The sequence below is a fragment of the Ewingella sp. AOP8-B2-18 genome (assembly GCF_052376015.1).
Taxonomy (GTDB): domain Bacteria; phylum Pseudomonadota; class Gammaproteobacteria; order Enterobacterales; family Enterobacteriaceae; genus Ewingella; species Ewingella allii.
In genome coordinates, this window is the sequence record NZ_JBQSVB010000002.1 from 512868 (window position 1) to 628210 (window position 115343).

The 115343-nt window shown below is 52.9% G+C and carries 102 protein-coding genes, 2 tRNA genes, 1 other RNA gene, 1 pseudogene and 1 other annotated feature (2 of these 107 cut by a window edge); of the genes and pseudogenes, 65 read left to right on the forward strand and 41 right to left on the reverse strand.

The features are described from left to right. Positions 1-149 carry the 3' portion of a YoaH family protein gene (locus ACT3RR_RS06610; RefSeq protein WP_034791275.1) on the forward strand. It extends 31 nt beyond the left edge of the window, so the window shows 149 of its 180 coding nt (coding positions 32-180); the start codon falls outside the window, past its left edge; its stop codon occupies positions 147-149. A 95-nt stretch (positions 150-244) separates the two neighbouring features. Here the strand turns inward: ACT3RR_RS06610 and purT are convergent, their stop codons facing one another. Next, a complete protein-coding gene (gene purT / locus ACT3RR_RS06615; RefSeq protein ID WP_496199979.1) occupies positions 245-1423 on the reverse strand; it encodes a formate-dependent phosphoribosylglycinamide formyltransferase in 1179 nt (392 codons plus the stop codon). A 226-nt stretch (positions 1424-1649) separates the two neighbouring features. On the opposite strand from purT, the gene cspE reads away from it, so the two are divergent. From cspE to ACT3RR_RS06635, 4 genes are all read left to right on the forward strand, one after another. Continuing rightward, entirely contained in the window at positions 1650-1859 is a 210-nt protein-coding gene (gene cspE / locus ACT3RR_RS06620) for a transcription antiterminator/RNA stability regulator CspE (protein ID WP_034791273.1), read from the forward strand. Positions 1860-2079: 220 nt separating this feature from the next. Continuing rightward, on the forward strand, positions 2080-3462 hold the full coding sequence (gene dbpA / locus ACT3RR_RS06625; protein ID WP_496199980.1) for an ATP-dependent RNA helicase DbpA: 1383 nt from the start codon (positions 2080-2082) through the stop codon (positions 3460-3462). Positions 3463-3625: 163 nt separating this feature from the next. Then, on the forward strand, positions 3626-3991 hold the full coding sequence (gene yebF / locus ACT3RR_RS06630; protein WP_496199981.1) for a protein YebF: 366 nt from the start codon (positions 3626-3628) through the stop codon (positions 3989-3991). A 148-nt stretch (positions 3992-4139) separates the two neighbouring features. Then, on the forward strand, positions 4140-6194 hold the full coding sequence (locus tag ACT3RR_RS06635; protein ID WP_496199982.1) for a S9 family peptidase: 2055 nt from the start codon (positions 4140-4142) through the stop codon (positions 6192-6194). 64 nt (positions 6195-6258) lie between these two features. On the opposite strand, the gene exoX is transcribed toward ACT3RR_RS06635, so the two are convergent. Beyond that, a complete protein-coding gene (gene exoX / locus ACT3RR_RS06640; protein ID WP_496199983.1) occupies positions 6259-6921 on the reverse strand; it encodes an exodeoxyribonuclease X in 663 nt (220 codons plus the stop codon). A 669-nt stretch (positions 6922-7590) separates the two neighbouring features. On the opposite strand from exoX, the gene pip reads away from it, so the two are divergent. Beyond that, entirely contained in the window at positions 7591-8544 is a 954-nt protein-coding gene (gene pip, locus ACT3RR_RS06645; protein ID WP_496199984.1) for a prolyl aminopeptidase, read from the forward strand. Positions 8545-8578: 34 nt separating this feature from the next. Here pip and ACT3RR_RS06650 read toward each other — a convergent pair whose 3' ends face one another. Then, positions 8579-8809 carry a DNA polymerase III subunit theta gene (locus tag ACT3RR_RS06650; protein WP_353502486.1) on the reverse strand — a complete coding sequence of 77 codons (231 nt, stop codon included), beginning with the start codon at positions 8807-8809 and terminating at the stop codon, positions 8579-8581. Positions 8810-9194: 385 nt separating this feature from the next. On the opposite strand from ACT3RR_RS06650, the gene ftnA reads away from it, so the two are divergent. From ftnA to ACT3RR_RS06670, 4 genes are all read left to right on the forward strand, one after another. After that, positions 9195-9701 (forward strand): non-heme ferritin, encoded by a 507-nt coding sequence (gene ftnA / locus ACT3RR_RS06655; RefSeq protein WP_034791262.1) that lies wholly within the window; start codon positions 9195-9197, stop codon positions 9699-9701. A 217-nt stretch (positions 9702-9918) separates the two neighbouring features. Beyond that, positions 9919-10305, forward strand: a complete 387-nt coding sequence (gene copC, locus ACT3RR_RS06660) for a copper homeostasis periplasmic binding protein CopC (protein ID WP_396130920.1) — start codon at positions 9919-9921, stop codon at positions 10303-10305. Positions 10306-10308: 3 nt separating this feature from the next. Beyond that, positions 10309-11193, forward strand: a complete 885-nt coding sequence (gene copD / locus ACT3RR_RS06665) for a copper homeostasis membrane protein CopD (protein WP_496199985.1) — start codon at positions 10309-10311, stop codon at positions 11191-11193. Between the two features lie 71 nt (positions 11194-11264). After that, positions 11265-11600, forward strand: coding sequence for a YebY family protein (locus ACT3RR_RS06670; RefSeq protein ID WP_353502484.1), 336 nt, complete (start codon positions 11265-11267; stop codon positions 11598-11600). Between the two features lie 359 nt (positions 11601-11959). Here the strand turns inward: ACT3RR_RS06670 and ACT3RR_RS06675 are convergent. Continuing rightward, positions 11960-12153 (reverse strand): annotated as a pseudogene (locus ACT3RR_RS06675) (tyrosine-type recombinase/integrase); the annotation flags it as partial. Positions 12154-12246: 93 nt separating this feature from the next. Here ACT3RR_RS06675 and ACT3RR_RS06680 point away from each other — a divergent pair. Continuing rightward, positions 12247-12945 carry an extensin-like domain-containing protein gene (locus ACT3RR_RS06680; protein WP_496199986.1) on the forward strand — a complete coding sequence of 233 codons (699 nt, stop codon included), beginning with the start codon at positions 12247-12249 and terminating at the stop codon, positions 12943-12945. Positions 12946-12954: 9 nt separating this feature from the next. Here the strand turns inward: ACT3RR_RS06680 and ACT3RR_RS06685 are convergent, their stop codons facing one another. Beyond that, on the reverse strand, positions 12955-14142 hold the full coding sequence (locus tag ACT3RR_RS06685) for a M20 aminoacylase family protein (protein WP_496199987.1): 1188 nt from the start codon (positions 14140-14142) through the stop codon (positions 12955-12957). Positions 14143-14920: 778 nt separating this feature from the next. On the opposite strand from ACT3RR_RS06685, the gene ACT3RR_RS06690 reads away from it, so the two are divergent. Genes ACT3RR_RS06690 through ACT3RR_RS06700 form a run of 3 tightly spaced genes read left to right on the forward strand, consistent with a single transcriptional unit; the run spans position 14921 to position 20905 of the window. Then, entirely contained in the window at positions 14921-17503 is a 2583-nt protein-coding gene (locus tag ACT3RR_RS06690) for a WG repeat-containing protein (protein ID WP_496199988.1), read from the forward strand. Continuing rightward, positions 17500-20469 (forward strand): WG repeat-containing protein, encoded by a 2970-nt coding sequence (locus ACT3RR_RS06695; RefSeq protein WP_496199989.1) that lies wholly within the window; start codon positions 17500-17502, stop codon positions 20467-20469. The genes ACT3RR_RS06690 and ACT3RR_RS06695 overlap by 4 nt, the downstream gene beginning before the upstream one ends. Before the next feature lie 46 nt (positions 20470-20515). Then, complete coding sequence (locus ACT3RR_RS06700; protein WP_353503988.1) at positions 20516-20905, forward strand: ASCH domain-containing protein; 390 nt, start codon at positions 20516-20518, stop codon at positions 20903-20905. Positions 20906-20974: 69 nt separating this feature from the next. Here ACT3RR_RS06700 and ACT3RR_RS06705 read toward each other — a convergent pair whose 3' ends face one another. From ACT3RR_RS06705 to yebS, 7 genes are all read right to left on the reverse strand, one after another. After that, on the reverse strand, positions 20975-21217 hold the full coding sequence (locus ACT3RR_RS06705; RefSeq protein ID WP_034791239.1) for a DUF1480 family protein: 243 nt from the start codon (positions 21215-21217) through the stop codon (positions 20975-20977). 168 nt (positions 21218-21385) lie between these two features. Then, positions 21386-22744, reverse strand: coding sequence for a carbohydrate porin (locus ACT3RR_RS06710; protein ID WP_496200064.1), 1359 nt, complete (start codon positions 22742-22744; stop codon positions 21386-21388). A gap of 68 nt (positions 22745-22812) precedes the next feature. Continuing rightward, complete coding sequence (locus tag ACT3RR_RS06715) at positions 22813-23619, reverse strand: carboxylesterase family protein (RefSeq protein ID WP_353502478.1); 807 nt, start codon at positions 23617-23619, stop codon at positions 22813-22815. A gap of 271 nt (positions 23620-23890) precedes the next feature. Then, positions 23891-25612, reverse strand: coding sequence for a sensor domain-containing diguanylate cyclase (locus ACT3RR_RS06720; RefSeq protein WP_353502477.1), 1722 nt, complete (start codon positions 25610-25612; stop codon positions 23891-23893). Positions 25613-25866: 254 nt separating this feature from the next. Then, positions 25867-27315, reverse strand: a complete 1449-nt coding sequence (gene rsmF, locus ACT3RR_RS06725) for a 16S rRNA (cytosine(1407)-C(5))-methyltransferase RsmF (protein WP_486033506.1) — start codon at positions 27313-27315, stop codon at positions 25867-25869. Positions 27316-27440: 125 nt separating this feature from the next. Next, a complete protein-coding gene (locus ACT3RR_RS06730) occupies positions 27441-30071 on the reverse strand; it encodes a PqiB family protein (protein WP_353502475.1) in 2631 nt (876 codons plus the stop codon). Further along, positions 30040-31287 carry a membrane integrity lipid transport subunit YebS gene (gene yebS, locus ACT3RR_RS06735; protein WP_496199990.1) on the reverse strand — a complete coding sequence of 416 codons (1248 nt, stop codon included), beginning with the start codon at positions 31285-31287 and terminating at the stop codon, positions 30040-30042. Before yebS ends, ACT3RR_RS06730 begins: the two co-directional genes overlap by 32 nt. A 253-nt stretch (positions 31288-31540) precedes the next feature. Here yebS and ACT3RR_RS06740 point away from each other — a divergent pair, with 253 nt between their 5' ends. From ACT3RR_RS06740 to htpX, 4 genes are all read left to right on the forward strand, one after another. Beyond that, complete coding sequence (locus tag ACT3RR_RS06740; protein WP_185690162.1) at positions 31541-32038, forward strand: GAF domain-containing protein; 498 nt, start codon at positions 31541-31543, stop codon at positions 32036-32038. A gap of 95 nt (positions 32039-32133) precedes the next feature. Further along, complete coding sequence (gene proQ, locus ACT3RR_RS06745; RefSeq protein WP_034791228.1) at positions 32134-32820, forward strand: RNA chaperone ProQ; 687 nt, start codon at positions 32134-32136, stop codon at positions 32818-32820. Positions 32821-32839: 19 nt separating this feature from the next. After that, positions 32840-34909 carry a carboxy terminal-processing peptidase gene (prc, locus tag ACT3RR_RS06750; protein WP_496199991.1) on the forward strand — a complete coding sequence of 690 codons (2070 nt, stop codon included), beginning with the start codon at positions 32840-32842 and terminating at the stop codon, positions 34907-34909. A gap of 290 nt (positions 34910-35199) precedes the next feature. Next, complete coding sequence (gene htpX / locus ACT3RR_RS06755; RefSeq protein WP_353502472.1) at positions 35200-36081, forward strand: protease HtpX; 882 nt, start codon at positions 35200-35202, stop codon at positions 36079-36081. Between the two features lie 82 nt (positions 36082-36163). Here the strand turns inward: htpX and ACT3RR_RS06760 are convergent, their stop codons facing one another. Next, on the reverse strand, positions 36164-37558 hold the full coding sequence (locus tag ACT3RR_RS06760) for an MFS transporter (protein WP_496199992.1): 1395 nt from the start codon (positions 37556-37558) through the stop codon (positions 36164-36166). Between the two features lie 239 nt (positions 37559-37797). Here ACT3RR_RS06760 and kdgR point away from each other — a divergent pair, with 239 nt between their 5' ends. Then, entirely contained in the window at positions 37798-38595 is a 798-nt protein-coding gene (gene kdgR, locus ACT3RR_RS06765; protein ID WP_496199993.1) for a DNA-binding transcriptional regulator KdgR, read from the forward strand. A 62-nt stretch (positions 38596-38657) separates the two neighbouring features. Here the strand turns inward: kdgR and ACT3RR_RS06770 are convergent, their stop codons facing one another. After that, entirely contained in the window at positions 38658-39410 is a 753-nt protein-coding gene (locus ACT3RR_RS06770; RefSeq protein WP_353502470.1) for an IclR family transcriptional regulator, read from the reverse strand. Between the two features lie 401 nt (positions 39411-39811). Here ACT3RR_RS06770 and ACT3RR_RS06775 point away from each other — a divergent pair, with 401 nt between their 5' ends. From ACT3RR_RS06775 to ACT3RR_RS06800, 6 genes are all read left to right on the forward strand, one after another. Beyond that, positions 39812-40204, forward strand: coding sequence for a RidA family protein (locus ACT3RR_RS06775; RefSeq protein WP_353502469.1), 393 nt, complete (start codon positions 39812-39814; stop codon positions 40202-40204). A 135-nt stretch (positions 40205-40339) separates the two neighbouring features. Then, entirely contained in the window at positions 40340-41176 is an 837-nt protein-coding gene (locus ACT3RR_RS06780) for an ABC transporter substrate-binding protein (protein WP_353502468.1), read from the forward strand. A 49-nt stretch (positions 41177-41225) separates the two neighbouring features. Beyond that, complete coding sequence (locus ACT3RR_RS06785) at positions 41226-41963, forward strand: amino acid ABC transporter permease (RefSeq protein ID WP_353502467.1); 738 nt, start codon at positions 41226-41228, stop codon at positions 41961-41963. Continuing rightward, a complete protein-coding gene (locus ACT3RR_RS06790; protein WP_353502466.1) occupies positions 41960-42604 on the forward strand; it encodes an amino acid ABC transporter permease in 645 nt (214 codons plus the stop codon). The genes ACT3RR_RS06785 and ACT3RR_RS06790 overlap by 4 nt, the downstream gene beginning before the upstream one ends. Continuing rightward, positions 42601-43338 (forward strand): amino acid ABC transporter ATP-binding protein, encoded by a 738-nt coding sequence (locus ACT3RR_RS06795; RefSeq protein WP_353502465.1) that lies wholly within the window; start codon positions 42601-42603, stop codon positions 43336-43338. The genes ACT3RR_RS06790 and ACT3RR_RS06795 overlap by 4 nt, the downstream gene beginning before the upstream one ends. 11 nt (positions 43339-43349) lie before the next feature. Further along, positions 43350-44621: an alanine racemase gene (locus ACT3RR_RS06800; RefSeq protein WP_485901109.1), complete on the forward strand. Its 1272-nt coding sequence runs from the start codon at positions 43350-43352 to the stop codon at positions 44619-44621. 80 nt (positions 44622-44701) lie between these two features. Here ACT3RR_RS06800 and ACT3RR_RS06805 read toward each other — a convergent pair whose 3' ends face one another. The 4 genes from ACT3RR_RS06805 to kduI form a co-directional block, all read right to left on the reverse strand. Beyond that, entirely contained in the window at positions 44702-46093 is a 1392-nt protein-coding gene (locus ACT3RR_RS06805; RefSeq protein WP_353502463.1) for an L-cystine transporter, read from the reverse strand. 193 nt (positions 46094-46286) lie between these two features. Then, entirely contained in the window at positions 46287-46844 is a 558-nt protein-coding gene (locus tag ACT3RR_RS06810; RefSeq protein WP_396130404.1) for a metal-dependent hydrolase, read from the reverse strand. Positions 46845-46994: 150 nt separating this feature from the next. After that, positions 46995-47756: a 2-dehydro-3-deoxy-D-gluconate 5-dehydrogenase KduD gene (gene kduD, locus ACT3RR_RS06815; protein WP_496199994.1), complete on the reverse strand. Its 762-nt coding sequence runs from the start codon at positions 47754-47756 to the stop codon at positions 46995-46997. A gap of 54 nt (positions 47757-47810) precedes the next feature. Continuing rightward, positions 47811-48647, reverse strand: coding sequence for a 5-dehydro-4-deoxy-D-glucuronate isomerase (gene kduI, locus ACT3RR_RS06820; RefSeq protein WP_496199995.1), 837 nt, complete (start codon positions 48645-48647; stop codon positions 47811-47813). A gap of 303 nt (positions 48648-48950) precedes the next feature. On the opposite strand from kduI, the gene ACT3RR_RS06825 reads away from it, so the two are divergent. Next, positions 48951-49283, forward strand: a complete 333-nt coding sequence (locus ACT3RR_RS06825; protein WP_034791198.1) for a cupin domain-containing protein — start codon at positions 48951-48953, stop codon at positions 49281-49283. 11 nt (positions 49284-49294) lie between these two features. Here ACT3RR_RS06825 and hxpB read toward each other — a convergent pair whose 3' ends face one another. Further along, positions 49295-49960 carry a hexitol phosphatase HxpB gene (gene hxpB / locus ACT3RR_RS06830; protein ID WP_353502459.1) on the reverse strand — a complete coding sequence of 222 codons (666 nt, stop codon included), beginning with the start codon at positions 49958-49960 and terminating at the stop codon, positions 49295-49297. Between the two features lie 191 nt (positions 49961-50151). On the opposite strand from hxpB, the gene ACT3RR_RS06835 reads away from it, so the two are divergent. Next, entirely contained in the window at positions 50152-50700 is a 549-nt protein-coding gene (locus ACT3RR_RS06835) for a YniB family protein (RefSeq protein WP_496199996.1), read from the forward strand. A gap of 72 nt (positions 50701-50772) precedes the next feature. Here ACT3RR_RS06835 and ACT3RR_RS06840 read toward each other — a convergent pair whose 3' ends face one another. Then, the gene (locus ACT3RR_RS06840) at positions 50773-51642 is read right to left on the reverse strand and encodes a fructosamine kinase family protein (protein ID WP_353502457.1); all 870 of its coding nucleotides are present in this window, start codon (positions 51640-51642) and stop codon (positions 50773-50775) included. Positions 51643-51955: 313 nt separating this feature from the next. Here ACT3RR_RS06840 and ACT3RR_RS06845 point away from each other — a divergent pair, with 313 nt between their 5' ends. Further along, a complete protein-coding gene (locus ACT3RR_RS06845; protein ID WP_084674100.1) occupies positions 51956-52588 on the forward strand; it encodes a transglycosylase SLT domain-containing protein in 633 nt (210 codons plus the stop codon). Between the two features lie 31 nt (positions 52589-52619). Here the strand turns inward: ACT3RR_RS06845 and ACT3RR_RS06850 are convergent, their stop codons facing one another. After that, positions 52620-53303 carry a MarC family NAAT transporter gene (locus ACT3RR_RS06850; RefSeq protein WP_353502456.1) on the reverse strand — a complete coding sequence of 228 codons (684 nt, stop codon included), beginning with the start codon at positions 53301-53303 and terminating at the stop codon, positions 52620-52622. A 287-nt stretch (positions 53304-53590) separates the two neighbouring features. Here ACT3RR_RS06850 and thrS point away from each other — a divergent pair, with 287 nt between their 5' ends. The 8 genes from thrS (at position 53591) to ihfA (ending at position 60786) form a co-directional block, all read left to right on the forward strand. Beyond that, complete coding sequence (gene thrS, locus ACT3RR_RS06855) at positions 53591-55519, forward strand: threonine--tRNA ligase (RefSeq protein ID WP_353502455.1); 1929 nt, start codon at positions 53591-53593, stop codon at positions 55517-55519. A gap of 3 nt (positions 55520-55522) precedes the next feature. Next, positions 55523-56074 (forward strand): translation initiation factor IF-3, encoded by a 552-nt coding sequence (infC, locus tag ACT3RR_RS06860; RefSeq protein WP_013576136.1) that lies wholly within the window; start codon positions 55523-55525, stop codon positions 56072-56074. A gap of 96 nt (positions 56075-56170) precedes the next feature. Beyond that, positions 56171-56368 (forward strand): 50S ribosomal protein L35, encoded by a 198-nt coding sequence (rpmI, locus tag ACT3RR_RS06865; RefSeq protein ID WP_013576135.1) that lies wholly within the window; start codon positions 56171-56173, stop codon positions 56366-56368. Positions 56369-56408: 40 nt separating this feature from the next. Next, positions 56409-56765 carry a 50S ribosomal protein L20 gene (rplT, locus tag ACT3RR_RS06870; protein ID WP_034791189.1) on the forward strand — a complete coding sequence of 119 codons (357 nt, stop codon included), beginning with the start codon at positions 56409-56411 and terminating at the stop codon, positions 56763-56765. A gap of 109 nt (positions 56766-56874) precedes the next feature. After that, positions 56875-56999 (forward strand) — a sequence feature (Phe leader region). Then, the gene (gene pheM / locus ACT3RR_RS06875) at positions 56880-56924 is read left to right on the forward strand and encodes a pheST operon leader peptide PheM (RefSeq protein WP_133845469.1); all 45 of its coding nucleotides are present in this window, start codon (positions 56880-56882) and stop codon (positions 56922-56924) included. Its footprint overlaps the feature before it by 45 nt. Before the next feature lie 100 nt (positions 57000-57099). Further along, positions 57100-58083: a phenylalanine--tRNA ligase subunit alpha gene (pheS, locus tag ACT3RR_RS06880; RefSeq protein ID WP_353502454.1), complete on the forward strand. Its 984-nt coding sequence runs from the start codon at positions 57100-57102 to the stop codon at positions 58081-58083. A gap of 14 nt (positions 58084-58097) precedes the next feature. Then, the gene (gene pheT / locus ACT3RR_RS06885; protein WP_496199997.1) at positions 58098-60485 is read left to right on the forward strand and encodes a phenylalanine--tRNA ligase subunit beta; all 2388 of its coding nucleotides are present in this window, start codon (positions 58098-58100) and stop codon (positions 60483-60485) included. 4 nt (positions 60486-60489) lie between these two features. Further along, positions 60490-60786 (forward strand): integration host factor subunit alpha, encoded by a 297-nt coding sequence (gene ihfA / locus ACT3RR_RS06890; protein WP_004717732.1) that lies wholly within the window; start codon positions 60490-60492, stop codon positions 60784-60786. Between the two features lie 315 nt (positions 60787-61101). Here the strand turns inward: ihfA and ACT3RR_RS06895 are convergent, their stop codons facing one another. Then, positions 61102-61236: a hypothetical protein gene (locus ACT3RR_RS06895; RefSeq protein WP_396130409.1), complete on the reverse strand. Its 135-nt coding sequence runs from the start codon at positions 61234-61236 to the stop codon at positions 61102-61104. Between the two features lie 273 nt (positions 61237-61509). On the opposite strand from ACT3RR_RS06895, the gene ACT3RR_RS06900 reads away from it, so the two are divergent. From ACT3RR_RS06900 to ACT3RR_RS06980, 17 genes are all read left to right on the forward strand, one after another. Further along, positions 61510-61881, forward strand: coding sequence for a DUF2502 domain-containing protein (locus ACT3RR_RS06900; RefSeq protein ID WP_353502451.1), 372 nt, complete (start codon positions 61510-61512; stop codon positions 61879-61881). Between the two features lie 377 nt (positions 61882-62258). Continuing rightward, positions 62259-63641, forward strand: a complete 1383-nt coding sequence (locus ACT3RR_RS06905) for a diaminobutyrate--2-oxoglutarate transaminase (RefSeq protein ID WP_496200065.1) — start codon at positions 62259-62261, stop codon at positions 63639-63641. Between the two features lie 18 nt (positions 63642-63659). Continuing rightward, positions 63660-65132, forward strand: a complete 1473-nt coding sequence (locus ACT3RR_RS06910) for a pyridoxal phosphate-dependent decarboxylase family protein (protein WP_496199998.1) — start codon at positions 63660-63662, stop codon at positions 65130-65132. Between the two features lie 197 nt (positions 65133-65329). Further along, on the forward strand, positions 65330-66331 hold the full coding sequence (gene btuC / locus ACT3RR_RS06915) for a vitamin B12 ABC transporter permease BtuC (protein WP_496199999.1): 1002 nt from the start codon (positions 65330-65332) through the stop codon (positions 66329-66331). A gap of 61 nt (positions 66332-66392) precedes the next feature. Beyond that, positions 66393-66944, forward strand: a complete 552-nt coding sequence (locus ACT3RR_RS06920; protein ID WP_486033539.1) for a glutathione peroxidase — start codon at positions 66393-66395, stop codon at positions 66942-66944. Positions 66945-66963: 19 nt separating this feature from the next. Next, complete coding sequence (gene btuD / locus ACT3RR_RS06925) at positions 66964-67731, forward strand: vitamin B12 ABC transporter ATP-binding protein BtuD (RefSeq protein WP_496200000.1); 768 nt, start codon at positions 66964-66966, stop codon at positions 67729-67731. A 367-nt stretch (positions 67732-68098) separates the two neighbouring features. Continuing rightward, positions 68099-69241: a UDP-4-amino-4-deoxy-L-arabinose aminotransferase gene (arnB, locus tag ACT3RR_RS06930; RefSeq protein WP_396130415.1), complete on the forward strand. Its 1143-nt coding sequence runs from the start codon at positions 68099-68101 to the stop codon at positions 69239-69241. After that, positions 69241-70221 (forward strand): undecaprenyl-phosphate 4-deoxy-4-formamido-L-arabinose transferase, encoded by a 981-nt coding sequence (arnC, locus tag ACT3RR_RS06935; RefSeq protein ID WP_353502445.1) that lies wholly within the window; start codon positions 69241-69243, stop codon positions 70219-70221. The genes arnB and arnC overlap by 1 nt, the downstream gene beginning before the upstream one ends. Then, positions 70221-72203: a bifunctional UDP-4-amino-4-deoxy-L-arabinose formyltransferase/UDP-glucuronic acid oxidase ArnA gene (arnA, locus tag ACT3RR_RS06940; RefSeq protein ID WP_353502444.1), complete on the forward strand. Its 1983-nt coding sequence runs from the start codon at positions 70221-70223 to the stop codon at positions 72201-72203. Before arnC ends, arnA begins: the two co-directional genes overlap by 1 nt. A gap of 12 nt (positions 72204-72215) precedes the next feature. Further along, positions 72216-73115: a 4-deoxy-4-formamido-L-arabinose-phosphoundecaprenol deformylase gene (arnD, locus tag ACT3RR_RS06945; protein WP_496200001.1), complete on the forward strand. Its 900-nt coding sequence runs from the start codon at positions 72216-72218 to the stop codon at positions 73113-73115. Next, a complete protein-coding gene (arnT, locus tag ACT3RR_RS06950) occupies positions 73115-74785 on the forward strand; it encodes a lipid IV(A) 4-amino-4-deoxy-L-arabinosyltransferase (RefSeq protein ID WP_353502442.1) in 1671 nt (556 codons plus the stop codon). The genes arnD and arnT overlap by 1 nt, the downstream gene beginning before the upstream one ends. Further along, complete coding sequence (gene arnE / locus ACT3RR_RS06955) at positions 74782-75114, forward strand: 4-amino-4-deoxy-L-arabinose-phosphoundecaprenol flippase subunit ArnE (RefSeq protein WP_496200002.1); 333 nt, start codon at positions 74782-74784, stop codon at positions 75112-75114. The genes arnT and arnE overlap by 4 nt, the downstream gene beginning before the upstream one ends. Next, a complete protein-coding gene (gene arnF, locus ACT3RR_RS06960) occupies positions 75111-75518 on the forward strand; it encodes a 4-amino-4-deoxy-L-arabinose-phosphoundecaprenol flippase subunit ArnF (protein WP_353502440.1) in 408 nt (135 codons plus the stop codon). Before arnE ends, arnF begins: the two co-directional genes overlap by 4 nt. Before the next feature lie 167 nt (positions 75519-75685). Next, a complete protein-coding gene (locus tag ACT3RR_RS06965; protein ID WP_353502439.1) occupies positions 75686-76165 on the forward strand; it encodes an NlpC/P60 family protein in 480 nt (159 codons plus the stop codon). A gap of 382 nt (positions 76166-76547) precedes the next feature. Beyond that, positions 76548-77561, forward strand: coding sequence for a lipoate--protein ligase A (locus tag ACT3RR_RS06970; RefSeq protein ID WP_496200066.1), 1014 nt, complete (start codon positions 76548-76550; stop codon positions 77559-77561). Between the two features lie 345 nt (positions 77562-77906). Then, a complete protein-coding gene (locus ACT3RR_RS06975; RefSeq protein ID WP_353502438.1) occupies positions 77907-78635 on the forward strand; it encodes an EAL domain-containing protein in 729 nt (242 codons plus the stop codon). 151 nt (positions 78636-78786) lie between these two features. Next, positions 78787-80241: a protein adenylyltransferase SelO gene (locus ACT3RR_RS06980; protein ID WP_353502437.1), complete on the forward strand. Its 1455-nt coding sequence runs from the start codon at positions 78787-78789 to the stop codon at positions 80239-80241. 75 nt (positions 80242-80316) lie between these two features. Here ACT3RR_RS06980 and ACT3RR_RS06985 read toward each other — a convergent pair whose 3' ends face one another. The 8 genes from ACT3RR_RS06985 to ppsR form a co-directional block, all read right to left on the reverse strand. Further along, positions 80317-81135: a heme ABC transporter ATP-binding protein gene (locus tag ACT3RR_RS06985; RefSeq protein WP_437342001.1), complete on the reverse strand. Its 819-nt coding sequence runs from the start codon at positions 81133-81135 to the stop codon at positions 80317-80319. Further along, a complete protein-coding gene (locus ACT3RR_RS06990; RefSeq protein WP_496200003.1) occupies positions 81102-82124 on the reverse strand; it encodes a FecCD family ABC transporter permease in 1023 nt (340 codons plus the stop codon). The genes ACT3RR_RS06985 and ACT3RR_RS06990 overlap by 34 nt, the downstream gene beginning before the upstream one ends. Then, positions 82124-82954 carry a heme/hemin ABC transporter substrate-binding protein gene (locus ACT3RR_RS06995; RefSeq protein ID WP_353502434.1) on the reverse strand — a complete coding sequence of 277 codons (831 nt, stop codon included), beginning with the start codon at positions 82952-82954 and terminating at the stop codon, positions 82124-82126. Before ACT3RR_RS06995 ends, ACT3RR_RS06990 begins: the two co-directional genes overlap by 1 nt. After that, positions 82951-83985, reverse strand: a complete 1035-nt coding sequence (locus tag ACT3RR_RS07000) for a hemin-degrading factor (protein WP_496200004.1) — start codon at positions 83983-83985, stop codon at positions 82951-82953. Before ACT3RR_RS07000 ends, ACT3RR_RS06995 begins: the two co-directional genes overlap by 4 nt. Before the next feature lie 75 nt (positions 83986-84060). Continuing rightward, positions 84061-86145: a TonB-dependent hemoglobin/transferrin/lactoferrin family receptor gene (locus ACT3RR_RS07005; protein WP_496200005.1), complete on the reverse strand. Its 2085-nt coding sequence runs from the start codon at positions 86143-86145 to the stop codon at positions 84061-84063. Between the two features lie 100 nt (positions 86146-86245). Beyond that, the gene (gene hemP / locus ACT3RR_RS07010; RefSeq protein WP_353502431.1) at positions 86246-86446 is read right to left on the reverse strand and encodes a hemin uptake protein HemP; all 201 of its coding nucleotides are present in this window, start codon (positions 86444-86446) and stop codon (positions 86246-86248) included. Positions 86447-86707: 261 nt separating this feature from the next. Further along, positions 86708-87754, reverse strand: a complete 1047-nt coding sequence (locus tag ACT3RR_RS07015) for a 3-deoxy-7-phosphoheptulonate synthase (protein ID WP_496200006.1) — start codon at positions 87752-87754, stop codon at positions 86708-86710. A 127-nt stretch (positions 87755-87881) separates the two neighbouring features. Next, positions 87882-88703 (reverse strand): posphoenolpyruvate synthetase regulatory kinase/phosphorylase PpsR, encoded by an 822-nt coding sequence (gene ppsR / locus ACT3RR_RS07020; protein WP_353503985.1) that lies wholly within the window; start codon positions 88701-88703, stop codon positions 87882-87884. A gap of 512 nt (positions 88704-89215) precedes the next feature. Here ppsR and ppsA point away from each other — a divergent pair. Next, positions 89216-91594 (forward strand): phosphoenolpyruvate synthase, encoded by a 2379-nt coding sequence (gene ppsA, locus ACT3RR_RS07025; RefSeq protein ID WP_353502429.1) that lies wholly within the window; start codon positions 89216-89218, stop codon positions 91592-91594. A gap of 139 nt (positions 91595-91733) precedes the next feature. Here ppsA and rprA read toward each other — a convergent pair. Then, an RNA gene (gene rprA, locus ACT3RR_RS07030) (antisense sRNA RprA) lies at positions 91734-91844 on the reverse strand. 208 nt (positions 91845-92052) lie between these two features. Then, on the reverse strand, positions 92053-93150 hold the full coding sequence (gene ydiK, locus ACT3RR_RS07035; RefSeq protein WP_353502428.1) for an AI-2E family transporter YdiK: 1098 nt from the start codon (positions 93148-93150) through the stop codon (positions 92053-92055). Between the two features lie 269 nt (positions 93151-93419). Between ydiK and ydiJ the strand changes: the two genes are divergently transcribed. Then, the gene (ydiJ, locus tag ACT3RR_RS07040; RefSeq protein ID WP_496200007.1) at positions 93420-96476 is read left to right on the forward strand and encodes a D-2-hydroxyglutarate dehydrogenase YdiJ; all 3057 of its coding nucleotides are present in this window, start codon (positions 93420-93422) and stop codon (positions 96474-96476) included. A 15-nt stretch (positions 96477-96491) separates the two neighbouring features. Next, positions 96492-96908, forward strand: coding sequence for a 1,4-dihydroxy-2-naphthoyl-CoA hydrolase (gene menI, locus ACT3RR_RS07045; RefSeq protein WP_154145951.1), 417 nt, complete (start codon positions 96492-96494; stop codon positions 96906-96908). A 99-nt stretch (positions 96909-97007) separates the two neighbouring features. Here the strand turns inward: menI and ACT3RR_RS07050 are convergent, their stop codons facing one another. Continuing rightward, positions 97008-97412, reverse strand: a complete 405-nt coding sequence (locus ACT3RR_RS07050; protein WP_034791153.1) for a hypothetical protein — start codon at positions 97410-97412, stop codon at positions 97008-97010. Positions 97413-97906: 494 nt separating this feature from the next. On the opposite strand from ACT3RR_RS07050, the gene sufA reads away from it, so the two are divergent. The 7 genes from sufA (at position 97907) to ACT3RR_RS07085 (ending at position 105003) form a co-directional block, all read left to right on the forward strand. Beyond that, on the forward strand, positions 97907-98278 hold the full coding sequence (gene sufA / locus ACT3RR_RS07055; protein ID WP_034791152.1) for a Fe-S cluster assembly scaffold SufA: 372 nt from the start codon (positions 97907-97909) through the stop codon (positions 98276-98278). A gap of 30 nt (positions 98279-98308) precedes the next feature. After that, entirely contained in the window at positions 98309-99832 is a 1524-nt protein-coding gene (gene sufB / locus ACT3RR_RS07060) for a Fe-S cluster assembly protein SufB (protein WP_396130433.1), read from the forward strand. 173 nt (positions 99833-100005) lie between these two features. Further along, on the forward strand, positions 100006-100752 hold the full coding sequence (gene sufC / locus ACT3RR_RS07065; RefSeq protein WP_353502425.1) for a Fe-S cluster assembly ATPase SufC: 747 nt from the start codon (positions 100006-100008) through the stop codon (positions 100750-100752). Continuing rightward, positions 100727-102028: a Fe-S cluster assembly protein SufD gene (gene sufD / locus ACT3RR_RS07070; RefSeq protein ID WP_496200008.1), complete on the forward strand. Its 1302-nt coding sequence runs from the start codon at positions 100727-100729 to the stop codon at positions 102026-102028. Before sufC ends, sufD begins: the two co-directional genes overlap by 26 nt. Next, a complete protein-coding gene (sufS, locus tag ACT3RR_RS07075) occupies positions 102028-103248 on the forward strand; it encodes a cysteine desulfurase SufS (protein WP_485901058.1) in 1221 nt (406 codons plus the stop codon). Before sufD ends, sufS begins: the two co-directional genes overlap by 1 nt. Positions 103249-103277: 29 nt before the next feature. Continuing rightward, on the forward strand, positions 103278-103691 hold the full coding sequence (gene sufE, locus ACT3RR_RS07080; RefSeq protein WP_353502422.1) for a cysteine desulfuration protein SufE: 414 nt from the start codon (positions 103278-103280) through the stop codon (positions 103689-103691). A gap of 283 nt (positions 103692-103974) precedes the next feature. After that, positions 103975-105003: a L,D-transpeptidase family protein gene (locus tag ACT3RR_RS07085; RefSeq protein ID WP_353502421.1), complete on the forward strand. Its 1029-nt coding sequence runs from the start codon at positions 103975-103977 to the stop codon at positions 105001-105003. A gap of 207 nt (positions 105004-105210) precedes the next feature. On the opposite strand, the gene ACT3RR_RS07090 is transcribed toward ACT3RR_RS07085, so the two are convergent. The 5 genes from ACT3RR_RS07090 to ACT3RR_RS07110 form a co-directional block, all read right to left on the reverse strand. Further along, a complete protein-coding gene (locus ACT3RR_RS07090) occupies positions 105211-105447 on the reverse strand; it encodes a major outer membrane lipoprotein (RefSeq protein ID WP_013576093.1) in 237 nt (78 codons plus the stop codon). A 294-nt stretch (positions 105448-105741) separates the two neighbouring features. Continuing rightward, on the reverse strand, positions 105742-107154 hold the full coding sequence (pykF, locus tag ACT3RR_RS07095) for a pyruvate kinase PykF (protein WP_353502420.1): 1413 nt from the start codon (positions 107152-107154) through the stop codon (positions 105742-105744). A gap of 510 nt (positions 107155-107664) precedes the next feature. Further along, positions 107665-107741 (reverse strand) — tRNA-Val (locus tag ACT3RR_RS07100). Positions 107742-107772: 31 nt separating this feature from the next. After that, positions 107773-107849 (reverse strand) — tRNA-Val (locus ACT3RR_RS07105). Positions 107850-108052: 203 nt separating this feature from the next. Then, positions 108053-109426, reverse strand: a complete 1374-nt coding sequence (locus tag ACT3RR_RS07110) for an MATE family efflux transporter (protein ID WP_353502419.1) — start codon at positions 109424-109426, stop codon at positions 108053-108055. Between the two features lie 378 nt (positions 109427-109804). On the opposite strand from ACT3RR_RS07110, the gene ACT3RR_RS07115 reads away from it, so the two are divergent. Next, a complete protein-coding gene (locus ACT3RR_RS07115) occupies positions 109805-110461 on the forward strand; it encodes a riboflavin synthase subunit alpha (RefSeq protein WP_353502418.1) in 657 nt (218 codons plus the stop codon). A 72-nt stretch (positions 110462-110533) separates the two neighbouring features. Here the strand turns inward: ACT3RR_RS07115 and cfa are convergent, their stop codons facing one another. Further along, a complete protein-coding gene (cfa, locus tag ACT3RR_RS07120; RefSeq protein ID WP_485901054.1) occupies positions 110534-111685 on the reverse strand; it encodes a cyclopropane fatty acyl phospholipid synthase in 1152 nt (383 codons plus the stop codon). Positions 111686-112048: 363 nt separating this feature from the next. After that, complete coding sequence (punC, locus tag ACT3RR_RS07125; protein ID WP_496200009.1) at positions 112049-113263, reverse strand: purine nucleoside transporter PunC; 1215 nt, start codon at positions 113261-113263, stop codon at positions 112049-112051. 157 nt (positions 113264-113420) lie between these two features. On the opposite strand from punC, the gene punR reads away from it, so the two are divergent. Beyond that, positions 113421-114326, forward strand: coding sequence for a DNA-binding transcriptional activator PunR (gene punR, locus ACT3RR_RS07130; RefSeq protein ID WP_485901050.1), 906 nt, complete (start codon positions 113421-113423; stop codon positions 114324-114326). 57 nt (positions 114327-114383) lie between these two features. On the opposite strand, the gene purR is transcribed toward punR, so the two are convergent. Further along, a protein-coding gene (gene purR / locus ACT3RR_RS07135; RefSeq protein WP_034791139.1) for an HTH-type transcriptional repressor PurR crosses the window boundary here: on the reverse strand, positions 114384-115343 show its 3' portion. It continues 66 nt past the right edge of the window; the window shows 960 of its 1026 coding nt (coding positions 67-1026); its start codon lies off the right edge, out of view; it ends in the stop codon at positions 114384-114386.

Genomic DNA, 115343 nt, shown 5'->3' on the forward strand with positions numbered 1-115343 from the left:
GCGAACAGGAACAGGCCGCCGACCGTATCCGCCAATTGATGGCCGACGGCATGAGCAGCGGCGAAGCCATTGCCACGGTGGCGGATGAAATCCGCACCAAGCATCAGGGCGATCGCGTTACCGTTATTTTTGATGACGAAGACGAATAATGCCGAGCCGGGCTGAGAAGCCGGGCGCAAGAGATAAAAAAACCGGGTTCTTCGCAGGCCCGGTTTTTTTGCATTAAACATCAGCAGAAAAAGGTTTAGCCCTTAACCACCACCGCCGCCGCGGCTTTCTTGGCCGTTTCGACGGCTTCTTCAACGCTGTCGCCGATAGACAGCGCCACGCCCAGACGGCGTTTGCCGCTAATTTCTGGCTTACCGAACAGACGAACCTGATTCGAGCCAACTAAAGCATTTTCCAGCCCGCTGAAGGTGACGTTGTTGCTGGTCAGCTCTGGCAAAATCACCGCAGAAGCCGACGGGCCGAACTGGCGAATCTGGCTGATTGGCAGGCCGAGGAAGGCGCGCACGTGCAGGGCGAATTCTGACAAGTCCTGAGAAATCAGAGTCACCATGCCGGTATCGTGAGGACGCGGGGAGACTTCGCTGAACACCACGTCATCGCCGCAGATAAACAGCTCAACCCCGAACAAACCCTTGCCACCTAAGGCTTTCACCACGCTTTCGGCGATATCTTTGGCGCGTTGCAGCGCCAGCTCGCTCATTTGCTGCGGCTGCCAGGATTCGCGGTAGTCGCCATCTTCCTGACGATGGCCGATTGGCGCGCAGAAGTGAATGCCGTCCACCGCGCTGATGGTCAGCAGGGTAATTTCGAAATCAAACTTCACCAGACCTTCCACAATCACGCGACCGCCACCGGCACGACCACCCTGTTGGGCGTAGTCCCACGCCTGCTGTAATGTCGCTTCGCTGCGGATCAGGCTCTGGCCTTTGCCGGAGGAACTCATTACCGGCTTGATGATGCACGGATAGCCAATTTCATCGACGGCGGCGCGGAAAGCGGCTTCGTCGTCGGCAAATTTATAGGTAGAAGTTGGCAGCTTTAGGGTTTCAGCGGCCAGACGGCGAATGCCTTCGCGGTTCATAGTCAGGCGCGTGGCTTCGGCGGTCGGCACCACGTTGTGGCCCAGTTTTTCTAATTCGACCAGCATGCTGGTGGCGATAGCTTCAATCTCAGGCACGATGAAATCAGGGCGTTCGCTCTCAATAACCTGCTTCAGCGCCTCGCCGTCGAGCATGTTGATCACGTGGCTACGATGGGCAACCTGCATGGCGGGAGCATCGGCATAGCGGTCAACGGCAATCACTTCCAGACCAAGACGCTGGCATTCAAGGGCGACTTCTTTACCCAACTCGCCGGAACCCAATAACATGACGCGAGTCGCGCCGGTGCGCAGTGCAGTACCAATGGTTAACATAGCTTCGTACCCAGATCTGTGGTGGTTGAAAAGGTGTGCTGATGGCGCATTCATAGGCCAAATTCGCCGCCCTGTGAGCAGTTCGGGCGCATTATAACGGAAAAAAAAGGCGACGAAAACGATTGCGCGGCAAAGAGTGCGATTTGCGTGAGGCGGCTGAATATGCGTTAATGTCACTGCATTCGCGATCGAGGCGGATGCTTTTAAAATAGTAAAGGATATAAAAATGAGTAAGTTAACTGGTCAGGTCAAGTGGTTCAACGAAAGCAAAGGTTTCGGTTTCATCACTCCGGCCGACGGTTCTAAAGACGTTTTCGTGCATTTCTCCGCAATTAACAGCGATGGTTTCAAAACGCTGGCCGAAGGTCAGAACGTTGAGTTCACCATTCAGGACAGCCCACGTGGCCCGTCCGCTGCTAACGTTGTTGCACTGTAAGTCTTACAGCAAAAACGCCTGAGCGTCTTGACCTCGGGGCAGTGACAGACAATCTGTCGCTGCACAGCATGAAAAACCCGCCTAGTGCGGGTTTTTTTGTGCATGACGTTCGCTGAGTAAGGCGGGCAGGCCGTCTCTCTGTTATCATTTAGCCCAAATCATGGCGCCGTTTTTTCCGTCGCTGCCCCGAATTTTCTGCCTTATATAAAGAGTTATCGCCTTGAGCACGCATTCATTCTCCGTCCTGCCACTGCCCGCCGAGCAGCTATCTAACTTGTCCGAGCTGGGTTATGCCGAAATGACCCCCATTCAGGCCGCGTCTTTACCGGCTATCCTGCAAGGGCAGGACGTCCGCGCCAAAGCCAAAACGGGCAGCGGTAAAACGGCCGCGTTTGGCATCGGGCTGCTGGATAAAATCACCGTCGGGCAATTCGTGACCCAGTCGCTGGTGCTCTGTCCAACCCGTGAACTGGCCGATCAGGTCAGCAAAGAGCTACGCCGTCTGGCACGCTTCACCCAGAACATTAAAATTTTGACCCTGTGCGGCGGCCAGGCCATCGGACCTCAGCTTGAGTCTCTGGTGCATCCCGCGCATATCATCGTCGGCACGCCGGGCCGTATTCAGGAGCACCTGCGTAAAGGCACGCTTAAGCTGGATCAGCTGAAGGTGCTGGTGCTGGACGAAGCGGATCGCATGCTGGATATGGGCTTTAGCGAAGATATCGAAGACGTAGTGAGCTACGCGCCGCAAGATCGCCAAACCCTGCTGTTCTCCGCCACTTATCCGGAAGGCATCGAGCGCATCAGCAACAAATTCCAGCGTCAGCCGGTGAAAGTTGAAATTGAAGGCGAAGATGACATTGCCGACATCAAACAAGTGTTCATTGAAACCGACCGCAACCAGCGTCTGGCGCTGCTCACGGCGGTACTGTATCAGCACCAGCCAGCTTCCTGCGTGGTGTTCTGTAACACCAAGCGCGACTGCCAGGAGATTTACGAAGCACTGGCAGGCAAGGGCATTAGCGCGCTGGCGCTAAATGGCGATTTGGAACAGCGCGACCGCGATCGTGTGTTGGTGCGTTTCTCCAACGGCAGTTGCCGCGTGCTGGTGGCAACCGACGTCGCCGCGCGCGGTTTGGACATCAAACAGCTGAGTCTGGTGATCAACTACGAGCTGTCGTTTGATCCGGAAGTCCACGTCCACCGCGTAGGCCGTACGGGCCGTGCAGGCACCAGCGGCTTGGCGGTGAGTCTGGTCACGCCGCAGGAAATGGTGCGCGTTCACGCGCTGGAAGATTACACCCGTCAGGCCGTGGTTTGGCAGCCTGCCGCGCAGGTCATGTCTGCACCGCCCGTGGCGTTGGACCCTGAAATGGCGACCTTGTGCATCGACGGCGGCCGTAAAGCCAAGATCCGTCCCGGCGATATTTTAGGTGCCTTGACCGGTGATGCCGGGCTGACGGCGGCAGAAGTGGGGAAAATCGATATGTTCCCGGTTCACGCCTATGTAGCGATTCGCCAGAAAAGCGCCAAGAAAGCCCTGCAACGCTTGCAGGAAGGCAAAATCAAAGGCAAAAGCTGCAAAGCCATTATCCTGCGATAAGCCAGCAGCCGAGAAATAAGTTCGCGCCGCCGCCATGTTAACGTTGTGTTATGATCTTGTCATAGATTAACATGTGCCTGTTAAATATGACCCTGCATTAAGCAAGGATATCGCTTAATGCAGCGTTCGGTCAGGGACAGAATCCGCATTCGGGAGTCGAAACGTGAACAAATTAATTCTTAGCGCAGTGGTGGCAGTAGCAGGATTGAGTGGCGCAGCGCAGGCCGCGCAGACCTCGGAGCAGCAAAGTCGCACCATAACCATCGCGCCTTGCAACAATGCCAGCAAGGATGAAGTGGCCGCTTTGGTAAAACGTGATTTTCTGCAAAACCGTATTACCCGTTGGGACGAAGATAAAAAACTGCTCGGCACCTCAACGCCGGTGGTGTGGATCTCCCCCGACAATATTACGGGCGATAGCGCCAACTGGAGCGTTCCGGTGAAAGCGCGCGGTAATCGCGCTGAGAAAACCTATCCGGTAACGCTTAACTGCCAGATTGGCCAGATCACCTACGGCACGCCGCACTAATTCTGCTTAAAGCGCCTCGGCACCTTGCCCAACGGCGCTTACTCTTGCTGTTTCCTGCTCCCCACCTCGCTTGCCCGCTTAATGCTTGGTTTCGCAAAATAAACCTGTCACTCTGCATAAACCTTCAAGAATATTGAGAGAAAGCCTGATGATCACACCTCCAAAGGCTGAAAAACGCCCTAAAACGCTATCCATCCACGGTGAAGACCGTGTCGATAATTACTATTGGCTGCGTGACGATGACCGCGCCAACAGCGACGTGCTGAGCTATTTGCAGGCGGAAAACGCCTATACCGAACAGGCGCTGTTACCCCATCAGGCGCTGCGCGAAACCCTGTATCAAGAGATGGTGGCGCGCATCGCGCAGCAGGACCACTCGGTACCTTATGTCAAACACAGCTATCGCTATCAGACCCGCTACGAGCCGGGCAATGAATACGCGATCTATCTGCGCCAGCCAGCCGCCGAGAGCGAGCAGTGGCAGACGCTGATTGACGGCAATGAGCGCGCCAGCGACAGCGAGTTCTACACGCTGGGCGGTCTGGATATCAGCCCGGACAACAAGCTGATGGCCGTCTCGGAAGATTTCCTCTCTCGTCGCCAATATGACATTCGCATCAAGAATTTGCAGGATGAGAGCTGGAACGATGACCTGCTGAAGAACACCGCAGGCAGCGAGTGGGCCAACGACTCCCAGACCCTGTATTACGTGCGTAAACATAAAAAGACGCTGTTGCCATATCAGGTTTACCGCCACACCGTCGGCACCGATCCGAAAAACGACCAACTGGTGTATGAAGAGAAGGATGACACTTTCTACGTCGGTCTGGATAAAACCACCTCCGACCAGTATGTGATTATTCATCTCGACAGCACCACCACCTCCGAAGTGCTGCTGCTAGACGCCAACGACCCGCAGGCCAAGCCGCAGGTATTCGTCCCGCGCCGTAAAGACCACGAATACGGGCTGGACCACTATCAGGGCCATTTCTACATTCGCTCCAACCGCGACATCGCCGCGCCAAAAGACGGTAAAAACTTCGGTTTATACAAAAGCGCCGATAACAACGAAGCCAGCTGGCAGACGCTGATCGCCCCGCGCGAGGCGGTGATGCTGGAGGGCTTTAGCCTGTTCCGCGACTGGCTGGTGGTGGAAGAGCGCGAGCAGGGGCTGACCAACCTGCGCCAGATCCACTGGGCGACGGGTGAAGAGAAGTCCCTAAGCTTTGATGACCCGACCTATGTGACCTGGCTGGCCTACAACCCAGAGCCGGACACCTCGCTGCTGCGCTATGGCTACTCCTCAATGACCACGCCAAGCTCGCTGTTTGAGCTGAATCTGGACACCGGCGAGCGCAGGCTATTGAAGCAGCAGGAAGTGAAAGATTTCGACGCGGCCAACTACCGCAGCGAGCGCGTTTGGGTAACCGCGCGCGACGGCGTGAAAGTGCCGGTTTCGCTGGTATACCGCCGTGATACCTTCAAACCCAACAGCAACCCGCTGCTGGTTTATGGCTACGGCTCTTACGGCAGCAGTATGGACCCGGCATTTAGCGGCAGCCGCCTGAGTCTGTTGGATCGCGGCTTTGTCTTCGCTCTGGCACACATTCGCGGCGGCGCAGAGCTGGGCCAGCAGTGGTATGACAACGGCAAGCTGCTCAACAAAATGAACACCTTCCACGACTTCATCGACGTCACCAAAGAACTAGTGGCCGAGGGCTATGGCGAAGCCAGTCAGGTTTATGCCATGGGCGGCAGCGCCGGCGGCTTGCTGATGGGCGCGGTGATTAACCAGGCGCCGGAGTTATATCGCGGCATAGTCGCGCAGGTACCCTTTGTTGACGTGGTGACCACCATGCTCGACGAGTCTATCCCCCTGACCACCGGCGAGTATGACGAGTGGGGCAATCCGAATGACAAAACCTACTACGACTATATTCTGCAATATAGCCCGTACGATCAGGTCAAGGCGCAGGATTACCCGAATATGCTGGTGACCACCGGCCTGCATGATTCTCAGGTGCAATACTGGGAACCGGCCAAGTGGGTGGCGAAGCTGCGTGAGTTGAAAACTGACGATAACCAGCTGCTGATGTATACCGATATGGATTCCGGCCACGGCGGCAAGTCGGGGCGCTTCAAGGCTTACGAAGACATTGCGCTGGAATATGCTTTTGTTCTGGCACTGGCGGGAAAGTCGTAATTCTATGAGTTAATAGCGCGGCCTTTTCGCAATGAAAGGGCCGCGTGACGTCAGCAAGTTCTTATTACTTCTCCAGAAAATGCTCAATGCTAAAGCGCATATCGCCGCTTAAATCTTTAATCGACTTCAACATCCAGCGCAGATAATCCGGGTCTTGCAGCGCGATATCTTCAATCTTCTGCCCGCGATACTTACCAAATTTCAGCGTCCGCAGCAGGGTCGGGCGGTTGCTTATCTCGACCATTTTCTCCGCGCTCCAGCCTGAATCGACAATAATTCGCTTGAGCAGCGCGGCGGTGACATAGCAATCATACAACGCGCGGTGCGGGTACAGGCCTTCGGGAACGGTGACGTCGAGCTTCAGGGCGTAGCGCAGATACTGGTTGCTGTAACGAATATTCGGATACAGCGCCTGTGCCAGCTTCAGGGTGCAAATCCACTGCCCGTGCATCTCAGGCAGCACGCCGCGATCGAAAGCCGCGTTGTGCGCCACGTAATACTGGCTGCCGTGATACTTGCCGATGACCGCCGCGATGCGCGGTTTGCCGTCGACCATCTCTTCAGTGATGTGGTGGATGGCCATCGCCTCATGGCTAATCGGCCGATCTGGGCTTATCAGGTCGCTCATCGGCTGCACAATCTCGCCGTCTATCAGGTCGACGGTGGCGATTTCAACAATGCCGCCGTCCAGGCCACAGGTTTCCGTATCAATTACCCGGAATGTCATACCGATTCTCCTGTTTGGTTCTTATTAATGAGCAAGCTTCTCAATGATCAAAGTGTAAAGGATAGGTGGCCCCTGACCAACCCTCCGCACTTTTCTGCGGATGGCCCTGTGCGGAGAACAACATGCCAGCAGATAGCGGTGATGGCGCTGACGCAGAGGGTAAATAAACAAAAAAACCCGCTATCAGCGGGTTTGTATCAATACGAAACGGTGTGACTTAAATGACTCAAGAAACAGTTAAGCGGCTGCCTTTTTGGCTTTCTTATCAGCTTTTTTCTCAGCTGGCGTTTTCAGCGGCTTCTTCTTCGCATTCTTTTTGCTATCCATTCCTTTACTCATGGTGGCTTGCCTCTCTAAAGCTAGTGGATTGGGTTGCTCACCTATTTACTGCTTAATTCGCTCAACTTGCAATAGCGGGCGGCGAGGTTTCGCTCAACGGCATGTTTCTATGCGAGTTATTGTTTTTTGACCTGCTCTTATGAGGAATTTTTTGCAGCGTTATGCCGTTTCTTTATACAACGGCGCTGATTTACTGTGCGACTGATTGAAAAAATGCATTTTTTTATTGTTAACAACATGTTGTTGATTGACCGGGTTAGCCTGATGCGCTGTTATGAGAAAGCGTAAATGAGAAATTGATATTCTGGACCTCAAAAAACAGGAAACGCCATGCCGAAATTGAAAGGTTTATATCCGCCAAGAGAGGCGTATGCCAGCGGGATGCTGGACACCGGCGACGGTCACCAGATTTATTGGGAGCGCAGCGGTAATCCGCAGGGCAAACCGGCGGTGTTTATTCACGGCGGGCCGGGCGGCGGCTGTTCCTCTGTTCATCGCCAGTTGTTTAATCCCAACGATTACGACGTCATGCTGTTTGACCAGCGCGGCTGCGGGCGATCCAAACCTCACGCCAGTCTGGACAACAACACTACCTGGCATTTGGTCGAAGATATTGAGCGTCTGCGCAAAATGGCGGGCGTGGATAAGTGGCTGGTGTTTGGTGGTTCTTGGGGCGCGACGCTGGCGCTGGCCTACGCCCAGACCCATCCCGAGCACGTCAGTGAAATCGTCCTGCGCGGCATCTTCACCCTGAGAAAGCAGGAGCTGCATTGGTACTATCAGGAAGGCGCGTCGCGCTTCTTCCCTGACAAATGGCAGCGCATGTTATCGATTTTATCGCCAGAAGAGCGGTGGGACGTGATGGCGGCTTACCGTAAACGCCTCACCTCCGACGATCGGGCCGTGCAGCTCGAAGCAGCAAAAATCTGGAGCCTGTGGGAAGGGGAGACGGTCACGCTGCTGCCGACGGAAGACGCGGCATCCTTTGGCGAAGATGATTTTGCTCTGGCCTTCGCGCGCATTGAGAATCACTACTTCACCCATATGGGCTTTTTAGACAGTGACGATCAGCTGCTGAAGAACGTCGAGCGTATTCGGCACATTCCGGGAGTTATCATTCACGGGCGCTATGATATGGCCTGTCAGGTGCAGAATGCGTGGGATCTGGCGCAGGCCTGGCCGGAAGCTGACCTGCATATCATTGAAGGGGCGGGGCACTCGTTTGACGAGCCGGGCATTCTCGACCAGCTGATTCGCGCCAACGAGCGTTTCGCCCGCGCTTAAGGCTTCAACCCGCGCCTGCTGGCCGAGCTTAAGGCTACTTTTGCTTAGGTTCGTACGGCAGGCGTGAGTATTTGTGCGACTCTGCACGATAGTGCGCCACGCGCTCGCGGAAGTAATCCCGCAGGTGTGCCGGCTGTTCGCGCTCGGCCATTTCCGCCACCACCGGCATGTTGTAGCGCTCTTTGAACGCCACGGCAGACGCGGCTAAATCAACGTTCACCTTATCCATCTCTTCTTTACTCAGATCAGCCAAATTCTTGTTCATTGATTTTCCCCAAAGCGAGCCTTGGCGCGCATTGTACTCGACCCAGCGCGTTGGGTGAATGTTCACAGCCCATTTTTAATCTGCTAATTAATTTCAGGTAATAAGAATCATTCTTGATTATTTTCGAAAATATGGCGGGAAATAGCTTAAAAAGAAATAAATAAAGAATAAGAATGATTCTCTTTTAATATTTAGATTCGCTGTGAATAATTCTCAATAAGATTTGAAAGAAATTTATAATTCGTTATTTATCAATGTATTATATATTTTCATTATTTATATCATTATTATTGTGAATAAGGTGTTTTTATTTTGTTCTACGATCGGCATAATGCGTGAAAATAATGAATTCATCCTGCTACTCGCCAATTTATGTGGAGCTATTATGCTTAAAAAAGAAATGATCGATCAGTTGAATGAACAACTGAATCTTGAGTTCTACTCTGCCAATTTATATCTGCAAATGAGCGCATGGTGCAGCGATAAAGGTTTTGAAGGCGCCGCCGCTTTCCTGATGCAACATTCGCAGGAAGAGATGGAACACATGCACCGCCTGTTCAAATACGTCAGCGACACCGGCGCTCTGCCACTGCTGGGTGCGATTGCCGCGCCGCCGGTGGAGTTTGAGTCACTGTCCGACGTCTTCCAGCAGACTTACGAGCATGAGCAGCACATCACCACCAAAATCAATGAACTTGCTGATCTGGCTATGACGCTGAAAGATTACTCTTCCTTCAACTTCCTGCAGTGGTACGTGGCAGAGCAGCATGAAGAAGAAACCTTGTTCAAATCTGTTCTGGATAAACTGGGACTGGTTAGCAACACCGGCAATGGTCTGTTCTTCGTCGACAAAGATCTGAAAGGCATGGTCAACCAAGGTCCATCAGCCTAATTACTTCGTCGTCAAACGTCTGGTAATAAACCGCAGTAAGCTTCAGGGCAACCTGATAGCGCTGCGGTTTTTTTGTTTTTGCCTTGGGGCAAAAAGTGCCAAACTTCGGCTCTGCTTAACGATTCCCTAAACCATCCCTTAAATTTGACAGACTTGCAGGGCGACTTTGCGCTAAAGTTGCGGCGTTAAAATCCCTCAACCAGAAAGCTAAGGAAAAATTGTGTCGCAAAAATCCTCTTCTCTCTGCCGTATTTTGGCTACTTCCGCGGTGCTTGCTTTAGGTCTTATGTCACAACAGGCTCTGGCGCACGCTCACTTGAAAACTGAAACCCCGGCTGCCGATACCACCCTTAAATCTGCACCCACCGAGCTGACTCTGGGCTTCAGCGAAGGGATTGAACCTAATTTCAGCAAGGTCGCGCTGAGCGGTCCTGACAACAAAGCTATCGAGACGGGCAAACTGGCTCTGGCGGCCAACGACAAGACTCAGGCCATCGTGCCTCTGAATGCGCCTTTGAAGGCGGGCAAATACACCGTTTCATGGCACGTCGTTTCAGTGGATGGTCACAAAACTGAGGGGCAGTACAGTTTCACGGTGCAATAAGCCATGACTCTGGCCACTTTGTTTGTTCTGTGCCGGTTTTTCCATTTTGCCGCGGTGATGCAGATATTTGGCATCAGCGTGATGACGGGACTGCTGGCACCGAAAGGATTCGCAACAGGGTTGCTTAACCAGAATCATCGCCTGATGACCCTTTCGGTCGGGGTCGCCGCGCTAACGGCGGTTGGCATGCTGGCGATTCAAGCTGGATTGATGGGCAACGGCCTTGAGGATTGTTTAAACCTCAATGTCTGGTTACTGGTGCTGACCACCACCTTTGGTGAGGTCTGGCGCTGGCACCTGTTACTCACTACGATTGCGCTGATGGTGTGGCTGATGGACTGGCTGCCGGGGCGGGTGATGCTGATGTTCTTAACCAGCACCGGCCTGCTGTTCAGCCAGGCACTGATTGGTCACGCGGCCATGAACGAAGGCGCGCTGGGCCTGTTGCAACGCGGTAATCACACCTTGCACCTGCTAAGCGCCGCCTACTGGTTCGGTAGCTTACTGCCACTGTTAGGTTGCCTGCTTTACACCGAACGGGACGAGACGCGGCCTTACGCCATAGCGACGCTCATTCGCTTCTCAACCTGCGGGCACGTGGCGGTCGCGCTGGTGATCCTCACCGGGATACTCAACAGCGCCATTATTTTGCAACGCCTGCCCACCGACCTGTCGTCGCGATATATCCAGCTGCTGTTGGTTAAAATCACGCTGGTGGTGGTGATGACCGGCGTGGCGATATTTAATCGCTATCGGTTAGTTCCGCTGATCCCGACCCAGCCGCAGTTGGCCTATCAGCGACTGGCTTCCGCCACCAAGCTTGAGTTAGTGCTATCGCTAGTGGTGATGCTGCTGGTCAGCTGGTTTGCCACGCTGTCACCGTTCTAAATTAGATAGCGGGGAAGGGCGACTCGCTTCGGCGTGATCACGTTTTAAAGTTAGTTATAAAGGAAAAAGCCATGAGGAAAACACTCCTTGCCACTCTGCTGCTCGCTGTGTCAGCCAGCAGCTTCGCCGCGCCTGAGCTAGTGACGGTTTCACGTCTCCAGTATGGCAAAGATTGGGCATTCACCCGCGAAGAAGTCATGCTGCAATGCCGTGCAGGCAAGGCGCTGTATGTGATTAACGACAGCACGCTGGCCCAGTATCCCCTGAACGATGTCGCGCGCGAGCAGGTGAAGAGCCACAAAGTACAGGCCGTGCCGCTGGATAAGATCCTGCTCGACGACCCGAAAAACCCAGGCCAGAAAATGAGCCTCGCTCCATTCATTGCCAAAGCCGAGACCCTTTGCTAAGTCTTAAAGCCCTGCTCTATGCCAGCAATTTCACCTCTGTTTTGAGATTGTTATCACAAAGAGCAACTAATTTAGCGAAGTTATTATCACTTGGTTACAAGTTGATTGGAAAACGAGCAACTCTCAACTACGCTTTAAGTTGTACGGCTTAACCGCCTGCATTAATGCCAACTTTTAGCGCACGGCTCTCTCCCAAGAGCCATTTCCCTAGACCGAATATAGGAATCGTATTCGGTCTTTTTTTTGGTTATTGATTTTAAAGAGTTATTTTCAGGAAAAACGAAAATCACACGAAATTCTGTATTCGGTCTTTTACAGAATTGCGTATTCTTTCCCTCTGGTATCGAATCACTTGGCTGTCACTTTTTCAGATTTATGCCCAGCAATTTCATCGCAAATTCCTTCCCTTTCTCCATCTCGTACAACCTGCCGTCTAGACTCCTAATTTCATGAAAAGTAGGTGGGCTATCTTTAAACTTAATTCCAGTGGCATTTATCGCCGTAACAAATTTTTGGTCAAACCATCAGGAGTTAAAAAAAAGTCCGGGCTATTCATTTCCCCACAAACCTCACCCATACACTAAAATTACCCCAAAACTCACCCTTCTAGCTGTACACTAAACCCACAACCATAAGGACCCTGCTGATGAAGTATGTGGTTGTTCTGATCATTGTCTTGGTCGCTCTGCTGTATGCGGCGCCTTGGATCACGGAGAGGGTGCCTTCGCGCTATAACCCTTTTACGCCGTTGTCTGTTAACGATCCGCCGAATGTTATTACCAAGTACAAACTCCGTCGGTTGGACAATGATCCTGAGGCTTGTTTGGCAGTGCTTGATAGCGCGGAACAGGAGGGGGCGATTACTTTCACGCGAGTTGCCAGCACGCAGGGGAACTGCCCGTTGCAGTCTCCGGTGCGGGTGCAGAAATTCGGTTCGGTCTCTTTAAGCTCAAGCTTTTTGGCGAGTTGTAGATTGGCGCTGAGTAGCGCGATGTTTGTTTCGCAGGTCGCGAAACCTCAGTCCGAAGCACAGCTGGGAGCCGGGCTGACTCGAATTGACCATCTTGGCAGCTATGCCTGTCGCAATGTTTATCATCGTGCAGAAGGGCGGTTAAGCGAACATGCCACGGCGGAAGCCTTGGATGTTGGGGGATTCCGGCTTGCCGATGGCAGAAATATCACGGTGCTGAAAGCCTGGAAGCAGGATGACGCCAGCGGCAGTTTTATCCGCGATATGTTCAATCGCAGCTGCCCTTACTTTGGTAACTCCATTGGGCCAGACTATAACGCAGCGCACGCCAATCACTTCCACTTAGGCATGCGCTGGTTTGGTTTTTGCCGCTAACCTTCTGAATTAATCAAGGTTCTCAGTCAGGTAACGCTCGACTAAACGGGTCCAGTAAGCCGCGCCGATAGTTAGGCTGTCGTCGTTGAAATCATAGGCTGGGTTGTGCAGCACGGCGCTATTGCCATTGCCCAAGCGCAAGAAGCAGCCCGGCTTGTTCTGCAAGAAGTAAGCAAAGTCCTCGCTGCCTGAAATCGGCGGCAAGTTGTCCACCACGTTTTCTTCCCCGAGCAACTCTTTCGCCACCTCTAAGGCAAAGGCCGTTTCCTGCGCATGATTCACCAGCACCGGATAGCCCGGCACATACTCAATCTCCGCCACCGCGCCATAGCCCGCGCTGTGCAGTTCGGCTAAAGAACGGATGCGCTCTTCAAGAATTTTACGCACTCCGGCGTCGAAAGAGCGCACGCTCATTTCAATGCGGGCAGTTTCAGGGATGACGTTAGACGCGTGGCCTGCGTGCAGCGAGCCAATAGTGACGACGGCGGTTTCGTTCGGATCGATATTGCGCGAAACCACGGTTTGCAGCGCCACCACCAAGCTGCTGGCGACCAGAATAGGGTCAACGGTCATGTGCGGGCGCGCAGCATGGCCGCCTTTGCCGCGAATGGTGATATTCACCGTGTCACACGCCGCCATAAATGGCCCGGCGCGGAACATCATTTTATCTGCCGGATAGCCCGGATGGTTGTGCAGCCCGTAGACCGCATCGCAAGGGAAACGCTCGAACAGGCCCTCTTCAAGCATGCGCTGCGCGCCACTGTTGAAACCAATCTCTTCGGCTGGCTGGAAGATAAGGTGCACGGTACCGGAGAAGTTTTTGCTGCGGGCCAACTGTTTGGCGGCACCTAACAGCATGGTGGTGTGGCCGTCGTGGCCGCAGGCATGCATCACGCCTGAAGTCTGGCTGGCATAGGCCGCGCCGGTCTCTTCATTAATAGGCAGGGCGTCCATATCCGCACGAATACCAATGCTGCGATTGCCCGTGCCACGTTTCATGGTGCCAACGACGCCGTGCCCGCCCACGCCCATGGTGACGTGATAGCCGAGCTGGCTGAGTTCTTTAGCAACGAAATCGGCGGTTTTGGCCTCTTCGTTGGAGAGTTCCGGGTGTTGATGCAGGTGTTGGCGAATCTCACGTAGGCCAGTCTCAAGGTCGGCCACGTCGGCCACGGTACAAAAATTTTTATTATTCATGGCGTCATTCAGTCTGATGGAAAAGAGATCGGCTTGGGGCCGAACGGCGGTGATGCTCGAAATACAGAATGCAGTCTGGTTGGGGGGATGGCAATAAGCAAACTGAGCTATTTCGACTCTTTTTCAATTGTTGGAATGTTCAATCTAATAACGCTATGTAACTGATGTAACGGTTAATATTTTTTACGAGGTTTCTTGGAAACTGGTAAGTCGGGGATAGACGCCGATGGCGGTTTTTTCTACGATTGTGCAGAAGGAAATTGCACATCGCCGAACGCTGGAAAGTTGTAAATAGAGGTTTTTATGGACACATTTTCAGTTGGGAAGCGTTCAATCCATAAGTGTGCAAAAGCAACGCGAAAATAAATCTTAAAATAACGTTGAGTTTTCATGCAGAAGTGCCGTTATTAAGTGTATTCATGCGGGTTGAGGCAATAAAATAGCTGCTTTTTATCTCACAAGCTGACACCCTGTAAGCCGTAGCGTGTAAGTACCATTGAACTTGATTATTCACGGATTTTTACCGTTTAACGCGTCACTAGCGAAATCATCAGGGTTATGTGCGCTAAACTTTCTTATTATCTTGTCATAAGGGAATCGGATGATTTGCTCCGAAACACTCAAACATCTCAGAAACTTCAGCGCCTTAGCGATAGTTCTGAATGCTACTTTTAGCTTGCCGGCCCACGCAGACGATGCTTGGTTGCGGGCGTGCAGTAACGCCAAAACAGCTGAAAAGTGCCAATTGCCTTTCCAGCAAGGCTTATCCCCGGTTTTGATGGGGGCCTCGCGCGATGCCCAAGGGCTGTGGGGTTATGTTGATCTCACCGGCCATATGGTCATTGAACCTCAGTTCCGCGAAGTCAGCGGCTTCTCTAATGATATTGCCGCGGCGAAGAAAGACGATCTCTTTGGCTACATAGATAAGAAAGGCCATTGGGTAATTGAACCTCGCTTTACCCGCGCGACGGATTTTAATGCCGCCGGTACTGCGTTGGTGGTCATCGATAATCGTCTGGCGCTGATTGACCGCAAAGGCGCGGTGATTCAGACCCTGCCATTTGGTGCATCGCTGGACAGTGAAGGTTTTGTCAAAGGACAGGCGCTGGCGAGCGTTCAGACTCAGGTTCCTCCTGCGCTGTGGAATGCTGAGACCAGCAAATCCCTCGCATTACCCGATGACGTGATGGCGCTTCAAGAGCCGCAGTCAGGACTGATTCCAGCTCAGAAGCGTGATACTGCCGACAGCGGCTACTGGGGATATCTTGATCAGAATGGCGAATGGGCCGTTGATCCAATGGTATTGAAAACACGCAATGCGCCGGTGCTCAATGGCGATATTATTGCTGTAAAAGATAAAACTGATTGGGCATTCCTTGATAAACAAGGCGTTGCGGTCAGCAAAGAAAAATACAAAGCCGTACATGCCCTGAAATCAGGCAGTTGGTTAGTCACCACTGATAACGGCGGTCATCAACTGCTCAGCAGTACCCTGGAGAAAGTTCAGGATCTTGCCGCCGATCAGGCTGAAGACTTGCAAGACTGGGGCGACTGGTTAGTCGCTAAAGGCAGCAAAGGGGTAACCCTTATCGGCCCACAGAATCAAATCGTCAATGTTAAAGCCACCAAGCCGCAGTTACTGCTGCAAAATGGCAACCTGTGGGTTAGCCAAAATGAGGGTAAAACGCCTCAAGTTGTGCAGGTTTATAACAGTAATGGCGTCGGTCTTCTGGCGGATTCCGTGCTGAATGCACTGCGTGATTATCAGGTTCAGCCTTTAGGTGCCCATGAGTTAGGCAATGGTAATGGCGAGCAAAATGCACAAGCACAGGGGTTACCTTGGGCACTGCTCAAACCGAATGACGCCAAAAAATCTGTCGCGATCTTAACGTCGCAAGGCGAAGTGTTCTCCGATCCGCAGTGGGCCAGCATTGAAGGCGATATTCGCCATGCGCCGCTGTTGGTGCAAACCGAGAATCATAAAATGGGCGCCATTGATGCCGATGGCAAATGGGCGATTCAGCCAACCTTCGCGCAAATTACCCCTTTCACCGGTGATTACAGCTGGGCGACGACTGAAGATAATAAGCCTGAAAGCAAACGCATTATCGATAGTCACGGCAACGTCATCGATGCGCCAGACAACATTTTGCAGAGCGGTCAGCGTATTAGTTCCGGCGTACTGCTGACGGCGGAAGGTGAAGGCAAAGATCGTCGCTGGGGCCTGTGGGACATTCAAAGCAAAAGTGTATTAGCCGCGCCGCAATTCTTTGAAGTCGATGACTTTAAAGAGGGTTATGCCGTGGCAAGAGCCGATGGCGGCTGGGGCGTGATTAATCGCGCCGGCCAATGGGCGATTGCTCCTGACCAAGAACGCTCAGGCAAGCCACAATATATTGGCGATGCCATGTTTAGCATCTCCGACGATGACCAGCCGAATGATGCAGCGAACACTCAGCAGCATTTCAGCTTGTTTAATGCCGCTAATGGACAGTCGGTCGCCAGCAACTTGCTTGGTAAGCCGCTAAACGTGGGCAAAGAACATTGGCTGGTACAGCCTGCCGAGGGCGGTGTTGCTTTAATCGACAACGATGGGCGCGCTGCGGTGAGCAAGGCAATTATCCCTTCATCCGTTAATATCGATAACGAGTGGGTGCTGCTTGGATTTGGCCCGCGCTTCGGCGCCATTGATAGTCAGGGTCAATGGCAAGTTCAGCCTCTCTATTCCGCCGCGCTGAATTTTGTTCAGCCACAGGATTGGGCCAGTGCCGTCAGCGATAATCATGTCATGCTGATTGATACTTCGGGTGGCGAGCCGCTGGAAGGCTTCGAAACAGCTGAACCTCTCTCCTCGATGGCACGGTTGGTGCTCAACGATAATGCCACCGGCGAAACGGTGCTGTTTGATAACTCAGGTCACGAAGTTCAGCGTTATCCGGGGCTAAGTAGCGTGCAGGTCAACGACGCCAGCGAAGGGACGGTGCCATTTAAAGACACTAACGGTCTTTTCGGCCTGATTGACACGAATGGCAAGAAAGTGATCGGCTCCTATTTCGATAAGATTGGCGGCATGAATGATGGCCTGGCGAAAGCCATGAAACAGGCGACCTATGGTGCGAACTTTGGTTATATCAATCTGGCCGGGCGCTTTGCCGTGGTGCCTGAGTTTGAATGGGCTGAAGACTTTAGTGAAAAGCGTGCATGGGCAGGAATGAAAGGTCAGGCGCAGTTGCTTAATACTAATGGAAACGTGCTGGCGCAGCTCGAAGTGCACTGTAATCAGCGCATCATTACTGATGCCAAAGGGCACCAGTTCTGGCCGCTGAAGCCGGTGACTTGCGCCAATGGGAGTGGTCAATGACCGACAGAGTTGGCCGTATTTCCCTGCGCGCGGCGATTCGCGGCGCGGTTTATACTGGCAGCATGATGGCTATGGTCGGGTTTGCTTATCCGGCTCTGGCCGAGCCAAGTAATGCCTGTTTTGCTGACGCTAACCCGACGGATGCCTCGCATCTGGCAGAGCTCGCTTTACCTGCAACGCAAAATCTCTGCATTCGCAATGTTCGTGAAGGTCGCGCGGCGGTTCAACTGCCGGCAGCCCAACAGCTCTTAGTCGAAAATCCGGCCCAGCCAGAGGGGGCTGCGAACCCGCCTGCCGCCTCTGAACCTCAGCCCGCCGCTTCGCCTTCGCCAGCAACGCCAACTGGCAACCGTTGGGGCTTCCTTGATGCTCAAGGCCAGCTGGTTATTAAGCCGATGTTCGATAGTGTTGGCGATTTCCACTATGGTGCGGCGAAAGTCGAACAAGAGGGGAAATGGGGATTCATCGACACCAGCGGTAACTGGATAATCAAACCGACTTTCGACCAGGCAGAGAACTTTACCCAGTCAGGTTTGGCCGTCGTGACGGTCAATGGCAAAGCGCAAATTATCGATCGTAAAGGTGGCCAAGTCGGCCAGCCGCTAGATGACTTGGTGGATACGGCGACGTTAAGCGATGGTGAGCCTGCGCGTCTGCGTTTGGATTATAAAACAGTGCTTCTCGCCCCCGACGAGTCGCGCCACGTTGCCAGCGATAAGATGGAAATTTTGCAGCCGTTTGGTAAAAACCAGCTGTTTATCGCGCGCGGCATTGAGGGCTTTGGTATTGCAGATCAAAACCTCGAATGGCGGCTTAAACCTCAGTTTAAAAACATTCAGTTAGATGCCAATAATCAGCGTTTAGCCTTAGCGACTGGCGATGATGGCATCACGCTGATTCGCGCCGATGGCACTACGGATACGCAAAAATATCTCTCCGTAAAAGCCGTGACGCCAGAGTTTTGGCTGGCAAAAACGGCGGATGACGTAAAACTGTTGGATAACAGCAGCGCGGTGGTGGCGTCTTTTGAGCAACAGCAAGCGAATTCGCTGATCTATCAGGGCAATTATGTTCTGTCGGCTCAGGGGAAAGAGTCGGTTGACATCTATGTGCCGGGTAAAAAAGCCATCTTGAGCCTGCCTGCGGGAAGTGTGCCGCTGATTCAAGATACGGGTGATTTCCTGCTGACCGTCAAAGATGGCTCACCGAAAGTGAATGCCATTATCTCCGCCTCTGGCGGCATGATTGGCGGCGCGCAAAATGTGGCCTGGCTTGGGCAAATTGCTGACAGCGACGTAATTATCGGCAACCTGTGGCTTAAAAACGAGCAGGGAAAAGTTATCAATATCGTGGATAGCAACGGCAAGGCGCTAATTGGCCAGAAGAACAACTCTGCTCTGGAAGGTTACCGTCTTGAGCCATTGCGCGGTAACGCCGCGTCCGAGACGGCGCCAATCGCCCTGATTCGCCCTGACTCCTCTTCAAAAACTGGCGCAGGTTTTATGCGTGCCGACGGTTCATTGCAGATTAATAGCAAGTGGCTGGACATTCAGCCCGCCGCAGCCGAAGTCACTGCTGACCCGAAAGGTGATATTTCCCAGCAATTTATTGTGAAAACCGCGCAGGGTACCGGCATCGTCGATGAGCAGGGGAAAGTGCGTGTTCCGCTGACCGAAGACAATATCTCGCCATTCGTACAGGGTTACGCGTTGGATTATTTGAATGGCAAACTGACCGCCATTGATACCAACGGCAAGCATTTCAATCTGCCTGATGCCTTTGAGCTTGAGTCTATCGGTAACGGCTGGTTCCGTTACCGCGAGACGGCATCTGAAGGTGCTCTTTGGGGGATTTACGACGTCCTCAGCCAGCAGGTTATCTCTTCGCCAGCTTATAAAAATGTCGATACCTACGCCGGTCAGCAGGCCGCTGTGCAATTGCCAAACGGTCTGTGGGGGCTGGTGGATGAGAGCGGCAAGCTGGTGGTTGACGCTAAATATGCCAAAGCTGAGCGAATCAATCCGGCACTCTGGTTGCTAACCAATCCTCTTGTTGCCGACCAGCCTGAAACCTCGGTATTGGCCTCGGTGATGGGGACGGACATCAAGCAGCGTATCGCCCCGACCACCGGTTTGGATGTTACGCAGTTCAAAGATGGCCGCATTTTGGCGACGGCGACGGGCGGGCAGTCCTGGTTGCTGAGCAGCCTGAGCAATGTCGAACTGCATGAGCAACAGACGCAAATCACCGCCGTGGGCGACTGGATAAAGCTGTCTCGCCAGCCGCAAGAGGGCTATCTGTCGGCACAGGGCGCTTGGCAAATCGAACCCGCGTTGGCGACGGAAAGCTCTGCTTTTGTGAAAGACCGAGCTTTGCGTAGCAGCGAGCAGGGTACCGAATTGATTGATAACGCGGGTACCCGGGTGGCGCAGATGCCTGCGGGGCAGTGGCACTGGCCGTTAGCCAGCGATATGCCGATGTCTTATGATGCTCAGGATGATGTTGCCACTACGCGCTATGTTGATAACACCGGCAAGTTAGCTTTGGCGGTACAGGGCAAAGCCAGTGTCATCAGCAATGGTCGTGCAGTTCTGACGCGTGACGACGGACAAAAGGTGTGGATTGATGGACAGGGTAAAGTGTTGCCTGACGTCAGCTATGCCGATCTTGGATTACCGGTAAATGATTTGGCCTTCGCCAAGGTGGACAACCACTACGGCTTTATTAACGCGGCGGGGCACTTTGTTATTCCTCCAGTGTTTGACGCGGTTTCTACCTTCGACAGCGGCGTGGCCATTGTTTCTACCGGTGATACATCAATGATGCTAGACACCAGTGGCAAACCTTTGGCGCGGGTGGATATTGAATGTGGCATACACGTGTTGTACGGCGCAGGCAGCACGCGCCAATGGCCAGCGGAGCTTCCCAATACCTGCACTGCTCCAGCAGCCGAAAGTAAAAAATAATGTGTACGTTTAACGCGCACCCTTTAATGAAAAAGGATAAAACATGATCCCTCAAATCCCACAAAAATACATAGCCGCAGAGCGTTGGTCTTTTGGCGATACCGAGGCTCAGGCAGACGCAATGGCGAAGCTAGTTATCGATGGCGTGAAGACCGCAACCTGCGCCAATCTTGATGATGAGCCGGAGCCAGAAGCGGGCGAAATCTTCGTTGTCGTCGATGGCCGTAACAATCCGGTTTGTGCCGTAAAGTTGACAGAAGTGAAGCAGGTGCCATTCGATTTAGTCACTGAGCAGCATGCTTTTGAGGAGGGCGAAGGTGATAGAACGCTGGCTTACTGGCGTAAAGAGCATCAGCGTTTCTTTGAGGAGTACGATCTGTTTTCACCAAATATGCCATTGTTATTAATGAAATTTGCGTTGGTGGAAACCTTCTAATAATCAGCTGTAACAGCGCTGACTTCTAACAATGAAACATGGCGAACTGAATGCCGTTCGCCATGTTTTTTATTCAAGACGCATAATCCATTCATCTTTTTCTTTATCGTATTTTTCTTTATACAGCACCGAGTGTCGGCCATCGAGAATGGCTGGGACGCTGGTGTGATCATCCCAGGCATCCAGCTGCATACATAAATCCGGGTCCGATTTGCAGGGAATGAAAACCTTGTCCCCGCCTTTGGCTTCAGGCGTAGATAACTGCGCGTCATCTATTTCATAACTACCGATTCGTATTACTGATTTCCCCATAAGGTACTCCTTAACTGGTGAAGGTTAGAATGCGCAAGAGGAGGTATGACCAGTTGAGGCCATATATTGAGAATAGCTGAGCGGCTTGAAAGCGCCATAAGAATTTTCTAGCTCGGGGAAATTAAACCAAATCAGGCCGGCTAATTGCTGGCCTGAGGGAAGGGGAGATCAGAAGTAGGCCACGGCTTTTAAGGCACCGATCCACGCGTCAGAGGTCTGCTTAACGCCGCCCGGATTGTGCCAATACTGCACGCCGGGTTGCAGCTCAAGCCATTGGATAGGTTTCCAGCGATAAAAAACCTCACCCGTTAGCGAAACGCCCGGTACTGGACGATATTGTGGCGAGTTCACATCCGTGACGTCGCTCAGTTGATTAAGGTAGCGGCGATTGTCTTTCAGATGGTCCCCTGGGACATAGCGGCCAATGCCCAAACCAATCATATCTTCTGGGCGAGCATCAAATAGCCCGCGATAACGCAAACCCACTGAGGTTTTGTAGTGCATCGGCAAGGCACGTTGATCGGCAAGGCCAACGCTGGCGTAGACGCTCATACCGCGGTCTGCATCACTTTCGTGCTGGGTAACTTGCTGGTTAAGACCGGCGTAGAGATACCAGTTCTGCTGGATCTCATCATAGCCATCGGGATCGGTAGCGCCGGGGCCGCCATTTTTGCCTTTATAGAGATCTCTCTGGCCGGCATTGGTGTAAATAACCCCGAGATTGTAGGCACCGGGGAGTTGGTTGATGGCCCGCGTACGCCATTCGACTTCCAGTGGGACTACCACCCCACGGCTGCCGGTGGTCGAGATACTCCATGCATGGCCCCGGCTATTGGTTTCGGGGTTTTGTTCATACAAACCGGTTTTCAGCGTAATGCCGCTATCAAACTTGTACTTAAGCGAGGTGCCCCAGTAGTGAACATTCCAGTTGTACCACATGCCGCCACTGGCGGACTTGCCACCACATAGCCCGAGAGTTTGAAAATCGCAGGGAATGATTTGATCGAAATCGAGCTGCTTATTCATTAAGCCAACCCGCCAGCTGAGTTTACGGTCCATAAAGCTTCGGCTAAAGGTCAGCCAGCCAAGACGCGTGATCGAACCGCCGCCCCAGCTTTCCTGAGCAATATCGGTAAAGCCGCTGCGCGGGTCCTGAGTACGATCGCGGGTAAGGTTGGAGTCGTGGTTGCGGTTAACAATGTTGCCGTCAATGGTGGCGTCTGGAATGCCGGTTAAGGCTTCTAAATCCTGTTTGAACATCAGCCAGAACTGGTCGATATACGCCAGCTTGCCGCTTTGGTCATAGCCGCCATCAACGTTGTAGGCGCTTTGACTCAGGTAGCCGAGGGTGTATTTGAATCCATGGTCTTTCAATGCAGGTTTCACCCCCAGCCAATCCCCTAGCAGTCCCTCCTGTGGAGAAGGTTCAAAACCTAGCGTTTTCGAAGCCCAGGGCTTGGCGGCTTTATCTTCAATTGCCGGAATTTCATTATCATCCGCATAACAAAGTGGATTCATGAAGGTCATACAAAGTACAAAAGCATTTAATTTATGCGTCCTTAGATACATACGGCTCTCCTTATTAGTCGACTCTGTTACTTAGTAATAACGGGTGAAGTGTGATTGCTTTTATTTTGCTTAGACATCCACTGCCATAAATCACTATTTTGATGGGCGGTTAACCAAGAGGATTGGTGATCGCCGCCCTCTATTTCGCTGTAACGGATATAGCGCGTGCTGCCCCCGAGTTTAATTATGCTATCAACCATACTGCGGCTGTAATTCACATCGGTAACTTGATCGTCGGTGCCGTGAAATACCCAGACCGGCAATTTAATTAATTTCCGCGCATACTCCGGGCTGCCTGCTCCGGCAATTGGGACGATAGCGGCGAAATATTCGGGGCGTAGCAATGCCGCATACCAAACGCCTTGACCGCCACGGGACAGGCCTGCCAAATAAATCCGATTTTTATCGATGGGATACTGGGCAACGGTTTTATCAATTAGCGCCAATAAATTTTCCATCGAGGCAGTGATCGGCGTTTTCATAAAGTCATACTCGGCCAAAGTGGTGCTGGCCCAGCGGATGGCCATCGGGGTTTGTGGGGCTAACACGTAGGTGGCCTGCAGTGACTGGTTGGCGGGGCTGGTGAAATAATCTGGCCCAATATTTTCCCCTTGATAAAGTTGCGCTTGATTATCAGTGCCTGCCTGCCCGGTACCGTGTAAATAGATCACTAAGGGCAATAAAGGGGAGGTCTTTTCGGGAGTATAAAGCTGATAAGGCAGATCTATTTTCTCAGAATGAAAGTTACCCTTTTCCCATCCTTGAGCCTGACAGGGTGGTAAAGCTAATAGTAAAAGAGCCATAGAGGTTGAGGTAATAAATAATTTATTCATATGCTGCATCCCTGATGTATATGTAAAAATATATAATTGAAAGAACGGTGGTGTTAAATGCAAAAAAAAACCTAAACCACGAATTTATTCTTTTAATGAATAATTCATGAGGTTTAGGTTTTGCCTGCGTTTGCAGTAACAATCCATTTTCTACGCGAGGACGGTATCACTACTTTTATTATATTGGCAATTCAAGATGAATGTAATGAGGCGGAAGTGTGACTCATTCGACAAAATATATCTCTGATAGAGTCACACTTTTATCTGTTAATTAAAGGAGGTTATGGCGAGCAGAGATAGGCATGGCGTTAATTTGGTTGCGGCCATTATTTTTGGAAATATAGAGGGCTTGGTCTGCCGCGCTGACGATATCCGATTGATCGTCAATGTCCGGGTTTTCCCGTGGCGTAAACGTAGCAATACCCTGACTAATGGTGACGCGATTGAACTCGCTGAAGCTATGCTTAATGCCAAGCGTTTCAATGGCTTCCATGATTTGACGCGCCACGATCCATGCGCCTTTTAAATCGGTATCCGGCAAGATAGCTGCAAACTCTTCGCCGCCAAAACGGGTGATCACATCCGTATTGCGTTTCAGCGCTTTTCGCAGGGTGCGGGCAACCAGTCGCAGACAGGCGTCACCGGACAAATGGCCATAGTGGTCATTGAAATTCTTAAAGTAGTCGATATCAATCATCACCACCGTCAGCGGGCTATTGTTACGTTTAGCGCGCATGTACTCGTGGCTGAGCACTTTTTTAAATTCGCGGCGATTAGGCAGTTTGGTTAAAGGATCGGTGCGGGCCTGGATTTCCAATCGACGATTGGCTTTCACCAGTTTCAGCTCCAGCAGTTTACGTTCGTGAACGTCTTCTGCCGTGCCGTACCAGCGTTGAATGGAGCCATCGGGCGCATAGCTTGCCGCCGCGCGGATGCGCATCCAGTTCCAGCCGCGATCGACATGACAAAACCGCACTTCGATATCCAGCGGCGCACCCGTTTTCAGGCACTGTTCCCAGGTTTGCACTGCGCTTCGGCGGTCTTCAATGTGCATACTCTGGATCCATTTATCCGCCAGAATATCCTGTCGCGTCATGCCCGTAATGCGCTGGAAGCGCGAACTGACGTCATTAAGCAGGCCGGAAGGGTCGGCGGTCCATGGGATCTGTGGGTTCAGCTCCACCATGTTGCGATAATGCTCTTGGCTCTCACGCAGCGCGCGCTCCATGCGTTTCAGGCTGGTGATATCCGTCATGGCGACGGAAAGGCCGCTCAGCTGATTCTGGACATCATAAGCCGCTTTAATTCTTACAAAGAAAATCTGATTGTTGCCGGGCAGCGAGAACTCGCGGTCGGGCGTAGCCTCATTGCGCTGAGCCAACTCAAGCGCGTTGGTCAGCAAAGGGGCAAGACCCGGCAGAAACACGCCGACTCGGCGGCCAATGGCCTCATAAGGCTGCAGGCCAATGATGTTAGCCATTGCGTCATTGACCGTCACATAACGCATCTGCAAATCGATAAAGCACAGGCCAACGGGGGCGTTGGAATAAATAGTTTCCAGCTGGAATAGGCGCTGTCCGGGGGCTTGATCGAGATTGGTCAGGTTGCGGTCGATGCCGCGATAGCCGCGGAATTCACCTGCTGAATCAAACAGCGGTATGCCGCTACTCTCAAGAATGATTTCACTGCCGTCGGCGCGAATATTTCTATTCAGCAAGCCGCCGAAAGGGGCGCGGCGAGCGGCAATCGCGGCAAACTGCGCGCTGACGCGGATGGCCTCGTCGGCCGGCATGAAGTCAAAAGGCGTTTTACCCAACACATGTTCAGGCGGCACGCCGAGGAACTCTTGGCATTTATTCGAGGAAAAAACGTATCTGCCTTGAGTATCGACTTCCCAGATCCAGTCAGAGTTGTTGTCAATGATATCGCGAAGGCTGGCCATTTCTCGCAGAAGATGACCTTCTGCTGACTGGAACTGTATTTCATCCGCCATGATACTTCTCCGACTGGCAAAACTTTACTCGACACGGGCTATATGCTTCATATCTGGAAATAATATTTCCAGAAGTGTCATTCATGAGCGCAATAATACATGCCTGATTAGGAATATTCCTACTACTAATTCCAACAAAAAATTGAGGATATACGTAAGCCCGTCAATCAAATAAGTTAATTGTAATTGACGAGCGCCTTAAAAATAACTCAAGTTTTGCTAATAGCTCAGTGCTATTAATGGTGGACTAATGCTCACTTATGAGGGCGAATAGCACCATCGCGCACCAGTTCACGCGGTAAGCTGTTTTTTATTCTGCTGCCGATGCGTTTTGCCAGCCCAAGTGGCTGATTCTGCCAGGTCACGATGCATTCATCGCGGGTTGGAGAGTCGGGCGGGTAAATATCCACGCCCCGGAACCACGCCTGTGCCAGCTCATCGTCAAGGGCAAATTGGCTATCGCCAGAGCCCGTGGTCAGCGCGACGACGGCTTCATGCTGCCAGCGGAAGCCTTTGGAGAAACGCTCGGCCAACTTCATGCCAATCCTTGAAAAACGCACTTTGCCGAACAGCGGCTCGAGCACGCGCGGGAAAAGCCACAGTTCTTTATCTCGCTCCCAAATGGCCATCTCTTGGTCGGACCAAACAATGCCGGACTTTTGCGCTGCGGCGACCACCTCGGCGCTCTCTTTGCGCGACAGGGGGAAGAAGGGGAATTTTCCCACTTTGTAGCCCGGCGTTGGCAGGCGATCAATCGAAGCCGTTTTGCGCAGGCGTGCAACGAAAAAGCCTTCGCTGTCATAAACTTGTGGGAAAACGTGAAGATACCCCTCGGCGGTCAGCGCCTTCTGCGCGCCGTCGAACAGGTCGGCCAGCGACTCGACTTCCACGGCATCTGGATATTCATCCAACAGCCATTGGCAGACCTGCTGATTTTCCTGCGCGTTCAAGGTGCAGGTGGAATAAACCAAGGTGCCGCCCGGCTTCAGGGCGTGGAAGGCGCTGTTAATCAGTTCGCGCTGGGTGGCGGCAATCTCGACCACGCTCTCTGGTGACCAGTTACTCATGGCATCCGGGTCTTTACGCACCACGCCTTCGCCCGAGCAGGGGGCGTCGAGCAAGATGGCGTCGAAGGTTTCTGGCAGCGCCGCGCCAAACACCCGTCCGTCGAAATGGGTGAGGGCGGTGTTAGCCACGCCGCAGCGGCTGATATTGGCATGCAGAACCTTCACCCGGCTGGCGGAATATTCGTTGGCGACGATACCGCCCTGATTATTCATTAACGCGGCGATTTGCGTGGTTTTGGAGCCGGGCGCAGACGCCACGTCCATCACCAGCGTCGGCTGGGTGTCGTTGGCAAACAGGGCAGTCACCGGCAGCATGGAGCTGGCTTCCTGAATGTAAAACAGCCCGGCGAGGTGCGCCAGCGCGTTACCCAGACGGGTTTCATCATCGCCCTGACGGACAATCCAAAAGCCTTCGGCGCACCAGGGCACCGGCGTCAGCTCCCACTGGTAGCTGGCTGCCAGCGCAAGGAAGTCGTCGACGCTGATTTTTAGCGTGTTAACCCGCAGGCTGGGGCGCAGCGGCTGATTACAGGCGGCAATAAAGTCGTCCATGCTCAGAGAGGCTGGCATGATTTCACGGGTTGCATCAAGGAACGCGGGTGGCAATTTCGCCACAAATTGAGTTGGTTTGGACAAAGGAAGGTCTCGTCGCAGAGGAAACGGAAAATCAAATTGGCGCAAGTTTACCATGTTCCGACGAGGCGCGGTGCAGCAACAAAAAGGCCACCCGAAGGCGGCCTTATCACATCACGCGGCGAAACTTAGTTTTTCGGGATCGCCGTGCCCCATTTCTGCCAATCTTTCGGCTCTTCGGGATTAAGCAGGAAGTGGCGGCCCGCTCCGGCTTTTGGTGCCACCGGCGTGGACGGCGGTGTAGCGAAAGCAATACCGCCGCGAATGAACTGCTGGAAGGTGCCGCTTTTCAGCATTCCGCCGGTCAGCCCAAACTGCAGGTTATAGCCCGAAGCCAGCCAGAACACGCTGTTGTCGCGCACCAGATACTGATACTTCTTGCTGATACGCAGCGTGACGTTAACCCGGTCAGCCATCGCGCCCAGATAGAAACCGGTCACGGTGCCCACTTCGATACCGCGGAACAGCACTGGCGTGCCGATTTGTAGCGAACCTACCTCGGCAGCATCCATCACGATGCCCAAGCCATCGGTGTAACGGGAATCGGTGATGGTCGATTCTTGCAGGTCGAAGGTGCGCGAGGCCGGGCCTTTGCCTGCTTCCACATTGATGTAAGGCTGCAACAGGGTGTCGAGATTGCTAACCCCTCCGGCGGAAATTTCCGGTGAAACGATAGAGAATCGCGTCCCCATGCGGGCGAAGGTGTCGACATACTCAGGGTAGAGCACGGCTTTGGCTGAGACTTGATTCAGTTTCGACTCGAGCTTCAGCGACTCAACCTGACCAATGTTGATACCTAGGTAGCGAATTGGCATTCCGGCAGAGAGCTTGCTGGCGTCGTAAGTATTCAGCGTGATTTGGCTGCCTACGGCGCGCGCGGCGGTTTCTGACTCATACAATACGCGTTTCGCGCCTTTGCTCAGCGTGACGCCTTCATTGTTATCGAAGCTGATCGCACCTTTCAGCGCGCGGTCGAGCGGCGAAGCTTGGACGGTCAATCCGCTGCCATTCAGCTGTACTTTCGCGCCACCCTCGGCCCAGAAAATACTCTTGTCAGTGAGCAACTTACGGTATTCAGGGCGGATATAGACGTCGATGTCAAAGTCGTTGGCTTTTGGCGTGACATCCACAATTTGCCCAACCTGGAATTTGCGATACAGCACCACGGAACCCGCCTGCACGTCCGGCAGGCTCTTGGCGGTGAGCGTCAGCGTGGCGCCCGGCTGCTCCCCTTGAATGCCTTCGGCGGCTTTTTCAGCGTTACTAAAGAGCGGGTATTTTTTCGCCGGTTCGCCTTTACCGCCCGGAATAATGCGCACGCCGCCGTCAACCCACTCTTGGGCACTGGCGCCTAGCACTTCCATGCCGTCGATGCCTAATTTGACATCAACGCGGCTGTTGACCACGAATTTACTGTCTTTGTGCAACAGCCCTTTGTATTCAGGCTTTATCGCGATGTTAAACACAATGCCTTCATCGGTCATTTTGCGGTCAAGGATTTGGCCGACGGCGATGCCGTGAAGTATCACCGGCTGTCCGGCATCAATACCAAAGGTTTCTGGGGCATTAAGCTGAATTTGCAAAACGCCCGGGTCTTGCAGCAGGCGCTGATTGCTGTCGAGCACGGTGAAGTGCTTCTGCGGCTGGCCTTCGCCCGGGATCAGCTCCAGCGTGTTGCCGGTCAGCAGTTGGCTCAGCTTGGCATTGCTCAGGCTGATTTTCGGGCTATTCATCTCAATGCGCGTGCCGGTGCGCATCATGTCAATCACCGACGGGTCAACCGTGAGTTTCCCCGTTACCTTGTTGTCTGGTTGAAGGGTCACTTTGGTCAGGGTACCGACTTGCAAACCCTGGTACATCAGTGGGGTGCGGTCCTCTTTCAGCCCGTCGCCGTTGGGTAAGTCGAGGTCGATCTCTACCCCGCGCTGGCTCTGCGCCAAATCAGGGTATAGCTCGTAGGACTGCTCTTGTTTGGCCGAATTGCCATCAATCGGCGAGTCGAGTGCGATAGCTCCGTTGACCAGCGCGGCGAGGCTTTCCATCTCAACTTTCGCGCCGCTGAGGCTGAAATCGCCTTTAAAGCCGGAGACATTCCAGAAGCGGCTGGTGTCTTTCACCAAATGGGCGAAACGGCGCTCAATCAGAACGTCGATAGTGACGCCATCGTTTCCGGCTTCAATATCGTAATCATAAACTTTACCCACCGGAATTTTACGGTAGTAAACCAGCGAGCCGTTGCTCAGGGAGCCAAGATCCCGCGCGTGCAGATGAATCATTAACTCGCCGGTATTCAGACGATATTTCGGCTGCGTATCCAGCGCGACGAAGTGATCTTTCTCTTTGCCGCTACCGGGCATCATGCCGATGTAGTTACCGCCAACTAAGGCATCCAGACCAGAAACCCCGGCCAGTGAGGCCTTAGGCGTGACCAGCCAGAACTGGGTGCCATCGCGCAAGGAGTCCGACAGGTCGCTCTTGATGCTGACCTTGACCATGATGGTGCGCAGGTCTTTGCTCAGACTGATTGACTCGACGGTGCCGACTTCCACCCCCTGATAGCGCACAGGGGTTCGCCCCGCGACAATCCCGGCGGCAGACTGGAAATCAATGGTAACGGTGGTGCCTCTTTCCTGATAGTTGCTGTAGATAAGCCAGCCCGCTATCAATAAGGCAATAAAAGGCAGAAGCCAGAAAGGCGATATCCGGCGTCTGTTTTTAACCCGCGCTTCAGTCGGTGTATTCGGCGTTTCCTGTTGCATGTGCATCCCAAATCAAGCGGCTATCAAGCCATTCTACGGCAAGTATTGTAAGGATCACGGAGGTCCCAAAGAAGAAGGCCGCCGGTCCCATTGTAAATGACAACAGTTGGTCACGGTTAACCAACGACATCATCAAGGAAATGACAAACAGATCAAGCATCGACCAGCGACCAATCCAGGTCACTACCCGCAGTAAGCGTATCCGCGTTTTCAATCCTTGAATCGCCTTAAAATGAATACTCAACAGTAAAGTCAGCATCACGATAACCTTGGTGAAAGGCACCAGAACGCTGGCAATAAAGACGATGGCGGCAATCGGCACGTTGCCGGAGGTCGCCAGTGAAACCACGCCGGAGAATATCGTGTCTTCGGTGCGTTGCCCATTGAGATAAATAATCGAAATCGGCATCAGGTTCGCCGGCAGCAGGAACACCATGGCGGCAATCAGCGCCGCCCAGGTCTTCTGCAAGCTATGTTTGTAACGCACCGTCATCGGCACGTGGCACCTCGGGCAGCGGCCTTTGTTATCGGCGTGGCCGGTAAATTTGCACGACAGGCAGAGCTTAAAGGTGGAGGGCTGGCCTTTCGGGCGCGGCTGTGGATAGAACTCCTCCCAAAGCTGCTCGATATTCAGGTTGATCAGCGTCAGCGTCACCAGCACGGTCATCATTAGATAAGCCAACAGCGCCGGGCCAACGTCGATGTCGGCGTACTCTTTCACTTTGATGCTAGCCACCGCCATGCCGACCAGATAGATGTCGAGCATCACCCAGTCTTTAAGCCTGTCGAGCATCAACAGCACCGGCTTGAGGTTCATCCCCAAACGGCTGCCAAAGTGCAGATAAAGGATAGAACCGGCTAAAGTGACCGGCGCGCCAATGGTACAGAAGGCGACCATGCTGGCGGTAAGCGGCGAGCCTTGGCTCGACATCTGCCAGATACCTTCGAACAGGCTGGCATCAATGCGGGTCCCCAGCAGACGGATGCTGATTAATGGCTCGGTGAAGGCGAACGGCATCAGCACCAAGATGCTAATGGCGATAATAATGAGACGCGACAGGGAGCAGACCCGGCCTTTTTCCACCTTGGCATTGCAGCGCGGACAATGCGCAGTTTGCGTTTTCTTCAGGTCAGGAATAGAAAAGAGGTAATCGCATTCATTACAACGCTGATAGCGTGCCTGCGGTAAAGGTCCTGACAATGTGCGTATTTTCATAGAGCCTGAGTGTAGATTTGCCTGTTGTTATCATTGTACTTACCCTGAAATGCTCTACAGGGCAGGGATGTTAAGATCTGTCAGGTATTTTTAACAAAATAACGTATTATGCGGTCGGCAAACAGTCATTGTAGGTCAGTCTTTTTGAAGTGACATAGGATTAACCTTGTTCAGATGAGTATTTAATGCTTATTTTATAGGGGTTAAGCACAACATATCGGCTGACTGCCCTTGGGTCATTATTGGTTATTACATGAATAAACAAGAATTCTACGCGGAATTAAAACGTGATCTGAACGCGCTTATCGCCGGAGAGAACAATTTTATTGCTACTCTGTCGAATGCCAGCGCCTTACTTTATGAGCGTCTTGAAGGGGTTAACTGGGCTGGATTCTATCTTATGGATGGTTCCACACTGGTGCTTGGACCTTTTCAGGGCAAAATTGCCTGCGTGCGCATCCCGGTAGGAAAGGGCGTTTGTGGGACTGCCGTGGCTGAAAACGCCGTGCAGCGCGTCGGTGACGTGCATGCGTTCCCCGGGCATATCGCCTGTGACGCAGCAAGTAACGCAGAAATCGTCTTACCGATTAGCGTTAATGGCACAGTGATTGGCGTCCTGGACATCGATAGCACCGTCTATCAACGCTTCGACGAAGCGGATGAACAAGGGCTGACAGAGTTAGTTGCCGGGCTTTGCCAGCATCTGCAAAACAGCGATGCAGCAAAATATGTCAATCTGATCGCAAGTTGATCTACGGATAACGTGGCATTTAACGGTGGCGTCATTATAATGACGCCTGTTCATGCCTGCGCCGGTTGGCAAACCCGTTGTAATCAGGAAATTTCATGGAAAATCAACCTAAGTTGAACAGTAGTAAAGAAGTCATTGCCTTTTTGGCCGAGCGTTTCCCGCTCTGTTTTAGCGCCGAAGGCGAAGCTCGTCCTTTAAAGATCGGTATTTTTGCGGATTTGGTCGAGCGCGTGCAAGGCGAAGAGAATCTGAGTAAAACTCAGCTGCGCTCTGCTCTGCGTCTATATACCTCAAGCTGGCGTTATTTGTACGGCGTTAAAGTTGGCGCACAGCGCGTTGACCTTGACGGTAATGCATGTGGTGAGCTGGAAGAACAGCACGTCGAACATGCCCGTAAACAATTAGAAGAAGCGAAAGCTCGTGTTCAAGCACAACGTGCTGAACAACAGGCTAAGCGTCGTGAAGCGGGTGAAGCCGAACCACGTCGTCCACGTCCGGCTGCTAAAAAACCTGCGCCGCGCCGTGAAAACGCGCCTGCTGCTGTAGCTGGTCAAGAAAATCGCAAACCACGTGCACCTCGCCCACCGCGTGAGGAAAAACGTGAACCGCGTCAGGTGCCAGTCACAGATATCTCAAAACTGCAAATTGGCCAAGAGATCAAAGTGAGAGCCGGTCAGAGTGCTATGGACGCCACCGTTTTGGAAATTGCCAAAGACGGTGTTCGAGTTCAGCTCTCTACGGGTCTGGCGATGATCGTGCGCGCAGAACACTTGCAGTTCTGATACGGAGGCCAACTCAGGCATGAACAAATTTGTCAGATTAAGCGTTATTGCAGGTCTTTTGTTGTCAGGAGCCAGTCTGGTTAACACCAGTTATGCGAACGATAGTGCCCCGGTAACTATCGACCAGCTCAAGCAACTGACACAAGAGCCTCAGGACGCAACGGTAAGCGAGCGTGTTACGGCACGCTTTACCCGTTCGCATTATCGTCAATTTGACCTTAATGCAGATTTCTCCGCTAAGATTTTCGACCGTTACCTCAACATGCTCGATTATGGCCATAACGTTTTGATGGCCTCCGACGTAGCTCAGTTCGCTGATAAACGCAGCACGCTGGGTGAGGAACTCAAAACGGGTCAACTGAATACGCCTTACGCGTTGTTCAATCTGGCTCAAAAACGCCGTTTCGAACGCTATACCTATGCGTTGGAAGTGCTGGCGCGCCCAATGAATTTCACGGGCAACGACACCATCAATCTTGATCGCGCAAAAGCCCCTTGGCCGAAAGATAAAGCCGAGTTGGACAGTCTGTGGGATGCCAAAGTCAAATATGACGAGCTGAACCTCAAGCTGACCGGGAAGACCGATCAGGAAATTCGTGATGTGCTGACGAAACGCTATCGTTTTGCGATGAAGCGCCTCACCCAGAGCAACAGCGAAGATGTTTTCCAGTTGGTGATGAATGCCTTCGCGCATGAAATCGACCCACATACTAACTATCTGTCTCCACGCAGCACCGAGCAATTCAATACTGAAATGAGCCTGTCTCTGGAAGGTATTGGTGCCGTGTTGCAAGGCGACGATGATTACACCGTGATCAACTCGATGGTAGCGGGCGGCCCGGCGGCCAAAAGCAAAGCTATCGCAGTGGGTGACCGTATCGTCGGCGTTGGACAGGTAGCCACCAGCAAAGGCGTGGTTGATGTGATTGGCTGGCGTCTCGACGACGTCGTCGCTCTGATCAAAGGCGCGAAGGGCAGTAAAGTTCGTCTCGAAATCCTGCCTGCTGGTAAAGGTACCAAAACCCGTACTGTTATTTTGACCCGCGAGAAAATCCGTCTGGAAGACCGCGCCGTTAAGATGACCATCAAGAAAGTCGGAAACGAAAAAGTCGCCGTGATGGATATCCCGGGCTTCTACGTTGGCCTGACTGATGATGTTAAAGTGCAGCTGCAAAAAATGGCCAAGCAGGATGTCAGTAGTCTGGTTATCGATTTGCGTACTAACGGCGGCGGTGCATTGACCGAAGCCGTGTCCCTGTCTGGCCTGTTTATTCCAAGCGGCCCGGTCGTGCAGGTGCGTGATAACAATGGTCGCATTCGTCAGGATAGCGATACCGACGGCGTTGTTTACTACAAAGGCCCGCTGGTGGTGCTGGTTGACCGCTTCAGTGCTTCTGCGTCAGAGATTTTTGCCGCTGCAATGCAGGATTACGGCCGTGCTCTGATTGTGGGTGAACCGACCTTCGGTAAAGGTACTGTGCAGCAATACCGTTCTCTGAACCGTATTTATGACCAGATGCTGCGCCCTGAGTGGCCTGCGCTGGGCTCTGTTCAGTACACCATTCAGAAGTTCTATCGCATCAACGGCGGCAGTACTCAGCGTGAGGGCGTAACCCCTGACATTCTGATGCCTACCGGGATTGAAGCGATTGAAACAGGCGAGAAGTTTGAAGATAACGCCTTGCCGTGGGATAGCATCAGTGCTGCCACCTACACCAAGACCGGCGATCTGAAACCTTTCGTACCTGAACTGCTGAAAGATCACGATGCACGTATCGCCAAAGACCCAGAGTTCCAGTACATCCAGCAAGATATCGCGCGCTACAAAGCGTTGAAAGACAAGCGTGATACCGTCTCTCTGAACTACGCCCAGCGTGATAAAGAAGACAAAGAGGATGATGCAACGCGCCTGGCTCGTCTGAACGAACGTTTCAAACGTGAAGGTAAGAAGCCGCTGAAATCTTTGGATGAGTTACCTAAAGATTATGTCGCTCCAGACCCGTACCTTGATGAAGCTGACAACATTGCCGTTGAACTGGCTAAGCTGCTGAAAGAGCAGGGCGATAAAGCCTCGGCTACCAGCAAATAAGTCCTGACTTCGGTCGACACGAAAAGCGCACTCCGGTGCGCTTTTTTATTGCCTGTGATCCAGCGACGGGGCGAGCCGCAGCGAACCCGTGGCGCTGTGAATATGCACAATTGTGGATAAATAAATGAGAGCAAACGCTGCTATTTGTAAAGTATTGTGATTTTAGGGGCATAACGGCGTCCGACTCTTGAATCTGCACCATAAGCCCATAGGATCTAGGCAGGTCGATGAGTTTTGTCGATTTTCACCTGACAATAAAAAACGAAACAACAATGAGGAAGTGACATTTTATGATGCGTATAGGGTTGTTCCTGTTAACTAACCTGGCGGTCATGCTGATTTTCGGTCTGGTGCTGAGCCTTACGGGCATTCAGTCAAGCAGCGTGCAAGGTCTGATGATCATGGCCGGTCTGTTCGGGTTCGGTGGCTCCTTCGTATCCTTACTGATGTCTAAATGGATGGCGTTACGTTCGGTTGGCGGCGAAGTCATCGAACAGCCGCGTAACGAAACCGAGCGCTGGTTGGTTGAAACCGTGCGTCGCCAGTCTCAGCAGGCGGGCATTGCCATGCCACAGGTGGCGATTTATCACGCGCCGGACATCAACGCCTTTGCTACCGGCGCACGCCGTGACTCATCTCTGGTTGCCGTCAGTACCGGCCTGCTGCAAAGCATGAGCCAGGACGAAGCCGAAGCGGTTATCGCCCACGAGATCAGCCATATTTCCAACGGCGACATGGTCACCATGACGCTGATTCAGGGTATCGTGAATACCTTCGTTATCTTTATTTCTCGCCTGATTGCTCAGGTGGCGTCTGGTTTCCTTTCCGGCAACCGTGATGGGGAAGAGAGCAACGGCGGTAACCCGATGATTTACTTCGCGGTCGCCACCGTGCTTGAACTGGTATTCGGTATCTTGGCCAGCATCATCACCATGTGGTTCTCGCGTCACCGTGAGTTCTACGCCGACGCAGGTTCCGCCAAACTGGTTGGCCGCGAGAAGATGATTGCCGCGCTGCAGCGTTTGAAAACCAGCCATGAGCCGCAAGAGGCGGGCAGCATGATGGCGTTCTGCATTAACGGTAAATCCAAGTCGTTCAGCGAGCTGTTCATGTCGCACCCGGCATTGGATAAGCGTATCGAAGCGTTACGCAGCGGCCAGTACATTAAGTAATAACTCTTGGTGACTCGCTAAAGAAAAACCCGGCTCAGTTGGCCGGGTTTTTTTATGTCTGCGAATTGTTGAACCTGCACGGTTAAGATTTCTCAGCGGCTTCCTTCTGACTGGCCGTTTGCTGGGTCATACGCATAAAGCTGACCAGCGCGCCGCCGCCCGCCAATGTGCCGGCAAGGATCAGCGAGGCGTGAGTGCCATGGTCCGGGAACAGGTTGAACATCAGGGCTACCAGCGCCGCGCCGGTGGTCTGGCCGAGCAGGCGCGCGGTGCCAAGCAGGCCGCTGGCTCCGCCGCTGCGGTTACGCGGCGCGGAGGTAATAATGGTGTGGTTGTTTGGCGACTGGAACAGACCGAATCCGGCACCACAGATAAACATGCGCCACATGATGTTCAGATTTGACGGGTCATGAGGCAGCATCGACATTGAATAAAGGCCGAAGGAGAGCACAATCAGCCCGATACCGCCGAGCATTCCCGGATGGAAGCGCTCGACCAGACGGCCAGAAATAGGTGCCATCACCATGGTAGCGAGAGGCCACGGGGTGAGCAGCAGGCCGGTGGAGACAGAATCCAGCCCCAGCGTATTCTGCAAGAAGAACGGCAGCGACACGAAAGCCAGCATCTGCGCGCTGAATGAGCACAGCGAGGTGCCGAGCGACATAGCGAAAATCGGAATGCGCAGCAAATCGACCGGCAGCAGTGGGAAAGGGCGCGACAGCTGGCGGCGCACGAAGAACCAGCCGATGATCATCATCGCGACGACTTCAGCCAGCACCAACAGGCGATTTTGCCCCTGAGCGAAGCCGCTGATGGCGGTGATCAGCAGACCGAAGGTCAGGGCGTTCATCAGGCTACTGGTGAAGTCGAAACGCTGACCCTGACTTTTGGTGCTGTTGGCAGGCAGGAACTTCAGCCCCAGCGCCAGCGCGGCGATACCAATCGGCAGGTTGATAGCAAACAGCCACTGCCAAGACGCAATCGACAAAATCCCCGCCGCCACGGTCGGCCCGGCGGCAGATGAGACGGCGACAATCAGGGCGTTGATCCCCATTCCTCGCCCGAGAAAACGCTGGGGGTAAATGATGCGGATCAGCGCGGTATTAACACTCATGATCGCCGCAGCGCCAAACCCCTGTAAGATGCGCGCAATGGTCAGGGTGGTCAGCGAGTCCGACAGGGCGCAAAACAGCGAGGTAATGCTGAAAACTAATAGCCCGGTCTGATAAATACGGCGATAGCCAAAAATATCCCCCAGCGACGCCAGCGACAGCAGCGAAATCGTTACTGCGAGCTGGTAGGCATTGACCACCCAAATCGAAGATGCCGGGCTGGCGTTCAAATCTTTCGCAATGGTCGGCAATGCCACGTTGGCAATCGCGCCATCGAGCACGGAAACGGTAATGCCGAGAGCGATAGCCAGAATCGCCCCATAGCGTTGAGGAACGGGAAGCCCGTCATTTGGCGTGAGTGTCATGAATGAGTGTCGGCATTAGGGGTAATAATAAGAGGAAATATTATCACGCTAATGACTCTGGAGTGCCAACCGCGATTACTATGAATACTTAGTAATATTGTAAGAAAAGTTATGAAATATTTAGCGCCAAACCTCAGCTTTTCTTCTGGATGATTGCGGTTCTCAAAAGCTTGCCATTATAATGAAAACTGTGTTCTATTTTTTTTGAAACAAAACTAAAGCGGGCAGGTAAGAGAGTTATGGCTAACGCAGATCTTGATAAACAACCGGATTCCGTCTCCTCAGTTCTGAAAGTTTTTGGCATTTTGCAGGCGCTGGGAGAAGAAAGAGAGATTGGTATTACTGAACTTTCGCAACGCGTGATGATGTCGAAAAGTACCGTCTATCGCTTTTTGCAGACGATGAAATCGTTAGGTTATGTGGCTCAGGAAGGCGAGTCGGAGAAATATTCTCTCACCTTGAAGTTATTTGAGCTGGGCGCGAAAGCGTTGCAGAACGTTGATCTGATCCGTAGCGCGGATATTCAAATGCGCGAGCTGTCTCGCTTAACCCGCGAAACCATTCATCTCGGCGCACTGGATGAGGACGGCATTGGCATCGTTTATATTCATAAAATCGATTCCATGTACAACCTGCGGATGCATTCTCGCATTGGTCGCCGCAACCCGCTGCATAGCACCGCCATTGGTAAAGTGCTGCTGGCGTGGGGTGAGCGAAGCGAAGTGGATTCATTGTTGTCAGAAATGGAATTTACCCGCAGTACCGAAAACACGCTGCTTGATGCCGACGCGCTGCGTAACGCGCTGGTGAAGGTTCGCGAGCAGGGCTTTGGCGAAGATATTGAAGAGCAGGAGCAGGGGCTGCGTTGTATCGCCGTGCCGGTGTTTGACCGTTTCGGCGTGGTGACTGCCGGTTTGAGTATCTCCTTCCCGACCATTCGTTTCTCTGAAGAAAGCAAAAACGATTATGTCAGCATGCTGCACACCGCGGCGCGCAACATCTCCCAGCAGATGGGCTACCACGACTACCCGTTCTAATCCGCTGGCTCCCCTAACTCGTGTTAAACCAGGTTAGGGGAGACGGCCACCCACTAGGGAAATTAGGTTAAGTCAGAGAGCTTACGCCCGGCGTCGATCAGCTCTTTCAGCAGCATCTGGCGGCGCTCCTCTGGCGTGTCGCGACTGACCATAAAGCAGATGGCGGCCACCGCCTGCCCGCCGCGAGAGCGAATCGGCGCGGCCATGCAGCAGGTAAAGCTCTCTGATAGGCCTTCCGTCATGCAATATCCCAAATGCCCCGCGTAGTGGATCTCGTTGAGAAACGTCTGTTTATCCAGGATCTGACCATTGGCGAGCTGGTAGTCTTCTTCCGGGATCAGCTTGAGAATATCGCTATCCGACCAGTTGCTCAGCAGCAAGCGCCCGGTCGCTGTCCAGGTAATGGGCACTCGCACGCCGATATCTGAGGTGATTTTGAACGGATGCGCGTTACTTTCTGAGAGCACCACGGTGTATTTATTGCCTTCCAACATACAGAGTTGAACGGTTTCTCCATGGCGTGCCACAATCTCTACCATCAACTGATGAGCCCGGCGGATCAGGTCATTGTGCGCCATGTAGTCTGCACCGTAATAGTGCATCTCGCGGCCGAAAAATACCGCGCCGTCGGCATCTAACTCCAGCAGGCCAGCGTCACCCAACAGGCTCACCAAGTCATAGACGCTCGAGCGTGGAGCCCCGGTCGCTTCAATCAGATCCCGCATCGCCATGGGCCTGCCGGCAATATGCAATTGGCGAAAAATATCGATAACCCTGTCAACACCGCGCGCCCGCGATACTTTCTCATCTGGCATAAGCCAACTCCCCTGTGGTAATGGTGCGGACGGAATATATTAAACGCATCATACACGGCCCGATGAATTTAACCCATCCCCGGCGTTAAAGAATTAATCCTGATATCTATTTAAAGAGAAATAACCTGTTCTATTTTGGTGCCCCATTTTAGCGCGCTGCAATTAATGGCGGCAGAAGAAATAAGATAAAGATCACATTCTCATCCAGAGGCGCAGTGTGAAAGTTTTATTTATGAGACGCAGAACACATCGCCGAAAACTAATTAATCCAGTGCATATTGCAAAAGCTCATTTCATATGCAAATCTGAAGTTGTCCGGTATCAGAGATTGATGTCCAGTATATCGGACGATTGATGTGTCGATGCAGGCACAGCATTTTCCCACACAGGAGCAGTAATGCATGGCGATTAAACGTTACGGTGTAGAAGGTGGAACAGGCACGGGCGGCCAGAAACTCCCCTTCGCACGGGCCGTAGAGGCCGATGGCTGGTTATATATTTCTGGCCAGACGCCGATGCTTGACGGCGAAGTCGTCGAGGGTGGCATCATTGAACAGACCCAACTGGCCTTCGACAACTGCTTAACCATCATGCGCGAAGCCGGTTATCAGGTAGAAGATGTGGTTCACGTCACGGCGGTATTAACTGACGCGCGCTATTTCAGTTCATTTAATAAAGTATTCAGTGAGATATTTAAAGGTAATCCTCCAGCCCGTATTTGTAGCGTTCAAGATTTAGTTGTGGACTGTAAAGTAGAAGTGGATATGAAATGCTTCCGCTCTGATCGTAAATAATTATTTCAATTAAATTTGGCTATCGATTTATTTAATACTACGACCGCACCGGGACAGTATTTATTCTCACCTGCTTTTCATTTTTCTGTGAAATTATTTTTCATATCAGTCTCCATTTACATAAAGAGAGAAAAAATGAATACAACATCGCTGAAAGTAAGTGTCAAAGCCGCTGCCACCACCTTGGCATTGCTCATTCTGGCAGGCTGTACGCCGACCGACGATAAAAAAGCAGCCGGCGCTGCGCCGCAATCTGCCCTGCAAACCGTGCTTCAGCGCGGCACGCTGCGCGTTGGCGACTGCCTGAGTTTCGCGCCATTCGGTTTTTACGATAAAGATAATAACCCGGACGGCTATGACGTTGATTTAGCCAAAGCCCTCGCCAAAGAGATGGGCGTTAAGCTGGAAATGGTCAATACCACCAGCGCCAACCGAATTCCAAACCTGCAAACCAATAAAGTCGACGTGGTGTTCTGTAACTTCACGCGCAATCTTGATCGCGCTAAAGAAATTACCTTCACCAACCCTTACGTGGTGGCGAGCGAGGCGATGTTGGTGCGCAAAAATAGCGGTATTCAATCTGCCCACGATATGGCGGGTAAAACCATTGCCACGGTGAAAGGCTCAACCAACGGCGATGAAGTGCGTAACTTGGGTATTAAAGTCAATATTCAGGAATATGACTCCTCGCAGGCTGCCATTCTGGCGGTGAAACAGGGTCAGGCCGACGCCATGATTGAAGATAACAACTTCCTGGCGTATCAGGCCAAGCTCGACCCTACATTGGCCGTGACCAATGAGGCGCTGGTGCCTCTTGAGTACAACGCCTTTGCCGTGAAACAGGGCGATCAGGTGTGGGCTAACTATTTGAATGAGTTCCTCTTCGAGATTAATGCCTCTGGCGACAACGCCACGCTGTATCAGAAATGGTTTGGCAGCAAACCTCGCTACCCGCTGAATCCACAATATTGATAGTAAAGGGCGCGGCAGTTGATGCCGCGCCACTCGAAGGAGTAGGACCATGAGTTATCAATGGCTAACCCTGTGGCGCTATGGCGATACGTTTCTTTCCGCCGCGTGGCTGACCCTGCAAGTCACTATTCTCGCCTTTGCGCTGGCCTTATCGTTGGGCCTTATCTCGGCGTTGGCGAAGTCATCCCGTCTGGCGGTGGTGCGCTGGATAAGCCACTGCTATGTCGAATTTATCCGTAACACGCCGGTGTTGTTGCAGATATTCATCATTTTCTTCGGCCTGCCTTCCATGGGCATCACCATGAGTGCCTTCACCGCAGGCGTGTTGGCGCTGGGGATTAACGTCGGAGCTTATCTGTCAGAAACCTTCCGTGCGGGTATTCAGTCAGTGCCGAAAGGCCAGCTAGAGGCCGCGTGGGTGCTGGGCGTTCCGAAAAGTCAGGTGTTTATCAGCGTGGTGCTGCCCCAGGCCGCGCGGGCAGTATGGCCAGCCATCATTAACAACCTGATCCAGCTGCTGCTGGGTACTTCGCTGCTGTCGGCCATCGCGCTGCCGGAACTGACCGGCACGGCCACGGTGATTAACGCCCGCACGTTGCTCTATATCCAGACCTTCAGCATCGTGACGGTCATCTATCTGCTGTTTAGCAATATCTTCTCGTGGCTGGGGAGTGTGGCGGGGCGGAAGTTATTCCATCCGGCGCTGGTGACCTCGAGTAAAAGAGCCACATGGCGGCAGCCACTGAAATGGCTGACCCACACCGCGAAAGGAGGGAAAACCTCATGAGTGATTTAATCACCAGTTCTTTGCCCATTCTGCTGCAAGGCTTGGGGATCACCTTACTGCTCTCGGTGGCGGCTATTATCGGCAGCACCTTGCTCGGCCTGCTGGCGGCGGTATTGCGCACCAGTAATCTGCCGATAGCCAAGCAGATCGCCGTGCTCTATACCGAGCTGTTTCGCGGCACGCCGGTGCTGATAACCCTGATGTTTATCTATTTCGGCGTGGCCTACTTCGGCTATGACATCAACCTGTTTGCGGCGGGCATTCTGGGCCTGAGTATTTACCAAGGGGCTTATATCGCCGAAGTGTTTCGCGGCGGGATTGAAGCCGTGCCGAAAGGCCAGTGGGAAGTCTCATGGATCCTTGGTCTGTCAAAACGCCAAACCTTTATGAGCGTGGTTCTGCCACAAACCCGTGGCATCGTGCTGCCGCCGCTCGTCGGCCAATATCTTTCTCTGATTAAAGATACGTCGATTGTCAGCATGATTGGCATGTCCGAGTTGATGCACCAAGGTCAGGCGATTGTTGACCGCGTCGGCCAGCCGGTGGTGATTTACGGCCTTGTTTCCTTGCTCTATTTCGCGGTTTGTTTCCCGCTTTCCCGTTGGGTTCAACATCATCAAACCAGGAGTCAGTTATCATGAGTAAACCCGCCATTATGCTGAATAATGTGACGAAATCCTTCGGCTCAACCCAAGTGCTGAAAGAGATCAGTCTGGACGTCTCACTGGGCGAGGTGCTGGTGCTGATTGGTGCTTCTGGCTCCGGAAAAAGTACCGTGCTGCGCATCATGAGTGGTCTGGAAACCGCCGACGGTGGCGAAATCTGGGTCAACAATGTGCCATTGCATGACAAGAAGCGCTCCCGCGAGATCTGCGGCCACGTCGGCATGGTGTTCCAGCAATTCAACCTGTTCCCGCACAAAACCGCACTCGGCAATGTCACGCTGGCGCTGATTAAGGCGCAAAAGCTCTCCGTGGCCGAAGCCAACAAGCGCGGCATGGCGGCGCTGGCGCGCGTCGGTCTGTCCGAGCGTTCACACCATTATCCGGCCCAGCTCTCCGGCGGCCAGCAGCAGCGCGTGGCGATCGCCCGTGCGCTGGCGGTCGAACCCAAAATCATGTTCTTTGATGAAGCCACGTCGGCACTCGACCCGGAGCTGGTGGGCGAAGTCATGGAAGTGATGCGCAGTCTGGCCCGCGAGGGCATGACCATGGTGGTGGTGACCCATGAGATGGGCTTTGCGCGTAAAACCGCCGACCGCGTGGTGTTTATGGACCAAGGCGTGATTGCCGAGCAGGGCACCCCGGAGCAGATTTTTGTTAATCCGCAGAATCAGCGTACCCAGCAATTCTTATCCCGCGTGCTTGAGCACTAATCGGAGGAAGCATGTCTGTTCAATTTCCATTGCGGGCCGATGGCCTGCTAGACCCACAGCAGGCCGCGCCGCGTTTTAAATCGGTGGCGGGCGCGGGTGATGCCCCTCTGCCACAGGGCACGGCGGTACTGAGTAGCGATAAGGTCTTTTCGCCACTGATGATCATGAAGCAGTCGGCGTTAGAAAATAACTTGCGCCAGCTGGCGGCGTTCTGCCGTGAGAATGGCGTGATGCTGGCGGCGCACGGCAAAACCTCGATGTCGCCGGGCGTGCTTCGCCGCGCCATTAGTGAAGGTGGCGCTTGGGGACTGGGTGCGGCGACCCCGGCTCAGGTGCGCGCACTGCGCCAGTTCGGTATTCGCAACGTGTTTCTAGCCAATGAGCTGGTGGACCCGGCGGGGATCCGCTGGATCGGCCAGTGGCAGAAAGATCACCCCGACCACGGCTTCCTCTGTTATGTCGATTCGCTGCAGGGCGTGAAGCTGCTGGAGCAGAATCTGGGTGACAGCCAGATCTCCGTGCTGCTGGAGATGTCGGTCAGCGGCGGCCGTACCGGCTGTCGGTCGCAGGAGGAGGCAGTTAGCATCGCCGAAGCCATTGCTGCCAGCAGCCAACTGCGGCTGGTCGGCGTGGCGGGGTATGAAGGCGCACTGGGCGCAGGGCGCGACGCGGCGGGCATTGCGCGAGTGAAAGCCTATTGCGAAATGATGATCGCCACGGCGGCGCGGTTGGCCGACAAGCAGCTGTTCGCCAGTGACAACATTATTCTTAGCGCGGGGGGCGGGGCGTGGTTTGACGTGGTGACGGCCTGCTTCACGGCGGCAAGCTTGCCTCTGGCGGTCACGCCGCTGATCCGCTCGGGTGCCTACATGGCACACGACAGCGGCCTTTATTCGCGCATTGCGCCTTTTGCCCAACCGGGCGCAACCCACCATTTCGAAGCGTCATTGGAAATCTGGGGCAGGGTGCTGTCTCGCCCCGAGCCGGGACTGGCTTTTGTGGATTTTGGCCGTCGTGACGTGCCTTTCGACCAAGACTTGCCAAACCCGCTGTGGATCCGCAATGCCGACGGCAGCGAGCCGCGCGCGGCCAGCCATTTGACTATCAGTGACGTGAACGACCAGCATGCCTATCTGCTGCTGCCGGAGGATGAGAAGCTCCAGCCGGGAGATTGGGTCGGGTGTGGCATTTCCCATCCATGCACCGCCTTTGATAAATGGCGCTACCTGCCGCTGGTGGATGACAACTACTGCGTCACGGATGCGCTGGAAACCGCGTTTTAAGCACTAAGTGTCTGAAATACAAAAGGCCGCAACGTTATCCGTCGCGGCCTTTTTTATGGGGCTAGTGGGTCAATACTGAATTAGCGATGAGCCAGTTCGGCGTTCTCATCGGCGTCCAATACGGACTTATCAGTCTGGCGCAGCAACTGGCTGGTGATGGTACCGGCAGTCATTGAACCGCTGACGTTCAGCGCGGTACGACCCATATCAATCAACGGTTCGACTGAAATCAGCAGGGCAACCAGCGTTACCGGCAGGCCCATCGCAGGCAGCACGATCAGCGCCGCGAAGGTTGCACCGCCGCCCACACCGGCAACACCGGCAGAGCTGAGGGTCACGATACCGACGAGAGTTGCGATCCACATTGGGTCAAACGGGTTAATGCCCACGGTTGGCGCAACCATCACCGCGAGCATGGTCGGATACAGACCCGCACAGCCGTTTTGACCAATGGTGGCACCAAAGGACGCCGCGAAGCTGGCGATTGATTCAGGAATACCCAGACGACGCGTTTGCGCTTCAACGCTCAGCGGAATAGAAGCAGCGCTAGAACGGCTGGTGAAGGCAAACGTCAGCACCGGCCATACTTTGCGGAAGAATTTCGCTGGGTTAATGCCGGTGAAAGAGAGCAGCACCGCGTGAACCACAAACATGATGGCCAGACCCAAGTAGGAGGCCACCACGAAGCTACCCAGCTTGACGATATCCTGCACGTTAGAGCCGGCAACCACTTTGGTCATCAGGGCCAGCACGCCGTATGGAGTCAGCTTCATCACCAGACGAACCAGTTTCATCACCCAGGCTTGCAGAGTGTCGATGAACGCCAGCACGCGCGGGCCTTTCTCTTGGTCATCTTTAACCAGTTGCAGGGCAGCAACGCCAACGAAGGCAGCGAAGATAACCACGCTGATGATCGACGTCGGGCTTGCGCCAGTTAAATCGGCAAACGGGTTTTTCGGAATGAAGGACAGGATCAGCTGCGGCATGGTCAAGTCAGCGACTTTACCCACATAGTTGCTTTGCAGCGCAGAGAGACGAGCCGTTTCTTGAGCACCCTGCACCAGACCGTCCGCGGTCAGGCCGAACAGGCCGGTGACAAACACACCTACCAAGGCTGCGATAAGCGTGGTGAACAGCAGCGTGCCGATAGTCAGGAAGCTGATTTTACCCAGTGAAGAGGCGTTATGCAGCTTGGCAACCGCACTCAGAATGGACACAAATACCAGCGGCATAACGATCATTTGCAGCAGCTGCACATAACCATTCCCGACGATATTGAACCAGGTAATAGAGGTTTTCAGTACTGGGTTGTCAGAGCCGTAAATCAGCTGCAATGCCAGACCAAACACCACACCGATCACCAAACCGACCAGTACTTTTTTTGCCAGACTCCACTGCTTGTGGCGGGTTTGCGCCAAAAGTAGAAGGAGGGCGACGAAGACCACCACGTTAATCACGAGCGGAAGATTCATACCCAGATCTCCAAATTTCTAATTATGTTTTGCTTTTTGATGTCCCCAATGCGGGGAATGCACCATCCCATAGCGTTGAGGCATAGAATAACAGTTCATTTGGAGGGGGATTTATATCCAAAAAGAATGCTTTATAACTTTATGAGCTAAAAACGGCTTAAATATGCCTTTTGCGGTTGTTTTCTGCGCATTTTTAGGTGATCAGGTTCAATAATTTGCTAAATGACTCCGGCTTGATTGCACCAATAATGGGCGTCCAGTCGGGCCAGAACAGGGTGAAGCCCACCAAGAGTAAACATAATGTGCGCTCCAGCTGGTTGCCTTTCTGGCTATTGATCAGCGGCAGGCGAAAACGCCAGCGGCAGGGCCACAGCAGAGGTACTCCGGCAGGGGTCAGCATGTCCGCCAGTATATGGCTGAGGTAGCCGATAATCATGCCGTGGAAGGCGTCGATAGGAATCACCCAATCATGAGGGAAATGGGTACGCATCAGGAAAATGCCGCCGACCACCGCCAACAGGCTATGGGTGAACCCCCGATGCCCAAAGACGCGGGCAATGGGCGCGGAAACCCACTTAAGGCGCTGGCCTATTAGTGATTTTGGGTGATCAATGTCGGGCAGCAGTGACGTCAGCAGCGAGGCTGGGATAATATGCCACCAGTCCCCGTGCGCCAGCTCGGGGGAGAGCTGCGCTTTTTTGGCGAATACCGCACAGGCGATTGAAAATATGAGATGGCCTTCCGCCGTCATGACGCTTCCGAACTTAATAACTGTTATTTTATCCAGTATAAGTGAAACTGTCACAATCAGGGAAGAGTTACCCTGTAACGAATTGTCAACTATTTGATATATAATAAAAAGACGCCATTTTAGGCGTCTTTTTAGTGCGGATCTCAGAGCTTAACGCGCCAGCCAGCCGCCATCAACCGCCACCGTGTAACCATTCACATAGTCAGAGGCTTTTGACGCCAAGAACACCACTGGCCCCATGACATCCTCGGGCACGCCCCAGCGGCCCGCCGGAATCCGCTCCAGAATCTCTTTACTGCGACCTTCGTCGGCGCGCAGCTGCTTGGTGTTGTTGGTCGCCATATAGCCCGGCGCAATGGCATTCACGTTGATGCCGTGCTTGGCCCACTCATTGGCCATCAGCCGAGTGATCCCCATCACCGCGCTTTTTGACGCCGTGTAGGACGGCACGCGAATACCGCCCTGATAAGAGAGCATGGAGGCGATATTAATGATTTTGCCGCCGTGGCCCTGTTTGATGAACTGGCGCGCCACGGCCTGCGACATAAAGAACAGCGTCTTACTGTTGACGTTCATCACGTCATCCCAGTTCTTCTCGCTGAACTCAATGGCGTCTTCGCGGCGAATAATCCCGGCGTTGTTGACCAGAATATCCAGATGCCCGAACTCGCCGACGGCTTTTTCAATCAGCTCCGGGATACCCTCGATGCTGCCCAGATCGGCGCGAAGATCCAGAAAACGGCGGCCCAGCGCCGTCACTTTTTCGGCGGTTTCATCGGGTGAACTCAGATTGACGCCGACAATATCACAGCCCGCCTGCGCCAAACCTATCGCCATACCCTGTCCAAGCCCGGTATTACAGCCGGTCACTAGCGCGACTTTTCCTGCCAAATCAAATGCATTAAGGATCATAGTTTTTTCTCTTTTAACAACGGCGCTCGGCCGAAAGATAACTCTGCTGGCCGATTAGCGCAGTTCGCTGACCTTCACGTGGTCCATATCGTCAAACACCTGATTCTCACCCACCATGCCCCAGATAAAGGTATAGCGCTTGGTGCCTACCCCGGCGTGAATCGACCAACTCGGGGAGATCACGGCCTGTTCATTGTGAACCAGCAAATGGCGCGTCTCTTGCGGCTGGCCCATCATGTGGAATACGGCAGTTTCTTCGTCCATATCAAAGTAGAAATAGACTTCCATCCGGCGCTCGTGGGTGTGGCACGGCATGGTGTTCCACAGGCTACCTTGCTCAAGCTTGGTCAGGCCCATGGTCAGCTGGCAGGTTTCCAGCACGTCAGGAACGATAAACTTGTTAATGGTGCGACGGTTGCTGGTGGCTGGGTCGCCGATGGTCTGCGGAGAAGCCTCGGCCAGCGTGATTTTCTTGTTCGGGAAGGTGGTGTGGGCCGGCGCGCTGTTGTAGTAGAACTTGGCGGGCTTGGCCGGGTCGAGGCTGCTGAACTCAACGTTTCGCGCCCCTTTGCCGACATACAGGGCTTCTTCATTGCCAATCTCATAGGTGGTGCCATCGACAGCTATCAGGCCCGGCCCGCCAATATTGATCACCCCCAATTCACGGCGCTCAAGGAAATAGCTCACGCCAAGCTGCTTGCCCACTTCGTCACCCACCGACACCTTGGCATCAATCGGCATCACGCCGCCGACGATAATGCGGTCGATATGGCTGTACGTCATGGTGTAGTTGTTTTTTTCGAAGATTTTCTCAATCAGAAATTCGCGACGTAATCCCGCGGTGTCGAGCTGTTTGGCGTGGTCGCTATGGATGCTTTGACGGACTTGCATGTCGGTGCCTCTCGTGCGTGGTAAGTGCAATGAAGGAAGGAGTTGTCGGCGCTGACTGAGGTGACGCGTGGCAGTGACATCACCACAAAGATCAAACCGCCGGCTCGTCCTTGGTCTGTGCAGCATAAAGTCATTGGCATATGAATTCAATAAAAATGAAATGATGTTTTATTTATTTTATGAGGGAGGTCAAGATTATCGAAACTGATCCTCGAGCCTTAGAGAAGGGCGAGTAGAATGATTTTCAGGTTTGAGCCGTTAAGGCTCGCTTTCCCTCTTTAATTCCTACCAAAAGGCGCTGCGATGAAAACGTTCTTTATAGATGAAGAAACCCCATGGGAAGAGCTTGGGCACGGCGTGAAACGCAAAATCATGACCTGGAGCGATGACCTGATGATGGTCGCGGTGCACTTTGATAAAGGGGCGATTGGCGTGGCGCACAAGCATGATATTCACGACCAGATTGCTTATGTGGCCGCGGGCAGCTTTGAAGTGGAGATAGAAGGCGAGAAGAAGATCCTGGGCGTCGGGGATGCGTACCGGGCGGTGAAGCACGAGATGCACGGCGTGGTGGCGCTTGAGCAAGGCAGTGTGCTGATTGACACCTTTTCACCCAAGCGCGCGGACTTTCTGTAAAACTATAATGTTTAGCGAATATGCTCGGCGCGCAGCTGCTCAAGGGAGGAGAGTTTAATGTCAGCCAGCGCCCAGCGCGGGTCTTCACTGAACTCATGGTCCGGCACCACGATGGATCGCATGCGGGCGGCCTTAGTGGCAATCATGCCATTAAAGGAGTCTTCCAGCGTGACGCAGTTCAGCGGGTCAACCTGCAACTGGCCGGCTGCCTGAATATAGACTTCAGGGTGAGGCTTGCTGTAAGGCAGGTGCTCGGCGGAGGCGCGGATTTGGAAGTAGCCGGTGAGGTTAAACATCTCGAGCACTTTATCCAGCATGTGCAGCGGAGAAGCCGAAGCTAAACCAATTTTCAGCCCCTGATCGCGGCACAACTCTAAGGCGTGGGTGACGCCGGGCAGCAGCGGGCGGGTCTGTTCCACCAGTTCGATGGCGCGAGCAATCACGCGCTGCGTCACTTCCTCCTGCGTCGGCCCCTGCCAAGGCATGGCCTGATACCACATCCGCACTACCTGATCGATGCGCAAACCCAGCGTGTCAGGCAGCAAATGGCGCTGCGATAGGTCTAATCCCAAATCGCCAAAAATATCCAGCTCGGCCTGTGTCCACAGGGGTTCAGAGTCGATCAGCAGACCATCCATATCAAATATTGCCGCAGCAATAGGACGCGAGTACGCCATTGTTTTTCTCTCCATGGTTGAGGTTTTCGCCACTCTATCACTCGTTGGCTCAGGGCAGAAGTCAGATACATCGCGCCCGGCAAACGGAAATATTGTCTGACTTTGTGTCTAAGCCATTAAAACAGTGGGCGACATTCCTAATCTGCGGGTAGACTTAGTCGATATCTGAGACGTCTTCACAAGGGGAATTCATGACGTATCAACAGGCCGGGCGCGTTGCCGTACTAAAGCGGATCTTGGGTTGGGTGGTTTTCATTCCCGCATTACTGTCGACCATCATTTCATTGCTGAACTTTGTCTATGAGCACAGTAAAGCCCAGCAGGGGATTAACGCGGTGATGTTGGATTTCGTCCATGTCATGGTCGATATGGTGCGTTTCAACACCTCGTTCTTGGATATGTTTTGGTACAACTCGCCGGTTCCGGTGCTCGGGCAGGGCCTCACCACGGCTAACATCGTGTTCTTTATTATCTACTGGCTGATTTTTGTCGGTCTGGCGCTACAGGCTTCAGGTGCGCGCATGTCACGCCAGGTTAAACATATCCGCGAAGGCATTCAGGATCAGCTGATTTTGGAGCAGGCGAAAGAGGGCGAAGGGCGCACCAAGCAGCAAATCGAAGAGCGTATCGTCTTACCGCGACACACTATTTTTGTGCAATATTTCCCGCTGTATATCCTGCCTATTATTCTGGCGGTGATTGCCTATTTCATTCTTAAATTATTAGGTTTACTGGCCTGATAAACGCTTCGCCAAATCATTATTAAGCGGCGAACATTGAGCCTGAATCTGTAATAGATTCAGGCTCTTTTATTATGCCCCGTCGCTCTGCATTAATCGTTCAATTGCCCGTTGCGCCACCACCAGATGTTGACCGCCAAAAAGATTACTGCGATTGAGCAGATAATATAATTGGTAAACCGGCTGGCGAAGGGTGAAATCGTCGGGAAGGGGAGTACGGCTTTGATATCCATCGTAAATATAGCTGGGGACATTGGGATATAAAGGCAGCATGGCGAAATCGCATTCGCGATCTCCCCAGTAGCAGGCCGGGTCGAAAATTACCGGGCCACCCTCGGATAAAGCGCAGTTGTGCGGCCACAGGTCGCCGTGCAGCAAAGAGGGCTGCGGCTGGTGGTTATGCAGCCGGGCGCGAACCTTTTCCGTGATGTCTTCGATATTGCCAAACACCATGCCTTTCTCGGCGGCTAGCTGTAACTGCCAGCCAATTCTCTGCTCGGCAAAGAAGCTCGACCAGCGTTTTTGCCAGCTATTGGGCTGGGGCAGTGTTGCCAGTTCGTTATCAAAATCAAGCCCGAACTGGAGTTGTTCGCTCCACTGGTGCAGGGCCGACAGCTGCTGGCCTAGCAGGTAAGCACTGTGCTGATCCAGGGGTTTAAGAGGGAGATATTCAAGTAAGAGGAAGCTGTAATCACGGTCACTGCCAACGCCATACACTTCAGGCACTTTCACCGTTTTACTGCGAGCGAGTAGGGCGAGCTGGTCAGCCTCGGCGGCAAAAATGGGCAGCATCTCGCGTGAATTACACTTCACGAAGATATCCCTGTCTCCATAACTGAGTCGCCACGCTGGGTGGATTTCACCCCCGGGAAGCTCAACCCGTTCACGGATTTCGGCGCTACCAAGATGTTCACTTAACAAACGATTAACGGCTTGCCACATGGAATCACCCCTTCTGACTGGCCTGATTATTCATTAAGTTAGCGTCTTTCTCACTTGAAAAACCCGATCTGGCCCACAGCAAAATCAGGTTGTGAAGTAAATACGCGTGATCTGCTTCATCTGTTTGTCACAAAGAGAATATGAAATTAGGAATTAGTGACGCTAATAGTGCATATATAAGCAGAATTATCTTATCGACTCTTTCCTAATACCTTTGTTTAACAGCACATTATTCAGCATAGACTAAAAATATATTCAGGTGTACGAAGAAGATGTATATGCTGGCTTTCGTCAAAGTCGCGAGAGGCATAACGTGAAACCAAACATTCTTTATTTGATGGCCGCGCTTTTATTAGCGGGTTGCGCTAAAGAAACGCCGGTACAACGGACTCACTTTCTGAATCCGCCGGCCGCATTACCGGATACGTCCATGATGCACCAAGGACCTTACGGCAGCGTGATACACCAAGCAGCAAATACCTATGGTGTTGATGAAACATTGGTAAAGGCGATTATTCAGGTTGAGTCAGGTTTTAATCCGACGGTGGTCAGTAAGTCTAACGCGATTGGCCTGATGCAGTTAAAAGCATCGACGGCAGGACGTGATGCTTACCGGATGAAAGGGCGCTACGGGCAACCCAGCACCCATGAGTTGAAAGATCCCGCGGTGAATATCGATTTAGGTACAGCTTACCTAAGCATGTTGCAGCAACAGTTGGCGGGTATCAGCGACCCACAAACGCGGCGTTATGCAACAACAGTGGCTTATGTAAACGGTGCAGGGGCACTACTGAGAACCTTCTCCAGCGACAGAACTTACGCTGTAGCCAAGATTAATCAGATGACGCCACAACAGTTCTATGAACACGTGCAGCAAAAACACCCGGCTCCGCAGGCCCCTCGCTACCTGTGGAAAGTGAACAACGCTTATCTGGCCATGAGATAAGCACTGTTCATTCTATCCGTCAGCAGCGCAATCAGGCTGCTGGCGGGTAGTGTGAAATAATCTCCAGAATGCCGTTAATGCCAAACTGAACGCCCATACACACCAGCAAGAACCCCATCAGACGCGAAATCGCTTCAATCCCGCTTTTCCCCACCAGACGCATAATCGCCCCAGAGCTTCTTAAACAGAGCCACAGGATCAGGCCGATGAGGAAGAAGGTCAGCACTGGCGCAACGGCAATCACCCACTCAGGGAAATCCACGCCGTCTTTGATGGCAGAGGCGCTGCTGATGATCATCGCAATGGTCCCCGGCCCGGCGGTGCTTGGCATGGCGAGCGGTACAAAGGCGATGTTTGGCGAGTCCTGCTTCTTCATCTCCTCGGTTTTATTCTCCACCATGGTCTTCTCTTCAGCGTGTGGCTGAGGAAATAGCATGCGAAAACCGATAAAGGCGACAATCAGCCCCCCGGCGATACGCAGCCCCGGAATGGAAATCCCGAAGGTATTCATCACCAACTGGCCGGCATAAAACGCCACGGTCATAATGGCGAACACGTAAACGGAGGCCATCAGCGACTGCTGGTTGCGCTCCTGCGTGGTCATATTGCCCGACAGACCTAGCAGCAGCGCGACAGTGGTCAGGGGGTTAGCCAGCGGCAACAGAATCACTAAGCCCAGTCCGACGGCTTTAAATAATTGGGCAATTTCGGTCATGATTTTCCATCCATTTTCAACATCCTTTCAATATGAGTGCTGTGCAGATAATTACACGAAAAATAGCACCATTAAGCAACCAAGGTTGCTGGAAAACTGCGCTTTACGAATGTTACACTGGCTGGCGTTTTTTACGTCGCATCTTGAGGCAATGAAGTCGGGGCCTTACAGGTGCATGTATTCGGCAAAGTAGAGCTGAATAGCGTAACTAACTAAATGAATTTAAACCCAAATATTTTCTATATGTGCTCTGTCGTGTGGGGCACCACTGTAGATAAGGAATTAACATGCCAGTTATTACTCTTCCTGACGGAAGTCAGCGTTCGTTTGATGCTCCCGTTTCTCCCCTTGATGTCGCCCTTGATATCGGTCCAGGTCTGGCGAAAGCCTGTATCGCTGGCCGCGTAAATGGCGAATTGGTTGATGCAACGGATCTCATTACTCAGGACGCACAGTTAGCGATCATCACTGCCAAAGACGAAGCCGGTTTGGAAATCCTGCGTCACTCCTGTGCGCATTTGTTAGGTCACGCAATCAAACAATTGTGGCCGAACACCAAAATGGCCATTGGTCCAGTTATCGACAACGGTTTCTATTACGACGTTGATATCGATCGCACGCTGACTCAGGAAGACCTCGATCTGCTTGAAAAGCGTATGCACGAGTTGGCTGAAAAGAATTACGACGTAATTAAAAAGAAAGTCAGCTGGCAGGAAGCGCGCGATACTTTTGCAAGCCGTGGCGAGCAATACAAAGTGGCAATTCTGGATGAGAACATCAGTCATGATGATCAGCCAGGCTTGTATCACCATGAAGAATACGTCGACATGTGCCGCGGTCCGCACGTGCCAAATATGCGTTTCTGCCATCACTTCAAACTGCAGAAAACCTCCGGTGCTTACTGGCGTGGCGACAGCAAAAACAAAATGCTGCAACGCATCTACGGCACCGCGTGGGCTGAGAAGAAGCAGTTAAATGCTTATCTGCAACGCCTTGAAGAAGCCAGCAAACGCGACCACCGTAAAATTGGTAAGCAGCTTGACCTGTACCACATGCAGGAAGAAGCGCCAGGCATGGTGTTCTGGCACAACGACGGTTGGACTATCTTTCGCGAGCTGGAAGCCTTCGTGCGCATGAAACTGAAGTCTTACGACTATCAGGAAGTCAAAGGTCCATTCATGATGGACCGCGTACTGTGGGAAAAAACAGGTCACTGGGATAACTATAAAGACGCGATGTTCACCACCTCTTCCGAGAACCGTGAGTATTGCATCAAACCGATGAACTGCCCGGGCCACGTGCAGATCTTCAACCAAGGTTTGAAATCTTACCGCGACCTGCCATTGCGTATGGCTGAGTTCGGTAGCTGTCACCGTAATGAGCCATCTGGCGCATTGCACGGCCTGATGCGCGTTCGTGGCTTTACTCAGGATGATGCGCACATCTTCTGTACTGAAGAGCAGGTCCGTGACGAAGTAAACAGCTGTATTCGCATGGTTTACGACATGTACAGCACTTTTGGTTTCGAAAAGATTGTGGTGAAACTTTCCACCCGTCCTGAGAAGCGCATCGGTACTGACGAAATGTGGACTAAAGCCGAGGATGACTTGGCTGCTGCACTGACTGAAAACAAGATTGAATTCGAATATCAACCGGGCGAAGGCGCGTTTTATGGTCCGAAAATTGAATTCACCTTGCATGATTGTTTGGATCGTGCGTGGCAGTGTGGTACCGTGCAACTCGACTTTTCATTACCGGGTCGCTTGAACGCGTCTTACATCGGCGAAAGCAACGACCGTCAAGTGCCAGTAATGATTCACCGAGCAATTTTGGGCTCTATGGAACGCTTCATCGGTATTCTTACCGAAGAGTATGCAGGTTTCTTCCCAACGTGGATTGCTCCGGTTCAGGTTGTGGTAATGAATATTACCGATACACAAGCTGCCTATGTCGAAGAATTAACTAAAAAACTGCAAGATGCAGGCATTCGCGTTAAAGCCGACTTGAGAAATGAGAAGATTGGCTTTAAAATTCGCGAACACACGCTACGCCGTGTCCCTTATATGTTGGTTTGTGGCGATAAAGAGGTCGAAGCAGGCAAAGTTGCCGTTCGTACCCGCCGCGGAAAAGACTTGGGAAGCATGGACGTTAGCGAAGTCGTTGACAAACTGCTGGCGGAAATCCGCAGCAGAAGTCTTCATCAACTGGAGGAATAAAGTATTAAAGGCGGAAAACGAGTTCAACCGGCGCGTCCTAATCGCATTAACAAAGAGATTCGCGCGCAAGAAGTTCGCCTCACCGGCGTCGATGGCGAGCAGATTGGTATTGTCAGTCTGAATGAAGCTCTTGAAAAAGCTGAGGAAGCGGGCGTCGATTTAGTAGAAATCAGTCCGAATGCCGAACCGCCAGTTTGTCGAATCATGGATTACGGCAAATTCCTCTACGAGAAGAGCAAGTCGACCAAAGAGCAGAAGAAGAAGCAAAAAGTTATTCAGGTTAAGGAAATCAAATTCCGACCTGGTACCGATGATGGCGACTATCAGGTCAAACTACGCAACCTGATTCGCTTTCTGGAAGATGGCGATAAAGCCAAAATCACCCTGCGGTTCCGTGGGCGTGAGATGGCGCACCAACAGATCGGTATGGAAGTGCTTAACCGCGTCCGTAAAGACCTGTGTGAAGATTCTGAATTGGCCGTTGTCGAATCCTTCCCTACGAAGATCGAAGGCCGTCAGATGATCATGGTGCTCGCACCTAAGAAGAAACAGTAAGGCTTCCAAGTAACTTCCCCCGCGCAGTGCTTGCGCTGCGTGGGTTTAGTTCGCCTTTCTGATTCATGTAATTAACAATGCGAAGTGGAATTTAAAATGCCAAAGATCAAAACAGTACGTGGCGCCGCTAAACGCTTCAAAAAAACCGCTAACGGTGGTTTTAAGCGTAAGCACGCTAACCTGCGTCATATTCTGACCAAAAAAGCTACTAAGCGTAAACGTCACTTGCGTCCAAAAGGCCTGGTATCCAAGAACGATTTGGGTCTGGTCTCTGCATGTCTGCCGTACGCATAAATACACTTTTTTTAATCAAGAATAATACTCAGGAGAGCATATGGCTCGCGTAAAACGTGGTGTGATTGCACGTGCACGTCACAAGAAAATTTTAAAGCAGGCGAAAGGTTACTACGGTGCCCGTTCGCGCGTATATCGTGTTGCATTCCAGGCTGTTATCAAAGCTGGTCAATACGCTTACCGTGACCGTCGTCAAAAGAAACGTCAGTTCCGTCAGCTGTGGATCGCGCGTATCAACGCAGCAGCTCGTCAGAACGACATGTCTTACAGCAAATTCATTAACGGCTTGAAAAAAGCTTCTATTGAAATTGACCGTAAGATTTTGGCTGATATCGCAGTTTTCGATAAGTTCGCGTTCAGCGCACTGGTAGAAAAAGCGAAAGCAGCTCTGGCGTAAGTCAGCTAAAAAGAGGGAGCTTGCTCCCTCTTTTTTGTTTATAATCAGTCAAGTTGTCATCTCACAGTGTGACAATAACGCCAGCAAACTGAGCATCAACAAGGTAACGCAAGCATGAACACTGCTATTTTCCGTTTCTTTTTTTACTTTAGCGCCTGATTCAGGAAGGCTTTCGCGCGTAAGAGAAGAAACGAAAAGTAGCGCCTAAGCCTCCCTCGTGGAGGCTTTTTTGTATCTGTTCTTTATTTACTAAGGTTCAGGGCTTAACGCGCGCCCCTGATAAATTACCGGTTATTTCACATCCGGCCATATAAGCCAGAAGAAGAGGAAAGCAATGCCACATCTCGCAGAACTGGTCGCCAGTGCCAAGGCCGCCGTAGAGAGTGCTCAGGATATTGCCGCATTAGAAACAGTGCGCGTCGAATATTTGGGTAAGAAGGGCCATTTTACGCTCCAGATGAAAACGCTGAGCGAATTACCTGCTGAAGAACGTCCAGCCGCAGGTGCAGTCATTAACCAGGCGAAGCAAGAAGTCCAGGAAGCGCTGAATGCGCGTAAGAACGAGCTTGAGTCAGCGGCGATGAACGCCCGTCTGGCAGAAGAAACCATCGACGTTTCACTGCCGGGCCGTCGTATCGAAAATGGCGGTTTACACCCAGTGACCCGCACCATTGACCGTATTGAAACTTTCTTCGGCGAGTTAGGTTTTTCGGTCGCCACCGGCCCTGAAATCGAAGATGACTATCACAACTTCGACGCCTTGAATATTCCAGGCCACCACCCGGCGCGTGCCGACCATGACACCTTCTGGTTCGACGCTACCCGTCTGCTGCGCACCCAAACTTCTGGCGTACAAATTCGTACCATGAAAGGCCAGCAGCCGCCGATCCGCATTATTGCGCCGGGCCGCGTATATCGTAACGACTACGACCAGACTCACACCCCGATGTTCCACCAGATGGAAGGGCTGATCGTTGATAAAGACATTAGCTTCAGCAACCTGAAAGGGACGCTGCACGACTTCCTGAATAACTTCTTTGAAGCTGATCTGCAGATTCGTTTCCGCCCGTCTTACTTCCCATTCACCGAGCCTTCCGCTGAAGTTGACGTCATGGGCAAAAACGGCAAATGGCTGGAAGTACTGGGTTGCGGGATGGTGCATCCAAACGTGCTGCGCAACGTAGGTATCGATCCAGAAATCTATTCGGGCTTCGCATTCGGTATGGGCATGGAGCGTCTGACCATGCTGCGCTATGGCGTAACCGATTTGCGCGCTTTCTTCGAAAACGATCTGCGTTTCCTCAAACAGTTTAAGTAAGGCGGGAATATCACATGAAATTCAGCGAACTTTGGTTGCGTGAATGGGTAAACCCAGCCATCAGCAGCGAAGCATTATCCGACCAGATCACCATGGCCGGGCTAGAAGTCGACGGCGTTGAGCCTGTCGCGGGTGCCTTTAACGGCGTTGTCGTGGGTGAAGTGGTCGAGTGCGGCCAGCATCCTAACGCCGATAAACTGCGCGTGACAAAAGTAAACGTCGGCGGCGATCGCCTGCTCGACATCGTTTGTGGCGCCCCGAACTGCCGTCAGGGTCTGAAAGTTGCTGTAGCCACCGTCGGCGCGGTATTGCCGGGCGACTTCAAAATCAAAGCCGCCAAACTGCGCGGTGAGCCTTCAGAGGGCATGCTGTGCTCCTTCTCCGAACTGGGCATTTCCGACGACCATGACGGCATCATTGAACTGCCATTGGACGCGCCTATCGGTACTGACATCCGTGAATTCCTCAAACTGGATGACAACACCATTGAAATCAGCGTGACCCCAAACCGTGCCGACTGTCTGGGCATCATCGGCGTGGCGCGCGACGTCGCGGTGATTAACCAGCTCGCTCTGAACGAGCCGGATATGTCGCCTGTTGCTGCTACCATCAGCGACGTGCTGCCAATTGACGTGCAGGCAACCGAAGCCTGCCCGCGCTATCTTGGCCGCGTAGTTAAAGGCATCAATGTTAAAGCCGCTACGCCACTTTGGATGCGTGAAAAGCTGCGTCGTTGCGGCATTCGTTCCATTGACCCAGTGGTTGATATCACCAACTACGTGCTGCTGGAACTTGGCCAGCCAATGCACGCCTTCGACCTCAATCGCATTCAGGGCGGCATCGTTGTGCGTCTGGCGAAGAAAGATGAAGCGCTGACACTGCTTGATGGCACCGAAGCCAAGCTGAATGACGACACGCTGGTGATTGCTGACCACGAGAAAGCCTTAGCCATGGGCGGCATTTTCGGTGGTGAGCACTCCGGTGTAAACGAAGAGACGCAGGACGTCCTGCTCGAAAGCGCCTTCTTCAACCCGCTGTCCATCACCGGCCGCGCCCGCCGTCAGGGTCTGCATACTGATGCATCCCATCGCTACGAGCGTGGTGTTGATCCACAGCTGCAATTCAAAGCCATGGCGCGCGCCACTGCGCTACTGCTGGAGATTTGTGGTGGTCAGGCTGGACCGGTTATCGATGTCACCTCTGAAAAAGACCTGCCAAAAGCCGCCACTATTGAGCTGCGTCGTGAAAAACTGGATCGCCTGATTGGTCATCACGTTGAAGACACACAGGTTACCGACATCCTGACTCGTCTTGGCTGCAAAGTAGAGCATCACGGCGCAAGCTGGACGGCGGTTGCGCCAAGCTGGCGTTTTGATATGCAAATCGAAGAAGATTTGGTCGAGGAAGTGGCCCGCGTGTATGGCTACAACAACATTCCTGACGTGCCGGTTAAGGCTAATCTAGAAATGACCAAGCATCGCGAAGCCGATTTGTCCCTGAAGCGGGTGAAAAACCTGCTGGTGGATCGCGGTTTCCAAGAAGCGATCACCTACAGCTTCGTTGACCCTAAAATTCAGAACTTACTGCATCCGGGCGAAGAAGCCCTGATTCTGCCAAGCCCAATCTCGGTAGAAATGTCAGCCATGCGTCTTTCTCTGTGGACTGGCCTGCTGACTTCAGTGGTTTATAACCAGAATCGCCAGCAGAACCGCGTGCGTATTTTTGAAAGTGGCCTGCGCTTTGTTCCTGATACACAAGCTGATTTGGGTATCCGTCAGGACGTCATGCTGTCTGGTGTGATCGCAGGTAACAAAAATGAAGAGCATTGGGATCTGGCGCGTCAGGCGGTTGACTACTACGATTTGAAAGGTGATCTTGAAGCGATTCTTGAGCTTACCGGCAAATTGGATGACGTTCAGTTTAAAGCTGAAGTGAATCCAGCACTGCATCCAGGACAGAGTGCAGCAATTTATTTACGCGGCGAACGTATTGGTTTTATTGGTGTAGTACACCCAGAGCTGGAACGTAAGCTGGATCTGAACGGTCGCACAGTGGTGTTCGAAATGCTGTGGAATAAGGTCGCAGACCGCGTGCTGCCTGATGCGAAGGAGGTTTCTCGCTTCCCAGCTAACCGTCGTGACATCGCTGTTGTCGTGGCTGAAAACGTTGCCGCAGACGATATTTTGGCAGAGTGTAAGAAAGTTGGCGCAAATCAGGTAGTTGGCGTAAACTTATTTGACGTGTACCGTGGGAAGGGCGTGACTGAAGGCTATAAAAGCTTGGCCATCAGTCTGGTATTGCAGGATACCGCTCGTACACTGGAAGAAGAGGAGATCGCCGCTACCGTTGCAAAATGCGTAGAGGCTCTAAAACAGCGATTCCAAGCATCCTTGAGGGATTGAACCTATGGCGCTTACTAAAGCTGAAATGTCAGAACACCTGTTTGAGAAGCTTGGGCTTAGCAAACGGGATGCCAAAGACCTGGTCGAACTGTTTTTCGAAGAAGTGCGTCGCGCTTTGGAGAATGGCGAACAAGTTAAATTGTCTGGTTTTGGCAATTTCGATCTGCGTGACAAAAACCAACGTCCGGGACGTAACCCGAAAACCGGCGAAGATATTCCTATCACGGCGCGCCGTGTGGTGACTTTCCGTCCGGGGCAGAAGTTGAAAAGCCGGGTTGAGAATGCCACTCCAAAAGAGTAAGTGAGTTGGACAAAAAGGTCGCGAAAGCGGCCTTTTTTTTATGCTTTACCTGTCAAAGTCCACATCCTTCTTTTTCTTGACTGCCATTTTTAAAGATTTTAATTAGAGTTTGAAAAAATAACGTTAAGAGGCTTTAGCCTTCAGGAATAGTCTGATAGATTAATTTCATCGGCCTTGATCGTTTATTTAAATTTGTTTGCTGGTCTGAAGAAATAAAAAATCAAACAAACAAAAAGGGACCGAAGTCCCTTGATGAAAAATAATTATTGTGTTTATTACTCATGCCAGTGAGTAATGACCTAATAAAAAATACTACTAATAAGGATGCCCGTAGTAACCGCGATGATAACCACCATGGTAGCCGCCGTGGTCGTAAGGGCCGGGGAAGATGCAGCCGCTCAGGCTTATGACAACCAGAGTGATGCCAACGAAAGCTAATATTCTACGCATGGAAATATCCTTTATCTGAATAAACGCTCTCAGTATAAATAGATAGTCATCAGATTGTTGTCAGGCTAACGTTAAGATCTGTTAAGGCCACTATAATATTTGTCGAGTTATCCATGGGCGATTTAATGATTTATTTCCCGTGAGATACATTTGTTTTAATTGAGTAAGCAAGAAGAAAGTTAACCGCAAAACTCCTGTTATCCGATAGCCTCATTTATTCCCCTTGTTATAAGTTTTGCCCTGAGCACGACGCAAACTAATAAGGCGGATACCATGAATAAATCATTCTTACTCTTATGCTGTGTACTGGCCTTACCCGTGGTTGCGCAGGCCAACGTGGTGGTTGATATCAACACGCCGGGGGTGACGCTGCACATTGGCGACCAAGACCATCGTGGATACTACTGGGACGGCTACGACTGGCGAGCGCCTCAGTGGTGGCATGCTCATCAGGGGCATTATGTCGGCGAGCGTAACAATCGCGGGATGTACTGGCGCGGCGACCGTTGGCAGCCAGCACCGCCCCCGCCGCCAAGACCTGTTCACTATCAACACGGCCAGCCCTATGACCACGGCAGGCCGCATCCTGACGACCGTCGCGATGATAATCATCAGCCACTTCCGCCACAGGGACCTCGAGGTTAATCTCTCATCACTTAGCCGGTACGCCCTACCGGCTACAAAAGATGCTTTTTTGTGCTTTTTTCTCCCGCTTTTCCTCTCAAATCCCCATTTTAATCCCTGAGTTATAAACCCTTTAAGGCCGCCATCTTGCTGATTGAAATGCCTTTTTATAGCCGTTGGATGGACGCCTCAGCGCGTTATCAGATTTAACATGGTCAATTAACGGCCAATTTATTGATTCCTATGATAAAAATTATAAACAAACCTTAACAAAATAAATTATTGAGCCGAGGAGTAAAAAGCCATATATTGGCCGCGTTTTACACACTGTGATTGATTTTTTATTCATTTATTCAACTTTGGCGTTAGCGATAACCCCCAGTTGTAGGAGAGATATGATGACGGATAAAGTCCGTATTGATAATTTTGGTGCGAATTCATTAAACGGAAACAATGAAGCCTATTTAGCGAGACAAGCTGAATTTGAATCGAATGTTAGGAGCTATCCACGCAAATTGCCGTTTGCAATTGCGAAGGCCCTAGGGGTTTGGATCACCGATGTTGAGAATAATCAATATCTTGACTGCCTTGCTGGCGCGGGAACGCTAGCCTTAGGACATAACCATCCGGATGTGTTGCAAAGCATACAAAATGTCATTACCAGCGGCTTGCCGTTACATACTCTCGATCTGACGACGCCGTTGAAAGATCAGTTCTCAGAATACCTGCTGTCGCTGTTGCCGGGAGAGGGTAAAGAGTACTGCCTGCAGTTCACTGGCCCATCGGGTGCCGATGCGGTTGAAGCTGCGCTGAAGTTAGCTAAGAAACACACTGGCCGCAGCGGCGTGATCAGTTTCTCTGGCGGCTACCATGGGATGACCCACGGTGCGCTGGCGGTGACGGGTAACCTGTCTCCGAAAGAAGCGGTTAACGGCATGATGCCAGAAGTTCAGTTTATGCCTTACCCGCACCTGTACCGCTGCCCGCTGGGTATCGGCGGCGATGCTGGCGTTAAAGCATTAACTTACTACTTCGAAAACCTGATCAATGACGTTGAGAGTGGCGTGCGCAAACCTGCGGCGGTCATTCTGGAAGCTGTTCAAGGCGAGGGTGGGGTTAACCCGGCTCCGGTTGATTGGTTGCAGCGCATTCGCAAAGTGACGCAAGAGCACGGCATTCTGCTGATCCTCGACGAAGTTCAGGCTGGCTTTGCCCGTACCGGTAAGTTCTTCGCCTTCGAACACGCTGGCATTGAGCCAGACATCATCGTGATGTCGAAAGCCGTGGGCGGCGGTCTGCCATTAGCCGTTCTGGGTATCAAGAAGCAGTTTGATGCATGGGAGCCGGGCCACCATACCGGGACTTTCCGCGGCAACCAGCTGGCGATGGCTACCGGCCTGACCACGCTGAAGATCCTCAAAGACCAGAAAGTGGCTGACAAAGTGGCTGCGCAGGGCGAATGGCTGAAAGAAAGATTGGCCGAAATGCAAAAACGCTACCCGGTGATTGGTCACGTTCGTGGTCTGGGCCTGATGATGGGTATCGAAATTGTTAAGCCAAACGAGCCTCAGGACCACATGGGTTGCTACCCTGCTGACGGACAGTTGTCCGCATTGCTCCAGAAAAAATGTTTCGAAGCAGGCTTGATTCTGGAACGCGGCGGCCGTAACGGTTGCGTTCTGCGCCTGTTGCCTTCTCTGTTGATCACTAACGAAGAGCTGGGCGTATTCTTGGATAAATTTGAACAGGCCTTGTTAGCCGCTGGCATCAAGCCTGTCTAAATGGAGCAGTTGAACACAATGTCCAAGTTAAACCCAATTCTGGCGTCCTCGGTGCAGAGCACCGAGGCTTACCAGCAGGCCATCGCGCAGAGCAGCGCGGCCGTGGTGCAGTGGCTACAGCAGCCTGAAATGTATCAGGGCAAAACGGTCGCTGAACTACGTGAACGCATCACGCTGGATTTCAACCCTGAAGGCCTTGGCAATCAGGCTGCGATTGAACGTGCGATCGAGTATTTCTTAAAAGACAGTCTGTCCGTGCATCACCCACAGTGCGTGGCGCATTTGCATTGTCCAAGTCTGGTGGTTAGCCAAGCTGCGGAAGTGTTGATTAACGCCACCAACCAGAGCATGGACTCTTGGGACCAAAGCCCGTCAGCCACCATCATTGAGATGAAGCTGATCGAATGGCTGCGTACCCAAGTCGGTTATCAGGCTGGCGACGCCGGTGTATTCACCAGCGGCGGCACCCAAAGTAACCTGATGGGCCTGATGTTGGCGCGCGACGCCTTCTTCGCTCGTCAGGGCCACTCCATCCAGCAGGATGGTTTAGTCGGCAATCTGCGTAAAATCAAAGTCTTCTGTTCTGAGAATGCCCACTTCTCCGTGCAGAAAAACATGGCGCTGCTGGGTCTGGGCTATCAGTCCGTGACCTTAGTGAAAACCGATGAGTTTGCGCGCATGGATCTTAACGATTTGCGCGACAAGCTGGCGCAGGCGAAAGCCAACGGCGAACAGGTTCTGGCTATCGTGGCGACCGCAGGTACCACCGATGCGGGCGCTATCGATCCGCTGCGTGCTATTGCCGAGCTGGCTGCCGAGCAGCAGATCTGGGTTCACGTCGATGCAGCCTGGGGCGGCGCGCTGTTGCTGTCCGAGAAGTATCGCGACTATCTGGACGGCATTGAGCTGGTGGATTCCATTACTCTGGACTTCCACAAGCAGTTCTTCCAGACCATCAGCTGTGGCGCGTTCTTGCTGAAAGAAGCTCGTCATTACGAACTGATGCGTTATCAGGCGGCTTACCTGAACTCTGAATTCGATGAAGCGCAGGGCGTGCCGAACCTGGTGTCCAAATCCTTGCAGACCACCCGTCGTTTCGACGCTTTGAAACTGTGGATGGGTCTGGAAGCTCTGGGTCAGAAGCAATATGCCGAAATCATCGACCACGGCGTGACGCTGGCTCAGGAAGTGGCTCAGTATGTTACCGAGCAGCCTTCTCTTGAGTTGGTGATGAAGCCGCAGTTAGCCAGCGTGCTGTTCCGTTACCGTCCAGAGCAGTTGGCCTGTGCGGGCGACGAAGCGGTTGCACTGCTGAACCAACGCATTGGTGATGCGCTGTTAGATTCTGGCCGCGCCAATGTGGGCGTCACTGAGTCAAACGGTGTAACCTGCCTGAAACTGACTCTGCTGAACCCAACCGTGACGCTGGAAGACATTCAGGTGCTGCTGGCGCTGGTCGACAGCACGGGGCAGAAGTTGCTGAACGCCTAATTCGCACACTCTGAGCGAATCGCCATTAAAGCCGATAACATGATTATGTTATCGGCTTTTTTTATTGGTTTTTTTCTGCTGAAGAAAAAGCACTGGCCGTCGTGCAGGCGGCTATAGAGCTAAGCGACTAATATCGGTAGGATAGCTTTCACTTATTGATGGCCGAGTGCCGTGTATCGCCTCAGGATAATGTCTCTTTGCTAAACCACAATCCCACCTTTCGCCAGCTTGAGTCCCAACAGCGTCGCCACGCCTATGCGCGGCTAGGAGGGCTTGGGGGGGTTCTGCTGCTGGTGTTTATTTTCAGCCTGTGCGCCGGTGAGAAGTGGCTTTGGCCGAGTGAATGGTTTGATGCTCAAAACCAGCTGTTTGTCTGGCAACTGCGTTTACCTCGCGCGCTGGCAGTGATTCTGGTCGGAAGTGCGCTGGCGGTAGCCGGGGCGGTGATGCAGGCGCTGTTTGAAAACCCGCTGGCCGAGCCAGGCTTGCTGGGCGTTGCCAACGGCGCAGGCGTGGCGCTGGTGCTGTGCGTGATGCTGGGCAATGGGTTAACTCCCGTTTGGATTTTAAGCCTGGCCGCCATCGCCGGGGCGCTGATCACCACCTTCATCCTGCTCTATTTCGCCAGCAAACGGCTGTTAGCAAATGCCCGTTTGCTGTTGGTTGGCATTGCTATTGGCATCGTGTGCAGCGCCGTGATGACCTGGTCGGTCTACTTCAGCAGTAATCTGGATTTACGCCAGTTGATGTACTGGATGATGGGCGGCTTCGGCGGGGTAGACTGGCGGCAATATTGGCTGGGGCTGATGTTACTTCCTGCTCTGATATGGATGAGTGCCCAAGGTAAATCGCTGAATCTGCTGTCGCTAGGCTTAGCGCAGGCGCAGCAATTAGGCTTACCCGTCGCCGTGTGGCGCAACCTGCTGGTGCTCGCCGTCGGCTGGGTGGTGGGGCTGAGCGTCGCGCTGGCCGGGGTGATTGGCTTTGTTGGCTTGGTTATCCCTCATATATTGCGGCTGTGTGGCATCACCGATCAAAAACATTTATTACCTGCTTGCGCCTTAGCCGGGAGCAGCGTGCTGCTGCTCGCCGACGTGCTGGCGCGCATCGCACTTTATTCGACCGAACTGCCAATTGGCGTTGTTACCGCCACGCTGGGTGCGCCGCTGTTTATCTGGCTACTGCTTAGATCTGGCTGAGAAAACCGAATAGATTTCAAAAACGAGTCACTAAACCTGCAAATCATAACGGGAAATAATCATGAGTAATGCAATATTTGACGTTGAACTGAAGAAAATTAATGGCGAAAAAACCACCCTGGGCGAGTTTAAAGGCTCCGTGCTGCTGGTGGTGAATGTGGCCTCCGAGTGCGGCCTGACCAAGCAGTATGAGGGACTGGAAAAGCTGTATGAAGAGTTCCACGATCAAGGTTTTGCAGTCTTAGGCTTCCCGTGTAATGAGTTTGGCGCGCAAGAGCCGGGCACGGAAGAAGAGATCCACAGCTTCTGTACCACCCAGTTTGGCGTGAAATTCCCGATGTTCAGCAAGCTTGAGGTGAATGGCGAGAACCGTCACCCGCTGTATCAGGCTCTGATCTCCGCCCAGCCGAAGGCCGTAGAGCCAGAGGGTAGCGAATTCTTGGCGCGTATGACCAGCAAAGGTCGCGCCCCAGCGCAGCCAGGCAACATTCTCTGGAACTTCGAAAAATTCCTGGTGAGCCGCGATGGCACGGTTATCCAACGTTTCGCGCCAGACATGACTCCGGAAGATGCCCAGCTGGTTAGTGCAGTTAAACAAGCATTAACCAAGTAACTTTGGGGCCGAAACGCTGATGCTGGAATGCAATAACCTGAGCGTAGCCGAGCGGCTGCGGGCTTTTTCCACTCAAGTGGAGGCGGGCAGCCGCGTCCACATTATCGGGCCGAACGGCGCGGGGAAAAGCAGCCTGTTGGCCCGCATGGCGGGCTTGCTGCAGGGAGCAGGGAGCGTCAGCCTTTCAGGAAAACCTTTAGATACCCTGTCCGGGCCAGAATTGGCAAGGCGGAGAGGGTATCTGTGTCAGCAGTCTGCACCGATATCCATGATGCCGGTGTTCCAGTATTTGTCCCTGCATCAGCCCGCCATGGCCGAGGCTAAATTGGTCGAAGGCACTATCACGCTTTTAACCCGCGAGTTGCATTTAGATGATAAGCTCCAGCGCGCGGTAACACGGCTTTCTGGCGGTGAATGGCAGCGGGTCAGGCTGGCGGCGACTTTGTTACAGGTCTGGCCGACGCTCAATCCGCAAAGCCAACTCTTATTGTTGGATGAGCCGACCAATAGCCTTGATGTGGCTCAACAGCAAGCACTGGACGGCCTTATTGATAACTATTGCGCCAGTGGCAGAATTGCCATTCTGAGCGACCATGACCTCAACCATAGCTTGCACCATGCCCGCCGGGTTTGGCTGATGAAAGCGGGGCAGGTGGTGGCGTCAGGAGAATGTACGGACATTATGCAGCCTCAAAGGCTTTCTGAAGTATTTAGCGTGGATTTTCAAATGCATAACGTTGGAAATCAGCGCTGGCTGAGCGCGGTGCCTGCCGTTATTGCACATTAATTCATCTTAATATGACAAACTTATTATTTAAGTAATGCTTGTTTACAATATTATTGCTCTCCAATAATAGATCGCGGGCTAACAATAATTTTCCCTGCTGAGTCTTAAGAAATAGCGTATTTAATTTTCAGAATTCTTAATAATCCCCGCTATGTGACTGAAATAATTACTCTATTCATTATCGAATATATCGGTTGATTCACATTTTTCCTATTTTCTTTACAGATAACTTGACGCGCCTTAAGGTTAAATTAAGCTTGTGCTGGCAATGTTTCCGATTATTTCGGCTCGGCGTTTAATTATTGTTAAATCAAACCGCTTTAGAGTCTGAACTGAGTTATTACCTCTTTGGGATTGGGATAGTGTCATGGAAAATTTTTTGCCTTTCTCTCGCCCGTCAATGGGTGAGGAAGAAATTGAGGCTGTGAGTCAGGTTCTGCGCTCTGGTTGGATCACCACCGGGCCACAGGCGAACCAGCTCGAACAGGATTTTGCGGCGACCTTCGGATGTAAACATGCTATCGCCGTCGCATCGGCAACGGGGGGGATGCACGTCACCCTGATGGCCTTGGGCATTGGCCCTGGCGATGAAGTCATCACCCCTTCTCAAACTTGGGTTTCGACCCTGAACATGATTGTTCTGCTTGGTGCAGAGCCGGTTATGATTGACGTTGACCCTGATACGTTAATGATCAACGCAGACGACGTCGCGGCGGCAATTACCCCACGCACCAAAGCGATTATTCCTGTGCATTACGCGGGCGCCCCGTTGGATCTCGACCCTATTTACGCTCTGGCTAAACAGCACGGCATCGCCATTGTAGAAGATGCAGCGCACGCGGCAGGCACGCGTTATCGCGATCGCTGGGTGGGCTCGCAGGGCACGGCCATTTTCTCTTTCCACGCCATTAAAAACATGACCTGCGCCGAGGGTGGTTTAGTGGCCACTGACGACGACGAGCTGGCAGCCAAAGTGCGCGCGCTTAAGTTCCATGGTCTGGTGGTCGATGCCTTTGATCGTGAGGTGCAGGGGCGTAAGCCGCAGGCCGAAGTGATTGAGCCGGGCTTCAAATACAATCTTTCTGACATTCAGGCCGCGATTGCCGTGGTGCAACTGCGCCGTCTGCCTGAGATCAATGCCCGACGCACCGAGCTGGCGAATCTCTATTTAGAGAAGCTGCAGGGTTCACCGTTCATCCCGATGAAATCCCCTGACTACCCGCACCTGCACGCCTGGCACCTGTTTATGATCCGCGTCGACACCGATCGTTTGGGCTTTAGCCGCGACCAGTTGATGGAGCGTTTAAAAGCCAAGGGTATCGGCACCGGACTACATTTCCGTGCGGCCCACACGCAAAAGTATTATCGCGAGCGTTATCCAGAACTTAGCCTGCCGAATACTGAATGGAACAGCGAGCGCCTGTGCAGCTTGCCTCTGTTCCCCGATATGCAGGACAGCGATGTTGATCGCGTTGTTGCAGCCCTTTTTTCACTTCTGGAGAAGCAGTAGTGGCGCAATTTGAACCCATTCGTAAAGTTTCGATCGTTATTCCGGTCTATAACGAAGAAGAGAGTCTTCCAGCACTGCTGTCGCGTACCCAAGCAGCGTGCCGCCAACTGACTCAAAAATATGAAATTATTTTAATCGATGATGGCAGCAGCGACCGTTCAGCTGAAATGCTGACCGAAGCGGCTGAAGTCCCTGAAAACTGCGTCGTTGCGGTGCTGCTTAACCGTAACTACGGCCAGCACTCAGCGATCATGGCCGGTTTTAGCCATGTATCGGGCGATTTGGTTATCACTCTGGACGCTGACTTACAGAACCCGCCGGAAGAGATCCCGCGTCTGGTGGCCAAAGCCGAAGAAGGTTATGACGTGGTGGGCACCGTGCGTGCTAACCGCCGTGACTCCTGGTTCCGCAAGTCCGCCTCAAAGCTCATCAACATGATGATCCAGCGTGCCACCGGTAAATCCATGGGTGACTACGGCTGCATGCTGCGCGCTTACCGCCGCCACATCATTGAAGCCATGTTGCACTGCCACGAGCGCAGCACTTTTATCCCTATTTTGGCCAATACCTTTGCGCGCAAAACGGTGGAAATCCCGGTGCAGCACTCGGAACGCGAATTTGGCGATTCTAAGTACAGCCTGATGAAACTCATCAACCTGATGTACGACCTAATCACCTGTTTGACCACCACACCGTTGCGTATGCTCAGCGTAGTGGGCAGCGCCATCGCGCTGTTTGGATTCGTGCTGGCGGTCTTCCTGATCCTCATGCGTTTGATTCATGGTCCAGTTTGGGCTGCTGAGGGCGTCTTCACGCTCTTTGCCGTCTTATTTATGTTTATTGGTGCACAATTCGTGGGTATGGGATTACTCGGTGAATACATCGGGCGTATCTACAATGATGTTCGTGCGCGTCCCCGTTATTTTGTTCAAAAAGTCGTTGGAATACGTTCTGACGAAAACAGCCAGGAAGAAGAGTAATGAAAGCGATTGTATTTGCCTACCATGATATTGGTTGCGTGGGGCTTCAGGCCTTAGTTGACGCGGGTTATGACGTACAAGCAGTATTTACTCATACTGATTCGCCAGACGAAAATAACTTTTTCTCTTCCGTAGCCCGCGTGGGCGCGGGTTTGAACCTGCCGGTTTATGCACCGGAAGATGTGAATCACCCTCTGTGGGTTGATCGTATCCGTGAATTGCAGCCCGACGTGATTTTCTCCTTCTACTACCGCAACATGCTCAGCGAAGAAGTGCTGTCGCTGGCACCGCTGGGCGGTTTCAACCTGCACGGCTCTCTGCTGCCTCGCTACCGTGGCCGCGCGCCGGTTAACTGGGCGCTGCTGAAAGGCGAAAGCGAGACAGGCGTGACCTTGCATAAGATGGTTAAACGCCCTGACGCGGGTGACATCGTGGGCCAGCTTGCTGTGCCAATCAGCAGCGACGATATCGCGCTGACGCTGCACGCCAAAGTGCGTGACGCGGCAAAAGTGCTGTTGACCGACGTCCTGCCAAAAATCAAGCAGGGCAACGTGACGCTGACCCCGCAAGATGAGTCTCAAGCGAGCTACTTCGGCCGCCGTACCGCCGCTGACGGTGAGATCCACTGGCACAAATCTGCGACTGAAATCAATAACCTGATCCGCGCCGTGACCGAACCTTACCCGGGTGCTTTCACCTACCTCGGTCAGCGTAAAATGACTATCTGGCGTTCACGTCCGCTGGCCACCGCCCACGACAAACAGCCGGGCACCGTGCTGTCCAGCGATCCGCTGGTAGTGGCTTGTGGCGAAGGCGCGCTGGAAATTCTGGCGGGCCAGAGTGAATCCGGTCTCTACGTTCAAGGTTCTCGCCTGGCGCTGGAACTGGGCATCATGCCTGACGTTAAACTCAGCTCGCTGCCAACGGCGGTGATGAAACGCCGTACTCGCGTGCTGATCTTAGGGGTTAACGGCTTCATCGGTAACCACCTGAGCGAGCGCCTGCTGCGCGAAGATAACTATGAAATTTTCGGTCTGGACATCAGCTCTGATGCCGTGAGCCGCTTCATGGATAACCCGCACTTCCACTTCGTTGAAGGCGATATCAGCATTCACTCCGAGTGGATCGAGTATCACATCAAGAAGTGTGACGTGATCCTGCCGCTGGTGGCGATCGCAACGCCAATCGAATACACCCGTAACCCACTGCGCGTGTTCGAACTGGACTTCGAAGAGAACCTGAAAATTGTTCGTGACTGCGTGAAATATAAAAAACGCATCATCTTCCCATCCACTTCTGAAGTGTATGGCATGTGTGACGACAAAGAGTTCGACGAAGATACTTCTCGCCTGATTGTTGGCCCAATCAACAAACAGCGCTGGATCTACTCGGTGTCTAAGCAGCTGCTGGACCGCGTTATCTGGGCTTACGGCGTGAAAGAGGGGCTGCGCTTCACCCTGTTCCGTCCATTTAACTGGATGGGTCCGCGTCTGGACAACCTGGATGCAGCCCGTATCGGCAGCTCACGCGCCATTACTCAGCTGATCCTCAACCTGGTTGAAGGTTCTCCCATCAAGCTGGTTGACGGTGGCGAACAGAAACGTACCTTTACCGACATCACTGACGGTATCGAGGCGCTGTTCCGCATCGTCGAGAACAAAGAAGATCGCTGTGATGGCCAAATCATCAACATCGGTAACCCAACCAACGAAGCCAGTATTCGCGAGTTGGCCGAGATGCTGCTGCGTAGTTTTGAAGCTCACCCACTGCGTGATCAGTTCCCGCCGTTTGCCGGTTTCAAATCCGTGGAAAGCAGTACTTACTACGGCAAAGGTTATCAGGACGTTGAGCACCGCACGCCGAGCATCAAGAATGCCAAGCGTTTGCTGGGCTGGACCCCTGAAATCGCGATGGATAAAACCGTCGAAAAAACCCTCGATTTCTTCCTGCGTTCGGTTAATCCAGACAACAATCAGGCATAACGGTAAGGCTGCATGAAAAAAGTCGGATTACGAATTGATGTCGATACCTGGAGCGGCACCCGAAAGGGTGTCCCTCAGTTACTGCGAGTTCTTGCGAAGCACAATGTTACTGCCAGCTTTTTCTTCAGCGTAGGTCCGGACAATATGGGGCGTCATTTATGGCGCCTTTTGCGTCCGCGCTTTCTGTGGAAAATGCTGCGCTCCAATGCCGCTTCCCTTTACGGACTGGATATTTTGCTGGCGGGCACGGCGTGGCCGGGTAAGCAAATCTATCGCGATTTCGCGCCATTGATGAAACAGACCGCCGAGCAGGGCCACGAAGTGGGGCTGCACGCGTGGGATCACCAAGGGTGGCAGGCGAAAGTCGGCAAATGGTCAAAGCCACAGCTAGAGAAGCAAATTCGCCTCGGCCTTGATGCTTTGCAGCGCAGCATCGGACGCCCGGTTGATTGCTCTGCGGTGGCGGGCTGGCGCGCTGACCAACGGGTTATCGATGTGAAACAGACCTTTGGTTTTCGCTACAACAGCGACTGTCGGGGTAAGTTTCCCTTCCTGCCCTTATTGGAAAACGGCCAAACGGGGACGGTGCAAATACCTGTCACTTTACCGACGTATGACGAAGTGATCGGCAGTGAGGTGACTACCGCGACCTTTAACGATTTTATTCTCGACGCCATTAAGCAAGACGATGGCGTGCCGGTGTACACCATCCACGCCGAAGTGGAAGGGATGTCGCTAGCAGACATGTTTGACGATTTACTGACGCGCGCTGCGCAAGAAGGCATTCAGTTCTGCGCCATGGGCGAGTTACTGCCCGCTGACCTGAGCACCTTGCCGGTAGGCCGCGTCGTTCGTTCAACCTTCCCAGGACGGGAAGGGTGGTTAGGTTGCCAGAAAGAAGGTCTTTCCTGATGTCCAAAGCGTACAAAGGTGTGTGGAGCACCGTACTGTTAGTGTTCTTCGCGCTGGTCTATTTAGTGCCTCTGAATACTCGTTTACTGTGGCAGCCTGATGAAACGCGCTATGCCGAAATCAGCCGCGAAATGTTGCAGCGCGGCGATTGGGTGGTGCCTCATCTGTTGGGATTACGCTATTTCGAAAAGCCGGTGGCGGGCTATTGGTTCAACAATATTAGCCAGATGATCTTCGGCGAAACCAATTTTGCCGTACGTTTCGGCTCGGTCTTTTGTACGCTGCTCAGCACCTTGCTGATTGGCTGGCTGGCGATGCTGATGTGGCGTAACCGCCAGAAGGCATGCATTGCTGCCCTGATTTATCTCTCTTTCACACTGGTGTTCAGCATCGGAACCTACAGCGTTCTCGACCCGATGATCACCTTGTGGATGACCGCCGCGATGGTTGCCAGCTACTTCTGTATGCAGGCCGTCACCACTAAGCAAAAAGTCGGCAGCTGGATCGCCCTCGGTTTGGCCTGCGGTATGGGCTTTATGACCAAAGGTTTTCTGGCGCTGGCGCTGCCGGTTATTGCCGTACTGCCGATCATTGTTCGTGAACAACGCTTCAAAACCCTGTTTGGCTGGGGGCCGCTGGCGGTACTGAGTGCGCTAGTGCTAAGCCTGCCATGGGTGCTGGCGATTGCTCTGCGCGAGCCTGACTACTGGAACTACTTCTTCTGGGTGGAACATATTCAGCGCTTCGCCGAGCAGAATGCCCAGCATAAAGCGCCGTTCTGGTACTACATTCCGGTGCTGTTCTTAGGGGCTTTACCTTGGATGGGGCTGCTGCCGGGGGCATTAATCAGCGGCTGGACCAAACGCGTGATGCGCCCGGAGCTGTTCTTCCTGCTAAGCTGGGCCTTGATGCCACTGATCTTCTTCAGCGTGGCGAAAGGCAAATTGCCGACATACATCCTGCCGTGCTTTGCGCCGCTGGCGCTGCTGATGGCCGATCACCTTGAGCAGATCCGCCTCTCCGGCAGGCTGCGTGCGCTAAAAGCCAACGGCATTATTAACATAATTTTTGGTGTTATCACCGTGTTGGCCGTGGTGGCGATTTCCGGCCTGACGCCTCTGCACATCAAACCGGTGTATACGCCAGAAGAGCACTCGCGCGTTGCCATCGGCATTCTGTGCTTTGTGCCTTGGGCTTTGGCCGGGGCGCTGAGCCTGACCTCGCTGCGTGACCGCTGGTACTGGGCCGCCGTTTGCCCGGTGGTGCTGGCGCTGCTAGTGGGACAGGCGATCCCGCAAAAAGTGGTGGATTCCAAGCAGCCGCAGGCCTTTATGGATACCAATCTTGCCTTACTTCAGCATAGCCGTTATGTTCTGGCGGATAACGTTGGCGTGGCGACAGGCCTGGCCTGGACCCTCAAGCGCAGCGACATTCTGATGTATGACGAGAAGGGCGAAGTGGAATACGGCCTGGGCTATCCCGACGCGGAAGGGCATTACATCAGTGCTGCAAACTTCCCGGCGTGGCTGCAAGCGGCTCGCCAGCAGGGGGATGTCTCAGTGGTGATCAAACTCGACAGCAAAATCAGCACGACGTCTGAATTGCCGCAGGCCGACCAGCGAGTGCAGATGAATCGTCTGGCCTTACTGTTCTACCGTAAGTTGCCATGACTGGTTACTTCTTCGTCTTAGTGGTCAGCATACTGACCTGTGCCGGGCAGCTTTGTCAGAAGCAGGCGGCACAGGTCGGCGGCGACTCCTTCAAACCTGCCATACGCTGGTTCATCTTGGCTATTGCCTTACTCGGCTTGGCCATGTTGTTCTGGCTGCGCGTGCTGCAACAAATGCCTCTCAGCATTGCTTATCCCATGTTAAGCCTGAATTTCGTGCTGATCACCCTGTGCGCGCGCTGGATTTTCAAAGAGCATGTTGACCGCCGCCACTGGTTGGGCGTCGGGTTCATCATGCTGGGGATAGCCTTAATGAGTATTAACGCATGACCCGTGCAGATACCAAGCGTGGATACAGCTGGGGCGTCGGCAGCCTGCTGCTGGTGACGCTCGCGCAACTCTTATTGAAGTGGGGAATGGTGCAAATCCCGTTGTTCTCACTGTCAGAGCTGCGACTTTCTTTTATTTTCAATAACCTGACGGCACTGGCGGCGGTGACAATTGGCATCATGTGTTATGCCTTTTCCATGCTCTGCTGGTTCTTCGCGCTGCGAATTTTACCGTTGCACCGCGCCTATACCTTGCTCAGCCTAAGCTATGCGTTGGTCTATTTGGCTGCGGTAACGCTGCCCTGGTTCAATGAAAACGTCCATTTATTGAAAACCTGCGGCGGGATACTGGTGATGTTTGGCGTCTGGTTAATCCACAGCAAGCCGAGCGAGCAGCCACACTGAAAGCGATAAATTCCAATGAATTTGCGATTTTCGATTGGATGACGGATAAAATAGCGTTAGATTCTTTTTATCCTCTAATAACCTGCTCTTAGAGCAAGGCGACATCTGACAGGGACCGTTCTGCCTGTTGATATCGTTTGACCGTCATCCCGAAAGGAAGGACTGCCATGCGTTGGACCACCGGAACCTTGTATTCTCTGCTGGTATTAGCTGTTCTGGTACTCAATGGTTGTAGTAGCCACGCGCCGCCGCCGAGCGGCAAGTTATCCGACTCCATTGCCGTGGTGGCGCAGCTCAACGATCAGCTCAGCCAGTGGCGGGGCGCGCCTTATCGCTACGGCGGCCTGCAACCTAGCGGCGTCGACTGTTCTGGATTTGTCTTCCGCACCTTCCGCGATCGCTTCGGCATGGTGTTACCTCGCACCACCAGCGCGCAAACTGAAATTGGCACTAAAGTCTCCCGAGACGAACTGATGCCGGGAGATTTGGTGTTCTTCAAAACAGGCAGTGGTGAAAACGGCCTGCACGTCGGCATCTACGACACCGGCGACCAGTTTATTCACGCATCAACCAGTCAAGGCGTGACACGATCGTCTTTGAATAATGTTTATTGGCGAAAGGTGTATTGGCAGGCTCGTCGCATCTAAAATTCCGCTTCATCCTTCAAGCTGCTCCTGCGTTGGCTGCCCTCGCGAAGCCAAGTCACTTACTTGTGTAAGCTCCTTGGCTTCGTTCAGTTGCCGCCTTGACGCAACTCGAATGATTTTGCGGAATTCTTTGGGGGCCACTCCCGGGCTTCGCTCGGTTGCCGCCTTAATACAACGCGAATGGTTTAGCGGAATTCTGAGAACGGCTCCAGATGGCTTCGCTCGGTTGTCGCCTTGACGCAACTCGAATGATTTTGCGGAATGTTGTGGAAGATTTCGCGGTATCTTTTGACGTTTATTATCTATTCCCTCTCAGGCTCTGCGTATTTGATCGGCTTTTTTGCTGATATCATCAGGTGAAATTCTTTCAGGATGAAACGTGATGAAACCAATCAGATTGCTGCTTTCCGACTCTTATGATCCCTGGTTTAACCTTGCCGTTGAGGACTGTATTTTCCGGCAGATGACCAGCCAGCGGATTCTCTTTCTGTGGCGTAATGCCGAGACGGTGGTCATCGGGCAGGCCCAAAACCCGTGGAAGGAGTGCAATACTCGCCGGATGGAGCAGGATGGGATTCGCCTGGCGCGTCGCAGCAGCGGCGGCGGGGCGGTGTTTCATGACTTAGGCAATACTTGTTTCACCTTTATGGCCGGCAAGCCGGAATATGACAAAAGTGTCTCCACCGCCATTATCCTCAATGCGCTGAACGCGCTGGGCGTCAACGCCAGTGCCTCAGGCCGCAATGATCTGGTGGCGCAAACGGCGGACGGCGAGCGCAAGATCTCCGGCTCAGCCTATAAAGAGACGCAGGATCGCGGTTTCCACCACGGTACGCTGCTGCTCAGCGCCGATCTCAGCCGTCTGGCCGACTACCTCAATCCTGACCCTAAAAAGTTGCAAGCCAAGGGCATCACTTCGGTGCGCTCGCGGGTGGCTAATCTCAATGAGTTAATTCCTGAGATAAATCATCAGCAGGTGTGTGACGCCATTATTGACTCATTCTTTGATTGGTACGGCGTGGAAGTGGAGCCGGAAATCATCTCTCCTGACGTTTTCCCGGATCTACCCGGCTTCGAAGCTCAATTTGCCAAACAGAGCAGTTGGGAATGGAATTTCGGCAAAGCGCCGGCCTTTAGCCATCTGCTCAATGAGCGTTTTGTTTGGGGCGGCGTGGATATCCACTTTGATGTATTAAAAGGCCATATCAGCCGTGCACAGGTGTTTACCGACAGCCTACACCCCGCGCCATTGAACGAGTTGGCGGTTGAACTGGTTGATACGCCGTATCGTCCCAACGAGGTAGAAAACGTCTGCCAACGCATCATTCAGCGCTATCCGGCTCTTCAGGCAGAATTAAGTGAATTGCAGCGGTGGCTGGTCAGCTGCATTCAGTAAAAAACAATCATTCTAATAAGCCTTCTTTTTGCTGAGCAACTCACTAAAAGAGGGTTCATTTCCTAAGTTGCGCTTAATGTTCGCTAACGATAAGATTGAAGTGTAACGCCCTGTTTCACCCCCCTAACATTTATAAACAGACTGTTATATGGGGGTATAATTCTAAAATCAGTTTCATGATGTAAAGCGGGAACTTAGCAGCAGACTTAACACCAGACAGGCACTTTTTTGGTATCGATAATAAGAGTGATTACCGGCTGATAGAGTCAGAACATCATTCTGGTTTGATTGGTATACAACAAAGTTATTAATCAATGTGTAGTGCCGTTGATGTTTTGGAAAAAAATGAAAATACAATTCGATACGGCCTTTAGCAGCAACTATTTGTGCCAGCCGATATATTCAAACAAGGGCAAACTATTAGCCGTTGAATTAATTTGTCGTTTTGCGAGCACAGACAGCAAGCTTATTATGCCGACTGAACTGGTTTTGAACTTATTAAACACACAGCAACTCTCTCGTTTTTTGTCCGAACAAGTGGCCTTTGCAAAAGAACATGCGTCCTGGTTTGAGAAAAATCAGGTGATCCTCAATATTTCTGTAGAAGAAAAGTTAGCCAATATTATTATTGATAATGATGAATTACGTGATGAATTTAAGCAGTTGAGCTTTATTCATCTCAGTATCAATGAGTCTTTTCCACAACTCTCTGCTGGCAAAAAGAATGCCCAATTAGTGGCATTGAAAAATAATTTCACCCTTTGGCTCGATGGAATGGGATCGGGTAATGCCAATATGGCACCGATTTTCGACCATATTTTCACCTGGGTAAAACTGGATAGGGCGTTGTTCTGGGAGTTATACCAAGGCGAAAATTTCACCATTATTTTGCCCTCATTGTTAAGAAATCTTAATAGATTCTGCCGCAATGTGGTGATCGACGGCTTAGATAGTAGCGAGTATTTTGAGGCGTTAAATAAAACTGAGGTTCAGGGCATGAAGGGCATGCTTTGGCCGGGTGTTGAAGCCGCAGCGCTGGACACCTTGCTCGAGAGCCCCCCTCAATTTCATTAATAGACAACGCCATCATCAAAGATAAGATGCGTCCAAACCCAGTAAATTAGGCTTTACTGGGTTTTTCTTTGCCTGCCGGAGCCTAATCTCCCTGTTTTTACTCCGTGTTAATCACCCGCAGGCAGTTCTACACTGAAAGAAAGGGGGATTTATGCCACAGTTTGAACACCACTATGCGGACCAGCTGGCGGGTTTTTATACCGAGCTGCAACCGACGCCGCTGCAAGGCGCAAAACTGCTCTATCACAGTGAACCTCTGGCCCAAGAATTGGGGCTGGATGAAAGCCTGTTTAGTGCCGAACACCGCCCATTCTGGACGGGCGAGGCCTTCTTCCCCGGCATGAAGCCGCTGGCGCAGGTCTACAGCGGCCATCAGTTTGGCGTGTGGGCCGGGCAGCTTGGCGACGGGCGCGGCATTCTGCTCGGCGAGCAGGTGCTGGCTGACGGCCGCCGCTTTGACTGGCATTTAAAAGGTGCCGGTTTGACGCCGTATTCCCGCATGGGCGACGGCCGCGCGGTGCTGCGCTCGGTGGTTCGCGAGTTTTTAGCGTCCGAGGCGCTGCATCATCTCTCCATTCCGACAACGCGCGCGCTGACTATCGTGACCAGCGATGAGCCGGTATTTCGCGAACAGGCAGAGCGCGGGGCGATGCTGATGCGCGTGGCGGAAAGCCATATCCGCTTCGGCCATTTCGAGCATTTCTATTATCGCAAGCAGCCCGACCAGGTGAAACAGCTGGCGGATTATGTTATTGCCCACCACTGGCCGCACCTGCTGGAGAGCGAAAGCGACCCGTCGACACGTTACGCGCTGTGGCTGCAAGAGGTGGTGGAGCGCACGGCAAAACTGATTGCCCAGTGGCAGAGCGTCGGCTTTTCCCACGGCGTGATGAACACGGATAACATGTCGATCCTCGGCCTGACAATCGACTTCGGCCCCTATGGCTTCCTCGACGACTATCAGCCGAATTTCATCTGTAATCACTCCGACCATCAGGGGCGCTACAGCTTTGATAACCAACCGGCGGTGGCTTATTGGAACTTACACCGTCTGGCCCAGACGCTGTCGGGATTGATGAGCGCCGAGCAGTTGCAAGGGGCGGTAAATGCCTATGAGCCTGCACTGATGAAGGCGTACGGTCAGCTGATGCGCGGCAAACTTGGGTTCTTCACTGAAAATAAACAGGACAATGATTTGCTGACCGGGCTGCTGAGCATGATGGCGAAAGAGGGGCGGGACTACACCCGCACCTTCCGCCTGCTGAGTGAGGTGGAGCAGCAACAGTCGCTGTCGCCGCTGCGCGATGAGTTTATCGACCGTCAAGGCTTCGACAGTTGGTATCAGCAATATCGCCAACGCCTACAGCTGGAAGAGCAAAGCGACGCCGAGCGTCAGCAGGCGATGAAGCAATCTAACCCGCGGGTGATTTTGCGTAACTATCTGGCGCAGCAGGCGATTGAGCGCGCCGAGCACGACGACATCAGCGTGCTGTCTCAACTGCATCAGGCGCTGCGAGATCCTTACAGCGATGCGCCGCAGTATGACGCCATGGCCGCGCTGCCGCCGGACTGGGGCAAGCATCTGGAGGTTTCCTGCTCTAGTTAACATCTGCGGGCAAGTCGCCATAAAAAAGGGTTCAGCATGCTGAACCCTTTTTATATTCATACTTTGGCGAGTCGGCTATTGGCGCAAAAACACCTGAGGAACAGGGCTTTCAGGATGCAAATTCACCCCGAGATCCGCGTGATACCACTGGCCCAGCGTCTTGGCGGTTAGCACGTCCGTCGGGGTACCGGAGGCCACCACTCTGCCTTCGTGCAGCAGCACAATGCGATCGGCGTAGAGCGCGGCGAGGTTCAAATCATGCAGCACGCAACATACCGCCAGCGGGCTTTCGCGAGTCAGCCTGCGCAGCAATCGTAAGGTGTGCTGCTGGTGATAGAGGTCAAGGGCCGAAGTTGGCTCATCCAGAAACAGCCAGCGCGGAGTGGGGGTCGGCTGCCAAAGCTGCACCAACACTCTGGCGAGCTGCACTCGCTGCTGTTCGCCGCCGGACAGCTCGCGGTAATCTCTGTCCGCCAGCGTCAGGCAGTCGGTTTGCTCCATCACCTGTTGCATCGCCTGCGCGTGATGCCCCTTGCCGTGGGGGGCGCGCCCGAGGTTAATCACTTGGCGCACGCTGAAGTTAAAGGCTAACTCGCTACTTTGGCGCATCACCGCGCGCTTGCGAGCCAGCTCCTGCGGTGCCCAGTCGGAGAGGGCTTTCCCGGCTAATTCGCAATACCCTGCATCGGCCTGTAAGAAGCCGGTGAGTAAACGCAGCAGGGTGGACTTGCCCGCGCCGTTGGGGCCGATCAACGCCACCACTTCACCACTATTGAGTTGCAGCGAAACATCATCGATCAGGCAGCGCGGCCCGGCGGTGAGCCGCAGGTTTTCAGCGCGCAGGCTGGTTTGAGAGTGGCTCATCGCGGTGTCCCCGGACGCAAAATCAACCATAGGAAATAGGGGCCGCCAATCAGGCTGGTTAACAGCCCGACGGGCATTTCCGCCGGGGCGACCAGCGTTCGCGCCAGCGTGTCCGCCAGCAGCAGCAAACAGGCGCCGCCGAGAGCCGAGCCGGGTAACAACCAGCGATGATCCGCACCCACCCTTAGACGCAGTAGATGAGGTATAACCAGCCCGATAAAGCCAATCACCCCAGTCACCGCCACGGCGACACCCACTAGCAGGGCGCTAATCAACAGCAGTTGTAGCTGGGTGCGGCGAACATTCACTCCGAGGTAATGGGCATCTTCATCGCCCAGCTGCAGCAGGTTCAGGCGACGCGACAGCAAGAAGGACGCAACACAGGCTGGAAGAATAAGGGTTGCCGCGACAATCAGCGTCGGCCACTGCGCCTGCCCCAGACTGCCCATCATCCACAGGGAGAACTGGCGCAGCTGCTGGTCATCACTGACGTAGGTCAGCACGCTAACCATAGCGCCACAGATGGCGTTGATGGCGATACCGGCCAACAGCAGCCGGGACAAATTGCCGTGGCCGAAGCGACTGAGGGTAAACACAATCACCGACACCACCACGCTGCCCGCGAAGGCAGCGAACATCTGCCCATAAAGCGCGATGATTGGCGGCAGCGACATGGGTAGCACAATGGACATGGCGACAAACAGCGCCGCGCCGCTGCTGATGCCAAGTAGGCCAGGGTCCGCCAGCGGATTGCGAAACAGCCCTTGCATTACCGCGCCCGAACAGGCCAGCGCGCAGCCTACCAGCACCGCCAGCAGCACGCGGGGCAGGCGGATGGTCACCCATATTTGCCAAAGCCCGTCATCCATATGTCGGCTTAATACACTGCGCAGTGGCACGGAGAGCGCCCCGGCGTTCATGGCGATGACGGCTAAGATCAGCAGGATGATCGCCAGACCCGCCAGTACCCGCACCGGGGTACTGACGCGTGAGTGGGCGAGGGTGGTCATGGTGCTCATTATTTTACCTGTTCCGCGGCCTGACGAATTTTAATCAATACGTCGGGCGTTTCGAGGCCAAAACCGAGCAGCGCCATATCGTCAAGGACCAGCACGCGGTGGTTTTTACCGGCGGGCGTTAAGGCAACGCCGGGTAATTTCCACACTTGCTCAAGGCCGCCCAGCGACTTCACGCCGTCTGTGGTTACCATCAAAATGTCTGGCGCGCTGGCAATAATGCCTTCTTGCGCGAGAGGGCGATAACGGGAGAAACCTTGCATGGCGTTTTGCGCACCAGCGGCGGTGATCATGGCATCTGCGGCCGTATTCTGACCGGCGGCCAAAGCATTGGTCCCGCCGTGATTCATCACGAACAATATTTTCACTGGCAGAGGGCTGTTAGGCACTACCGCCAGTTTCTGGCGGTAGGTGGCAATCAGTTTCTCGCCTTCTTGCTGGCGGTTGAGGGCATCGGCAATTACTTCAATCTTTTGCGGCACGGTGTCCAGCGTGGTATTGCCCGGGATGCGTACCACTTTGACGCCGTTCTGCGCTACCTGCTGCAAGACCAGAGAAGGCTCGGCCAGCTCGCTGCTCAGCACTACGCTTGGCTTCATCGCCAAAATGCCTTCCGCGTTAAGCTGGCGCATATAGCCGACGTTCGGCAGCTTTTTTACCTGCTCGGGATGCAAACTGGTGCTGTCACGCGCCACTACTTCATCGCCTGCGCCTAGCGCATACACAATTTCAGTCACGTCGCCGCCAATACTCACCAAACGCTCTGCCGCGTGCGCCAGTGGGGAACAGGCCCCGGCCAGCGCGATCGCCCATGCACTCAACCGACGTTTCATGCTGCGACGCCCTCGCTGCTCAGTGCGGCCACTTGTTCACGCCACTGGTTCTGCTCTGGCTGGCCTTCGGTGCGTTGACCGTAAAGCTGCGCGATTTGCGAGCCGTCAGCCGCGAACAGCTCAAGGCTGGTGACAAAACCGTCTTTGGTCGGTTTGCGGGTTACCCAGCTTTCGGCGATGGCGCTTTCAATCAGATGCATGGTGAAGCGCGGGTTGAAGATGTTGATCCACTCACCGTGCGGGCGGACGCTTTTGATCTGGCCGGTGAAGATCTGCACACAGCCCGCATTGCCGATGAAAATCATAATTTCATTCTGCTGGTCGCGGGCGGCTTCGAGGATATTTGCCAATGAACCGTTATCCACGCGATAAGCCAGGTCATCGCCAACGGCCTTGAATGCCTGCTGGCGGCTGAGGTTGTGGCGTTTCAGCAACTGGAAGAACTGGTGAACGTCAGTCATCGCGCGCCATTCGCTGTCGATATCGCCACTGGCTGCTTGCGTTTTCACTTCGGCCTTCACCGCAGGAACCAGCTCAAGAGCCGGGTTTTCAGCGCTGCGATATTGCGCAATCAGCGCATGCCACGCGTCCATATCGGTTTCGTCGGTGGTATAGACTTTGTGCACCGCGTTGCCCTGAGCATCAAAGAATTGAATGCTATGACGGTCGCCTTTCGGGTGGCTCTCGGTCATGCAGAAAATATGCTGCCAGTGCTGAAGGAACAGTCGCAAATCCAGTTCACGCGGATTGAGGATCAGACCGGCGTGGCCGTTCAGGTGCTGGTTCTCATAGCGGCCCATTTGCTCATGGACGGCAAACTCATTGCGGGTGATGGATTTGGTCACGCCGACTTTTTCAAGGGCGGTCAGTAAGGTTCTGGCATCAACGTCCATACGACCCGCATCATGGCTAACGCGCAGGGAGGTCAGTTCCGCTTCGCTGATCCCCATCATCTCCGCCAGATCGCGAGCATACTTGCCCGGATTCGCTTCTTTAGCTTGCAGATAACTCTGGTAATTTAATGAACTCATTGCTCTCTCCTCATTTTTTTTATTGATAGCGCCCGGAACGAGGCCGGGCGATTTTAGGGGTGCCTTACAGTGCCATTACCACTGATAGCTGACGAACAACTTAGCGTTGCGGCCGTCTTGTGGAATGCCCTGTGGTGAATACGATTCTTTGTCGAAGGCGTTGCCCAGCACCACGGCGGTGGTCATGCCTTTCAAGCTGTCTTGGCCTTTATAGCTCACATAGAAGTCATTGATGGCATAGCCCGCTTGCTGCGCCGTGCCAGTATTGACGTGGGTTGAGCGCTCAACAAAAGTGCCCACCCAGCCGAGAGAGAAGGCGGATTGCGCGATAGGCACGTCGAGGCTACTGGTCACGGTGTCTGGGTTGATGCTGTCAATCCAGTTGCCGGTGGCTTCATCTTTACCGCGAGTGCGGTTGTAGGCCACGTCCCATGAGAACAGGTCAGTTTTGTAGCTCATCATGGCATCCCAGCCCCACAGCTTAGCGCGGTCGATATTGGTGGAGTAGGTGCTGCAATCGATGCAGTAAGGCCCGGTACGCCCAACGCCAAGCTTCATGTTCACTGCCGTAGTGATGTAATCCTTTGCGTTGGTGTCGAAGTAGCTGGCTTTGAATTGCAGGTCATCATTGGCCATCATCAAATCGTTGAAACGCAGACCGAAGCCGTATTCCTGCGTGGCGTTGGTTTCAGGTTTCAGATTTGGGTTTGGCACCCAGTTGTTGACGATGGTGGTCGGGCCCATTGGGATGCTGAAATGCACTGAGTCGTTGTACATTTCGCCCATGGTCGGCGCGCGGAAAGCCTGTGCATAGGAGCCGAACACCATCAGCCAGTCGGTCGGGTTAATGGTCAACGCGCCACGGGATGACCACTTGTCGGCGTCAACGTCGGCATAGCCGTCGCTGCTGCCGCGATAGTTGTCATAGCGAGTACCGGCCAGAATAGAAACCGGCAGGTCGCGCAGGGTGATTTCATCCTGTAACCAGCCTGAAGCAAAGTTGATGTCTGCCTGCGGGAAGCTGGTGGTTGCGCCGCCCGGCGTCTGCTCTTGCTTGTAAGCCTCGGTGCCGTAAGTCAGCAAGTTGGCGGCAAAGCTGTCGGTGAAGACCCGAGAGCGGTTTTCAAGCTTAGCGCCCTTGGTAGTTTGCTTGCGCTTCTCTTCCGGCGTGCCTTCAGGGCGCGCATTGATATTGATATCCGAATAGTAAGCAGTGGCTTTGGCATCGAGCCAGTTCTGATCTTCCGGCTTCAGGTTGTAGCTCAGCTGGGCGTCGCGCTGAATGGTTGAGCGATCGGTCCACACGTTGCCGCTAGAGACTGCCGGGGTTTGCGGGTTTTTTGGCTCTTTCGCGTTGTTATTGTAGTAACGCAGATTTGCACTCAGAGACTGGGCCGGGTCGAGCTGCCAGGTGCCTTTCGCCAACACATTACCGATGTTCTCATCGTTAGGCGCATTGAAGTCGTCACTCTGCTTGATATCACCCACGTCGCGGGTGCCGAAAGAGAGCAAACCGTCGAAATTATCAGTTTTGCCATAGGTACTGGCACCCATGCCAAGGCTATGGTCGCCCGTCGCGCCGGTGCCGAATACGCGATAACCCATGTCCTGTCCCGGCATCAACAAATCAGCGGCATCAACGGTTTCATAAGAGACTACGCCGCCCAGTGCGCCGCTGCCGTACAGCAAGGCCGACGGGCCGCGCACCACTTCTACGCGCTTAATCAAGCCCGGATCAATAAAGGTGCTGTTGAGGTGGCCGGTGTCGGTCCCCTGACGAATGCCGTCGACCAGGGTCAGTACGCCGCGACGGTCATAGCCGCGCAGCGAGATGTCTTGCCCATTCGTACGACCTGTGCCGGAAATGCTCAGGCCCGGAACGCGGCGCAGCATGTCGGCGGAAGAAGAGGAAGTCAGGCTTTCCGCGCTGGTGCCATCAATGACGGTCACCATCATAGGGGCTTCAAAGCTATCGCGCGGGTTGCCTGTGGCAGCAACGGTCATGGTGTCTTCAGACACTTTCTTGCTGGTATCAGTACTACCTTTGCTGTTTTTTGCTGTGACTGGCGTGGTGTCGGCTTGGGCTACCATCGGCAGAGCGCAGGCAATCGCCAGGCTCAAAGTTGAAAAACGCAGCCGTGTGGTAAGGGTATGAAGCATGGGGCAATTCTCCGTATGTTTTCACATATCAATAAGATTTGCTGGCTGCCTTGATCCTTAGACCTGGGTGGCTGGCGGGTAAGTTAAAAGGGTAAACCGGTTATTTAGTCAGTATCAGTTTTCCGGCCTTGGTCTGACGCAGTTGGTAGCGTTGCCCTTGATGGATAATGGTCGCTACGCCAGCATCACCCAGCAGATCTGCACTCGAAATGCAGATTGCACCCTCGGTATTTTCCCCATGGCTATCCAGTGGCGAGTTGCCGATAGCATGAGGCGAAATGGGTTGAGTTTTGTCATTCATAGTTACAGATGTTAATAGCAATTAATATCAATGTGAGAATCATTATCAAATCATTGACACAACACATCAAGAGAAATCTGATGTTAAATCGTCAGTTATCTGAGGGTTAACCCTATTTAGGGGAGGGGAAAGGTAAAAACTGTGAGGAAAATCAGCGGACGGGGCGAAAGATATTCTACCGTGGGGATAAAATTTGCTCATTGAAAAGGGCAACCTGCGTTGCCCTTTTGCGTGACTTAGCGCAGATAATTGGGATAACTATCAAAAACGGCTATCCACCGCCTCGGCCAGCATGTTGATTAAGGTCTCAGTATCTTCCCAGTTCAGACAAGGGTCAGTGATCGACTTGCCATAGGTGAGAGGCTGACCTGCGACAATCGGCTGGGTGCCTTCTTCAAGGAAGCTTTCCGCCATGATACCGGCAATGGCGGTTGAACCCGCGCGAATCTGCTGGCATATGTCTTTAGCGACGTCTAACTGGCGGCGGTGCTGCTTCTGGCAGTTGCCGTGGCTGAAATCGACCACTAAACGCTGAGGCAAATCGAACTCGGCCAGATTGCGGCAGGCTTCCTGTAGGTCGGCCGCGTGGTAGTTTGGCGTCTTACCGCCGCGCATGATCACGTGGCCGTAAGGGTTGCCCGAGGTGCGGTAGATAGTCATCTGCCCGGTTTTGTCCGGAGAGAGGAACATATGGCTGGCGCGAGAAGCTCGGATTGCGTCGATGGCGATGCGTGTGTTGCCGTCAGTGCCATTTTTAAAGCCTACCGGGCAAGAGAGAGCTGACGCCATTTCACGGTGAATCTGGCTCTCGGTGGTGCGTGCGCCAATAGCTCCCCAGCTAATCAGGTCGGCAATATACTGGCCGATCACCATATCGAGGAACTCAGTGGCCGTGGGCATTCCCAACTCATTCACCGCCAACAGCACTTTGCGCGCCAGCTCGATGCCGTGGTTGACGCGGAAAGTCCCGTTCAGCTCGGGATCGGAGATCAATCCTTTCCAGCCGACCACGGTGCGCGGTTTTTCAAAATAGGTGCGCATGACGATTTCCAGTCGGTCTTTATAACGTTCACGCAGAACGTTGAGCTTCCCGGCATAGTCAATGGCAGCTTCGATATCGTGAATAGAGCAGGGGCCGACGACCACTAAAAGACGGGGATCTTCACCGGAAATTATCTGTTCAATTCGCTTGCGTGACGTTGTCACGTTATTGGCGACCGACGAGGAAACTGGCAGTTTTTCCGCCAGTGCCTGAGGTGTGATCAGGCTGTCGATGCGCGTCGTACGCAGTTCATCTGTTTGTGACATGTGATTCTCGAAATGTGTTTCTTCGCTACGGCAGGAATACCGGGAAGTGATGGCGATCACAATAACGCAAAACTAGATGATTTCAACTGTAGACGGCAGGTTATGCCGTCTACGTCATTAAAAGCTCTTAAAACATCCGGCGGCTCATGCCGAAACTGTCCATTATTTTGGCCGAAATCTCTTCTACCGAATAGTTTGTACTGTTCAGATAACGTATTTGATTTTTGCGGAACAGGGCTTCAACTTCTGACACTTCCATTCGGCATTGGCGCAGCGAAGCATAGCGGCTGTTCTCCACGCGTTCCTGACGAATCGCGGAGAGGCGCTCCGGGTTGATGGTCAAGCCAAACAGCTTATGCATATGAGGCTTAAGGGCCGGAGGAAGCTGAATGTTGTCCATGTCATCGGCGGTAAACGGGTAGTTTGCCGCGCGAATACCAAACTGTAAGGCTAAATAGAGGCTGGTGGGGGTTTTGCCACAGCGTGATACGCCCAACAAAATGACCTGAGCCTGATCTAAATTGCGCAGTGATATGCCGTCATCGTGGGCCAACGTGTAGTCAATGGCCGCGATACGGGCGTCATACTTAGTGATGTTGCTGGCCGTCAGGCCGTGAGTGCGATTGGCAACGGGGGTAGGTTCAACGCCTAGCTCATTTTGCAATGGCGCAACCAATGACTGCACGATGTCCTGACAAAAGCCTTCGCTGCTGGCAATAATATCGCGCACTTCGCGCGAGATAATGGAATAAAAGACCAGCGGGCGAGCGCCGGTCTTTGCATAGATATCATTGATTTGCTGGCAGACGGCCTTGGCTCGTCCTTCATTCTCCACAAAGGGCAGCGAGAAGGTTGTCGCATTAACCGGGAATTGAGAAAGGACCGCGTGCCCCAACACTTCCGCAGTAATGGCAGTACCATCCGAAATGTAAAATACACATCTATCCACATAAAACTCCTGAATTTCGTTAATTCGGCAAGCTCGCTCAGCCAGCATTTTCATTTATCTTTCGCATTAGATAAACAGTAATAGTCTTATTGGGTGGAAATAAAAAGCAGAAGAATTTTATTGCGCAAACTTTGCGAGATATTGCGCAAATTGACTGAGAAAAATGAAATGACATTTTATTTTTTCCGAGGTGTTGCGCAGAGTTTTGATTTGCTTCAGCAGAGCTTCAGCATTAGGCGTAAGGTGGTTGGCAAGAGGAGAATGTGTTGCATGTCTTCCTGATTTGTAAGGGATTACTGGTTTTTTACAGCAAGCTGGATGGTGTCAGCTTTGGAATTTTCTTAAACAGAAATAGTTTCAGTTGCTGGATCGATTCACCTGTCCAAAGATTATTGTTCTCTATGCTAGTCTGAAATAACTGACCGTTTTTCAGTAATACGCCAATTTCCGTACATCAACTATTAGTCTGCTTATTCGTCAGCAGCCTATTGAAATTAAGAAAGGATTGTTTCATGGCCAATCTCGAACCCGATTTACGCAATGTTATCTGGTACAACCAGTTAGGTATGAACGACGTTGACAAGGTCGGGGGTAAGAATGCGTCCTTGGGGGAAATGATCACCAATCTGTCTGATTTGGGCGTATCCGTACCCAATGGCTTTGCGACCAGTTCAAAAGCCTTTAATGACTTTTTGGACCAGAGCGGCGTCAACACGCGCATCCACGATTTGCTCGATAGCATTGATGTGGACGACATTGCCCAGTTGACCAAAGCCGGCACGCAGATCCGTCAGTGGATTGTGGAAACACCTTTCCAGCCAGAGCTGGAAAAAGATATCCGCCAGGCCTATCAGCAATTGTCTGAAGGTGAAAAAGACGCCTCCTTCGCCGTGCGCTCTTCCGCCACTGCCGAAGATATGCCAGACGCGTCGTTTGCTGGCCAGCAGGAAACCTTCCTTAACGTACAGGGCTTTGATGCCATTTTGACGGCTATCAAGCACGTGTATGCATCCTTATTTAATGATCGTGCGATCTCTTATCGCGTGCATCAGGGCTATGACCATCGCGGCGTGGCGCTATCCGCCGGGGTTCAGCGCATGGTGCGTTCCGATTTGGCCGCCGCAGGCGTCATGTTCACCATTGATACTGAGTCCGGTTTCGATCAGGTGGTGTTCATCACTTCCGCCTACGGGTTGGGCGAGATGGTGGTTCAGGGCGCGGTGAACCCTGACGAGTTCTACGTCCACAAACCAACGCTTGCCAAAAACAAACCGGCCATCGTGCGCCGCACCATGGGGTCAAAAAAGATCCGCATGGTCTATGCCGACAGCCAAGAGCACGGCAAGCAGGTGCAGATTGAAGATGTGCCCGCTGAGCTAAGCGATCGCTTCTCGCTGACCGATGAAGAGATTCAGGCGTTAGCGCGTCAGGCATTATTAATTGAAAAACACTATGGCCGGCCGATGGATATCGAGTGGGCCAAGGATGGTCACAATAACAAACTCTACATTGTGCAGGCACGCCCAGAGACCGTCCGTTCTAACGGGCAGGTGATGGAGCGCTACCAGCTCAATGGCAGCAGCAAAGTGTTGGTGGAAGGGCGTGCTATCGGGCATCGCATTGGCGCGGGTCCGGTGAAAATCATCCATGACATCAGCGAAATGCACCATGTTAAAGCCGGTGACATTTTGGTCACTGACATGACCGATCCCGATTGGGAACCGATCATGAAGAAAGCCTCGGCGATTGTCACCAATCGCGGCGGGCGTACCTGCCATGCGGCTATTATTGCCCGTGAACTGGGCATTCCGGCGGTGGTAGGCTGCGGCGACGCCACTGAGAGGCTAAAAGAAAACCAGAAAGTTACGGTATCATGCTCCGAAGGCGACACCGGCTATGTCTACGAAGATGAGCTGGACTTCAGCGTGCAAAGTTCGGAAGTTAACGAACTGCCAGAGCTGCCGCTGAAAATCATGATGAACATCGGTAACCCTGACCGCGCCTTCGACTTTGCCTGTCTGCCGAATGAAGGGGTGGGGCTGGCGCGTCTTGAGTTCATCATCAACCGCATGATCGGCGTGCATCCAAAAGCCTTGCTGGAATTCGACCAGCAGGAACCGGCATTGCAGGAAGAGATCAGCAAGCTTATTCAAGGTTACGATAGCCCGCGTGAATACTACGTGGCGCGTTTGACGGAAGGGATCGCCACCCTTGGCGCGGCCTTCTGGCCAAAACGCGTGATTGTGCGTCTGTCTGACTTTAAGTCTAACGAATACGCCAATCTGGTGGGTGGCGAGAAGTACGAGCCACACGAAGAAAACCCGATGCTGGGCTTCCGTGGCGCGGGCCGCTATGTGTCGGACAACTTCCGCGACTGCTTCGCCCTCGAGTGTGAAGCCATGAAGCGAGTGCGTAACGATATGGATCTCACGAACGTTGAAGTGATGATCCCGTTTGTGCGTACCGTGGCGCAGGCTGAAGCCGTGGTGGCCGAGCTGGCGCGGCAAGGTCTGAAACGTGGCGAAAATGGCCTGAAAGTGATCATGATGTGTGAGATCCCTTCCAACGCCTTGCTGGCTGAGCAATTCCTCGAGCACTTCGACGGCTTCTCAATCGGCTCTAACGACATGACCCAGCTGACTTTGGGCCTTGACCGAGATTCTGGCGTGGTGTCTGAACTCTTTGACGAGCGCAACGAGGCAGTCAAGGCACTGCTGTCGATGGCAATTAAAGCCGCCAAGAAACAGGGCAAATACGTGGGTATCTGCGGGCAGGGGCCTTCTGACCATCAGGACTTCGCGCAATGGTTAATGGAGGAGGGGATCGACAGCTTGTCCCTTAACCCAGACACCGTAGTGCAAACCTGGCTGGCGCTGGCAGAAAAGAAATAATCGGCAAGTATTGCTGAACTCCCAACACTTATAAGCCGTGGCCCTAAGCCACGGCTTTTTTTATGGCCAAAGAGCCAAAATAAGGGATCAGTGGGGGTAAATAAGAGGAGGGTTTTTCGAGCGATTTGCTGAATGATGGACAAAAAAAGGCCCGTCATTGGAGACAGGCAAAGACTACACACAGCAATTTCGTTTTATGCCAGCTAGGGGAAAGCTTGCATATAAATCAGGAGGTTGAAATCCAAACTGTTAACAATACTAGGGTTGCATAGTCTTTCAGTCTGTAAGAATACTCTTAATAGTAATTATTTCGATAGTTAACTAATTAACTGGATTTATGAATGAGAAAAATGCCAAAGAGAAATTGCGCGGAAGTTTTATTGCGAGGGGGTAAAAGAAGAGAAAATGCCGCCTGCAAAACGCTTGGTTAAAGCGCGTGCAGGCGGCGTTTTTAAGTCTTACTCGTCGAGCGCTTTTACCACCTGATCGACGTTTTTCTCAGGTTCTGGCGCTTCGTTAACCCATAAGGAAATCAGGCGATAAGAGACTGCCAGAACGACCGGACCGATAAACAGACCAATCATGCCGAAGGCGAACAAGCCACCGATAACCCCTGATAGAATCAGCAGCATCGGTAAGTCAGCGCCCATTCGGATGAGGACCGGACGCAGCACGTTGTCGAGTGAACCCACCACACAGCTCCACACCAGCAGCACGGTGCCCCAGGTATTGTCGCCGGTCCAGTACAGCCAGACGATTGCCGGGATCAGCACCAGCAGTGGCCCGATTTGCGCTACGCAGCAGACGAACATCACCACGGTCAGCACGGTAGCGTAAGGAATACCGGCGATGGCTAAACCAATGCCGCCCAATACGGACTGCACAATCGCAGTAACTACCACGCCCAGCGCGACAGCACGGATGGCTTGACCCGCAAGGATAACCGCCGCGTCGCCGCGATCGGCTGCCAGGCGGATGGCAAAGTGGCGGATGCCCATGCCAACCTGTTCGCCACGGCTATAAAGCAGGGCGCTGAATAGCAGCATCAGAGAACAGTGGACGATGAAGCGACCCAAATGCCCGGCCTGAGTGACAAACCACGAGGCAGTCTGGCCGACATATGGCTGAACCTTACCCATCAACGCGCTACCGCCGCCGTTAATCAGCGAGTGCCAGCCGCTGTAGAGCTTGTGTCCCACCAGCGGGATAGCCTGTAGCCATTTAAAGTCCGGCATATGCAGGCTTGAAGGGTTGCTGGCGAGTTCGACCAGTGGTGTACCATTTTCAATCGCGCTGCTGACCAGCAGTGCGATAGGTAAAACGAAAAGCAGAATTAACAGCAGCGTCATCACTATCACCGCCAGAAAACGCTTACCCCAGAGCAATCTTTGCAATTTGATCATTAACGGCCAGGTGGCGATAACCACCATGCCAGCCCAAGCAAAGCCTAAAATAAAGGGTTGAACAACCCAAATACTGGCCACCGTCATCAGAGCAATAAACAGCACCCCAAACATAATTTGAGGTAAATCATAACGCTTCATCGGGAGATTCATTCTTGGTTCTCATAGTAAAAACAAGGCTTAAGCCCACATATTACGGACAAGTACTGCTTTTCATAACTGGATAAGCATGGAGCATTTCTTCATTTTTGGACAATAGATCGCACTTTTTGTTGCACCAGACATCTGTGCGCGCAGGCGCTATCGGTGGATGATTATAGTCAACCTTACGCAGACGAAGCGCTTGAAAACGAAGTATGTTAGTTTTTATGTCGGGTAATGAACAGGGCCCGGCAAACAACAACAAAATAGAGTCGAAATAAATGATCCCACAGATTTCACAGGCACCCGGCGTCATTCAACTGGTGCTCGATTTTTTGGAAGCGTTAAAAAAAGACGGGTTCACCGGCGATGTGACAACCAGCTACGCCGATAGATTGACGATGGCGACCGACAATAGCGTCTATCAGCTGCTGCCGGATGCCGTGCTGTTCCCAATGGCGACCTCTGACGTGGCTTTGCTGGCGCGCCTCGCCGGGCAGGAGCGCTTCAAATCTCTGGTATTCACCCCGCGCGGCGGTGGTACTGGCACCAACGGGCAATCGTTAAACCGGGGAATTGTGGTTGATATGTCCCGTCATATGAATCGCATCCTTGACGTTAACGTCGAGCAGGGCTGGGTGAAGGTTGAAGCCGGGGTGATTAAAGACCAGCTGAATGACTATTTGCGCCCACTCGGCTATTTCTTCTCCCCTGAGCTGTCGACCAGTAACCGCGCGACGCTGGGTGGCATGATCAACACCGACGCCTCGGGTCAGGGTTCACTGGTGTATGGCAAAACCTCAGACCACGTTCTCGGGCTGCGGGCGATTGTGATTGGCGGCGAGATGCTCGACACCACCTCCATGCCGACGGCGCTGGCTGACAAGCTGGGTGAAGAGAATTCGGTGATTGGTCGGATTTATCGCACCGTGTTAGATAGCTGCCGCGACAACCGCGCGCTGGTTATCGAAAAATTCCCCAAACTTAACCGCTTCCTCACCGGTTATGACTTGCGCCACGTATTAAGCGACGACCTGCAAAACTTCAACCTGACTCGCATCCTCACGGGTTCAGAAGGCTCGCTGGCCTTTATTACCGAAGCGCGGCTGAACATCACGCCAATCCCGAAAGTGCGCCGTCTGGTCAATATTAAATATGACTCTTTCAACTCCGCGCTGCGCAATGCGCCGCTGATGGTTGAGGCCAATGCCCTGTCGGTGGAAACGGTCGACTCCAAAGTGCTGAATCTGGCGCGGGAAGATATCGTCTGGCACACCGTGCGTGACTACATTACCGACGTCCCCGGCAAAGACATGCAGGGGCTGAATATTGTCGAGTTCGCAGGTGATGACGGCGTGTTGATCGAGCGTCAGGTTGAATCGCTTTGTGAACGCCTCGACAGTTTAATCAGCGACGGCGAAGCCGGGGTGATTGGCTATCAGATTTGCGCCGACCTGCCAGGCATTGAGCGTATTTACAATATGCGCAAAAAGGCCGTCGGCCTGCTAGGGAATGCCAAAGGGCAGGCCAAGCCGCTGCCGTTTGCCGAAGACACCTGCGTGCCGCCGCAGCATCTGGCTGACTATATTGTTGAATTCCGCGCGCTGCTCGACAGTCATAACCTGAGTTACGGTATGTTCGGCCACGTCGACGCCGGGGTGCTTCACGTCCGCCCGGCTCTGGATATGTGTGACCCGCAACAAGAAGTCCTGCTGAAGCAGATTTCCGACCAAGTAGTGGCGTTAACTGCCAAATACGGCGGCCTGTTGTGGGGCGAGCATGGTAAAGGCTTCCGCGCCGAATACAGCCCGGCGTTCTTCGGCGAAGAGCTGTTCCACGAGCTGCGCCGCATTAAATCGGTCTTCGACCCGGACAATCGGCTCAACCCCGGCAAGATTTGTGCGCCTTTAGACAACGACGAGCCGATGATGAAAGTGGACGCGGTCAAGCGCGGCACCTTTGATCGACGCATTCCTCTCGAGGTTCGCCAGTCCTTCCGTGGCGCGATGGAGTGTAACGGCAACGGCCTGTGCTTTAACTTTGATGTGAAAAGCCCGATGTGCCCGTCAATGAAAATTACCGGCAGCCGCATTCACTCGCCGAAAGGCCGTGCCGGCCTGGTGCGCGAATGGCTGCGTCTGCTGGCAGAGCAGGGCGTAGATCCGCTGGCGCTGGAAAATGCCTTGCCGCAGCAAGGAATGAGCTTCCGCGGGCTTATCGATCGGACGCGCAATACCTGGCATGCCAATAAGGGCGAGTACGATTTCTCTCATGAAGTGAAAGAGGCGATGTCCGGCTGTCTGGCCTGTAAGGCTTGCTCGACCCAGTGCCCGATAAAAATCGACGTGCCGGGCTTCCGCTCGCGCTTCTTGCAGCTCTACCACACGCGCTATCTTCGCCCGATGCGTGACCATTTGGTCGCCGGAGTGGAAAGCTATACGCCGCTGATGGCGAAGGCGCCGAAGGTGTTCAACTTCTTCTTTAGCCAGCCTTGGGTGCGAGATATGAGTCGCAAAAGCATCGGCATGGTCGATCTGCCGCTGCTATCTACGCCAACCCTGCGCCAACAGCTGCTGGGGCATAACGCGACCACCATGACGCTGGAGCAGTTGGAGAAAATTAGTCCTGCCCAGCGCAACCAGTATGTACTGATTGTGCAGGACCCCTTCACCAGCTATTACGATGCACAGGTGGTGGCCGATTTCGTGCGGCTAGTAGAGAAGCTGGGCTTGAAGCCCGTCTTGCTGCCGTTTTCACCGAACGGCAAGGCGCAGCACATCAAAGGCTTCTTGCAGCGTTTCGCCAAAACCGCCAAGAAAACTTCCATCTTCCTCAACCGCGTGGCGCAGTTGGGCATGCCGCTGGTGGGCGTCGATCCTGCCTTGGTGCTTTGCTATCGCGATGAATACAAAGAGATCCTGGGCGAAGCGCGCGGCTCGTTTGAGGTGCAATTGGTCCACGAGTGGCTGAGCACCTTGCTGGCGGATCGCCCGGAGCAGCAGCAAAGCGGCGAGTCTTGGTATCTGTTCGGCCACTGTACGGAAAGCACGGCGCTGCCTACCAGCGGCAAGCAGTGGGGGGATATTTTCGCTCGCTACGGCGCCAAGCTGGAAAACGTCAGCGTCGGCTGCTGCGGCATGGCGGGGACTTACGGCCACGAGAGCAAGAATATCCAAAACTCGCTAGGTATTTACGAGCTGTCATGGCACCAATCCTTACAGCGCCTGCCGCGCCAGCGCTGTCTGGCGACCGGCTATTCGTGCCGCAGTCAGGTAAAACGTATTGAAGGCAATGGGCTGCGCCATCCGTTGCAAGCCTTGCTGGAAATGATCCCTTAACGGAAAGGAAACCCTATGACATTGTGGAAACGGCAAACCACCCTTGAGGCGCTAAACGCCAGCGGGCAGGGCTGCATGGTCGGGCACGTGGGCATTGAGTTCACGCTGCTGGCTGACGACCACCTTGAGGCCACCATGCCTGTCGACCAAAGGACCACCCAGCCGTTCGGCCTGTTGCACGGCGGCGCTTCCGTGGTGCTGGCGGAGTCGATGGGTTCGATGGCGGGCTACCTGTGCAGCGAGGGCGAGCAGAAAGTGGTGGGCGTCGAGATCAACGCCAACCACCTGCGCTCGGCAACCAAGGGCAGGGTGAAGGGCGTGTGCCGCGCACTGCACACCGGCAGGCGTAACCAGGTGTGGCAGATTGAGATTTTCGACGAGCAGGAGAGGCTGTGCTGCATTTCGCGGCTAACCACGATGATCATCGATTGATCGACTGAAATGTTAATAGATGTGCATCAGGCAGACATATTTCGCTATGTCTGCCTTTTTATTGGCGGCAAGCCATGGGGCTAATTGATTGAATTGACGCTAAAGCTGAAAGGGGACGCGTTTTACAAAGTCAGTTTGAAAGGCTGTCGCTTTGTCCCAGATGCCCATCATGGCATAATAGTGACAAATCAGTTTTAACGTATGGCGGGCAAAGTGATAACTCTGCACGCGGAATAGCTCATTACGGTGAGCGGTATTTATTTCTAAAATAAGCCGGTTATGTAATTTACACAGCGCGTGAAGGTAGCTGTGGTCATCACCGTTTTGCAGGCACATGTTCGCCATGTCCAGACAGATACTGTTGAAGCGCTTGAGCTGGCTGATTTCGGCATCCACTCTTTGCAGCGCGGCTTCCGCCATATAAAAATCTACCGTGGCATCACGCACGCTGAATTTGTATTCGTCGATTTTAGTTTGCAGCCATGCATTAACCGATTGAGTCATTAGCAGCAGTCCAGTTTTGTGAATGATAACCATTATCAAAGTGGAACTTATCATATTTGCAAAGCGGCGAGTGATCAATTAGCCAACGGGATTTTTTATTGGTCAATTTATTAGCCATAAAAATCCGGAATACCCCTGTAAAAACTGCGGAAATAGGGGCGAAAAAAGGCATTTCCTGACTATAAAAGAACGAATTCATAAATAGGTATTTCCGATGAATGTTTTATAATAGTTATCAGGAACATTATTTTTTTATATAGAAAATCGGCAGTTTGGTTTTTTTTAACAAAAAATTGACAACTTATTCAATTAGTTGATGGTCGCGGTGTTGAAGACCCGCCAGCGGCCAGCCTTGGAAAGCGGCTGCGTAGAGTGAAGTTCCTCGCGCTAAATCGCTATACCCTCTTAAAACAAGAGGTTGAAGTGATACCTGTTATCACTAGAATAGGCACAATAGGTCTTGTCTATGACCCTGAAACGATGAGGTAGGACAGATGCAAACTGAAACAGTCGGCACGTTCTCTTTAGATGAGAATGTTTGGAAAGGTGTGACGTTGACTGACTCTGCGGCTAAGCAGGTCAAGACGCTAATCAACCAAGATCCAGAAGTTAAAGGGCTACAGCTCTCTGTGAAGCAGTCGGGTTGCGCGGGTTTCGCGTATGTCCTTGATCTGACTAAACAGCCAGCCGGCGATGATCTGGTGTTTGAACACGATGGTGCCAAGTTGTTCATCCCGCTGAAGGCAATGCCTTTCATTGATGGCACCGAGGTGGATTTCGTCCGCGAAGGACTGAATCAGATATTTAAATTCAATAATCCTAAAGCTCAACACGCCTGCGGCTGTGGCGAGAGCTTTGGTGTCTAACATTATTGTAAACGAAGCGATGTAACCAACATGTCACGAAGCAACGTAGAAATTCCAGACAATGTGCAGTCTTGGGTCGGCGAGGAGACGAAATACAAGGAAGGCTTCTTCACTCAGCTGGCAACCGATGAATTAGCATCTGGCATCAACGAAGATGTGGTGCGTGCCATTTCCGCGAAGCGCAATGAGCCTGAGTGGATGCTGGAGTTCCGTCTGCAGGCTTATCATGCTTGGCTGAAAATGGAAGAGCCACACTGGTTGAAAGCGTACTACACGCCTCTCGACTATCAGGATTACAGCTACTATTCCGCACCTTCCTGCGGCAGCTGTGACGATACCTGTGGTTCTCAGCCGGGTGCCACGCAGCAGCCGCCGGCCGATGCGCTGGGCGTGCCTGCCGTTGACGGCAAAAATTACCTGACCAGCGAAGTAGAAAAAGCGTTCGAACAGCTCGGTGTTCCGGTTCGTGAAGGCAAAGAAGTGGCGGTCGATGCAATCTTCGACTCCGTTTCCGTCTCCACCACTTACCGTGAAAAACTGTCTGAATCCGGCGTGATTTTCTGCTCCTTCGGCGAAGCCATTCATGAATACCCGGACTTGGTGCGCAAGTACCTCGGTACCGTGGTGCCTGCGCAAGATAACTTCTTTGCTGCACTGAATGCTGCCGTGGCCTCTGACGGTACTTTCGTTTATGTACCAAAAGGCGTGCGCTGCCCGATGGAACTGTCCACTTATTTCCGTATTAACGCGGCGAAAACCGGTCAGTTCGAACGTACTATTCTGATTGCCGACGAAGGCAGCTACGTGAGCTACATCGAGGGCTGTTCTGCCCCGGTGCGCGACACCTATCAGCTGCACGCGGCGGTGGTTGAAGTCATTCTGCACAAAGATGCCGAAGTGAAATATTCCACCGTGCAGAACTGGTTCTCCGGCAGTAAAGACAGCAGCGGCGGGATACTGAACTTCGTGACCAAACGCGCACTGTGTGAAGGTTCAGGTTCAAAAATGTCTTGGACTCAGTCTGAAACTGGCTCCGCGATCACGTGGAAATACCCGAGCGTTATCCTAAAAGGGGATAACTCAATCGGTGAATTCTTCTCTGTCGCGCTGACCAGCGGTAAGCAGCAGGCCGACACCGGTACCAAAATGATCCACATTGGTAAAAACACCAAGTCGACCATTATCTCTAAAGGTATCTCTGCCGGTCACAGCCAGAACAGCTATCGTGGTCTGGTCAAGATTCTGCCAACGGCTGAGAATGCCCGTAACTTTACTCAGTGTGACTCCATGCTTATCGGCCCAGACAGTGCCGCGCATACTTTCCCTTATGTGGAAGTGCGCAACAACACTGCCCAGCTTGAGCACGAAGCAACAACGTCGAAAATCGGCGACGACCAGCTGTTCTACTGCTTACAACGCGGGATCAGCGAAGACGATGCAATTTCGATGATTGTTAACGGCTTCTGTAAGGATGTCTTCTCTGAGCTGCCGCTGGAGTTTGCTGTTGAGGCCCAGAAGCTTCTGGCCATCAGCCTTGAGCACAGCGTCGGGTGATTCTCTTTCTCTTATATAACAACGCTATATAAAGAGAACTGACGCTTTTCCCGCTCGTCCACCCACTTCTTTCCCGTGAGAAGACGATTTAGACGAGCGCTGGAAATTGAACGACTGAACCAGTGAAAGAACCACAGAATTATGAGCGCGCAGGCGCAAACTCAAGGATACGTATGTTAAGCATCAAGAATTTAAAAGTCCGTGTCGAAGAAAAGGAAATTCTTAAAGGGCTTGATCTCGAGATCAAACCAGGGGAAGTGCACGCTATTATGGGCCCGAACGGCTCCGGTAAAAGTACGCTTTCCGCGACGCTGGCCGGACGCGAGGACTACGAAGTCACCGACGGTACTGTTGAATTCAACGGTAAAGACCTGCTGGACCTGGACCCAGAAGAGCGGGCAGGCGAAGGCGTATTCATGGCCTTCCAGTACCCGGTTGAGATCCCTGGCGTCACCAACCACTTCTTCCTGCAAACCGCCGTTAACGCCGTACGCAAGTACCGCGGTCAGGCACCCATGGACCGTTTTGACTTCGCTGATTTCATCGAAGAAAAAATTGCCATGCTGAAAATGCCAGAAGATTTGCTGACCCGTTCTGTCAACGTCGGCTTCTCCGGCGGTGAGAAAAAACGTAACGATATCCTGCAGATGGCGGCTCTTGAGCCAAATCTGTGCATCCTTGATGAAACCGACTCAGGTCTGGATATCGACGCGCTGAAAATTGTTTCTGACGGCGTTAACAGCCTGCGTGACGGCAAACGTTCATTCGTTATCGTTACCCACTACCAGCGTATCCTCGACTACATCAAGCCTGACTACGTGCACGTTTTGTGGCAGGGCCGCATTGTTAAATCCGGCGATTTTACCTTGGTTAAACAGTTAGAGGAGCAGGGTTATGGCTGGCTTACAGACCAAGAGTAACGTACCTGCGGCGGGCAGTTCGCACGCCATGCAACAGTTGTATCGCCTGTTCGAAAGCGCAGGCGGCGAGAACTCTGCCCACGCGCATGCGCACTGGCAGCAAGTTCTGCGTATCGGTTTTCCACACGCCAAGCTTGAAAACTGGAAGTACACTCCGGTTTCCTCTTTGCTCGGTAATCAATTCTTTGCTCCGCAGCCACAGGCGTTGAGCGCTGAAGAGTTAAAGGCGCTGGCTTTGCCGCTGGATGCTTACCGCCTGGTGTTCGTCGATGGTCGCTTTGATGCTGACCTTAGCGATGTGCAAACTGGCGCGTTTGAAATTGAAAAACTGAGTCCTTCCGTTCAGCAGACTCTGCCTGAGCCGATTGAGTCAGAAGTCTTCCTGCACCTGACCGAAAGTCTGGCGCAAGACGGCCTGTCTGTGCGTTTGCCTGCGGGTAAACAAGCAGAGAAACCGCTCTATTTGCTGCACGTCAGCAGCGGTCGCGAGCAGGCTCGTGAGATTAATACCGTTCACCATCGCTACCACTTGGCGATTGAAAGCGGCGCCAATGCTGAAGTGATCGAGCACTACGTTAGCCTGAGTGACAAAGGTCATTTCTCCGGCTCACGTATGACCGTCAACGTTGGCGACAACGCGGATTTCACTCACTACAAACTGGCCTTTGAAAGCCAGGCGAGCTTCCACTTCTCGCACAATGATTTAGTGATTGGCCGTGACGCACGCGTTGCCAGCCACAGCTTCTTGCTGGGTGCGGGTCTGACCCGTAACAACACCAGCGCGCAGCTTAACGGTGAAAACAGCAATCTGGACATCAACAGTCTGGTATTGCCGGTTGACGCAGAAATTGCCGATACCCGTACTTATCTCGAACACAACAAAGGCTATTGCAACAGCAATCAGCTGCATAAAGTGATTGTGCGTGACCGCGCCAAGGCCGTGTTTAACGGCATGATTAAAGTGGCAAAACACGCGCTGAAAACTGACGGCAAAATGACCAACAACAACCTGCTGCTGAGCAAACAGGCTGAAGTGGACACCAAACCTCAGTTGGAAATTTATGCCGATGATGTGAAATGTAGCCACGGTGCGACAGTGGGCCGTATCGATGACGAACAGCTTTTCTACCTGCGCGCGCGTGGTATCAGCGGCCAGGACGCACAGCATATGATTATCTTTGCTTTCGCGGCGGAATTGACCGAAGCCATCAAAAACGAAACCCTGCGCGATGTAGTCATTGCCCGTATTGCTGGCCGACTAAATCGAGGTGAGTAATGAGTTTTCCTCTGGAAAGAGTGCGTAACGATTTCCCTCTGCTGAGCCGCGAAGTTAACGGCCAGCCGCTGGCCTACCTTGATAGCGCGGCCAGCGCGCAGAAACCCCATCAGGTTATCGAGCGCGAGCTTGAATTCTACCAGCATGGCTATGCCGCGGTTCACCGCGGCATTCATACGTTAAGTGCTGAAGCCACCGAGCAGATGGAAAATGTCCGCCAGCAAGCGGCAGAGTTCATCAATGCGGCTTCTGCCGAAGAGATCGTGTTCGTCAAAGGTTCGACCGAAGCCATTAATCTGGTCGCCAACACCTTTGGCCGCGCGTTGCTGCACGCCGGTGATCGCATCATCATCACTGAGATGGAGCACCATGCGAACATCGTTCCATGGCAGATGCTGGCGAAAGAGCGCGATCTGCATATCGACGTCTGGCACTTAACGCCAAACGGCGAGCTGGACCTGTCTGAGCTGGAAACCCTGATCACGCCGCGCACTAAGCTGCTGGCGCTGGCCCACGTCTCTAACGTGCTGGGCACGGTGAACCCAATCGAAACCATCATTCCTCAGGCGAAAGCGGCCGGGTTGACGGTATTGGTTGATGGCGCGCAGGCCGTGATGCACCACACCGTGGACGTGAAGGCGCTGGATTGCGACTTCTATGTCTGGTCTGGTCACAAGCTCTACGGGCCGTCCGGCATTGGTATTTTGTATGGCAAGAAAGCCTTGCTTGATCAAATGCCACCGTGGGAAGGCGGCGGTTCGATGATCAAACACGTCAGCCTAACCGAAGGCACCACCTTTGCCGCAGCGCCTTGGCGCTTTGAGGCGGGTACGCCAAACACGGCTGGCATCATGGGGCTGGGCGCGGCAATGAGCTACGTCACTGACCTGGGCATTGCTGAGATCCATGATTACGAGCAGTCGCTGATGAGTTATGCACTCGAAGCTATGGCTCAGATCCCTGATATTGTCATCTATGGCCCGGCAATTCGCTCCGGCGTAATCGCTTTCAACTTGGGCAAGCACCATGCCTACGATGTCGGCAGCTTCCTTGACCAATACGGTATTGCTATCCGTACCGGCCACCACTGCGCCATGCCATTGATGTCATTTTACGGTGTGCCGGCCATGTGCCGGGCGTCGCTCGCCATGTACAATACTCGCGAAGAAGTCGATCGCTTAGTCGCCGGGCTGCAACGCATTCATCGTCTGCTGGGTTAACCCGCAGTCTATTATCAGGATCTATTTTTATGGCTTTGCCAGATAAAGACAAATTAGTGAAAAACTTTTCCCGGTGCCCGAACTGGGAAGAGAAATACCTGTACGTGATTGAACTGGGTGGACAATTACCCGCGCTGGCCGATGAACATCGCCAAGATAAAAACCTGATCTCCGGTTGCCAAAGCCAAGTCTGGATTGTAATGCAGATTAACGAGGCGGGTGAGCTGAGCTTCGCGGGTGATAGCGATGCGGCCATCGTTAAAGGGCTGTTGGCGATTGTCTTCAGCCTGTATCAAGGTCTGACAGCGCAGGAAGTGGTGGAACTGGACGTGCGTCCTTTCTTCACCGCCCTTGAGTTGAGCCAGCATCTTACGCCTTCACGCTCGCAAGGGCTTGAAGCGATGATCCGCGCTATTCGTGCTAATGCCCAGCAATTGAGCTAATCACGACACGTTGCTCGTTAGGAATGTTCTGCTAATGAGCAACGTTATTTCTCTTCCTCTCCCATCCTCCCTTGCCATTTAATTCTGATAATTCAGCTGCTTAAAACGCTTCTCTTGCCTTAATTTTCATTCCGTCGAGCTTTTGTAACGCTTTGATTTTAAGCGTTTTAATTGCCTTTACTTCAGGCATTGCTACTATTAAAACTCAACAGGAAGTTGATGCCTGCGCACCTGCCTTGGCATCGGGTTTCAACCCTTACGATAATCATCAGTAGGAATGAGTATGAAACGTGTATTACCCCTGATGGGGATGTTATTCGCTGGCTATCTAACAGCCGGAACCGGCGCGGCCAACGCCGCAGAATATCCGCTGCCGCCGGATAACAGCCGCCTTATCGGTGAGAACACCACCTACGTTGTGCCAAACGATGGCAAACCTCTCGAAGCGGCAGCCGCCAAATATCAGATTGGTTTGATTGGAATGCTGGAAGCCAACCCGGGCACCGACCCTTATTTGCCGAAGCCGGGCACGGTGCTGACCATTCCATCGCAGATGCTGCTTCCCGACACCAAGCGCGAAGGCATTGTGGTAAACCTTGCCGAGCTGCGCCTTTATTACTACCCGAAAGGGGAGGATAAGGTGATCGTGCTGCCAATAGGTATTGGCCAATTAGGGCGTAATACGCCGGAAATGGTGACTTCGGTCAGCCAGAAGATCCCCAATCCAACCTGGACACCGACCGCCAACATCCGTAAAGCTTACTTGAAAGACGGCATTAAGCTGCCGGGCATGGTGCCAGCCGGGCCGGATAACCCGATGGGGCTGTTCGCCATGCGCCTGTCCGCGGGCACCGGGCAATATCTGATCCACGGTACCAATGCCAACTTTGGTATCGGTATGCGCGTCAGCTCGGGCTGTATCCGCCTGCGTCCGGACGATATCGAAGCGCTGTTCAACATGGTGCCGAAAGGCACGCGCGTGCAGATAATCAATCAGCCAATCAAAGTGGCGGTTGAGCCGGACGGTAAGCGTTATATCGAGGTGCACCAGCCGCTGTCGCACACCGACAAGGACGATCCGCAGACCAAGCCGATTGCGCTGACCGCCGCAGAGAAGAAGTTCATCAAGAACAAAGAGACTAATGAAGATGTGGTGAAGCAGGCCATCGAGCGCCGCTCGGGTATGCCGGTGATTGTGAGTCACGGCACTGATGCTGACTCAGCGCAAGAAGCGCCGTCATCACAAGTCCCCCAGCCGCAAAGTGCTTCTATTACTCAGGTTCAGTCTTACCAGACCGCCGATAACCAATAATCGCGCTGTACGGCCCATAGAGGCATTGCATATTAAGGAGCTGATACCAGCTCCTTTTTTTATGTTCGTCTGGTAGAAGGCGCTGTGGCGAGTTTTAATGGTATTTAGACGGGGAATGTCAGGTGTGGAAGAGGGGAGCGGAGAGATGCTGAACGACAGGCAAAAAAAATGGCGCACTGAGTGCGCCATTTAACTATTGAAGTAATATTACTTCTTGTAAGCGTGAGCTTGGTTGTCCAGACGTTGGTTAGCGCGAGCTGCATCGTCTTTAGCTGCTTGAACGTCAGAACGGATTGCGTTCACGTCGTTGCTCAGTTGGTCAACTTTAGAGTTCAGAGTAGAAACGTCTGAAGACAGTTGGTCGATTTTAGCATTGCTTGAACAACCAGCCAGCATAGTAGAAGCCAGGATTACAGCGCCCAGTACCAGTTTAGTGCGATTCATTATAAAACCCTCTAGATTAAGTTAATCTCCATGTAGCGTTACAAGTATTACACAAACCTTTTTCTAATGAGAATAAATTTTTGCTCGCAATCGCTTTATTTTGATCGTTCGCTCAAAGAAGCATCTTTTTTTGCGAAAAAGTTAAAAAATGCAGCGAAAACAGCCGGATTCCATGAGACTTGTCCCATTTATTTGTTAGCTGTTTTTACTGTCTTGTCTAATTATTTACATTGCAGCCAATAAAAAACGCCGCATTACGCGGCGTTTTGGCAGAAAGCGATGTCACTTTTCTAATTAGACAACGTGTACCGATGCAGTATTGGTTGTGCCGCTCTGAACCAGCGCGCCAGAAACCATCACCACAACATCACCTTTCTGAGCCAGACCGCTTTCCAGCGCCGCTTCTTTACCGATGCGGTAGAAGTCATCAGTAGAAGCGATTTCTTTGACCAGCTGAGTGATCACGCCTTTAGTCAGGATCAGTTGACGTGCGGTCACTTCGTTAGTGGTCAGTGCCAGAATAGTGGCGTGTGGGAAGTATTTACGCACGGCTTTAGCTGATTTACCGCCGCTAGTCGCGACAACAATCAGAGGCGCGTCCAGCTTCTCTGCGGTTTCAACGGCACCACGGCAAACGGCTTCGGTGATGCGCAGTTTGCGGTTTTCGTTCTGACCGTCGATACGGCTTTGCATCACGCGGTCGGTACGGTCACAGATGGTTGCCATGATAGTCACGGCTTCCAGCGGATATTTACCTTTCGCACTTTCGCCTGACAGCATGACTGCGTCAGTACCGTCGATGATGGCGTTAGCCACGTCGCCCGCTTCTGCGCGAGTAGGGCGTGGGTTTTTGATCATGGAATCGAGCATTTGGGTCGCAGTGATAACGACTTTACGCGCGCGGTTACATTTCTCAATCATCATCTTCTGCGCGAAGATAACTTCTTCTACTGGGATCTCAACGCCCAGGTCGCCACGAGCAACCATGATGCCGTCAGAAGCTTCGAGGATTTCGTCGAAGTTGTTCAGGCCTTCTTGGTTTTCGATTTTAGAGATGATCTGGATGTGCTCGCCACCGTGTGCTTTCAGGTGTTCGCGAATTTCCAGCACGTCAGAACGTTTACGGATGAAAGAAGCCGCAACGAAATCAACGTTTTGCTCGCAACCGAAGATCAGGTCACGTTTATCTTTTTCAGCCAGAGCTGGCAGCGCGATAGAAACGCCCGGCAGGTTAACGCCTTTGTTTTCGCCAAGGTCGCCGTTGTTCAGCACTTTACAGGTTACTTCGGTTTCAGTGACGTTGGTCACTTCCATACCGATCAGGCCGTCATCAACCAGAATGGTGTTACCGATTTTCAGGTCTGCTGCGAAACCAGCGTAAGTTACCGCTACGCGCTCGCTGTTACCGATCACGGATTGGTCAGTAGTAAAGGTGTAAGTCTGACCAGCAACCAGCGCAGCGTCTTTGCCGCCTTCCAGTTTCATGGTGCGGATTTCTGGACCTTTGGTGTCCAGCAGGATGCCCGCTTTATGACCAGTTTTAGCCATAACGTTGCGGATGTTCTTGATGCGCTGACCGTGTTCTTCGTAATCACCGTGAGAGAAGTTCAAACGCATAACGTTCATGCCTGCATCAAGCAGTTTGGTCAGCATTTCTTCAGATTCGGTTTTTGGGCCGATGGTACAAACAATTTTGGTCTTTTTCATGACGATTTTATCTACAAGTTGTGATGGATTGGGAATATGTTCGCCCGGCAGCGCTGCTGCCCACGAGAAATTTGGGTGGTGCCTGGTTGATTCAAAACAATACTAAGCGTAGGCGACTGGAGAAGAAATGGTGTGTAAAGTTCAGCCAAGGCATGGCTTTCTGTACGATTAATCATCGTCTTGGGTAAGGTGCTGCTTTTATACGTACGATATCGACAGATCAAGGGGCTGAAACCATTCAATCGAAGAGACGGTGCGTATTATAGGGGGTAAGCGGCGGGAAACAAAATAAAAAACATGACGCTGCGCAAGCTTCTGGCATCTGAGAGGCGTTCGTTGCGCAAATCGCCGAAACGGGCAGGGGAGAAATCACTATAGGTACTATTTTGAGCAGGATAAAGGGTAACGAGTGGCTTGGGTTCTAGGATCTAATACTGAAATTGAACAATGTTGGGATTTGAATACGAAGAAGACGTGACTGCAAGATTAGGGAGAGAAGGAGTGTTCATCTGGTGCGTCCGAGTGGACTCGAACCACCGACCCCCACCATGTCAAGGTGGTGCTCTAACCAACTGAGCTACGGACGCACATCTGATGAAACAGGTACTGCGCAGAATTTGGTGCGTCCGAGTGGACTCGAACCACCGACCCCCACCATGTCAAGGTGGTGCTCTAACCAACTGAGCTACGGACGCATCGTTTTCTGTCTGCCAGTGCGGCAGCGGGGACGAATATTAGCGACCTACCCGATGACTGGCAAGGGAAAAAAAACATTTTACGACGATATTGTGACTGAGTGGTGCGCTAATGTTCATTGCGTTGATTTTTTAAACATTAATGCTGGCAGCTTAGCCGCCGGAAACGGTTGTCCGGCGGCTAGGTTGTGCTGCAAAGCAGATTATCGGCGCGCTTTATCCAAAATGACGAATGAAGATTGGTTCTGGATCCAGCGAATCCGCAGCGACACCATCACCGCCGCGAAGGTCAGCCCGATAATAAAGCCCCACCAGAAACCACTTGGCCCCATTCGCGGCACTACCCAGTCGGTCAGACCCAGCGTGTAGCCAATCGGCAGCCCCAGCACCCAGTAGGCAACAAAAGTAATGTAGAAGATAGAACGCGTGTCTTTATAGCCGCGCAGTACGCCAGTGCCGATCACCTGAATGGCATCTGAGATCTGATAAACCGCCGCCAGTAGCATCAGGCTGGAGGCCAGCGCCACCACCTCCGGGCTGTCGTTATACAGCGCGGCGATCTGTTCGCGGAAAATCACCGAGAGAGACGCCGTGAAGCAGGCAATCACCACCCCGGTGAAAATACTGGTACGGGCCGACACGCGCGCCCCTTCCACCGAGGACTCACCCAAGCGCGAACCCACGCGGATGGTGGTCGCCATGCCCAAAGAGAGCGGAATGACGAACATCAGCGAGCCGAGGCTCAGGGCTATCTGGTGACTTGCCACGGCGACAATGCCCAGTGGAGAAACCAGCAGTGCGACGATGGCGAACAGCGTCACTTCGAAAAACAGCGCTAAACCAATTGGCAGGCCCAGCGAGGTTAAGCGTTTAAGGGTGGCCCAATCCGGCTTGGCGAAACGGCTCTGCGCAACAATGTCCTTCATGAAGTAAGCATGCTTCACGTAGTAACGCATCATCAGGAACATCACCCAGTAAACGGTGCCTGTCGCCACGCCGCAGCCTACGCCGCCCAGCGCCGGTGCGCCAAAGTGACCATAGATGAAGATATAGTTGAGCGGAATGTTAACCATCAGCCCAACAAAACCAAAAATCATCCCCGGCTTGGTTTTCGACAACCCTTCGCACTGGACGCGCAGCACTTGGAAGAACAGGTAGCCCGGCGCGCCCCACATAATGGCGTGCAGGTAACCAATGGCTTTCTCTTTCAGCTCTTCATCCACGTTATGCATCAGGCCGATGATGTGCTCGCAATTATAGATGACGGCCATGATCAGCACCGACACGCCTGCCGCCAGCCAGAAACCTTGCTGCACCTGATGGGCGATTTTATCGCGTCGACCGGCACCGTTGAGATGGGCCACGGTCGGGCTAAGTGCCAGCACCAAGCCATGACCCAAAAGAATTGCCGGCAGCCAAATCGAGGTACCGACGGCCACTGCGGCCATGTCCGTTGCGCTGACCGAGCCAGCCATGATGGTGTCCACCACGCCCATTGCGGTTTGAGCAATTTGAGCAAAGATGACGGGAACAGCGAGCGCTAATAAGACACGCGCTTCTGTAAGGTACTTCTGCACGTATACACCTTTATATGGTTAATCCTTCGTTCCTGAAGTTATCGCGTCGAGAGCCGTACGCCGGAGAGGGGAATATTCCCTATGAATATTCATTAAGGAACAAGCCCAAGGGCGCTTCACGTGCTGTATTGCCGAAACTCCAACCACGTTGGACAGTGATTAAATTAAGAAAACGTCATGGAAAACATGACGCTAAAATAGCGGGAAATAGCCCGAAGATTGTACATCTTAAGATTTTTTAAGCAATAAAGCTGTTAATGTCGAGTTAAATAATGCGCTTTTACATCGGGTTGATATTTTAGATTCATTGATTTGGCTTTCCCTCAATTCTGCGGCAAACTGACGGATAAGAGACAAGCATTTAATGAGGCATGACCTATGTTTACCGGTATTGTTCAGGGCACAGGAACGCTAGTGTCCATCGATGAAAAACCTAACTTCCGTACCCACGTTGTCAAAATGCCAGCCCATATGCTCGACAACCTTGAGCTTGGCGCGTCGGTTGCTCACAATGGTTGTTGCCTTACCGTCACGGAAGTTAAGGGTGATCTGGTGAGCTTCGACTTGGTTAAAGAGACGCTTCGCCTGACCAACCTGGGTGATTTGCAGCCCGGTGCGGAGGTAAATCTCGAGCGCGCAGCGCGATTTGATGATGAAATCGGCGGCCACTTAATGTCTGGGCATATTATTTGTACGGCAGAAGTGGCGAAAATTCTGACCTCAGAAAATAACCGTCAAATCTGGTTCCGCATGCCTCACGAAGATTTAATGAAATATGTGCTGCATAAAGGTTTCATTGGTATTGACGGCATTAGCCTGACCGTCGGTGAAGTGACCAAAACCCGTTTCTGCGTGCATTTAATTCCTGAAACGCTGCAAAGAACCACCTTAGGCGCGAAACGTCTGGGGGATAAAATCAATATTGAAATCGACCCGCAGACCCAGGCGATCGTTGACACCGTCGAGCGCGTGTTGGCAAGCCGCGAAGCCGCGATGGCCACGGCTCAGGCGCTGGCCGAACAGCAAGAGCACTAATTTATAAAATAAAAACAGCGCAATAAAAAAGCCGGGCAGCTCATCACTGTCCGGCTTTTTTTCGTCTGTCACTTAGCGTGGAACGCGAATACCGCCTTCGACGCCTTGCGCGCTGAATACCACCTGCCACAATTGAATGTCACGGGCGCGGAAGGCGCCGGCACAGGCGTTAAGATAATAAGTAAACATTCTGTAGAAGCGATCGCCGTAACGTTCTGCCAGAGAAGGCCATGCCTGCTGGAAACGTTCATACCACGCCATCAGCGTCCTGTCGTAATCCGCCCCGATGTTGTGCCAATCTTCCATCACAAACAGTGATTCGCTGGTTTGCGCGATTTGCTGAACGGAAGGCAAGCAGCCATTAGGGAAAATATACTTATCGATCCACGGGTCAACGTTCAGGTCGGTTTTATTCGAACCAATCGTATGCAGAAGGAATAAACCGTCCGGCTTAATATTGCGTTTCGCCACGTTGAAGTAAGTCTGATAATTCTTCGGACCCACGTGTTCGAACATGCCCACCGACACAATACGATCAAACTGATCGTTCAGGTCGCGGTAGTCTTGCAGCAAAATAGTGACGTCGAGGCCCTTGCAGCGCTCTTGTGCCATTTTTTGTTGCTCAGCAGAGATTGTGACTCCAACAACGCTAACGCCGTAATTTTTCGCTGCGAATTCCGAAAGCCCACCCCAACCACATCCGATGTCGAGCAAGCGCATGCCCGGCTTCAATTGCAGCTTATCGCAAATCATTTTTAATTTTGCTTCCTGGGCCTGTTCGAGAGTTGTTGCCTCTTTCCAGTAACCGCAGGAATATTGCATATAGGGGTCTAACATCAGACTGAACAAGTCGTTGCCCAAGTCGTAATGCTCTTTGCCCACAATCCAGGCGCGTTTTCTGGATTGAAGATTGGTTAGCCGTGCGGCTGCAATGCGGAGTGTATCTTTAAAATGGCGCGGGAGTTTAGTCTCAAGACCGGCGTTAATGACCCGCTGGAAGAACATATCGAGACGTTCGCATTCCCACCAGCCGTCCATATAGCTTTCGCCCAGACCCAAAGAACCTTCCTGTAAAACACGCTTAAAGAAATCAGGGTTTTTTACTTTTATATCAAAAGGTCGAGTACCATTAATCTGGATATCGGCCATCCCGAGCATTTCATTGGCGATGCGATACCATTGATTATCTTGAATACTCAGGTCTTCTACACACGATGAACTCATAGCTTCTCCATCACTTTCTCTTCTGACTTATTAACCTGCCAAGAAAATATTAGGCAATTTATGCAGGTCATTATGAGAACAGACGGTCAATCCGCCTTGTCTGATATGCGACTATGAACAGAGGAAATAATTAGAAGAACACCCACTGCCACTAAGAGTATGGGTGAAAAATCCATTTTATAAAGTGTGATGCACTCCCCGCATCGACAACAAGTTGTGATAAAAGTTTTGGTAAAATGTTATTTTTTTAGGTTCGATTGAGTATATGCCCGCCTTTCCGCATTCTCAATAATAAATCGTGCGGGGCGAGCATATACTTTAAGTGATTGTTACAGAGGGTAATTATGACGATCCGTTAGCATGTTAAGCATCGCTTCGCGATAATTCTCCTCCGGCAGTTACCGCTACCGCAGTCGCCTGTTTCTCACCTTTTTTGGCCATAAAAAATCCCAGTCCAACCAAGACAACGGTGCCAAGCATTACCGTCACCGTGGCCAGAAGTGGCAGGGCAATAAAAGTGGAAACCAACAGGCTGGCAACAAAACACAAACCTAATTGTAGTGTATTTTGCAGTGCAGCAGCCTTGCCTGTATTAGCAGGAAATGACATTAATGCATTTGCTACAACAATTGGATAGCACGCACCATTCACCAATGCCATTAAACAGAAGGGAATGAGCAGGGTGATTAGCGTGGCGTGAGTCAGGGTTGCCACCAGATAAAGCGCCACGACGCTCAGGGTGTAACCCGCCAGTAGCCAAGGCAGAATGCGGTTGCCGTCAATTTTGGCGATCAGCAAACGGCAGCCGAAGCCCCCCACTAAAAATGCAATTGTCTGCGGAACATAGCTCAGACCAATCACTCCCGGCGTGTAACCCATATCACTCAAAATAAAGGGTGAGCCGGTCAGCCAGGCAAAGAAACCTGCCGAACACGCAGCGTAAATCATCACGTTGCCGCTAAACGCTGGCGAAGCCATCAGGCGGAAGAAGCTGATGTTGTCAGCCTTTTTCTCGCCACTGGCTTTTTTGGCTTCTTTAATGCGGAAAGAGAAGGCCAGTAGCAGCACGCCGACGGCCAACAGCAGGGCAAAAATGGCCTGCCAGTCAAAATGGTTAAGCACCCATGCACCAAGCAGCGGGGCGAGCGCCGGAGAGAGCGCGACCAGCGGCATGATAGTCGCAAAGGTGCGTTTCGCCACTTCAGACGAGTAGCGATCAACCACCAGCGCCTGCCAGCTCACTGCCGCAGCACACACGCCGATGGCTTGCAGGAAGCGCAGACCGAGCAGCAGATAAATATTTTCAACCCACAGCATCCCCAGACAGCCCAGCGCGAACAGGGTCAGTCCGGCAATCAGAACCGGGCGGCGACCCATGCGATCGGAGAGCGGCCCCCAGACCAGTTGGCCAATGGCAAAGCCGCCTAAGAAGATACTGAGGCTGGCGCTGATCAGGCCCGGCGTGGTGACTAAAGAGGTTTGCATTGCGCTGAATGCAGGCAGGTACATATCGGTGGCTAAAAAGCCCAGCATACTCAGCCCGGCGAGGTAGAGCATAAATCCAAAGGAGGGTTTCATTTTTCTCTTCTTAAATGCGATGTATCAATGACATTACGCGGTGGCAAAAATTGCAGGAAAACGCCTAGAAGTTTAAGTGTTTGGTAAAGCCCTTGTGAAACGCTAATATTTGCAGTGATGTATCAAAAAAATTGAAAGCAAGCCGAGGGCGAATGAAATGTGGTCAGAATACTCGTTAGAAGTGGTGGACGCCGTGGCGCGCACCGGCAGTTTTAGCGCGGCGGCGGCAGAACTGCACCGCGTGCCCTCGGCGGTGAGTTATACCGTCCGCCAACTCGAGCAGTGGCTGGCCGTGCCGCTGTTTGAACGCCGCCACCGCGATGTGGAATTAACCCCGGCCGGGCAGGTTTTTGTTGAGGATGCGCGGTTGCTTATCAAAAAAATGATGGCGACCCGCCGTCAGTGCCAGCAGGTGGCAAACGGCTGGCGCGGCCAGCTCAGCGTGGCGGTTGACCGTATCGTTAAGCCAGAAAGGGCGCGGCGGCTGGTGACGGATTTCTATCGCACCTTCCCGGACACCGAGCTGATTATTCATTCCGAAGTGTTCAACGGCGTGTGGGACGCGCTGGTTGATGGCCGCGCTGACGTCGCCATCGGCGCCACCCGCGCGGTGCCCACCGGCGGGCGTTTTAGCTTTCGCGACATGGGCTTTATGGATTGGCACTGCGTGGTCAGCCCGAGCCATCCGCTGGCGGCGTTGCCCGCGCCGCTGATTGACGACCAGCTGCGAGAGTACCCCGCGCTATGTCTGGAAGACACCTCGCGTAGCTTACCCAAGCGCGATACCTGGACCTTGGATAATCAGCGTCGGCTGGTGGTGCCGGACTGGACCTGCGCCATTGAGTGCCTGTGCGCGGGGCTGTGTGTCGGCATGATGCCCGTCCATATGGTGGATAAATGGCTTGAGCAGGATAAGCTTCGCGTTTTGCAACTGGCTACGGATTTCCCGGAAAGCGCCTGCTGCCTGACGTGGGACCAAAGCAATCAATCGCCCGCGCTGGCGTGGCTGCTGGACTATCTCGGCGACAGTGAAACCATGAATCAGGAGTGGTTGCGCAATTAAAAACGCCTGCATGGCAGCAGGCGTTGGTCGGTTAACTATTTTATTCGCGGCGCGCTATTAACGACGATAGTCGCGATACGGGCCGTCGGCCACTGAGCGGCGCTCAACCAGTTTCGGGTGAACCTCGATGGTTTGCGACTCTTCGCGCTTGCTGACAATACGGTCGAGCAGCATGGTGAAGGCCATCTCGCCCAGACGCTCTTTCGGCTGGTGGATGGTGGTCAGGGCTGGGGAGAAGTAGCGCGCGTTACGCACGTTATCATAGCCGATCACCGATATGTCTTGCGGCACGCGCAGGCCCATTTCGTCAGCGGCGCAGATTGCCCCCATCGCCATCACGTCGCCGCCGCAGAACACGGCGGTCGGGCGCTGCTTCTGCATCAAAATCTTGTGCATCGCCTGATAGCCGGATTCCGGCTCGAAATCCCCTTGCACTACCCACTCTTCGCGCAGCGGAATATTGGCTTCGGTTAAGGCTTTGACGAAGCCCTGGAAGCGACCGCCGCCGGTGTTGCGTGCCAGTTGGCCGGGGATCACGCCGATATCGCGATGACCGCGTTCAATCAGATAGCGCCCGGCCATGTAGCCGCCTTCAAAGGCGTTATCAATAATGCTGTCGGTGAAATTCTTGCGCGCTTCGCCCCAGTCCATCACCACCATAGGGATGGAGCGATACTCTTCGAGCATGTCCAACAGGGCGTCCGGGTATTCGGCGCACATCACCAATAAGCCGTCGACGCGCTTTTGCGCCAGCATCGCCAGATAGGCCTGTTGCTTATCGAGGTTATTGTGCGAGTTACATAAAATCAGCGTATAGCCTTTGGCGAAGCAGCTATTTTCAACGGCTTCGATGACTTCGGCGAAGTAGGGCGCTTCGCTGGAGGTTGCCAACAAGCCGATAGACTTGGTGTTATTAACCTTGAGGCTGCGAGCCACGGCGCTAGGCGAGTAGTGCAGCTCTTTAATGGCAGTCTGCACGGCAGCTTTAGTTTCTTCGGCGACGAAACGTGTTTTATT

Coding starts and splice junctions, on each gene's coding strand:
- rpmI (WP_013576135.1), top strand. CDS start 56,171: ATGCCAAAGATCAAAACAGTACGTGGCGCCGCTAAACGCTTCAAAAAA.
- ACT3RR_RS06895 (WP_396130409.1), bottom strand. CDS start 61,236: ATGCGTAGAATATTAGCTTTCGTTGGCATCACTCTGGTTGTCATAAGC.
- ACT3RR_RS06800 (WP_485901109.1), top strand. CDS start 43,350: ATGTCTGTTCAATTTCCATTGCGGGCCGATGGCCTGCTAGACCCACAG.
- ACT3RR_RS06720 (WP_353502477.1), bottom strand. CDS start 25,612: ATGGCGGATGAAATACAGTTCCAGTCAGCAGAAGGTCATCTTCTGCGA.
- ACT3RR_RS06970 (WP_496200066.1), top strand. CDS start 76,548: ATGAAACCAATCAGATTGCTGCTTTCCGACTCTTATGATCCCTGGTTT.
- ACT3RR_RS06680 (WP_496199986.1), top strand. CDS start 12,247: ATGAAGTATGTGGTTGTTCTGATCATTGTCTTGGTCGCTCTGCTGTAT.
- sufB (WP_396130433.1), top strand. CDS start 98,309: ATGTCACGAAGCAACGTAGAAATTCCAGACAATGTGCAGTCTTGGGTC.
- btuD (WP_496200000.1), top strand. CDS start 66,964: ATGCTGGAATGCAATAACCTGAGCGTAGCCGAGCGGCTGCGGGCTTTT.
- ACT3RR_RS06840 (WP_353502457.1), bottom strand. CDS start 51,642: ATGTGGCAAGCCGTTAATCGTTTGTTAAGTGAACATCTTGGTAGCGCC.
- ACT3RR_RS06990 (WP_496200003.1), bottom strand. CDS start 82,124: ATGAGCACCATGACCACCCTCGCCCACTCACGCGTCAGTACCCCGGTG.
- ACT3RR_RS06695 (WP_496199989.1), top strand. CDS start 17,500: ATGACCGACAGAGTTGGCCGTATTTCCCTGCGCGCGGCGATTCGCGGC.
- rplT (WP_034791189.1), top strand. CDS start 56,409: ATGGCTCGCGTAAAACGTGGTGTGATTGCACGTGCACGTCACAAGAAA.
- sufA (WP_034791152.1), top strand. CDS start 97,907: ATGCAAACTGAAACAGTCGGCACGTTCTCTTTAGATGAGAATGTTTGG.
- ACT3RR_RS06730 (WP_353502475.1), bottom strand. CDS start 30,071: ATGCAACAGGAAACGCCGAATACACCGACTGAAGCGCGGGTTAAAAAC.
- arnD (WP_496200001.1), top strand. CDS start 72,216: ATGAAAAAAGTCGGATTACGAATTGATGTCGATACCTGGAGCGGCACC.
- thrS (WP_353502455.1), top strand. CDS start 53,591: ATGCCAGTTATTACTCTTCCTGACGGAAGTCAGCGTTCGTTTGATGCT.
- ACT3RR_RS06760 (WP_496199992.1), bottom strand. CDS start 37,558: ATGACACTCACGCCAAATGACGGGCTTCCCGTTCCTCAACGCTATGGG.
- prc (WP_496199991.1), top strand. CDS start 32,840: ATGAACAAATTTGTCAGATTAAGCGTTATTGCAGGTCTTTTGTTGTCA.
- kdgR (WP_496199993.1), top strand. CDS start 37,798: ATGGCTAACGCAGATCTTGATAAACAACCGGATTCCGTCTCCTCAGTT.
- ppsA (WP_353502429.1), top strand. CDS start 89,216: ATGGCCAATCTCGAACCCGATTTACGCAATGTTATCTGGTACAACCAG.
- ACT3RR_RS06685 (WP_496199987.1), bottom strand. CDS start 14,142: ATGAATAATAAAAATTTTTGTACCGTGGCCGACGTGGCCGACCTTGAG.
- ACT3RR_RS06850 (WP_353502456.1), bottom strand. CDS start 53,303: ATGACCGAAATTGCCCAATTATTTAAAGCCGTCGGACTGGGCTTAGTG.
- pheS (WP_353502454.1), top strand. CDS start 57,100: ATGCCACATCTCGCAGAACTGGTCGCCAGTGCCAAGGCCGCCGTAGAG.
- ACT3RR_RS06650 (WP_353502486.1), bottom strand. CDS start 8,809: ATGAACAAGAATTTGGCTGATCTGAGTAAAGAAGAGATGGATAAGGTG.
- pheT (WP_496199997.1), top strand. CDS start 58,098: ATGAAATTCAGCGAACTTTGGTTGCGTGAATGGGTAAACCCAGCCATC.
- ACT3RR_RS06965 (WP_353502439.1), top strand. CDS start 75,686: ATGCGTTGGACCACCGGAACCTTGTATTCTCTGCTGGTATTAGCTGTT.
- arnB (WP_396130415.1), top strand. CDS start 68,099: ATGGAAAATTTTTTGCCTTTCTCTCGCCCGTCAATGGGTGAGGAAGAA.
- ACT3RR_RS07015 (WP_496200006.1), bottom strand. CDS start 87,754: ATGTCACAAACAGATGAACTGCGTACGACGCGCATCGACAGCCTGATC.
- ACT3RR_RS06975 (WP_353502438.1), top strand. CDS start 77,907: ATGAAAATACAATTCGATACGGCCTTTAGCAGCAACTATTTGTGCCAG.
- kduI (WP_496199995.1), bottom strand. CDS start 48,647: ATGCAAGTCCGTCAAAGCATCCATAGCGACCACGCCAAACAGCTCGAC.
- sufE (WP_353502422.1), top strand. CDS start 103,278: ATGGCTTTGCCAGATAAAGACAAATTAGTGAAAAACTTTTCCCGGTGC.
- ACT3RR_RS06835 (WP_496199996.1), top strand. CDS start 50,152: ATGACGTATCAACAGGCCGGGCGCGTTGCCGTACTAAAGCGGATCTTG.
- ACT3RR_RS06785 (WP_353502467.1), top strand. CDS start 41,226: ATGAGTTATCAATGGCTAACCCTGTGGCGCTATGGCGATACGTTTCTT.
- ACT3RR_RS07005 (WP_496200005.1), bottom strand. CDS start 86,145: ATGCTTCATACCCTTACCACACGGCTGCGTTTTTCAACTTTGAGCCTG.
- ACT3RR_RS07050 (WP_034791153.1), bottom strand. CDS start 97,412: ATGACTCAATCGGTTAATGCATGGCTGCAAACTAAAATCGACGAATAC.
- punC (WP_496200009.1), bottom strand. CDS start 113,263: ATGAAACCCTCCTTTGGATTTATGCTCTACCTCGCCGGGCTGAGTATG.
- htpX (WP_353502472.1), top strand. CDS start 35,200: ATGATGCGTATAGGGTTGTTCCTGTTAACTAACCTGGCGGTCATGCTG.
- arnA (WP_353502444.1), top strand. CDS start 70,221: ATGAAAGCGATTGTATTTGCCTACCATGATATTGGTTGCGTGGGGCTT.
- yebS (WP_496199990.1), bottom strand. CDS start 31,287: ATGAAAATACGCACATTGTCAGGACCTTTACCGCAGGCACGCTATCAG.
- ACT3RR_RS06740 (WP_185690162.1), top strand. CDS start 31,541: ATGAATAAACAAGAATTCTACGCGGAATTAAAACGTGATCTGAACGCG.
- ihfA (WP_004717732.1), top strand. CDS start 60,490: ATGGCGCTTACTAAAGCTGAAATGTCAGAACACCTGTTTGAGAAGCTT.
- kduD (WP_496199994.1), bottom strand. CDS start 47,756: ATGATCCTTAATGCATTTGATTTGGCAGGAAAAGTCGCGCTAGTGACC.
- ACT3RR_RS06780 (WP_353502468.1), top strand. CDS start 40,340: ATGAATACAACATCGCTGAAAGTAAGTGTCAAAGCCGCTGCCACCACC.
- ACT3RR_RS07115 (WP_353502418.1), top strand. CDS start 109,805: ATGTTTACCGGTATTGTTCAGGGCACAGGAACGCTAGTGTCCATCGAT.
- sufS (WP_485901058.1), top strand. CDS start 102,028: ATGAGTTTTCCTCTGGAAAGAGTGCGTAACGATTTCCCTCTGCTGAGC.
- ACT3RR_RS06805 (WP_353502463.1), bottom strand. CDS start 46,093: ATGAATCTTCCGCTCGTGATTAACGTGGTGGTCTTCGTCGCCCTCCTT.
- sufD (WP_496200008.1), top strand. CDS start 100,727: ATGGCTGGCTTACAGACCAAGAGTAACGTACCTGCGGCGGGCAGTTCG.
- ACT3RR_RS06810 (WP_396130404.1), bottom strand. CDS start 46,844: ATGACGGCGGAAGGCCATCTCATATTTTCAATCGCCTGTGCGGTATTC.
- ACT3RR_RS06920 (WP_486033539.1), top strand. CDS start 66,393: ATGAGTAATGCAATATTTGACGTTGAACTGAAGAAAATTAATGGCGAA.
- ACT3RR_RS06670 (WP_353502484.1), top strand. CDS start 11,265: ATGAGGAAAACACTCCTTGCCACTCTGCTGCTCGCTGTGTCAGCCAGC.
- ydiJ (WP_496200007.1), top strand. CDS start 93,420: ATGATCCCACAGATTTCACAGGCACCCGGCGTCATTCAACTGGTGCTC.
- hxpB (WP_353502459.1), bottom strand. CDS start 49,960: ATGGCGTACTCGCGTCCTATTGCTGCGGCAATATTTGATATGGATGGT.
- ACT3RR_RS06995 (WP_353502434.1), bottom strand. CDS start 82,954: ATGAAACGTCGGTTGAGTGCATGGGCGATCGCGCTGGCCGGGGCCTGT.
- ACT3RR_RS06715 (WP_353502478.1), bottom strand. CDS start 23,619: ATGAATAAATTATTTATTACCTCAACCTCTATGGCTCTTTTACTATTA.
- proQ (WP_034791228.1), top strand. CDS start 32,134: ATGGAAAATCAACCTAAGTTGAACAGTAGTAAAGAAGTCATTGCCTTT.
- ACT3RR_RS07085 (WP_353502421.1), top strand. CDS start 103,975: ATGAAACGTGTATTACCCCTGATGGGGATGTTATTCGCTGGCTATCTA.
- ftnA (WP_034791262.1), top strand. CDS start 9,195: ATGCTTAAAAAAGAAATGATCGATCAGTTGAATGAACAACTGAATCTT.
- pip (WP_496199984.1), top strand. CDS start 7,591: ATGCCGAAATTGAAAGGTTTATATCCGCCAAGAGAGGCGTATGCCAGC.
- ACT3RR_RS06770 (WP_353502470.1), bottom strand. CDS start 39,410: ATGCCAGATGAGAAAGTATCGCGGGCGCGCGGTGTTGACAGGGTTATC.
- ACT3RR_RS06910 (WP_496199998.1), top strand. CDS start 63,660: ATGTCCAAGTTAAACCCAATTCTGGCGTCCTCGGTGCAGAGCACCGAG.
- copD (WP_496199985.1), top strand. CDS start 10,309: ATGACTCTGGCCACTTTGTTTGTTCTGTGCCGGTTTTTCCATTTTGCC.
- cfa (WP_485901054.1), bottom strand. CDS start 111,685: ATGAGTTCATCGTGTGTAGAAGACCTGAGTATTCAAGATAATCAATGG.
- exoX (WP_496199983.1), bottom strand. CDS start 6,921: ATGACATTCCGGGTAATTGATACGGAAACCTGTGGCCTGGACGGCGGC.
- ACT3RR_RS06980 (WP_353502437.1), top strand. CDS start 78,787: ATGCCACAGTTTGAACACCACTATGCGGACCAGCTGGCGGGTTTTTAT.
- hemP (WP_353502431.1), bottom strand. CDS start 86,446: ATGAATGACAAAACTCAACCCATTTCGCCTCATGCTATCGGCAACTCG.
- ACT3RR_RS06710 (WP_496200064.1), bottom strand. CDS start 22,744: ATGACCTTCATGAATCCACTTTGTTATGCGGATGATAATGAAATTCCG.
- ACT3RR_RS06825 (WP_034791198.1), top strand. CDS start 48,951: ATGAAAACGTTCTTTATAGATGAAGAAACCCCATGGGAAGAGCTTGGG.
- punR (WP_485901050.1), top strand. CDS start 113,421: ATGTGGTCAGAATACTCGTTAGAAGTGGTGGACGCCGTGGCGCGCACC.
- ACT3RR_RS06635 (WP_496199982.1), top strand. CDS start 4,140: ATGATCACACCTCCAAAGGCTGAAAAACGCCCTAAAACGCTATCCATC.
- ACT3RR_RS06690 (WP_496199988.1), top strand. CDS start 14,921: ATGGGGGCCTCGCGCGATGCCCAAGGGCTGTGGGGTTATGTTGATCTC.
- ACT3RR_RS06705 (WP_034791239.1), bottom strand. CDS start 21,217: ATGGGGAAATCAGTAATACGAATCGGTAGTTATGAAATAGATGACGCG.
- ACT3RR_RS06900 (WP_353502451.1), top strand. CDS start 61,510: ATGAATAAATCATTCTTACTCTTATGCTGTGTACTGGCCTTACCCGTG.
- purT (WP_496199979.1), bottom strand. CDS start 1,423: ATGTTAACCATTGGTACTGCACTGCGCACCGGCGCGACTCGCGTCATG.
- ACT3RR_RS06790 (WP_353502466.1), top strand. CDS start 41,960: ATGAGTGATTTAATCACCAGTTCTTTGCCCATTCTGCTGCAAGGCTTG.
- sufC (WP_353502425.1), top strand. CDS start 100,006: ATGTTAAGCATCAAGAATTTAAAAGTCCGTGTCGAAGAAAAGGAAATT.
- ACT3RR_RS06905 (WP_496200065.1), top strand. CDS start 62,259: ATGACGGATAAAGTCCGTATTGATAATTTTGGTGCGAATTCATTAAAC.
- menI (WP_154145951.1), top strand. CDS start 96,492: ATGACATTGTGGAAACGGCAAACCACCCTTGAGGCGCTAAACGCCAGC.
- cspE (WP_034791273.1), top strand. CDS start 1,650: ATGAGTAAGTTAACTGGTCAGGTCAAGTGGTTCAACGAAAGCAAAGGT.
- arnE (WP_496200002.1), top strand. CDS start 74,782: ATGACTGGTTACTTCTTCGTCTTAGTGGTCAGCATACTGACCTGTGCC.
- ACT3RR_RS06985 (WP_437342001.1), bottom strand. CDS start 81,135: ATGGTTGATTTTGCGTCCGGGGACACCGCGATGAGCCACTCTCAAACC.
- ydiK (WP_353502428.1), bottom strand. CDS start 93,150: ATGAATCTCCCGATGAAGCGTTATGATTTACCTCAAATTATGTTTGGG.
- ACT3RR_RS07090 (WP_013576093.1), bottom strand. CDS start 105,447: ATGAATCGCACTAAACTGGTACTGGGCGCTGTAATCCTGGCTTCTACT.
- arnF (WP_353502440.1), top strand. CDS start 75,111: ATGACCCGTGCAGATACCAAGCGTGGATACAGCTGGGGCGTCGGCAGC.
- ACT3RR_RS07000 (WP_496200004.1), bottom strand. CDS start 83,985: ATGAGTTCATTAAATTACCAGAGTTATCTGCAAGCTAAAGAAGCGAAT.
- pykF (WP_353502420.1), bottom strand. CDS start 107,154: ATGAAAAAGACCAAAATTGTTTGTACCATCGGCCCAAAAACCGAATCT.
- ACT3RR_RS06775 (WP_353502469.1), top strand. CDS start 39,812: ATGGCGATTAAACGTTACGGTGTAGAAGGTGGAACAGGCACGGGCGGC.
- arnT (WP_353502442.1), top strand. CDS start 73,115: ATGTCCAAAGCGTACAAAGGTGTGTGGAGCACCGTACTGTTAGTGTTC.
- ACT3RR_RS06795 (WP_353502465.1), top strand. CDS start 42,601: ATGAGTAAACCCGCCATTATGCTGAATAATGTGACGAAATCCTTCGGC.